General features: G+C 42.1%; 98 protein-coding genes and 2 tRNA genes (1 of these 100 running past the window's edge). 44 read left to right on the top strand and 56 right to left on the bottom strand.

What is annotated here, in order from left to right; all coding sequences use genetic code 11:
- The 4 genes from NVS78_RS12400 to NVS78_RS12385 all read left to right on the top strand — a co-directional run.
- On the top strand, positions 1 to 1,708 hold the 3' portion of the coding sequence (locus tag NVS78_RS12400) for a polysaccharide biosynthesis protein (RefSeq protein WP_286359453.1). The gene continues 233 nt to the left of window position 1, outside the view; the window shows 1,708 of its 1,941 coding nt (coding positions 234-1,941); its start codon lies beyond the left edge, outside the window; the stop codon is at positions 1,706 to 1,708.
- An 11-nt stretch (positions 1,709 to 1,719) separates the two neighbouring features.
- Positions 1,720 to 2,583 (top strand): dTDP-4-dehydrorhamnose reductase, encoded by an 864-nt coding sequence (rfbD, locus tag NVS78_RS12395; protein WP_286359452.1) that lies wholly within the window; start codon positions 1,720 to 1,722, stop codon positions 2,581 to 2,583.
- Between the two features lie 194 nt (positions 2,584 to 2,777).
- Entirely contained in the window at positions 2,778 to 4,391 is a 1,614-nt protein-coding gene (locus tag NVS78_RS12390) for an ABC-F family ATP-binding cassette domain-containing protein (protein WP_286359451.1), read from the top strand.
- Positions 4,392 to 4,449: 58 nt separating this feature from the next.
- Positions 4,450 to 5,382, top strand: coding sequence for a UDP-glucuronic acid decarboxylase family protein (locus NVS78_RS12385; RefSeq protein WP_286359450.1), 933 nt, complete (start codon positions 4,450 to 4,452; stop codon positions 5,380 to 5,382).
- A gap of 78 nt (positions 5,383 to 5,460) precedes the next feature.
- On the opposite strand, the gene NVS78_RS12380 is transcribed toward NVS78_RS12385, so the two are convergent.
- The 23 genes from NVS78_RS12380 to NVS78_RS12270 all read right to left on the bottom strand — a co-directional run bounded on the left by NVS78_RS12380 (position 5,461) and on the right by NVS78_RS12270 (position 32,465).
- A complete protein-coding gene (locus NVS78_RS12380; protein WP_286359449.1) occupies positions 5,461 to 6,642 on the bottom strand; it encodes a glycosyltransferase family 2 protein in 1,182 nt (393 codons plus the stop codon).
- A 1-nt stretch (position 6,643) separates the two neighbouring features.
- Positions 6,644 to 8,572, bottom strand: a complete 1,929-nt coding sequence (locus tag NVS78_RS12375) for an ATP-binding protein (protein WP_286359448.1) — start codon at positions 8,570 to 8,572, stop codon at positions 6,644 to 6,646.
- Between the two features lie 32 nt (positions 8,573 to 8,604).
- On the bottom strand, positions 8,605 to 9,684 hold the full coding sequence (locus NVS78_RS12370; protein ID WP_286359447.1) for an endonuclease/exonuclease/phosphatase family protein: 1,080 nt from the start codon (positions 9,682 to 9,684) through the stop codon (positions 8,605 to 8,607).
- Between the two features lie 5 nt (positions 9,685 to 9,689).
- The gene (locus NVS78_RS12365; protein ID WP_286359446.1) at positions 9,690 to 10,541 is read right to left on the bottom strand and encodes a glycosyltransferase family 2 protein; all 852 of its coding nucleotides are present in this window, start codon (positions 10,539 to 10,541) and stop codon (positions 9,690 to 9,692) included.
- Between the two features lie 16 nt (positions 10,542 to 10,557).
- A complete protein-coding gene (locus NVS78_RS12360) occupies positions 10,558 to 11,712 on the bottom strand; it encodes a glycosyltransferase family 4 protein (protein ID WP_286359445.1) in 1,155 nt (384 codons plus the stop codon).
- Positions 11,709 to 12,854 (bottom strand): glycosyltransferase family protein, encoded by a 1,146-nt coding sequence (locus NVS78_RS12355; RefSeq protein WP_286359444.1) that lies wholly within the window; start codon positions 12,852 to 12,854, stop codon positions 11,709 to 11,711. The genes NVS78_RS12360 and NVS78_RS12355 overlap by 4 nt, the downstream gene beginning before the upstream one ends.
- 19 nt (positions 12,855 to 12,873) lie before the next feature.
- Positions 12,874 to 15,225, bottom strand: coding sequence for an LruC domain-containing protein (locus tag NVS78_RS12350; protein WP_286359443.1), 2,352 nt, complete (start codon positions 15,223 to 15,225; stop codon positions 12,874 to 12,876).
- Between the two features lie 133 nt (positions 15,226 to 15,358).
- Positions 15,359 to 16,405 (bottom strand): glycosyltransferase family 2 protein, encoded by a 1,047-nt coding sequence (locus NVS78_RS12345; protein ID WP_286359442.1) that lies wholly within the window; start codon positions 16,403 to 16,405, stop codon positions 15,359 to 15,361.
- Positions 16,406 to 16,409: 4 nt separating this feature from the next.
- A complete protein-coding gene (locus tag NVS78_RS12340) occupies positions 16,410 to 17,336 on the bottom strand; it encodes a glycosyltransferase family 2 protein (RefSeq protein WP_286359441.1) in 927 nt (308 codons plus the stop codon).
- A gap of 9 nt (positions 17,337 to 17,345) precedes the next feature.
- Positions 17,346 to 18,443: a polysaccharide pyruvyl transferase family protein gene (locus NVS78_RS12335; protein WP_286359440.1), complete on the bottom strand. Its 1,098-nt coding sequence runs from the start codon at positions 18,441 to 18,443 to the stop codon at positions 17,346 to 17,348.
- Positions 18,440 to 19,666 (bottom strand): Coenzyme F420 hydrogenase/dehydrogenase, beta subunit C-terminal domain, encoded by a 1,227-nt coding sequence (locus NVS78_RS12330; RefSeq protein WP_286359439.1) that lies wholly within the window; start codon positions 19,664 to 19,666, stop codon positions 18,440 to 18,442. Before NVS78_RS12330 ends, NVS78_RS12335 begins: the two co-directional genes overlap by 4 nt.
- Entirely contained in the window at positions 19,659 to 21,140 is a 1,482-nt protein-coding gene (locus NVS78_RS12325) for an oligosaccharide flippase family protein (RefSeq protein WP_286359438.1), read from the bottom strand. The genes NVS78_RS12330 and NVS78_RS12325 overlap by 8 nt, the downstream gene beginning before the upstream one ends.
- 21 nt (positions 21,141 to 21,161) lie before the next feature.
- Positions 21,162 to 21,788, bottom strand: a complete 627-nt coding sequence (locus NVS78_RS12320) for an acyltransferase (protein WP_286359437.1) — start codon at positions 21,786 to 21,788, stop codon at positions 21,162 to 21,164.
- Between the two features lie 11 nt (positions 21,789 to 21,799).
- Positions 21,800 to 22,501, bottom strand: a complete 702-nt coding sequence (locus tag NVS78_RS12315; RefSeq protein WP_286359436.1) for an OmpA family protein — start codon at positions 22,499 to 22,501, stop codon at positions 21,800 to 21,802.
- 5 nt (positions 22,502 to 22,506) lie between these two features.
- Positions 22,507 to 23,334: a hypothetical protein gene (locus NVS78_RS12310; protein WP_286359435.1), complete on the bottom strand. Its 828-nt coding sequence runs from the start codon at positions 23,332 to 23,334 to the stop codon at positions 22,507 to 22,509.
- Positions 23,331 to 24,449, bottom strand: coding sequence for a glycosyltransferase family 4 protein (locus NVS78_RS12305; protein ID WP_286359434.1), 1,119 nt, complete (start codon positions 24,447 to 24,449; stop codon positions 23,331 to 23,333). Before NVS78_RS12305 ends, NVS78_RS12310 begins: the two co-directional genes overlap by 4 nt.
- A 34-nt stretch (positions 24,450 to 24,483) precedes the next feature.
- A complete protein-coding gene (locus tag NVS78_RS12300) occupies positions 24,484 to 25,647 on the bottom strand; it encodes a glycosyltransferase family 2 protein (RefSeq protein ID WP_286359433.1) in 1,164 nt (387 codons plus the stop codon).
- 3 nt (positions 25,648 to 25,650) lie between these two features.
- Positions 25,651 to 26,547, bottom strand: a complete 897-nt coding sequence (locus NVS78_RS12295; RefSeq protein WP_286359432.1) for a glycosyltransferase family 2 protein — start codon at positions 26,545 to 26,547, stop codon at positions 25,651 to 25,653.
- Positions 26,531 to 28,003: an O-antigen ligase family protein gene (locus NVS78_RS12290; RefSeq protein ID WP_286359431.1), complete on the bottom strand. Its 1,473-nt coding sequence runs from the start codon at positions 28,001 to 28,003 to the stop codon at positions 26,531 to 26,533. Before NVS78_RS12290 ends, NVS78_RS12295 begins: the two co-directional genes overlap by 17 nt.
- 1 nt (position 28,004) lies before the next feature.
- On the bottom strand, positions 28,005 to 30,185 hold the full coding sequence (locus NVS78_RS12285; RefSeq protein ID WP_286359430.1) for a GumC family protein: 2,181 nt from the start codon (positions 30,183 to 30,185) through the stop codon (positions 28,005 to 28,007).
- 7 nt (positions 30,186 to 30,192) lie between these two features.
- Positions 30,193 to 30,927, bottom strand: a complete 735-nt coding sequence (locus NVS78_RS12280) for a TolC family protein (protein ID WP_286359429.1) — start codon at positions 30,925 to 30,927, stop codon at positions 30,193 to 30,195.
- A gap of 16 nt (positions 30,928 to 30,943) precedes the next feature.
- The gene (locus tag NVS78_RS12275) at positions 30,944 to 32,095 is read right to left on the bottom strand and encodes a sugar transferase (protein WP_289623380.1); all 1,152 of its coding nucleotides are present in this window, start codon (positions 32,093 to 32,095) and stop codon (positions 30,944 to 30,946) included.
- A 4-nt stretch (positions 32,096 to 32,099) separates the two neighbouring features.
- Entirely contained in the window at positions 32,100 to 32,465 is a 366-nt protein-coding gene (locus NVS78_RS12270) for a response regulator (protein WP_041502301.1), read from the bottom strand.
- Between the two features lie 256 nt (positions 32,466 to 32,721).
- Between NVS78_RS12270 and NVS78_RS12265 the strand changes: the two genes are divergently transcribed.
- Positions 32,722 to 33,849: a hybrid sensor histidine kinase/response regulator gene (locus NVS78_RS12265; protein ID WP_286359428.1), complete on the top strand. Its 1,128-nt coding sequence runs from the start codon at positions 32,722 to 32,724 to the stop codon at positions 33,847 to 33,849.
- A 33-nt stretch (positions 33,850 to 33,882) separates the two neighbouring features.
- On the opposite strand, the gene nuoE is transcribed toward NVS78_RS12265, so the two are convergent.
- The 12 genes from nuoE to NVS78_RS12205 form a co-directional block, all read right to left on the bottom strand.
- A complete protein-coding gene (gene nuoE, locus NVS78_RS12260) occupies positions 33,883 to 34,359 on the bottom strand; it encodes an NADH-quinone oxidoreductase subunit NuoE (RefSeq protein ID WP_041502299.1) in 477 nt (158 codons plus the stop codon).
- An 11-nt stretch (positions 34,360 to 34,370) separates the two neighbouring features.
- Positions 34,371 to 36,143, bottom strand: coding sequence for an NADH-dependent [FeFe] hydrogenase, group A6 (locus NVS78_RS12255; RefSeq protein WP_286359427.1), 1,773 nt, complete (start codon positions 36,141 to 36,143; stop codon positions 34,371 to 34,373).
- Positions 36,144 to 36,205: 62 nt separating this feature from the next.
- Complete coding sequence (locus NVS78_RS12250; protein WP_041504810.1) at positions 36,206 to 37,996, bottom strand: NADH-quinone oxidoreductase subunit NuoF; 1,791 nt, start codon at positions 37,994 to 37,996, stop codon at positions 36,206 to 36,208.
- Positions 37,997 to 38,070: 74 nt separating this feature from the next.
- Complete coding sequence (locus NVS78_RS12245; RefSeq protein WP_286359426.1) at positions 38,071 to 38,460, bottom strand: (2Fe-2S) ferredoxin domain-containing protein; 390 nt, start codon at positions 38,458 to 38,460, stop codon at positions 38,071 to 38,073.
- 9 nt (positions 38,461 to 38,469) lie between these two features.
- A complete protein-coding gene (locus NVS78_RS12240; protein ID WP_286359425.1) occupies positions 38,470 to 39,027 on the bottom strand; it encodes an ATP-binding protein in 558 nt (185 codons plus the stop codon).
- A 240-nt stretch (positions 39,028 to 39,267) separates the two neighbouring features.
- Positions 39,268 to 39,660: a response regulator gene (locus NVS78_RS12235; protein ID WP_286359424.1), complete on the bottom strand. Its 393-nt coding sequence runs from the start codon at positions 39,658 to 39,660 to the stop codon at positions 39,268 to 39,270.
- A gap of 279 nt (positions 39,661 to 39,939) precedes the next feature.
- Positions 39,940 to 40,653: a PHP domain-containing protein gene (locus tag NVS78_RS12230; protein WP_286359423.1), complete on the bottom strand. Its 714-nt coding sequence runs from the start codon at positions 40,651 to 40,653 to the stop codon at positions 39,940 to 39,942.
- A 5-nt stretch (positions 40,654 to 40,658) separates the two neighbouring features.
- Entirely contained in the window at positions 40,659 to 40,994 is a 336-nt protein-coding gene (locus tag NVS78_RS12225; protein WP_286359422.1) for a DRTGG domain-containing protein, read from the bottom strand.
- Positions 40,995 to 41,012: 18 nt separating this feature from the next.
- Positions 41,013 to 42,356, bottom strand: a complete 1,344-nt coding sequence (locus tag NVS78_RS12220; RefSeq protein ID WP_286359421.1) for a [Fe-Fe] hydrogenase large subunit C-terminal domain-containing protein — start codon at positions 42,354 to 42,356, stop codon at positions 41,013 to 41,015.
- A gap of 21 nt (positions 42,357 to 42,377) precedes the next feature.
- A complete protein-coding gene (locus NVS78_RS12215; RefSeq protein ID WP_286359420.1) occupies positions 42,378 to 42,794 on the bottom strand; it encodes an ATP-binding protein in 417 nt (138 codons plus the stop codon).
- A 9-nt stretch (positions 42,795 to 42,803) separates the two neighbouring features.
- Complete coding sequence (locus NVS78_RS12210; RefSeq protein ID WP_286359419.1) at positions 42,804 to 43,148, bottom strand: DRTGG domain-containing protein; 345 nt, start codon at positions 43,146 to 43,148, stop codon at positions 42,804 to 42,806.
- Between the two features lie 80 nt (positions 43,149 to 43,228).
- Positions 43,229 to 46,228: a hypothetical protein gene (locus tag NVS78_RS12205; RefSeq protein ID WP_286359418.1), complete on the bottom strand. Its 3,000-nt coding sequence runs from the start codon at positions 46,226 to 46,228 to the stop codon at positions 43,229 to 43,231.
- Between the two features lie 206 nt (positions 46,229 to 46,434).
- Here NVS78_RS12205 and ligA point away from each other — a divergent pair, with 206 nt between their 5' ends.
- A complete protein-coding gene (ligA, locus tag NVS78_RS12200) occupies positions 46,435 to 48,957 on the top strand; it encodes an NAD-dependent DNA ligase LigA (RefSeq protein WP_286359417.1) in 2,523 nt (840 codons plus the stop codon).
- A 78-nt stretch (positions 48,958 to 49,035) separates the two neighbouring features.
- A complete protein-coding gene (locus tag NVS78_RS12195; RefSeq protein ID WP_286359416.1) occupies positions 49,036 to 51,537 on the top strand; it encodes an ATP-dependent Clp protease ATP-binding subunit in 2,502 nt (833 codons plus the stop codon).
- A gap of 32 nt (positions 51,538 to 51,569) precedes the next feature.
- Here NVS78_RS12195 and NVS78_RS12190 read toward each other — a convergent pair whose 3' ends face one another.
- Together NVS78_RS12190 and NVS78_RS12185 are read right to left on the bottom strand one after the other, a co-directional pair.
- Positions 51,570 to 53,543, bottom strand: a complete 1,974-nt coding sequence (locus tag NVS78_RS12190; RefSeq protein ID WP_286359415.1) for a hypothetical protein — start codon at positions 53,541 to 53,543, stop codon at positions 51,570 to 51,572.
- A 108-nt stretch (positions 53,544 to 53,651) separates the two neighbouring features.
- A complete protein-coding gene (locus NVS78_RS12185; RefSeq protein WP_286359414.1) occupies positions 53,652 to 54,173 on the bottom strand; it encodes a GNAT family N-acetyltransferase in 522 nt (173 codons plus the stop codon).
- 167 nt (positions 54,174 to 54,340) lie between these two features.
- Between NVS78_RS12185 and miaA the strand changes: the two genes are divergently transcribed.
- The gene (gene miaA / locus NVS78_RS12180; RefSeq protein WP_286359485.1) at positions 54,341 to 55,258 is read left to right on the top strand and encodes a tRNA (adenosine(37)-N6)-dimethylallyltransferase MiaA; all 918 of its coding nucleotides are present in this window, start codon (positions 54,341 to 54,343) and stop codon (positions 55,256 to 55,258) included.
- Here the strand turns inward: miaA and NVS78_RS12175 are convergent, their stop codons facing one another.
- Together NVS78_RS12175 and xerD are read right to left on the bottom strand one after the other, a co-directional pair.
- Positions 55,259 to 55,822, bottom strand: coding sequence for a hypothetical protein (locus NVS78_RS12175; protein WP_286359413.1), 564 nt, complete (start codon positions 55,820 to 55,822; stop codon positions 55,259 to 55,261).
- 61 nt (positions 55,823 to 55,883) lie between these two features.
- The gene (xerD, locus tag NVS78_RS12170; RefSeq protein WP_041504847.1) at positions 55,884 to 56,798 is read right to left on the bottom strand and encodes a site-specific tyrosine recombinase XerD; all 915 of its coding nucleotides are present in this window, start codon (positions 56,796 to 56,798) and stop codon (positions 55,884 to 55,886) included.
- A gap of 262 nt (positions 56,799 to 57,060) precedes the next feature.
- Here xerD and aroQ point away from each other — a divergent pair, with 262 nt between their 5' ends.
- Positions 57,061 to 57,474, top strand: coding sequence for a type II 3-dehydroquinate dehydratase (gene aroQ, locus NVS78_RS12165; protein ID WP_286359412.1), 414 nt, complete (start codon positions 57,061 to 57,063; stop codon positions 57,472 to 57,474).
- A 113-nt stretch (positions 57,475 to 57,587) separates the two neighbouring features.
- A complete protein-coding gene (gene pyk / locus NVS78_RS12160) occupies positions 57,588 to 58,988 on the top strand; it encodes a pyruvate kinase (protein ID WP_286359411.1) in 1,401 nt (466 codons plus the stop codon).
- Between the two features lie 72 nt (positions 58,989 to 59,060).
- Here pyk and NVS78_RS12155 read toward each other — a convergent pair whose 3' ends face one another.
- The gene (locus tag NVS78_RS12155; RefSeq protein ID WP_286359410.1) at positions 59,061 to 59,747 is read right to left on the bottom strand and encodes a tetratricopeptide repeat protein; all 687 of its coding nucleotides are present in this window, start codon (positions 59,745 to 59,747) and stop codon (positions 59,061 to 59,063) included.
- Positions 59,748 to 59,939: 192 nt separating this feature from the next.
- On the opposite strand from NVS78_RS12155, the gene recF reads away from it, so the two are divergent.
- The 4 genes from recF (at position 59,940) to NVS78_RS12135 (ending at position 63,926) form a co-directional block, all read left to right on the top strand.
- On the top strand, positions 59,940 to 61,046 hold the full coding sequence (gene recF / locus NVS78_RS12150) for a DNA replication/repair protein RecF (RefSeq protein WP_286359409.1): 1,107 nt from the start codon (positions 59,940 to 59,942) through the stop codon (positions 61,044 to 61,046).
- Positions 61,047 to 61,143: 97 nt separating this feature from the next.
- Positions 61,144 to 61,434, top strand: coding sequence for a DciA family protein (locus tag NVS78_RS12145; RefSeq protein WP_236684935.1), 291 nt, complete (start codon positions 61,144 to 61,146; stop codon positions 61,432 to 61,434).
- 22 nt (positions 61,435 to 61,456) lie between these two features.
- Complete coding sequence (locus NVS78_RS12140) at positions 61,457 to 63,253, top strand: bifunctional lysophospholipid acyltransferase family protein/GNAT family N-acetyltransferase (protein ID WP_286359408.1); 1,797 nt, start codon at positions 61,457 to 61,459, stop codon at positions 63,251 to 63,253.
- Positions 63,254 to 63,266: 13 nt separating this feature from the next.
- Positions 63,267 to 63,926: a LysE family translocator gene (locus NVS78_RS12135; RefSeq protein WP_041502277.1), complete on the top strand. Its 660-nt coding sequence runs from the start codon at positions 63,267 to 63,269 to the stop codon at positions 63,924 to 63,926.
- 8 nt (positions 63,927 to 63,934) lie between these two features.
- On the opposite strand, the gene hydE is transcribed toward NVS78_RS12135, so the two are convergent.
- Complete coding sequence (gene hydE, locus NVS78_RS12130; protein ID WP_286359407.1) at positions 63,935 to 64,987, bottom strand: [FeFe] hydrogenase H-cluster radical SAM maturase HydE; 1,053 nt, start codon at positions 64,985 to 64,987, stop codon at positions 63,935 to 63,937.
- A 91-nt stretch (positions 64,988 to 65,078) separates the two neighbouring features.
- Between hydE and NVS78_RS12125 the strand changes: the two genes are divergently transcribed.
- From NVS78_RS12125 to NVS78_RS12115, 3 genes are all read left to right on the top strand, one after another.
- Positions 65,079 to 67,808, top strand: coding sequence for a WD40 repeat domain-containing protein (locus NVS78_RS12125; protein WP_286359406.1), 2,730 nt, complete (start codon positions 65,079 to 65,081; stop codon positions 67,806 to 67,808).
- 73 nt (positions 67,809 to 67,881) lie between these two features.
- Positions 67,882 to 69,459 (top strand): hypothetical protein, encoded by a 1,578-nt coding sequence (locus NVS78_RS12120; RefSeq protein ID WP_286359405.1) that lies wholly within the window; start codon positions 67,882 to 67,884, stop codon positions 69,457 to 69,459.
- An 18-nt stretch (positions 69,460 to 69,477) separates the two neighbouring features.
- Positions 69,478 to 70,872 (top strand): DUF5723 family protein, encoded by a 1,395-nt coding sequence (locus NVS78_RS12115; RefSeq protein WP_286359404.1) that lies wholly within the window; start codon positions 69,478 to 69,480, stop codon positions 70,870 to 70,872.
- 34 nt (positions 70,873 to 70,906) lie between these two features.
- Here the strand turns inward: NVS78_RS12115 and NVS78_RS12110 are convergent, their stop codons facing one another.
- The gene (locus NVS78_RS12110; protein WP_041502273.1) at positions 70,907 to 72,157 is read right to left on the bottom strand and encodes an aminotransferase class I/II-fold pyridoxal phosphate-dependent enzyme; all 1,251 of its coding nucleotides are present in this window, start codon (positions 72,155 to 72,157) and stop codon (positions 70,907 to 70,909) included.
- Between the two features lie 195 nt (positions 72,158 to 72,352).
- Between NVS78_RS12110 and NVS78_RS12105 the strand changes: the two genes are divergently transcribed.
- The 5 genes from NVS78_RS12105 to pyrI all read left to right on the top strand — a co-directional run bounded on the left by NVS78_RS12105 (position 72,353) and on the right by pyrI (position 76,510).
- Positions 72,353 to 73,228, top strand: coding sequence for an outer membrane protein assembly factor BamD (locus tag NVS78_RS12105; protein ID WP_286359403.1), 876 nt, complete (start codon positions 72,353 to 72,355; stop codon positions 73,226 to 73,228).
- Between the two features lie 17 nt (positions 73,229 to 73,245).
- On the top strand, positions 73,246 to 73,602 hold the full coding sequence (locus tag NVS78_RS12100) for a DNA-directed RNA polymerase subunit omega (protein ID WP_041502272.1): 357 nt from the start codon (positions 73,246 to 73,248) through the stop codon (positions 73,600 to 73,602).
- Between the two features lie 95 nt (positions 73,603 to 73,697).
- The gene (coaBC, locus tag NVS78_RS12095; RefSeq protein WP_286359484.1) at positions 73,698 to 74,897 is read left to right on the top strand and encodes a bifunctional phosphopantothenoylcysteine decarboxylase/phosphopantothenate--cysteine ligase CoaBC; all 1,200 of its coding nucleotides are present in this window, start codon (positions 73,698 to 73,700) and stop codon (positions 74,895 to 74,897) included.
- Between the two features lie 228 nt (positions 74,898 to 75,125).
- On the top strand, positions 75,126 to 76,037 hold the full coding sequence (gene pyrB, locus NVS78_RS12090) for an aspartate carbamoyltransferase (RefSeq protein WP_286359402.1): 912 nt from the start codon (positions 75,126 to 75,128) through the stop codon (positions 76,035 to 76,037).
- Between the two features lie 14 nt (positions 76,038 to 76,051).
- The gene (gene pyrI, locus NVS78_RS12085) at positions 76,052 to 76,510 is read left to right on the top strand and encodes an aspartate carbamoyltransferase regulatory subunit (RefSeq protein ID WP_041502483.1); all 459 of its coding nucleotides are present in this window, start codon (positions 76,052 to 76,054) and stop codon (positions 76,508 to 76,510) included.
- Positions 76,511 to 76,613: 103 nt separating this feature from the next.
- Here the strand turns inward: pyrI and NVS78_RS12080 are convergent, their stop codons facing one another.
- Positions 76,614 to 76,907 carry an HU family DNA-binding protein gene (locus NVS78_RS12080; protein WP_286359401.1) on the bottom strand — a complete coding sequence of 98 codons (294 nt, stop codon included), beginning with the start codon at positions 76,905 to 76,907 and terminating at the stop codon, positions 76,614 to 76,616.
- A gap of 341 nt (positions 76,908 to 77,248) precedes the next feature.
- On the opposite strand from NVS78_RS12080, the gene NVS78_RS12075 reads away from it, so the two are divergent.
- A complete protein-coding gene (locus NVS78_RS12075) occupies positions 77,249 to 77,857 on the top strand; it encodes a recombinase family protein (protein ID WP_286359483.1) in 609 nt (202 codons plus the stop codon).
- Positions 77,858 to 78,007: 150 nt separating this feature from the next.
- Here the strand turns inward: NVS78_RS12075 and pruA are convergent, their stop codons facing one another.
- On the bottom strand, positions 78,008 to 79,639 hold the full coding sequence (gene pruA, locus NVS78_RS12070; RefSeq protein ID WP_286359400.1) for an L-glutamate gamma-semialdehyde dehydrogenase: 1,632 nt from the start codon (positions 79,637 to 79,639) through the stop codon (positions 78,008 to 78,010).
- 294 nt (positions 79,640 to 79,933) lie between these two features.
- On the opposite strand from pruA, the gene NVS78_RS12065 reads away from it, so the two are divergent.
- Both NVS78_RS12065 and rlmB read left to right on the top strand, forming a co-directional pair.
- The gene (locus NVS78_RS12065) at positions 79,934 to 81,892 is read left to right on the top strand and encodes an ABC-F family ATP-binding cassette domain-containing protein (protein WP_286359399.1); all 1,959 of its coding nucleotides are present in this window, start codon (positions 79,934 to 79,936) and stop codon (positions 81,890 to 81,892) included.
- A gap of 11 nt (positions 81,893 to 81,903) precedes the next feature.
- A complete protein-coding gene (gene rlmB / locus NVS78_RS12060) occupies positions 81,904 to 82,647 on the top strand; it encodes a 23S rRNA (guanosine(2251)-2'-O)-methyltransferase RlmB (protein ID WP_041502266.1) in 744 nt (247 codons plus the stop codon).
- Between the two features lie 31 nt (positions 82,648 to 82,678).
- Here the strand turns inward: rlmB and NVS78_RS12055 are convergent, their stop codons facing one another.
- A complete protein-coding gene (locus tag NVS78_RS12055; RefSeq protein ID WP_286359398.1) occupies positions 82,679 to 85,243 on the bottom strand; it encodes a putative LPS assembly protein LptD in 2,565 nt (854 codons plus the stop codon).
- Positions 85,244 to 85,409: 166 nt separating this feature from the next.
- On the opposite strand from NVS78_RS12055, the gene NVS78_RS12050 reads away from it, so the two are divergent.
- The 5 genes from NVS78_RS12050 (at position 85,410) to NVS78_RS12030 (ending at position 90,318) form a co-directional block, all read left to right on the top strand.
- Complete coding sequence (locus NVS78_RS12050) at positions 85,410 to 86,498, top strand: N-acetylmuramoyl-L-alanine amidase (RefSeq protein ID WP_286359397.1); 1,089 nt, start codon at positions 85,410 to 85,412, stop codon at positions 86,496 to 86,498.
- Between the two features lie 10 nt (positions 86,499 to 86,508).
- Positions 86,509 to 87,696: an MlaD family protein gene (locus NVS78_RS12045; protein ID WP_286359396.1), complete on the top strand. Its 1,188-nt coding sequence runs from the start codon at positions 86,509 to 86,511 to the stop codon at positions 87,694 to 87,696.
- Positions 87,697 to 88,064: 368 nt separating this feature from the next.
- Positions 88,065 to 89,492 carry a chromosomal replication initiator protein DnaA gene (gene dnaA, locus NVS78_RS12040; protein WP_059025484.1) on the top strand — a complete coding sequence of 476 codons (1,428 nt, stop codon included), beginning with the start codon at positions 88,065 to 88,067 and terminating at the stop codon, positions 89,490 to 89,492.
- 28 nt (positions 89,493 to 89,520) lie between these two features.
- Positions 89,521 to 90,126, top strand: a complete 606-nt coding sequence (locus tag NVS78_RS12035) for an IMPACT family protein (RefSeq protein ID WP_286359395.1) — start codon at positions 89,521 to 89,523, stop codon at positions 90,124 to 90,126.
- A gap of 119 nt (positions 90,127 to 90,245) precedes the next feature.
- Positions 90,246 to 90,318, top strand: a tRNA-Lys gene (locus NVS78_RS12030).
- Positions 90,319 to 90,492: 174 nt separating this feature from the next.
- On the opposite strand, the gene NVS78_RS12025 is transcribed toward NVS78_RS12030, so the two are convergent.
- Positions 90,493 to 90,957, bottom strand: coding sequence for a GNAT family N-acetyltransferase (locus NVS78_RS12025; protein WP_286359394.1), 465 nt, complete (start codon positions 90,955 to 90,957; stop codon positions 90,493 to 90,495).
- A gap of 278 nt (positions 90,958 to 91,235) precedes the next feature.
- On the opposite strand from NVS78_RS12025, the gene NVS78_RS12020 reads away from it, so the two are divergent.
- Positions 91,236 to 91,670, top strand: coding sequence for an OsmC family protein (locus tag NVS78_RS12020; RefSeq protein WP_286359393.1), 435 nt, complete (start codon positions 91,236 to 91,238; stop codon positions 91,668 to 91,670).
- A 429-nt stretch (positions 91,671 to 92,099) separates the two neighbouring features.
- Here the strand turns inward: NVS78_RS12020 and NVS78_RS12015 are convergent, their stop codons facing one another.
- Positions 92,100 to 92,306, bottom strand: a complete 207-nt coding sequence (locus NVS78_RS12015) for an RNA-binding S4 domain-containing protein (protein ID WP_041502260.1) — start codon at positions 92,304 to 92,306, stop codon at positions 92,100 to 92,102.
- Positions 92,307 to 92,491: 185 nt separating this feature from the next.
- Here NVS78_RS12015 and NVS78_RS12010 point away from each other — a divergent pair, with 185 nt between their 5' ends.
- Together NVS78_RS12010 and NVS78_RS12005 are read left to right on the top strand one after the other, a co-directional pair.
- Positions 92,492 to 93,877, top strand: coding sequence for an OmpP1/FadL family transporter (locus NVS78_RS12010; protein ID WP_286359392.1), 1,386 nt, complete (start codon positions 92,492 to 92,494; stop codon positions 93,875 to 93,877).
- A gap of 287 nt (positions 93,878 to 94,164) precedes the next feature.
- Positions 94,165 to 95,463 carry an NAD(P)/FAD-dependent oxidoreductase gene (locus NVS78_RS12005; RefSeq protein WP_286359391.1) on the top strand — a complete coding sequence of 433 codons (1,299 nt, stop codon included), beginning with the start codon at positions 94,165 to 94,167 and terminating at the stop codon, positions 95,461 to 95,463.
- A 56-nt stretch (positions 95,464 to 95,519) separates the two neighbouring features.
- Here the strand turns inward: NVS78_RS12005 and NVS78_RS12000 are convergent, their stop codons facing one another.
- The 5 genes from NVS78_RS12000 to NVS78_RS11980 all read right to left on the bottom strand — a co-directional run bounded on the left by NVS78_RS12000 (position 95,520) and on the right by NVS78_RS11980 (position 101,610).
- On the bottom strand, positions 95,520 to 96,029 hold the full coding sequence (locus NVS78_RS12000; RefSeq protein ID WP_041502257.1) for a bacterioferritin: 510 nt from the start codon (positions 96,027 to 96,029) through the stop codon (positions 95,520 to 95,522).
- Between the two features lie 371 nt (positions 96,030 to 96,400).
- Positions 96,401 to 98,320: an AAA domain-containing protein gene (locus tag NVS78_RS11995; RefSeq protein WP_286359482.1), complete on the bottom strand. Its 1,920-nt coding sequence runs from the start codon at positions 98,318 to 98,320 to the stop codon at positions 96,401 to 96,403.
- Positions 98,321 to 98,565: 245 nt separating this feature from the next.
- Entirely contained in the window at positions 98,566 to 99,438 is an 873-nt protein-coding gene (locus NVS78_RS11990; RefSeq protein ID WP_286359390.1) for a helix-turn-helix domain-containing protein, read from the bottom strand.
- 243 nt (positions 99,439 to 99,681) lie between these two features.
- Positions 99,682 to 100,506: a type I methionyl aminopeptidase gene (map, locus tag NVS78_RS11985; protein ID WP_434802139.1), complete on the bottom strand. Its 825-nt coding sequence runs from the start codon at positions 100,504 to 100,506 to the stop codon at positions 99,682 to 99,684.
- Positions 100,507 to 100,734: 228 nt separating this feature from the next.
- Positions 100,735 to 101,610, bottom strand: coding sequence for a Cbp1 family collagen-binding glycoprotein adhesin (locus NVS78_RS11980; protein ID WP_286359388.1), 876 nt, complete (start codon positions 101,608 to 101,610; stop codon positions 100,735 to 100,737).
- A gap of 290 nt (positions 101,611 to 101,900) precedes the next feature.
- Between NVS78_RS11980 and NVS78_RS11975 the strand changes: the two genes are divergently transcribed.
- Together NVS78_RS11975 and NVS78_RS11970 are read left to right on the top strand one after the other, a co-directional pair.
- The gene (locus NVS78_RS11975; protein WP_286359387.1) at positions 101,901 to 102,449 is read left to right on the top strand and encodes a DJ-1 family glyoxalase III; all 549 of its coding nucleotides are present in this window, start codon (positions 101,901 to 101,903) and stop codon (positions 102,447 to 102,449) included.
- Positions 102,450 to 102,654: 205 nt separating this feature from the next.
- A complete protein-coding gene (locus tag NVS78_RS11970) occupies positions 102,655 to 104,883 on the top strand; it encodes a tetratricopeptide repeat protein (RefSeq protein WP_286359386.1) in 2,229 nt (742 codons plus the stop codon).
- Between the two features lie 29 nt (positions 104,884 to 104,912).
- Here the strand turns inward: NVS78_RS11970 and NVS78_RS11965 are convergent, their stop codons facing one another.
- Complete coding sequence (locus NVS78_RS11965) at positions 104,913 to 105,455, bottom strand: ATP-binding protein (protein WP_286359385.1); 543 nt, start codon at positions 105,453 to 105,455, stop codon at positions 104,913 to 104,915.
- Positions 105,456 to 105,526: 71 nt separating this feature from the next.
- Positions 105,527 to 105,599: transfer RNA gene (locus NVS78_RS11960), tRNA-Phe, on the bottom strand.
- A 237-nt stretch (positions 105,600 to 105,836) separates the two neighbouring features.
- Between NVS78_RS11960 and rbp the strand changes: the two genes are divergently transcribed.
- The gene (rbp, locus tag NVS78_RS11955) at positions 105,837 to 106,142 is read left to right on the top strand and encodes an RNA-binding regulator (RefSeq protein ID WP_041502244.1); all 306 of its coding nucleotides are present in this window, start codon (positions 105,837 to 105,839) and stop codon (positions 106,140 to 106,142) included.
- 36 nt (positions 106,143 to 106,178) lie between these two features.
- Here the strand turns inward: rbp and NVS78_RS11950 are convergent, their stop codons facing one another.
- Together NVS78_RS11950 and thiL are read right to left on the bottom strand one after the other, a co-directional pair.
- Positions 106,179 to 106,787 carry a hypothetical protein gene (locus NVS78_RS11950; RefSeq protein WP_286359384.1) on the bottom strand — a complete coding sequence of 203 codons (609 nt, stop codon included), beginning with the start codon at positions 106,785 to 106,787 and terminating at the stop codon, positions 106,179 to 106,181.
- 10 nt (positions 106,788 to 106,797) lie between these two features.
- Positions 106,798 to 107,847 (bottom strand): thiamine-phosphate kinase, encoded by a 1,050-nt coding sequence (gene thiL / locus NVS78_RS11945; RefSeq protein WP_286359383.1) that lies wholly within the window; start codon positions 107,845 to 107,847, stop codon positions 106,798 to 106,800.
- 215 nt (positions 107,848 to 108,062) lie between these two features.
- Between thiL and sufB the strand changes: the two genes are divergently transcribed.
- The 8 genes from sufB to NVS78_RS11905 all read left to right on the top strand — a co-directional run bounded on the left by sufB (position 108,063) and on the right by NVS78_RS11905 (position 115,263).
- Entirely contained in the window at positions 108,063 to 109,508 is a 1,446-nt protein-coding gene (gene sufB, locus NVS78_RS11940) for a Fe-S cluster assembly protein SufB (protein WP_286359382.1), read from the top strand.
- A 92-nt stretch (positions 109,509 to 109,600) separates the two neighbouring features.
- Positions 109,601 to 110,368 (top strand): Fe-S cluster assembly ATPase SufC, encoded by a 768-nt coding sequence (gene sufC / locus NVS78_RS11935; RefSeq protein ID WP_286359381.1) that lies wholly within the window; start codon positions 109,601 to 109,603, stop codon positions 110,366 to 110,368.
- Between the two features lie 56 nt (positions 110,369 to 110,424).
- On the top strand, positions 110,425 to 111,786 hold the full coding sequence (gene sufD / locus NVS78_RS11930) for a Fe-S cluster assembly protein SufD (RefSeq protein WP_286359380.1): 1,362 nt from the start codon (positions 110,425 to 110,427) through the stop codon (positions 111,784 to 111,786).
- A gap of 7 nt (positions 111,787 to 111,793) precedes the next feature.
- The gene (locus NVS78_RS11925) at positions 111,794 to 113,014 is read left to right on the top strand and encodes an aminotransferase class V-fold PLP-dependent enzyme (RefSeq protein ID WP_286359379.1); all 1,221 of its coding nucleotides are present in this window, start codon (positions 111,794 to 111,796) and stop codon (positions 113,012 to 113,014) included.
- A gap of 63 nt (positions 113,015 to 113,077) precedes the next feature.
- Positions 113,078 to 113,494 (top strand): SufE family protein, encoded by a 417-nt coding sequence (locus NVS78_RS11920; protein ID WP_286359378.1) that lies wholly within the window; start codon positions 113,078 to 113,080, stop codon positions 113,492 to 113,494.
- 13 nt (positions 113,495 to 113,507) lie between these two features.
- On the top strand, positions 113,508 to 113,822 hold the full coding sequence (locus NVS78_RS11915; RefSeq protein ID WP_041502236.1) for a metal-sulfur cluster assembly factor: 315 nt from the start codon (positions 113,508 to 113,510) through the stop codon (positions 113,820 to 113,822).
- A gap of 63 nt (positions 113,823 to 113,885) precedes the next feature.
- Positions 113,886 to 114,812 (top strand): tRNA epoxyqueuosine(34) reductase QueG, encoded by a 927-nt coding sequence (gene queG / locus NVS78_RS11910; RefSeq protein WP_286359377.1) that lies wholly within the window; start codon positions 113,886 to 113,888, stop codon positions 114,810 to 114,812.
- 109 nt (positions 114,813 to 114,921) lie between these two features.
- Positions 114,922 to 115,263 carry a hypothetical protein gene (locus NVS78_RS11905; protein ID WP_286359376.1) on the top strand — a complete coding sequence of 114 codons (342 nt, stop codon included), beginning with the start codon at positions 114,922 to 114,924 and terminating at the stop codon, positions 115,261 to 115,263.
- The last annotated feature ends 80 nt before the right edge of the window (positions 115,264 to 115,343 follow it).

Raw genomic sequence — 115,343 nt, 5'->3', positions numbered from 1 at the left:
CCGGGGAGTCGTGCGGCATACGACACTGCAGGAAACGTGGCGTATCGGGGTGGCTATTATTTTGAAGGTGATATTGTTGTATTTTACCATTCATTGGATCATTCCGGAGGTCTCGGTAAACCGTTTGTTGTTGGGTGGGATTATCGATTTGAATTTTAGTGCCGTCGTGTTGGTTTCCCTGAGGGTCTTGTTTATCAATGTGTACGAATTTTTAAAGACGCATTCGATAGGCCAGGTCGAGCGGGTTTTAATATATGGTATGGATAGCAAAAGTGCTTCGTTGAATATTACGTTATCTAATAATTTCTTACCTAATTACCGGGTAGTGGGATACTTGACGATAGGCAGGCGATACAAGCATTATCGATTATCCGGAGTCTCTGTTTATTCCGTGAAGGGAGAGGAGTCTTTTAATCGTCTGGTAAGGCGCTTGCAGGTTAAAGGCATTGTTTTCCCGGATTATTGGACGGCCCAGGACGAACAGGACCGGTTGGTACGTTTTTGTCAAAAAAGAGGTTTGGAAATGCTTATACTTCCCGGAATCGAAGAGGTATACGATGGCAATCTGCCTCGTCCCCGAATGAAAACCATTCGCTTGGAGGATTTGTTGGGGCGCGATGAGATTCGAATCAGCATGCGGGAGATTTCGGCTAAATTGGAAGGTAAGGTAGTGATGGTTACCGGGGCTGCCGGTTCTATCGGAAGTGAACTTTGCAGGCAATTGACTCGTTTTAAGATCAAACAGTTGATTCTTTTTGATTCGGCCGAGACGCCTATGCATAATATACAGTTGGAATTCATAGATCGTTATCCGGGGACCTCTTTCGTTCCGGTTATCGGGGACGTACGTTCTCCGGAGCGGGTGGATTTCGTATTTCGTAAGTACCATCCGCAAGTCGTTTTCCATGCGGCGGCTTATAAACATGTCCCATTGATGGAATTGAATCCCTGTGAGGCCGTGTTGGTTAATGTATATGGGACTTGCAATGTAGCGGATTATTCCGTGAAATACGGGGTAGATCAGTTTGTCATGATCTCTACGGATAAGGCGGTGAATCCTACGAATGTGATGGGAGCTTCGAAACGTTTGGCGGAAATCTATGTCCAGAGTTTAAGTGTGGCTATTCGAGACGGAAAATACGCCGGACAAACCCGATTTATTACTACCCGATTCGGGAATGTTTTGGGATCTAACGGGTCGGTGATTCCCCGGTTCAGGGAGCAAATCAGAAACGGGGGACCGGTAACGGTGACTCATCCGGATATTATTCGTTATTTCATGACGATACCGGAAGCTTGTCGATTGGTATTAGAGGCCGGGACCATGGGGGACGGCGGCGAGATTTTTATATTTGAGATGGGAAAACCGGTGAAGATTGCTGATATGGCCCGGCGTATGATAGAATTGTCCGGGTTCGTTCCGGATAAAGAGATAAAAATCGTTTATACCGGTTTACGTCCCGGGGAAAAGTTATACGAGGAGTTGTTGAGTAATAAGGAGAATACGAGCCCCACGATGCACGATAAGATCCGTATTGCTAAAGTCAGAGAGTATGACCATGATGAGATAAAAGAGAAGTTGAAAGAGATTTGTGAATTATCGTCGGTTGTGAATATACCGGAAATGATTTGTAAAATGAAAATGATCGTACCGGAGTACATCAGCAAAAATTCGGAATTTGAGAAATTTGATAAAGTTCATGTTTAGTGTTTTAAGGTATGGCGAATATATTGATAACAGGGGCTAACGGACAGTTAGGCTCGGAATTTCAGGAAAGAAAGTTTTCATTGTTAGACGAGGTGTTTTACACGGATGTAGAAGAGTTGGATATAACGGATTTTAAAGCAATATGTTCGTTCATCGAGGTGCATGAAATCGATACGATCATTAATTGTGCTGCCTATACGGCGGTAGATAGGGCCGAAGAAGAGGAGGAGAAAGCGGCTTTAATCAATCGGGATGCCGTCGCTAATTTGGCTAAGGCTGCCGCGAGATTGGACTGTTTATTGATACATATCTCCACGGATTATGTTTTTGACGGAATTCATGATCATCCTTACACGGAAAAAGAGGCAACGAATCCGCAGACTGTCTACGGGCGTACCAAGTTAGAAGGAGAACAGGCTATCAAACGTTCCGGTTGCATGCATATTATTATTCGTACCGCCTGGTTGTATTCGGCATTCGGGCATAATTTTGTCAAGACGATTTGTCGCCTCGCTAAAGAAAAAGAGGAGGTGAATGTGGTGGATGATCAATGGGGAACTCCGACTTACGCGGGAGATTTGGCTGATGCTATAATAAAGATGTTAGAGAATGATGAATTACCGGAACATGAAGGTATCTATCATTACACGAACGAGGGTAGTTGTTCTTGGTATGAATTTGCAAAGGAGATCGTTTCTTTATCCGGAGAGAGTTGTCAGGTAAATCCTATTTCTACGGATCAGTACCCGGTAAAGGCGAAACGTCCGGTCTATTCGGTATTGGATAAGGCAAAGATTAAGCGGGAATTCGAAATAGAGATTCCGGAATGGAAAGAAGCCTTGCTCCGGTGTATGAACAAAGGATTCAAAGCATAGTATTTGGGCGGAGAAGAGTATTTGCCGGGGGAGAAAGGGGATTGCTTTCCGAGTATCGGAACGTTTGTGAGATTAGTAACGATATAAAGTATTGTATTAATCTTTATTTGTGAGATTTGGAAATAAAACATATCTTTGCAGGCGTTTCTTTTGAGGTTAAATGTGTTGATTATCAACAAAAAAGATATAATAGAATGATTGTAGTTTCAAATTTAGAGATTCAATTTGGAAAACGGGTTTTATTTCGGGATGTGAATTTGAAATTTACTCCGGGAAACTGTTACGGTGTGATTGGGGCGAATGGTGCGGGAAAATCGACTTTATTGCGGATGTTAAGCGGGGATTTGGAACCGACGCGTGGAACCGTAATGTTCGGTCCGGGAGAACGATTGTCGGTATTGAAACAGGATCATCAAGCTTATAATGAGTGTACGGTATTGGATACGGTAATGCAGGGGCATCTGGATTTATGGAATGTAATGAAGGAGAAGGATGCATTATACGCGAAGTCCGATTTTTCGGATGAGGATGGGGTCAGGGCTTCCGAATTGGAGGAGAGATTTGCGGAGATGGACGGTTGGAATGCGGAGAGTGATGCGGCATCTTTATTGAGTGGACTGGGAATAGAGGAGGAGTGGCATTATTCTTTGATGAAAGATTTGAGCGGTAAACAGAAAGTGCGGGTTTTGCTGGCTCAGGCGTTGTTCGGTAAGCCGGATAATTTATTGTTGGACGAACCGACGAATGATTTGGATATAGAGACTGTGATGTGGCTGGAAAATTATTTGTCAAATTACGAAAATACCGTATTGGTCGTATCGCATGACCGGCATTTCTTGGATGCCGTTAGTACTCATACGGTAGATATCGATTTCGGTAAGGTACAGCTATTTGCCGGTAATTATAGTTTTTGGTACGAGTCGAGTCAGTTGGCTTTACGTCAGGCTCAGGCTAAAAATAAAAAAGCGGAGGAGAAAAAGAAGGAGTTAATGGAGTTCATTCAGCGATTTAGTGCTAATGTCGCTAAGTCGAAGCAAACGACGAGTCGGAAGAAGATGTTGGAAAAGTTGAATGTAGAGGAAATTCTTCCCTCTTCCCGGAAATATCCCGGTATTATTTTTACCCCGGAACGGGAAGTGGGAGATCGGATTCTCGACGTACGGGGCTTGAGTAAGCAGGTCGAGGGGAAGTGGTTGTTCCGGAACGTGGAGTTTACCGTGGAGAAGGGGGATAAGATCGTATTCTGGTCGAAAGATCCCCGGGCAATGACGGCTTTATTGGAGATTATTACCGGAAATGATAAGCCTGATACAGGATCGTATAGTTGGGGTGTAACGATTACCAATGCCTATTTACCGTTGGATAATTCGGCCTTTTTTCAAACGGATATGACATTGGTCGAGTGGTTGGGGCAATATTCAATGGACACGAGTGAGACTTTTTTACGCGGTTTCTTAGGGAAGATGCTTTTTTCCGGAGAGGATATATATAAACGGGTGAAAGTGTTATCGGGGGGAGAGAAGATGCGTTGTATGATTGCCCGCATGATGCTGACAAATGCAAACGTATTGGTATTGGATTCTCCCGCAAACCATTTGGATTTGGAATCTATTCAGGCATTTAATAATACGTTGGTTGCATTTAAAGGCGTTGTATTGATGAACTCGCACGATCATGAGTTCATTCAAACGGTTTGTAACCGGATTATCGAGTTGACGCCTGACGGAATTATCGATAAACGTATGGATTTTGATGATTATATTACGAGTGATACTATAAAAGCACAAGCGGAGAAGATGTATAGATAGGGGCTATAAGAGGCTGTTGGGGTGTAAATGAAAATTTATAATTCCTAAATATGAAAAAATGAAAAAGATATTGATAACCGGGGGGGCAGGTTTTTTGGGTTCCCATCTATGCGAACGTTTGTTGGCAACAGGAGCGCAGATTACTTGTTTGGATAATTTTTTTACCGGTGCAAGGGAAAATATTGCCCATTTATTGGATCATCCTCGTTTTGAGTTGGTAAATCATGATATTGTATACCCGTACATTATAAAAGACGCGGATGAGATCTATAATTTGGCTTGCCCTGCTTCTCCCATTCATTATCAATATGATCCGATAAAAACATTGAAAACCTCCGTGATCGGGGCTGTTAATGTATTGGGAATGGCCAAGCAGTCCAATGCCAAAGTTTTGCAAGCTTCTACGAGTGAGGTGTACGGAGATCCTATCGTGCATCCGCAACCTGAAGATTATTGGGGAAATGTAAATCCTATCGGGATTCGTTCCTGTTACGATGAAGGTAAACGGTGTGCTGAAACCTTGTTTATGGATTATCATCGGCAACTGATGATTCGGATAAAAATTGTACGTATTTTTAATACTTATGGGCCTCGTATGTCAATAAACGACGGACGTGTAGTATCTAATTTTATTGTTAACGCCTTACGCGGGAAGGATATAGAAATATATGGAGATGGTTCGCAAACCCGTAGTTTTCAATACGTGGATGATTTGGTCGAAGGTATGATCCGTACCATGCAAACGGACGATAGTTTTACAGGACCCGTGAACATAGGTAATCCGAATGAATTCACTATCTTGGAATTGGCTCATCAGATATTAGAGCTCACGGGATCTAAATCAAAAATCATATTTAAGCCGTTGCCTTCGGATGATCCGAAACAGAGAAAACCGGATATTGCTCTGGCAGAAAAAGTATTGGATTGGAAACCGGCTATTCCGTTACGAGAGGGGTTATTACGAACGATTGATTATTTCCGGAAAATATAAAAATTCAGTGGCTGAATGAGATATTTTTAATTATGGAGTTGTTCGGTAGTGTTGAGGAACACGTGTAGATTCGAGACTTTATTGTTTTCTTTTGGCCTTTTCCCAAGCTCCTGTCCCTTTGTGTTTCCGTAAATAGAAGAAGGCTTTTATTACATTCAAGTTCATGAATACGAAATAATAAGGAATAAATAAAACTTTTACTTTGATGTGTCGTTGTTGCAGAATACTTCCCCCAATTGCCATAAGATAAAATAGACATTGAAGGACGAGCAGGATCATGTAGCCTGTTTGTTCCGGCCTTAGGCAGACGAGTAGAATATTTAAAGGAAACAGAAGAAAGAGAAGTACGGGTGTGATCGACCATCTCAAGGCCCTGTGGGAGATGTATTGAAAGCTTAATATGCCGTAGCGGAAGATATTCAACAAGGGGAGTAACCTCCATATCGCTTGCAGCCCGCCGGCGGCAATACGTACTTTTCTTTTTTGTTCATTCCCGATATCGGCGGAGGCGGATTCTATGGCGTATGCCGAATCTCTATAAGCGATTTTATAGCCTTGGGAAGCAATGCTCATGGATAGGACGAAGTCGTCTAATAGCGTATCTTCCGGCATGGTTTCAAAGAGTGAAGTACGGATGGCGAAAAGTTCTCCTGCAGCTCCTACTGTTGAATACAGGCGGGAATCCCACGATTTCAGTTTGGATTCGTATCGCCAATAAAAACCTTCTCCTCCTGCGGCAGCGTTATCTTTGTCTTCGACGACAATTCGCTTTTCTCCGGCGACGCAGCCCACGACAGGATCGGAAAACGGGGTTAGAATCTCCCGGATCGCTTCTTGGTTTAGCATGGTATTGGCATCTGTAAATACGGTGAAAGGGGTATGTATATATTGCATCCCCCGGTTGAGGGCAGCAGTTTTTCCTTTTCTTTCGGGGACGTACAAAACTGTGATTTCCGGATATTTAGCCAGTTTTAGATTCGTGTTGTCGGTACATCCATCCGTGACCCATACGATGTTTAATTTATCTTTCGGATAATTGAGTTGATTACAGTTTTCCATTTTCAAATCCACTATATCCTCCTCGTTATAGGCAGCAATTAGGAGGGTTGCCGTCGGGACCGGTTTTTGCAGGTATAACGGTTGAATAGGGTGTCTCTTTTCTTTTATTTTAACGAGTAAATAGAGGAGAATGCCGTAGCCTATGTAGGTATAGAGAACTATAATGGCGGTTATCCAGAAAAAATAGTCTATTCCGAGCATCTTATTTTAAATATTTTTCGAGGGTTTCTTTTAAGAGTAACGAGGATATCGGTTTGGTCAAAAAATCATTGCATCCGGCTTCCAGCGTTCGGGTACGATCATCGTTAAAAGCGAAAGCTGTTAAAGCGATGATCGGAATATCTTTGGATTTTCCCCGAATAATACGGGTCGCTTCCAAACCATCCATTTCCGGCATTTTAATATCCATTAGGATGAGATCCGGTTTCTCTTCATTGAATAATTTAATCGCTTCAATACCATTCCAGGCGTGTAATAATTTATATTTTTTACCTATCAGGACTTTTAGAAGCAAAAAATTACTTTCTACGTCTTCTGCGATTAGAATCGTGTATTGTTTGTCCATCTCTTCTTTTACGTTGATTCGATTTACAGGTTCTTCCGTGCTTTTTAATTGAGTCGAATGATAAGGAATCGTAAACCTGAATGTAGTACCTTTATTTAATTCCGATTCAACGGAGATTTCTCCATTCATTTTTTGAACGATCATTTTGCAGATGGCAAGACCGAGTCCCGTACCTTGAGAAAAGGAGTTGAGCTTGGTGAAACGACTGAAAATATCATTTAATTTTTCGCGTGGGATACCGCATCCCGTGTCTATCACGTAAAATTCTATTTTTTCTCCTAACAAATGATATCCGAAACGGATGTACCCCTTGGAAGTGAACTTTATGGCATTGGTAATTAAATTGGATAAGACTTGTGCCAGTCTGTTTCCATCGATCTGTATGATTAACTCCGCGGGGTGGTCCAATAACAGCGTTACGTTTTTTGCCGTACGATGTTGATACATCTGCAAAATCTTTTGGCATAATTCGCTGATATCGGTCGGTTTATCGTAAAACTCCAGGGTTCCGGCTTCGATCTTGGATAGATCGAGTATGTCGTTGACGAGTTGGATGAGTAGTTCCGAGTTATTCTCTACGATTTCCATGTAGTTCCGTTTCTCTTCCTGATCCGGAAGATCGCAGATCAACCGGGAAAAACCGATGATGGCGTTAAGCGGAGTTCTGATCTCGTGACTCATGTTTGATAGAAAAGTCGATTTCAACTGATCCGATTGTTCTGCTTTTAGCCGGGCTTTGATAAGTTCTTGCTCAGAATTTTTCATATCCGTGATGTCCCATGAAATCCCCACTAAAAAAGTAGGCTCTCCTTTATCGTCCCGGATTAGAGTTTTTAACGTTTTGACGGTTCGTAATTCTCCTGAATTATTTTGGTAAGTTTCGATGAATTCGATATCCTTGCCTGTACTTAATAAACGAAGATCGTCGTTTCTAAAATGTTCGGCATCTTTTTCATTGGGAAATATTTCAAAATCGGTTTTACCGATAACGCAGTCGGTCGGAATATGTGAATATATCTCAAACGCTTTATTCCAATACAGGTAACGGAGGTCTTTGGTATCCTTAACAAAGAGATAGACCGGAATATTATCTAAGACGGAATTAAACAGACTGTTTAATTCTTTAATCTTATTCTCGTGTTGTATGGTTGAAGAGATATCCCTGCAGAATACCCATATTTTTTCTTCTCCCTGATAATTTATGATTCTGGAGACTATTTCTACGGGTCTACTGCTTCCGCCCGGGTATTTATGCCTGGAAATATACCTGCATCCTGTTGAGTTCTCTCTGAAGAATTTTAATTTTTCAGGCCAATTCTTCTGAGTTATTTCCAAATGAAAATCCCAAATAAAATAGGTCGAGATAGGTTTATTTAAATTGTAACTTATCTTGGTTTGATCGTTGGCATAATAAAGAGACCCGTCGGTTCTGAGTGCATATATCTCTTCATTAGACGAATTCATGGCTTGAATGATCTCCTCTGTTTCTTCGGGAGAAGGGGGATAATTTTTCTCCGAAGAAGTCTTTTGTTGAATAGGGTCCGTATGAGGTAAATCATTTTCCATTTCCGAATAATTATGGGTAAGCAAAGATAATATTATTTTACCAATTCGATCCCTGTAACGACAGGATTATGATCACTCCAGGGGAGGGAGGGAGAGCGATAGGAAGTCCCGTGTATTTCAGGAGAATATAATACATAGTCTATCCTAAATAATTTGCAAAGATTACGGTAAGTATATCCGTATCCGTTTCCGCTTGTCATAAAGCTGTCTTTCAGTTTCCCTCTGATTTTACGATAGACGTAAGAAGTGGGAGGATCATTAAAATCTCCGCATACGATAGTCGGAAACCGGGTGGTATCGATGATGGATCGCAATAGTTCCGCTTGTTGAGCCCGTATCTCTAAATTGTTTGTTAATGTCAGAATGATTTCTTTTGCCGCCTTTTTCCCGCTTGTCGGAGCGTCCTTCAAGAGTTGTTGGCGTAATTGTTTTTCTTTTTGGCTGAAATTGGTCGTTTGCATATGTACATTGAAAATGCGAATCGTATCTTGCCCGATCTTTATGTCTGCCCACATGGCATTGTTCGTCGGAGAATCAAAGCTTATATTTTGGGAGGAGATGATGGGGTAGCGACTCAATATGGCAATTCCGTAATTAGAAGTATGGGTTTGGTGCGACCAGCTTTTAGCGGAATAAGGTAAACTTAAAAAACGGGAAGCCGGAGAGATAGCGTTTTCTTGATTGGACTCACCGTATTCTTGCAAACAGAGAATATCCACGTTATTCGATTCCGAGAAATTCACGATATCGGGAATGGAGGTATGATTGGATTCTAAGTTCTTAAAATTTAAAATATTATAGGTCGCGATGCGAATCTTATCGTTCTCGGGGTTAGAAGAGGGTGAAAATTGGAATAAAGATAAGAGATAGGGGATATTTAACAGGATCGTTACGATGGGAACGGAAATCCACTTCTTTTTTTTAATCGCCCAATATATACAAAGCAAGAGGTTCATAGTTAATGTGGCAGGAAGGAGTAAGCCGAGAATAGCGATGGTCCAGGAGGTTTCCGGATGAACATAAACGGCCAATGCTCCCATGATACTACTTAATGCGATGAACAACGTAATTGGGATCATTAATAACGAAAGCATGAATCGAAGTGCTGCCATAATTTTTATTTGATAAGATTGGAATCTTCGTCTTTATAATCTGTTTTGGTGGTAAAATAACTTTTCATACCTGAAAGGTATTTGATGATTCGTGTTTTAAAGCTGTTGAAAAAGGAACCGTCCGCACTTACCGTTCCGTATCCTGTTACAGCCCGTGCTTTTCTTTTTCGAACAAAAGCGATTTTTCCGAATTTCTTTAACCCCAAAGCCATAGATCCGTCTTCGCCCCGGATGATGTCGACGCGGTAGCCGACTTTTTTCCCGTATTCGACCTTGTAGGCGAACACCAACCCCCGGACACTTAGTTCCGGTCTTTTGAAAGATTGTAAAAAGAGATGGGTATCTCTCATGAATTCATATATTTTGAGACCTAACCACGGGTGATCTTTATCAGGAATATAACTCCAGAGAGAAGATACGGCAACAACCCCCGGTTGTTCTAATTTTTGGACAAGGGTCTCCACGTAGCGGGGAGGGTACATGGTGTCGGAATCGATGCAGATGTAATATTTACCTCGGACTTGTTCCAAACCACATCGGCGGGCATATCCGCAGCTTTTTCGTGTTTCGTTGTAATAAGGAATACCGGAAGCTTTATAAATATCCGCCGTACGATCCGTAGAGCTATTGTCCACTCCTATGATCTCCATGGGATAACGGCAAAGGGAATCGCTAAGGGACCAAAGGCAGGCAGCCAAATGTTTTTCTTCGTTATGAGCAATGACGACGACGGAGACTAACGGCTGTTCCGATTGATTGATCCATTGCAATTTTTCCCTTATCTCTTGTAGCGTTCGGGAAGGAATTTCATCGAAAGTTTTATTGTAAACGGATAGATATTTTGAATACCAAGACATAGTTTCTGCTTTTAGTTTATATTTTTTGAGGAAGTAGTTGTTCGAAAAGATTTTTCCATTGCCGGGCAATGTGTTCTATTTTGAATCTTTCCACGTGAATACGGGCGGCTTTTCCCATTCTTTTTCTTTCCTCGTTCTCTTCAATTAAATAACAAATTTTTTCGGCTAATTGTTTTATATTACCGTCTTCTACGAGGAGACCGTCTTGTCCGTCCTGAATAATATCCCGGGGGCCGCAGGGGCAGGTAAATGAAACAGGGGGAACGCCGCAAGCCATGGCCTCGATAATGACCATACCGAATCCTTCAAAGCGGGAACTCAAGACAAATACAGAGCTTTCGCAATATTTATCAACGATGTCAGTGACGGAGTGTTCCAAAATGCATGATTTTTCCAATTGCAATCGATGTATCTGGGCCTCTAATCGAGAGCGCATGCCGTCGCCGTATATTTTTAATGTCCAATCCGGATGTTTAGGGGCCACGTATTGCCAGGCATCGATCAGGCGGTCGAATCCTTTTTGCGGTACGTACCTTCCGACGGCAATGACCTGTTTCGTCTCTAAAGAAGAAGTTTTGTCAGGAAAGAAAGAGAGTGGGTTATAAATTACCTCGACGTTGTCCAATTCTTTCCAATATCCTTTGTCTTCGTGACTAAGAACAATAAATTTCTTTAATCTCTTCAATTGCCGTATCAGTTGGTTCATCCAGAATTCGGCTATTATTTGTTGCAACCAATGCGGTAACTTTTCGTTACTGAAATCCCGGTAATTGGAACGATTAAAATGGATTTCACCCAGTTTTATACTACCGTCCGGTATGGAGTTGATAAAATTGATCTCTCTCCGTAACATGGATATGGTGATATCCGGACGAATATTGCAAAGGACCTCCTTCAAACGTTTTTTGTATAGTCGTTGTTTTTTCCGGTATCCGACAATTCGTTTATGGAGGGGTTGACCGTAGAGGTGATCGAAGTTTATATCCAATTGTATTAGTTTCACTTTCGGAGAAAGCGGATAGTAAGGAGCCTTTTCTTTCCCGTCTGTGATGATGATATAGATTTCGTAATTAAAGACTTCCGTGAAATAGTTTGCCTTTAAGGTAAGGACCCGTTCCATGCCGCTCGGGTAATAGAGAGAAGGGATACAATAAGCTATTTTAAGACTCATGGTTCAGTTTTGCTTGAGGTTACGACATCGGTTATTTTTTGCATTTGTTGCGTCCACGAAAGGGCGGGTTCGATGGAGCTTCGAATCTCTGCCGGGGTAAAACGGTGTGTTTGCCAGAAGTCGACAAGAGATTGAATATTTATAGGCGAATCGTCGGCCGGGGCTTTCATGATATAGGGCATACGATCGAAGTCTTCATCTGTTTCGGAATAGACGAATGGAATTCCCCGGGCAGCGTATTCTCTGTTTTTTAAAGTTTTGATCTTGGAAATTTGGCTACGATGCCTGGCTAAACTGGCAACTCCCATGTCTGTTTGTTCGAATATGCTATCTAATTCTTCCCCGAATACGGGGCCGTGGAAAAATATTTTTTCTTCCAAATGATGGTCCGTGACCATTTGATGGAGTTCGTTTAAAATATCCGGCATTCCTCCCCCGACCAGATGGAGATACACATTCGTATCGCGAGGTTGTTTATAATATTCTACCATGCCGGCCACGATACGGTCGTAGCCATGCCAGCGATGCATGTCTGCCACCCCCGTCAAATGGAACACCTGGGGAGTATGGTCGCGTTGTGTTTTTAATTTTATCCGGTTGAAATCGATTCCATTGGAGATGTTGATCGCGGGAACATGCCAGATGGAGGTATAGCCGGAAAATGTCACGATACGAAAAAGTTGTTTAGCCATGGATTCCCGGAAACACTTATCCGCGTATAACATTAGTTTTTCTTTTAGCGCCAGACCGTTGTATTCTTGATCATAGGGATAGGTAGGAATTTCCGCGACAGTTTTAATTCCTTTTCTACGTAATTTTTTTAGAAAGCGGATCAGGAACGGGTTGGCGTTATGATCGTATCGCATATAAACGAAACGGATGTCATTCTCCAGTATATACCGGTACAGGTGGTTGTATGCCGTTCGTTTTTTTATTTTGGCGATCCACCCTTTCCCGTAGTTATCTATTATTGTTTCTTCGACCCGTCGGATGTGACAGCCTTCCGCATCCGAATCCAAATCCAAATAACAAAACCGGACATCCCATCCGCAGGCTTGCAACGCATCTTTTTGATAAAATATTTTTTTACTGATGCCGTTGTATGCGGCAAAGCCATGAAAAATTAAAAAAAGCATTTTCATAGGAGTCGTTTTTCTACCGTTATCTGTAAATGTACGCGTCATTTGTGCTGGGTGATTTATACCATTCCAGATAATTTGTACCTCCTGATGTTACCCATTTTTCGAAATCCGGATATGCTTTTAATATCGAAATCGCTTCGGCCGGATAACGGAATGAGCGCGGTACCAACAGGCCCCACATCAAGCCGTCCGTACTCTCTTCGATGGGACGGCTGATATTACTCAAAGCCGTATGTTTGAATCCGGGTAGATGGATCTCGGTCCTCCGGGGAGTAAATTTGTTTCCGCTGATCACGAAGAGATTGAGTCGGTTCATGTTGATTTTGTTTAATGCGATAGGGCGGCTGAATTCTATTTTAACCTCGAATTTCTGTATGTCTTTCCGTTCGCCTTTTCCCGGGACTACGGATCCGAGGGCAAACGTATTTATCATGATGGCGGTGTTGTATACTCCCATAATCTTGTGGGCGTTTTCGAATAAAGGAACGACAGCCTGAGTCTGATCGTTTTCCAAACCTTTGGCATTGACCGAAAACATTTTTCCTTCGAATAGATTATTAACACTGTAAGTTACGCTTTGGATTTCACCGGGAATCACCTGATCCAATTGAAGGGCCGCTCCGATGGTGCGGGTAGATCCTACCGCGCGAATCACTATTTTTAGGGTGAGGCTCTCTGCCATGTTATTGGAGTTGATAGCCGGTATCGCACCTAAATCGACCACTAAGTCGTTCATATCGTAATCTCCCAAGTCGGGAAACATATCTTCCGTGATCCAGGTATACATCAGCGTACTGTCTCCTTCGATCGGAAAATCCGGATCCTTCGGGTCTCCCGGGTCCGTTATGTTCCCGTCGGTGCATTCAGAGGCCGGAATACGGATGGTCGATTCTCCTTCTGCAACCCAATGGGCGGGTTCGAGGAGTACGTGATAATTGGCTCCCGGGTAATGCGAGCATTCGATTTCAAGGTTTCCACGAAAAGTTGCTATTTTCCAACTTTTTGCATCTATTTCTTTAACCCGAAGCAAAGCGAACTCTTCGTTGCCGATACCGTTGATGGTACTGGAAGCGTTTGTGAAAGACATTTTATCGGATATGGATATAATTGAGTGTCCCTCCATTTGGATGGTCGTTCCTTTTACCGTCATGGATGTTCCACTGACGAGCGTATTTGCTGCAAGCGACAGTGTGGTTCCATTCATTGTAAAATCGTCGTATAGAGTCATGCAATTGTTTGTGTACGCACCTCTTTTGAAATCAATATACTTGGCTGTAAATTTACTGTTGTTGATAAAAGTGCTGCCTTCCGTTATGAAATTATCGGTCGTTAGCGGCCCGTTGTTGGTAAATAGAGAACCGATAAGATTCACTTCGTCGGCCACGAGACTCCCGTCGTTTGTAACCATCGTTTGGTTATTCTTAACGGTGAAATTCGTTACGGAGGTTTCTCCGGTATTGTACAACCTGGCTCCGTTTTCAAAGATCAGATTTTTTAAAAAGACTTTCCCTCGTACGATGAATTTCGATTTGTTGCTGAGGGTAAGGTTTACCTCTTTTTGTGCAAGGTTGAATTTTCCGCCGGGGGCAACAACTATGTTTGTTTCATCACTCGTAGCCTGGATATCTACCGGCTCGTTAAAAATAATTTCTCCTCCGTTTTGGATAATCAGGTTATCGTCCTTTTCTAATTTTAACCGTGCGGAAGAGGTATTTTGCCATGTGCCTTCCACGTATAAGGAGACGTTCCCCCAAGAGTATTCGATTTCTCCGGTGTAGTTTCCCCTGATCACGTAACTATTGCCGTATTGGAGCCGATAGGGTGAAGGAGACGAACTGTTGATTTCGATGGCCTGAGAGGGAGTCGGAAAGTCGGTTTGTTCGATGTTGTAATTTTGGATCGTATTGATTTTCGGGGCGGTTTTAGCCAATACGTTAGTGTTTGGTACGGGATTGAAGTTGCAGGTCAGCTTATTTCCTTCCACGGTATATTCTTGTATGGTTTGTTGACCTTCCGGCGAGGTTTGGCGAACGAATATCGTGGGTGTACCTTTAGGTAGAACAACGCTTGTTTGAAACGTCTGATTCTGACTGCCTACACCTTTGGCCAATAGGATCGCCTTCTCTTTTTCGAATACTGGGTTTTCGTCAAATATTTCAATGGTATAAAAATATTTGTTATTATGAGTATCATAGGGGATGACTGTCACATCCAGAGTCGAAATATTCGACCAATCGAAGTTTTTAGGGATATTTTGGATGATGTAATTTTTTTCAAAATATTCCGGGTCAAAATAATCTTTCTGACATCCGATTAATATAGCGATAAAAAATATGACCGACAGTACCTTTTGGAGTATTTTCTCTCTCATAAGCTTGTTTATTTAGAGTATTATAAAGACTAAATATATGCCAAGTAGAATATATTTAACAAAATATCTACTATACAAATATACATAAATTGTGCGGTAAATAAATGTTTTAATAGGGTAAACTTATTTTAAATCAAATTATTCGGTGTATTTTTTCAATAAATATCCAGCATAGGGGATAAAAAAGAGCCGGTAATTTAAAACTAAAAAATAGTATCCGGTATCGTTTACTGTTCAGGCGTTTTTTTATCAAACCGGACGTATGAGCTAATTGGAATAATCGGGGATCGTGCAAGGACTCTATTATTTTTCTTTTTTCCCGGTAGGTGACATGTCGGCAATTGGCGGCAAGCGGTAGGAGTTGCCGGATATGTTCCAGTACGATCATTGTCCCGTATACGCGGGCCGAAGGATCGGGGTGATTCATAACGTAATGAGTACAGTCCGTTATTAATTTCGTGCGTTGTAGCAGGAGAGAACGGGTGATGGAGTAGCGTTCTGCATCCGAGTTGGAAGTGGACCCTTCCCGGATTAAATAGTAATAGGTGATTTTTTCCAAAGCGACCACAAACCGGGCATTCATGCACTCTTGAATAAAGAAATAACGGTCTTCGAGTATTCGATGTTCCTTATTGCGAATGTGAAATTCATTCAAAAAACTAACCTTGAATAGTTTGTTCCACGTGGCGAGCCCCATTAATGTATCGGGATTAACATAGAAGTTCATTACCTCTTCGGGGGAGACCAATACGGAGAATTGACGTTTGTGAAAGGGATAACGCTTTTCTCCGGAAGGCATGACATAGGCTGTATTCCCGGCGATTATATCCGCCTGAGGATATTCCATAGCCTTTTGGTATAGTGTTTCGACACAATCGGAAGAGAGTTGGTCGTCGCTATCCATAAACAGGATGTATTCTCCCCGGGCCTCTTCTATGGCACGGTTGCGGGCTAATCCAGGCCCTTGGTTTCTTTCTTGGTCTATGATCCGTACCTTTTCCCTTTGGGGATGGGTACGGAGTATTTCTCTAACGATGTCGAGACTGCCGTCGTTTCCTTTATCATCTAACAAAAGGATTTCCAATCCATCGAAATCTTGATTAAGAGCTGAGAGCAGGGCATCTTTTATATAGAGGGCCACGTTATAAACGGGCATGGCTAAAGTTACTTTGTAGGTCATGGGATCAAGATTTTTTAGTGATAAACAGTCTCAGCATGCTTTTAATAGAAACAAGGCGAGGATAGGAAAAAAGGAATCTGCCAAGGGTACGGAATTTCTCTTTTACCGTCATTTCCCTGCCTCTATAGACTGTTGCGTTTAACATGATAGAGATAAACCGGCGGACGGTCTTTTTTATCTCGTTGTTTTTGTCTTTACTGAATTCCAATAATTTTGAAGAAACAATAAAGTAACATGTCATATTTTGATATGAGAATCTTCGGGTCATGATGGAATTTGCCCTTACCCTTCTTTTGAAAAATGGTTTTGCGATAAATCCTATCCGGTCGGCCAGCATGTAAAGTTGGGCGGTAAATAGTTGGTCTTCATGAATGATTCCGGGTAGGAACAGTAGTTTTATGCGCTCTAAAAATGAGCGTTTGATGAAGCTTAGGCAGGCTGACGATTGAAACCGGAAAGTATCCAATTGCAGATTCAGCATTTCGATTCCGTTGTAGACACGGTCCTCTAAACCTTGTGTTCGAGAATATTTATTATCTAAACGTATATGGTTATCATCGGAAAAAGTATCCGCATCGAAAAATAAAAAATCCAATCGAAGAGTCTGGCATTTGGAATAACACTCCTCTAAAGTCGTTGCTTCTAATAGATCATCACTGTCCATAAAATAGATATATTCTCCTTTTGCCATAGCCAGGCCATGGTTGCGCGTGGCGGACAACCCTTTGTTTTCCTGTGAAAATAGGATGATGCGATTGTCTGATGCTGCCAACTCCTGCATGATCCGTAAACTTTGATCGGTGGAGCCGTCATTGATGAGAAGGATTTCAATCTCGTGTAATGTTTGCCGGAGGATGGAATCGACTGTCGCTTTGAGGTAAGCTTCCGTGTTGTATATGGGTATAATGATACTGACTTTAGGCTGTTCCATGTTTCCATTTTATTTTAATGCATTTTGTAAAAAAAAGGCTGATTCCTGTTGCAACCGGGCTAAACGCTGTGTTGCCCGGGTAAAATCGATGGGCATGGTGTCCGGTTGGGCTGTCGATTTCACGTAACGTTCCGAGAGTTCCACATCTTGCAGTAACGAGCGGATACGCGTGCTTATGGAGTGGATCTCCAAGGCATAAAAATTTCTTTGATACAGGAGAGAAAATACGGTCCCGTGAAAAGAGGTCGTTACCACGAAATCGGCATGTTTAAACCAGCCGATAAATTCTTCCGGAGAGGCATAGTTGTATACTCCCGGACGATTCGTTAAAACGGGAGTAGATACCAATTGTATGACCTTTCCCCCGATCCGGTCTGCTAATTTTTGGGCAAAAGAGAGGGTCTCCGGCATAATTCTTACCTGGTATACGAGTACGTATTTGCCTTGAAAATCCGGTTTTACGGCAATATTGTCGAATGTTTCTCTTGCACATAGGATGGTCGGATCCGCTACGGTTTGAATCTTTTGTTCGACGAGAGGTTGTAACAGGGCGTTTAATTTTGACTCCCGGACACCGATCGTATTCAATTGGGAGAGGGCTTTGCCGAGAAATTCTTTCTCTTCGTCGTTCAGGGTTGATGCCTCCATGCTGGCCGCGTAAGCGATCTTTCGTGCTTCCGGACGAGAAGAGAACAAACCGAAATAAACGTCGTCGAATCCTTTGGTTATTTTCGGATTCCAGATTTGATCGCTACCGAAAATGTAGGCATCGAAATCTTTCGGTATCTCTTCTTTATGGTAAACGGTCGGAGTGGAGAGGGCTAACTTGGAGCGGATAAAAGAGGAAAAAGCTTTGTAACGCTTTGTCCTGGCCGGAAGAGTCAATAACTCGATGGCCGCTCCTTTGAGCAAATAGTAGACGTGAACCTTAGTCGTCAAAAATTTTTTGAAGGCGAAGATTTTGTAATTGGCCTCCAAAAAAGGCGGGTTGTAATCGATGATTTTCACCTCGTGTCCGGCTTTACGCAAATATTCCTGTAAAGCGAAAGCTTGCAGAACGGCTCCATAGTTATGCGCTCTATGAAAAGTTAATATCCCTATTTTCATATGACTTCCTTTTTTTCGTTTGTGAATCGGTTCATCCTGGCGACAGTTTCCTGACACTTTTTACGCGTTCGGGATGAAAAATAATTAGCGATGAAGGTAATGATTTTCAGACTGAACTTGTCGAAGGCAAATGGTACCGGATGTGAAAAAATCTTCCGTTGCAGCTCGGCCGGGAGAAGTAGACGGATAAGCTTTGAGAACATCCTTGCCGGATGGTATTGTAAATAATTTTTTCCGGTGAATATACGAGGATTGTAAGGTAAACATTTTTCCCATTTTACGGGATTGGATTCGATATTTCCGGATTCTTGCAATTCGTTGAAAGCGGATGTTCCCCGGGCGTTATTGGTGATAACAAGAGATATGCCTTTCTCTGTTTCTTCCGGCCATTCGTCACTTCCCCAATAATCGCCCAATGTAATATCCGCTGGCCTCGGTAGGGTTGAAAACGGACAATTATAGCAGCTGGGACGCAAGGTCAATCCGCCGAAAAAGAAACGAGCGAAGATGTCTTCTTGCTGCGGAATTTTACGTGAGCAGCCTTGTATGGAAAGGGTGGTCGTCCCGTAAGATTTCATACCCTGTGTTTTGTCTCGAAAACTAATGATGTGATCGGCTTGGAAATGGCCTAAATGATCTTGCAAGACGAGTTCTGATTCTACTCCGTTGCATACGATCTCGACTGTAAGTAAATTTTCAATATTGTCTTTTTTCAGGAATTGAAAAAGTCCGGCGATTTGACAAGGAGTTCCGGAAAACAGCACTTTCTCGTTTCGGAATAAGAGCTTACGAGTCTCTTTGTATATGTTTATGGTATCGCTTTGGATGTATTTGGAATTTTGTAATTGAGATAAATCATCGACGTGATGAATGAATTTATGAAAGACCCGGTTGTTTTCCAAGACGGCTCCTGCCACGTATCCTCCGTTTACAAGAAAATGCCGGGCTAATTCCGCAAAGGCTCCTCCGCTGGCGCTCTGAAATCTGATGTTTTGATTCAGAGACCAGACGGCGTATACTCTCGTATCAGTCTCCTTGTTCGATGTTTTGAAAGTCAGATTCGGACAGACCTTTTCACATAATTTGCATTTTATGCAAGTGGAGTGATTGACAACAATGTGAAAAAAACCGTTCTTCCGTTTCATTGAAAGGGCTTGGACCGGGCAACAATCTATACAGGCAAGACAGCCGCTACAGTTTTTATGAGAAGGTAGATCAGGCATTTTTCTTCAATTTAGACCGGACGAGTTGTACAAGATTTATTCCCATCCGGGTTGTTAATGTTTTATGTGTCCAATATAGATCGATGGCGAGCACCAACGAGCTGATTCCATAGAAAATCCATGGATCTGTTATGAGATAGTTTAAAAGGGCTACGATACAAATAAAAATAAACAGGATGCCCGTGATTCGTAATAAAAAGGCAGAAGGACGGTAACCGACTAATTTGGCGCAGGTAATCCCCCCGACGAAGATATAGAGCAGGTAGGCTATGAAATAATTTATTCCCAATCCGTCCAGACCGAACCATTTGATACATCCAATCAGTAATAGGTATTCCGATATGAAAAAAAGCGATTGGATGATTATGTATAGCAATCCTTTCCCCTTGGCCGTAATAACGTAGCCGAAGGAGAAACCGAAAACCCGGAAGAGTACCCCGATCAATTGCCAGCGGATGATAGACGTTCCTATTTCGAATTCTTTGGAATAAAAAAGGTTGAGCATGACAGGTGCAAAAACGAAGCTTGCTAAGATTCCGATACCGGCTATCAGTACACCCAATTCGATCTGTTCGTTGATACAGTCGGAGACTTTTGCATTATTTTGAATGTAAGTCATGATTCGGGGCATGAAGTCGACCCCCATGGCCGACAGGATCATACCCACGTACATGTTGGACAACGTCCAACAGGATTGGTATATACCGACCACTTCTATTCCCATGGCATCTTTCAGATAAATTCTGGAAAAGTAGGTCATCAAGTTCGCCACGGCTGCCGCTACGGACAGACTGATGCCGATGCCTAATAGACCTTTCAGTTCCGTTCTCGCCTCGGCAAAAGAGAGGCGGGTCGGTTTCAAATGCAATTTTTTTAAGTAGTAACCGGTACTGAGAAGCATGGTTAAAGCGACCAGGGCTATGCTTGCCGGAATAGCCGCATCTCCCCAAATCAAGATAAGAATGATGGTTGATAACGAACCGAAAACGGCCCCTATTATTTGGCAGATGGCCATACTCTTGATTTGTTTCAGTCCGTTTAAAACGGCTATTTGTCCGTTGGAAACACCATTGAATAATACGACCGAAGAGACAATGCATACTCCCCAATAATAATCTGTTGTGTTGAATAATTTAAAACTGATGGTTTTGGAAAAGATACAGATAAATAGTGCCCCTAAGAAAGAGGTGATCAGAATCGACAGATGCAGTACGGTATAGGTCTTGGAGACTTGTTGGTTGTCGTTTTGTACATTCGATTTGGCGATCTGACGAACTCCGCTTTGGTTCAGTCCCAGACTGGATACGGTAGAGACCAAATCCGTCACGCTATTGTATAACCCGTAATAACCAAAACCGGCAGAACCGAGAACCATAGCGATGATTTTGGCTCGTATGATTCCGAAAAACATCATGATTATTTTTACTGCACCGATGATTCCCGTTGTTTTAGCTATGTTTGAATAGGTTGACATGATAGGTTGTTGAAAGGTCGATTATTTATTGTATTTTACCCACTCTTTTTTTATGAAATCATATTGTTTTATAATTCTTCCCGGATTACCCACGCATACGGAATAAGGGGGGACGGAAAGGTTTACGATGGTTCCCGCCGCGACGATAGCATGTTTGCCGATCGTAACTCCGGCCAGAATAACGGCGTTTGCTCCGATCCAGACGTCATCTTCTATATGAATAGGAGCGGTCGATACCCCTTGGTCGATAATCGGCAGGTCCGGATCGAGGTAATTGTGGTTTAGGCCGGAAACGGTGATGTTTTGGGCGAGATTGACCTTGTCTCCTATGAAAACGGGACCGATAATCGTGTTGCCTAATCCGATGCGGCTATGGTTGCCGATACGGATTTCGCCTACCATATTGTTTAAAGTGGAAAAGCTCTCTATAACGGACTTTTTGCCTAAAGTGAACGGGTTGAAAGGTACCAGATCCTTTCGTACATTACGGTAGATGATAGCCCCTTTTTCCCGTTTTAAATAGAAAGGTTGTAAAAGACGTAGCCAATGCCGCGGCCGGGTCTTTACCGGATGAACCATCCATGTCAGAATGAACTGCTTTAATCGGGGATTTTGTTTTATTCGTTCTTTTAATTGGGGCATGTTCATAACGGTAATTTTTAGTTGGACGGGATGGTTAATATTCTTGTAATCTGCTTTTCCGCGTTGGTTCTTACCCGGAATTCGACTCTTCGGGAAGCTTCTTTGTCTTCCAGACCGTTTTTCATGATCAGTTTGCTGGACGATAAGCCGTTCGTTGTGATTTTTGGGAGAATCAGGGCTAACTGTTCGTTGTTTTGCTGGTGTTCCAGTAGATAGGCCAAAACGTTTCGTGTTCTATCCTGGGATAATTCCATGTTTTTCAGGTAGATTTCATCTTTGGACAGGTTCTCTGCCCATTCGCTCGAAGTATGACCTTCTATCCTGATTTCTTCGACATCGTCACGGTATTTATCAGATGTCAATATTTTCAGGTAACGAGGAAAAAAATCATTAAGTATCGCCTTGAATTCCTCTTTGAGGGTTGCGCTTCCCCGGTTGAAGAATATGATAGGTTCTTCGAAGCGGACGGATAGGGTCGATTGATCTAAAACGGCATTCCATTTTTTCAGGTCATCTTTAAACTCGCTTTCCAGGTCTTTGTATAATTCGTATTGAAGTTGATTGTAAGAGACGGCAATTTTTTCAATCCTGTTTTTTTCGTGAGTGATTTTAATGATATAGATAACAGAGATAAAGATATATATCAGCATTAAAACCGACATTAAATCTGCGATGGAAAACCAATGATTATCTTCGTTTTGTCCGTTAAAAATGCTCATAACGATTATTTTGGGGGTTCTTGTTCGGAATGCTGTTGCTTGAGGATGGCATTGTGATCCTGTGTCAGTTTTCTAACAATAGCTAATAATGTTTGTGAGAACTCCTGCATGGAATCCAATTTGGTCACGAATCTTTCTTCCACATGATTCATCTGTTCTTGCAGAAGTTCTTTGGTATTGTTGATCATCAGATCCAGTTTCTTGCAGGAAGCGTTCAAATTAATGATTTCAGAATCCAATACGGATTGTTGTTTGTTAATATTTTCATAGTCCGTATGGTGTGTTTTATTCGTGTTCTCTCCCCATTTTTCGATGGCCGCTCCGATCGCTTTTAGAGAGTCGGATAATTTTTGATTGATATGACTCAGTTCATCGGTTCGTTCAATTTGTTGTTTATGAGATTCGATAAACGTCGTGTTCAATTTATTGAATAGATTGTCGATCGTTTCGGAGGAGGATGCCGTACCTATTTTTTGTTCTATGTTAGATAGTAATTCCAGTATGCGATCCTCTTTGGAAGGAGAGGACGGGTAGATGCTTTTCGTCGTACGGATTCCATAGAATGCCGGAAATACTTTCAGAATGATAGAGGTCAACATTCCAGCGACAGAACTGTAAAAAGTCGTTTTAATATGGTTCAGCAGTTGCGGGAGGGCTGCTTCGATGTCATTTACATCGAAATTAAACAGGGCCCAGATAATACCGCAGAAGGTACAAAATAATCCTAATGAGACGACGGTAGAGGTAAGCGTATTTCTATTGAACCAAATTTTACCGAGGTAAGGAAATAGAAACAAGACCAAAGATATAAGAATGAATGTATAGCTGTTCATAAAGGTAATGATTTATAAATTTCCAATAGTTTTCGGGCTGTATTCTCCCATGAGAATGATTTTACCCGTTCCAGGCCGTAAGTAACTTGTTTGTCATAAAATATGTTGTCCTCTTCCAAGACAAGTAACTTATCGGCAATCTCGTTTTCTTCAAACGGATCTACTAAGATAGCATTTTTTCCTGCAATTTCAGGCATAGCGGTTATGGAAGAAGTAATGACCGGAGTTCCGCAAGCCATTGCTTCCAGGATAGGTATTCCGAAGCTTTCTCGTAATGACGTGTATAGAAAAGCGAATGCTCCGCTGTAGATGGCCGGTAGATCCGTGTTGGGGATATAACCGGGGTAGCGTAGTAACGGTTTTAGGTATTCCATTTTTTCTTCTTTCAGAATAGCATCGATAATGTTTTTTTTTAAATCGGCGATGACCAAAGGAATGGGATGTTTGGAGCGTTTAGCGTATATCCCGTAAGCCTTCAGGGTACGATTGGTGTTTTTCTTCGGGTCTGTGTTTCCTAAAAAGAGAATGTATCTGTCCGTATCGATGTATTTTTTGGTGACTTCTTCCGGTTGATCGATGGGATGAAAATGTTTGCTAAAACCGTTATGAACAGCCGTTATTTGTTCCGGTTCAAGATGCAAGGCCTCTTGAATACGTTTGCGTTCGAAATTCGAGACGGTAATGATTTTTTGGCAGGAAGGTAAAACGCGAGGGACGACAAAACGGCGGTAATACCATCCCATGTTTTGATAGATTGAACGATTGTTGTGTTGTCTTTTTTCCAGAAAAATAATGTCATGTAAGGTTAAAACGAGCGGAACCGAACAACGGATTGGTGCTGTATTGCTGGTACAATGCAACAGATCGGGTTTTATCTTTTTTAGTGCACGGGGTAGTGCTATTTGTTCCCACAGGGGATAGGTGGGGCATTTGATTTCCACGATATGCATGTTGGAGCTATGGGAGAGACAACGATCTTCTCCCGGTGCGACAAGGATGAAGTATTCGTTTTCCTTATCAAGTTTTTGTAACTCCCGGATAGTTTCCAAGGCTACAAAGTCCATTCCATGTTTATTTGTTCTGAATATGCGTTGAGCTTCTATCGCGATTTTCATACCTCTTTGTTTTAATTTTATTCTCGTGATTTATCTATTTTACTTCTCCGTGTGCCGTATGGATGAATTTCTTGTTTACTCCTTTCATGCGAAATAGATTGAGGAACATCATGATAAATAGCAAGGGAATTTTACGGATGGCTTTTTTAAAGCGATCATCGACAAGATAATCCGGTATCGCCAAACAAAGGGTTATCCCAGTAATGATAAACAGCCCCCACCATTTTAAGGAGTACTCCCAATGAATAAACAGGGAGAGACAAGCAAAAAATCCGATACTTCCCAATAGTAACAAACGGGGAGGCATCATCCATTGAAATAATTTGTCACAGTAGTCTATATTGAATGAAAATAGGGCTCCCGGCAGATCACGGATGATTCGGTGCCATTGACTGTATTGTGCAGCAAGCCATCGGCGGCGTTGGTTATAAAATCCCTTGTTCCCTTGAGTCTTTTCGTCATAAACGTAAACTTCTTCCAAGTAATCGATAAAATAGCGTTGTTTTAAAAGTAAAATTTCTAATTCCTTATCCTCTCCGGCGGTAAAAATCTTTTTTATATTTTCTTTAAACCAGTCGTAATCGAAAGCCATGCCGGAACCGATAAGGGCGGAAGAAAGTCCCAGATAGACATGTCCTTTTCTGAAAATGGAATTATTAATTTCTTCGCTGACTGCATCCAGTACAGCCACGTCCGTGTTTCGGTTCTTGGCTTTTCTGTGAGCTTGCATGGCTTTGGAACCGGCGGCGTACGCGTTGTTTATATATTGCAGGAACAAAGGATCGACACGATTGTCCGCATCGAGGATGACCGCTATTTGGTAATCGTTTTGAAGTTTGTCCATGGCTAAGTTCAGGGCTTTGGCTTTTGAGCTGTTCTCGTAAGTGGCCCTAAGTAGGAGAACGGGTAACAGAGCCAGTTCATTGTTCGTCTCTTCTTTCATATGGTCGGAGATGACCACGACATCGTACAAGTTCCGGGGATAGTCTTGCTGGAGGAAAGAGTGAACGGCCGTTATGATGACGGCATCTTCCTGGTATGCAGGAAATAACACGACTATGCGATGTTGTTTCCGGCTTGCTGGATAGTGAAAGGTACGTTTGGGGAGTGCGGCAATACTGAATACGAGAAGATAACCCGTAGATATTGCCAGTATACACCAAATGATGCAGTCCATAATAGGTAATATGTGCTCCATAAGCTATGCCGATTTATGTTTTAATGTAAAGAAAGCCGCTATCCCTTTGCCCGTTGCGCGGATGAGTTTTAGCTGCCCGTGCGATAGATAGACCATGATGTTTTTGGGGGAGGCAATACATAGTTGATAAAGAATAGCTAAAATCCGATCTCCTCCTTTTCGATTTCTCCACGCGTACAAAAGTCTGTTTCGGGTCAAATAGAATGCGCGTAACGGGCTGTTCTGTCCGGTGCTTTGACTCTCTTTATGAAAAACCGTACAACGGGGTTCATACCATAATTCATAGCCGTGACGGGTGATCCGGGTGCACCAATCCAATTCTTCGTAATAGAGAAAATAGATATCCGGAAGATATCCTACTTGATCGAGAATTTCCCTTTTAAATAAAAGTGCGGCTCCATGTAAGAAGGGGGTAGGGATCGCTTTGTCGTAGATAGCCTCATCCGGTTGTCCGAAACCGATCAGGTGGTTGCGTAAACTGATACGGGACAAGGGAGTATATCCCGCAAACTGAATATTTTGTGGTGGAAATGCGAATTTAATTTTGGGGGATACGGCACCGATCTCCTTCTTCTTCTCGATGGCTTCGAGCAAAAAACCGAAAGAGTCTTCCGTGACGTAAGTATCGTTGTTAAGTAAAAATATATATTTTCCTTTGGCTTGTCGAATGCCTAAATTATTACCCCCCGCGAAACCTAAATTATGCTGACTGCGGATGGTAATAAGCCAAGGATACTTTTCCCGTAATAAATTCGCTTCATTCATCTTGGAACCGTTATCCACGACAATGATTTCGTGTGGAACGGAAACATACCGGTGAAGAGATTCGACAAGCTCACAAGTATCTCTCATCCCGTTATAATTTACGGTTATAACTGATATATCAAGCCGGTTGTTCATGAGGTGCAAGTTGTTTGTTTTCGGTTTGTTCGAGTTCTTTGTCGTAATATCTTGACATGTATATAAATGCCATGGCGGTAAATACGATCATACCGTTAGGATAGCTCAGGACCTCGTTGCCGTAAGAAGAGACAACCATACCGAATATACCGCTCAAAAGAGCGGAGCATACCCCTTTTAGCTCTTTGTTTTTAAGTTTAAACATGATGATGTAAGCACTTCTGGCAAGTATTGTGAGGATAATACCCATGTATAGAATTAACCCGATGATTCCGGTTTCTACCCAAGTCATTACTAACCAAGAGTCGGTGGGAATTTGTGAAACAAAAGCTTTGGGTTTGAATCGTTTGGCTTTTCCTCCACCCAGGCCGAGCCCGACTCCGAAAGGGTGCGAGGCCATATAGGTTTTCAATTGTTCCTGATTTTTTTTTCGGACCTGAAAGGAGGCATCGTTGAAATTGAAGGCGGTTCTCATGCGCCGGATTAAACCGTTGTCGTTTCCTATATTGGTATAGTTAAAAAAGAAATAGGCGGCTATCAGTATCAATATACCGGTCAGGGCTCCTTTATAATTCTTACTTAGAACGGCAAAGCACGTGATCCCGGCAAAAGGAACGGCCATGGCGCTTCTTGTTCCGGCGATCAGCATACCGTAACCTCCGGCTAAGGCTGCGACGGCAAAATAGATTTTTAACCACTTGTTTTTCACGTATGCCGCGGAGATTCCGAAAACGATCATGGCAAAACCCATTCCTGTACCAAAATTGGCAGCATCCGGGAAAAAAGAGAAATAACGTACGCCTGTGTATATCAGGTGAGTAGATGCACCTCCTCCTACGTATAGCCAGTATAATTCAGCTCGGTCGAATCCCCGATTACGTTGCCAGTACCCCTTTGCTGAGGCCAATAAAGTAAGAAACGCCAGAAGCATCAGCATGAGTTTCAGATGATGGTATTTAGGAAAAAGGGAAGGGATACAGATGGCCATAACGAAAGGGTACAAAGCATAGGTCGTGAAAGCGATGGACCATGGCTCAAACATGGCATTCGGATTAAATACTTCGAAAAGACAGTATATTAACCAGATGCTCCATAAAAAAGTCAGACTGTTCTTTGCTTTGGAAAACCCCAAGGCTTGGTAATTGTTTCTTAAAAGCAGAAGAACCATTAACGCCAACGTGAGTGAGGTCATGATTAATCCGCTTTTTAGAGGTACATAACGGTTGATGCCCATGATGACGTAATTTAATACATACAGGGCAATGAAGCTGTGGGACGGATTCTTTATAAACCATCCCAAAGCGAGTAAAAGAATCGGTAAACACGCGAACAGAGTGGCCATCATGATCCCTTTCAGGAGAATCAATTTATATATGATGATGATACCTAACAGTAATCCGATATATAAATACCCCTGGGAGGACATGAAATTGATGAATCTGTTCCAAAGAGACATATTACTGTTTTTTACGTTCATCGATAGCCGTTAAACCGAGTTGTGACAATCTGTACAATAACTTTCTCCAGAAAGTGTAGGGCGGTAATAAGCCGGTGAACTCTTCTGCCGTGTCGCGTTTCGTGTAATTCAAGACAAAGAACAGAGGAATGTTGCCGGATAGCTCTTTTAGCCGGACGTATAAAGCTTGGTCCGTGTTCTTCCATGTACGTCTGGAGTTAACGACCAATAGATTGAGACTGACGTCCTGCAAGAGTTTTTGCGTGATGGAAGATTCTTCCAACGGCGGATACTCTACAAGAATAATGGTCATTTTCTCCGGTTTGTTATGGATGCCTGACCTGAGTAAAGAGTTTAATAATTCTTCATTCTCCAGATCGAAGTCGCTATGCCAGGAAAGTTGCTTGACGTCCATTCCTAACGAGTTCCAATATTCGAATAGTTGATTGGATACGAAACTCTTCCCGTCCGCGTGTGCCGTACTCAGGATATTAATGATGTTATTGCTATCCGGTTTTAAGTAAGTAAGGATGGAATTACTTAACGCTTTTGTTTCTAACGTTTGGTATATGGTATTGTATTTCCGGTGTTGGAGACTGAAGTATCGAGTATAAGCTCCCAATACATTTCCTCCCGTGATTCGTTTGGTCCTGAAGCTGTTATGCAACGTTCTGTCTAAAAATTCAACCAATATAAAGAAGCCCAGGATAAAAATAAAAGTAATGGCAAAAGCGATGGCTACGATCTTTTTTCTCTTGGATTCCTCCGGATAAAGAGGAAATTCGGGAGGATTGATGATCTTTAAGGTCGCTGAGGTCATTTGCAGGCTTTTTTGCCTTAATCTGGCCGCGTTCAATGCATTCAGGATTGCCATGTATTGGGCCTCGATGATATTGATGTTGCGCTCTTTTCTTTTCAGTGTGGAGCCGATAGGCGAAAAGTAGACGTATTTGTTATCAAGATCTTTTTTCCGTTCTTTCATAACCTCCAATTCCGCTTTGGTTTTTTCCAACAGGATGACTTGTCCCAACCATTGCTGGAGGATTTCTTCATTGGCAATACCTTCTTTCGTGTATTTATGTTCTCCGTAATGCTTCAATAAATCGTAAAATTCATCCTCGGTTTTTTGAAGGTCCTTTTTTATGGGAGCTGTTTTTTGCGATGCGAGAGAATCATTGCTGAACAACTCTTTTTGACTGATTTGTGTATATAGGGTCGAAATCTTATTCAGGGTACTGATGAACTGGGAATTGTTTCGAAAAACTTCGGCTTGATCTTTCAATCTTCTCTCCAACTCCTGAATCAGTTTTTGCGTACTCTCGTGGGCTAATTGAAATTCCCAGTATTTGATATCGTAATCGGAATTCAATATGGATACCTGTTTGGTTTCCTCGTCGTAATTAATAACCCGTTTTGCGATGCTGTAATCCGTCAGCGAGTCTTCCGCCTGTTTTAAAAGTCTGCTGTATCTGGCCAACTCTCCCTCGAAATATTTTATAACATCATTCGTCTCCCCGAAACGTAAATCCTGGTATTGTTTGATAAATTCATCGCATAAGATTTTTAGAGTTTGATAGGTCAAGCCGGGGTCGGTTGCGGAGTAGGAGAGTTCCAACATGTCGCTTTTCCCGTCTCTTCTGGCCGTGATATTTTTCAGGGAAGACCGGTTATAATATTCCAGGTTCCAGTTGTAGATACCGTACACGTAGTTTTTCGGATCGGCTTTCTCGAATCGATGCAGATTCTCGAGGGTTCTCGCCTCGTTGATCGAATCGTTCGGATTATCTTTTACGATCAGGTCCCGTATGTATTGGGGGGCATGGTTGTGTATCTTGCGGTAATTGACTGCTTTGATAAACATGTTGTCTTGCTGCGGATTACCGTTGATCATGCTGCGGGCGTACAACCTTAGCGATACTTCTTTCAATGTATGATCGGAATGAATAATATTGAACAGATTGTCCATGATGCTGTTCGAAATCGCCGCACTGGTTTGATTCTGGTTTTCCGATAAGATATTAAATCCGGAAATAACTCCCGTGTATATGGTGCTGTTCACCGTATAGTTACGAGCCATATTGGCCGTTTGCAGAAAAACGATGAAGGCCACCAATAAGGGGACGATGGTCAGCCAGAACCTAAGTTTGTATATGAATTTTACGATGTATAGTATGTAGTCCATAAAGTAATTATTTGATGAGTTTCGTGTGAGAAATAATTTCCAGTTTGAGGATTTGCGTGTTTAATTGGGCCCGAAAGGATTCATAGGCTTCATAAGCCTCGTTTTGTGTCGCCTTGCTTTTAGCCAAAACGCTTGACGTGGTTTTTCCGAGCCTGAAATCTTTTTCGTCGATTTCATACTGAGCTTTGGCAAAATTAAGAACTTCTATTTTTGATTTTATGATGTTTAATCCCGAAAGGATGCTGGAGTAGAGCTCGATGATCTGACCTTTTAACTCATCAAGGGCAATATCTCTATTCAGCTCTGATGAATAAACCCTTGCTTTTTGAGTCTTTACGTCCGTACGCGTGTTGAATAATATATTTAGAGGAATAGCCAAAGAGGCTCCTACAGACCAACTGCTTTGGGCATTGCCGCTATAGGTTGTCATCAGAGGTGTATTTTCATCAGAAAAAGAGGTGTAGTTCCCGAGCACACCGTAGGTGTATCCGGTTCTTATATTGAAAAAGGAAAGCCATTTTCTTTTTTCCGTTTTTAATTTGTTTTTTTCGGTCTCGACTAACGTCTCTGTTTGGGTTATTCTGGGATTCTTTTCGACATTTCTGAATAACGTGTCCAAAGGAGGAAGATGGAAGTTTAAATAGTCGTTCGGCATAAATGTCAGAACCGTGGTATTTTGTGCTTCTGCATAAGATATTCCTAAACTTATAATCAGAATGATACTTAGAATATATTTTTTCATATGGTTTACTAAAAGGTTATACGTTTTCTTTCTGTACGAATGCCGTGAATGTTTTGAATATGATCCGGATATCCATCCAAAACGAGAAGTTGCGGGCATATTTGATGTCTAATTGTTTTCGTTCTTCTGCGGAGAGAGCGCCCTGATCACCTCTTTTTTCGACTTGCCATAACCCCGTCAAGCCGGCAGGGGCCATAAATCGCTCGATGTAATCATCGGAAGTGAGGAGTTCTGCCTCGTAAAGGGGAAGCGGACGATTTCCTACAATAGACATGTCACCTTTCAGAATGTTTATCAGTTGAGGAAGTTCGTCGATACTGTATTTTCGAATGATATGTCCCACTTTGGTAATGCGCGGGTCGTTCTCGTATTTTACAAATGCATTTTTTTGTTTTTTATGCCGATTTTGTAAAAGATCGCGTTCCGTCGTAATAAAATCATCGGCCACGAAAATAGGTTCGTTTTCGGAAATATCCTGAGACTCGTTTATTTCACTTTTTAGATCGGATTTCTGTAAAGAGCTTTCTTCCCTGTATTGATTCAGGGCTTCAAATTCCTTCAATCGTTTGTCTGCGTCTGTATACATGGAACGGAATTTCAAAAAATTGAAAATATCGTAATTACTTCCGACCCGTTTGGACTTATACACGATGGATCCTTTGCTCTCCAAACGAATCGCCAACATCGTAAGAAGTAGGAGCGGGGATAAAAAAAGTAGGGCCAAAAGGGAAAATACAATGTCGAATATCCGTTTCCATAACGGAAGTTGAAAACGTTTACTCTCTCTTTTTTTATCGGTAGAGCATTGTTTCAATTGAGGTAATAGCATCAGTATATCCTGCAGGTTCTCCTTACTGGCATGTATGCTTATTATCTCATGTGCACCGGATTTAAGATAGGATGGAATATCCTTTTTATCTATTTTGTCGGTTACGACGATCAGATAAGTATTTTTTAAATTACCGTTTTGAATGTGGTTTAACCACAAGAAGTCCCGTTCTTTTTTCGATTCTATGAAGATATAAGACGGTTCATCGTTCGCATCTTTTTGTTTTGACAGGTATAGAAAGAGCCGGATCGGATTTTCTAAAACAGTCAATGTTACATTCAATTTCGATTGAATGTACTCGCTCCATTGGGGGTTAATACCAATATAGTAAGCAAACATAGCACTATCTTAATAAATTCCTTACTCTTATTTTTAGCTCTTGCGGATTAAATGGTTTCAAAACAAAATCGGAAGCTCCGTCCTCTAACAATCCGATACGGTCATTCGTACTCTCCATACTTGATAAAATAATGACGGGAATGAAACTGAACATCTCGCTACTTTTTAGTTTTTTCAAAAAAGTATGACCGTCCATTTCGGGCATATATACGTCAGAAATAATCAAATCGGGAATATTTCCTTCGTGCATCCAGTTAAAAGCTTGTATAGGGTTATTAACAGAGTGTACATTATAATCTTTTGATAACTGATACATGATCACCTTCGCAATTTCCGGCTTGTCATCAACGATCAGAATAGTTTTGTCCATAGGCATGCATTTTAGTAACTTACAAATATACGATATTAATACAAGATAGCTATTTTTTCGTATAAATATATTGTTCCTTTCTCCTTTTTTATGTGAAAAATGAGGAAATGATGATTCTTTTTATAAATAATGGTCTATTAGTAAGTTAAGAAAGTTAAATTTGTCGGAAAGAATAGTGGAATGCAGATTTGAATATATGCGATTAGTTTGTACTTTTGTAAAAGCTTAATCGGGCTAAAATTAAATGTGATACGATATGAACCTGAACCCTTCGGAATATAAAATACTCATTGTGGATGACGTGCAGTCAAATGTGTTACTGCTTAAAGCTCTGTTAGGGCGGGAAGGATTTAATATCGTCTTTGCGATGAATGGTGCGGAAGCCTTGGACGTAGTAAAAAAGGAGCGGCCTGATTTGTTATTGTTGGATGTGATGATGCCTGATATGGACGGTTTTGAGGTTGCGGGGCGTTTGAAGGTCGAGCCGGAATACGCGGAGATCCCGATTATTTTTCTCACGGCATTGAACGATTCTGCCAGCGTGGTCAAGGGATTTCAATTGGGAGCAAGTGATTTTATCTCCAAACCTTTCCGGAGGGAGGAGTTGTTGATACGTGTACAACATCAACTGTTGTTGGTAGAGTCCCGGCGAATTATTTTGAGACAAACGGAGGAATTACGTAAAACGATAGAAGGACGCGATAAACTTTATTCCGTGATCGCTCATGATTTGCGTTCTCCTATGGCCTCGATGAAAATGTTGTGTAATATGATCATGATGACCATTGAGCCTAATTCTTTGCCTTCCGATGTGTTTGAAATGTTGGAGATGACGAATAAGACGGCAGAAGAGGTTTTCTCGTTATTGGATAACCTGTTGAAGTGGACCAAAAGTCAATTGGGAAAATTGTCGTTGTTACCTCAGGAGGTGGATATCGTCGGGTTGGCGCAGGGGGTGGTGGAAGTATTCAGCCCTATAGCCGAAAGTAAAGGTATTCGGTTGAAACTTTTTAACGATCGGGAGACAATAAATGTTTGTGTGGATATAGAGATGATTAAATCTGTCGTGCGCAATTTAATATCCAATGCTATAAAGTTTAGTAATAAAGATACCGAGATCATGGTAAATCTGAACGTGGAAGGGGAGGAGGTTATTGTAACCGTGTCGGATAACGGATGCGGTATAAAAGAAGAGGATCAGCCTAAATTATTAAATGCGGCAACTCATTTTACCACTTTCGGAACGAATAGCGAAGAAGGGTCGGGGTTGGGACTTCTGTTATGTAAAGATTTCGTGACGAAGAACAAAGGACGTCTTTGGTTTGAATCCGTGTACGGCCAGGGATCGAGTTTTAGTTTCTCCTTACCGTTAAAGAACGAATAAAAAAGAGTGCTTCATCGAAGCACTCTTTTTTTTTTAGTTGAACTCTTTCAAAATCTTTTCGACTTCTGCCGGAGTAACTCTTCCGTAAACTTTTTCTCCGATCAGAACGACGGGAGCAAGTCCGCAGGCCCCTACACAGCGTAAGCTGGAAAGGGAAAATTTTCCATCCGGTGTGGTCTCGCCAACTTCAATTTTTAGAATCCGTTTGAATTCGTCCAATACCTTTTCGGCTCCTCTCACGTAACAGGCTGTTCCCATGCATACAGAAATCGGATGTTCTCCTTTGGGAGTCATCGTGAAAAAGGAATAGAACGTTACCACCCCGTATACTTTGGATACCGGAATATTCAGTTGCCGGGCGATGATCTCCTGTACTTCCCGGGGCAAATACCCGTGAAGCTCTTGTGCTTCGTGCAGGATGTTGATCAATTCTCCGGGTTGATTACCATGTCTTTCGCATAGTTGAACGAATTCGTCCACCTTACATTTGGCTAATGTTATCTTTGTCATATTCCGTTCTTTTATTGTTCAGTAATTTCTTTACTTCTGTTGAAGTAACATGTATGTAAAAGGTGATGTGCCTTTTCGCTCATCGGTTTCCCTAAGTATTCTTCATAAAGAGAGATAATATAAGGATTCTCGTGAGATTTACGTAAATGTTTTGTTTCGTCTTCCTGATAAAGTGCCTTTGTACGGGCTTTCAATAGCGAAGAGTCTCCATGGTGAAGCGGCTGGCCTCCCCCACCGATACAACCGCCGGGGCAAGCCATGATTTCGATGGCGTGGTACGGGGATTTTCCCGCCCGTATTTCGTTCATCAGTTTGCGGGCATTTCCGAGACCGTGGGCAACGGCCACCTTCAGTTTGAATCCGTCAACGTCAATGGTAGCTTCTTTCAAGTTGCTGATACCTCTAACGTCTTCGAAATTAACGTTGTCAAGAGTTTTGCCCGTGTGTATTTCATAAGCGGTACGTAAAGCGGCTTCCATAACACCTCCCGATGCCCCGAAAATAACGGCAGCTCCGGTAGATTCTCCGAGAGGCGCATCGAACTCTTCCTCTTCGAGTTGCATGAAGTCGATATTGGTTTGTTTGATGAGGGCGGCTAATTCTCGGGTAGAGATAGAGTAGTTTACATCCGGGTCTCCGTCCGTTTTGAACTCGTCTCTTTCACATTCGAATTTTTTGGCTAAACAGGGCATGACGGATACGACGATCAGATCTTCTCTCTTTATGCCCATCTTTTCGGCCCAGTAGCTTTTGGCCACGGCTCCGAACATTTGTTGCGGAGATCGGGCGCTGGAAGGCATGTCCAAGAGATCTGGGAACTGGTTTTCGAAGAAATTGACCCATCCCGGGCAGCAAGAGGTGATGATCGGCAGTTTGACGTTCTTATCGCCATTCAAAAAGGCTCCAAGGCGGCCTAACAGTTCGGTTCCTTCCTCCATGATGGTCAAGTCGGCGGCAAAATCGGTATCGAATACCTTGGCAAAACCTAATTGGCGTAAGGCTGCGACCATTTTTCCGGTGACGGATGTGCCGGCCGGCAATCCGAATTCTTCTCCTAACGCGGCACGCACGGCTGGAGCTGTTTGTACGATCACGGTTTTTTCCGGATTGGACAGATCCCGGATCAAACGATTCGTGTGATCTATTTCTGTCAGAGCCCCCACGGGACATACAGCTACGCATTGCCCGCAAAAAGTACATTCGGAGTCTTTCAGATCCTGGTCGAAGGCGGGCATGACAACGGAACCAAAGCCCCGGTTTGCCGCTCCGAGTGCGCCGACTGTTTGTACTTCGTTACACATGGTTTCGCACCGACGGCAATAGATGCATTTACTCATATCCCGGCGGATGGAAGGAGATTCGTCTACTTTATAGGTCGTTTGAGCTCCCGCAAAAGGGATTTCGCGAATACCTAATTTGATGGCTATCGTCTGTAATTCACATTTTCCCGATTTCGGACACACCAAACAGTCGGAGGGGTGATCGGATAGCATCAGCTCGAGGACAACGCGACGGGCGTTCAGAACGCGGATCGTATTCGTGCGTACGTTCATGCCGTTTTCGCATTTGGTGGCGCAAGAGGGAGCCAGGTTTTTTCTGCCTTCCACCTCTACGACGCATATACGGCAAGAAGCCGGAATGTTCTGGATACACAGGTCTTTCAGGTTCATGTAGCAGAGGGTTGGAATATCGATTCCCATTCCTCGTGCGGCTTCCAGAATAGTAGTGCCTTTGGGGACGCTTACCTCCCGGTTATCTATTTTTAATGTTATATTGTTTTCCATGTTAAAATCTTAATCGTGAAATTTTCGCTTTTCGCTTTTCTCCTGATTTTAGGTGAAAAGTCTTATCTCGTGCTTACGGCTTTGAATTTGCATTTTTCCATACATGCACCGCATTTGATACATTTGGCGGTGTTGATAAAGTGTACCTCTTTTCTTTCGCCGACAATCGCGTCTACCGGGCAATTCCGCGCACATAGTCCGCACCCGATACATAATTCGGGATCGATGTGGTAAGTCAGCAAGTCTTTACATTTACCGGCCGGACATTTTTTGTCCTTAATATGGGCGATGTATTCATCGTAGAAATTGTCGATGGTCGAAAGAACCGGATTCGGAGAGGTCTGTCCCAAACCGCAAAGAGCCGTATCCTTAATTACCCGGCTAAGATTTTTCAATGTATCGAGATCTTCCATGGTCCCTTGTCCTTTGGTGATCTTATCCAGTAGTTCGTAAAGTCGTTTGTTCCCTACCCGACACGGAGTACATTTTCCGCAAGACTCCTCTACGGTGAAATCTAAATAGAATTTAGCAACGGCGACCATACAATCGTCTTCATCCATAACGATCATTCCTCCAGAACCCATCATGGAGCCGGAGGCCAGCAGGTTATCGAAATCAATCGGTACGTCCAGATGTTTTTCTGTCAGGCAACCGCCGGAAGGACCACCGGTCTGAACGGCTTTGAATTTCTTTCCGTTCTTGATGCCACCCCCGATTTCGTAGATGACTTCCCGTAAAGTTGTTCCCATGGGCACTTCAATCAAACCTACGTTATTGATCTTGCCGGCCAGCGCAAATACTTTTGTTCCTTTGGAACGTTCCGTTCCGATCTGATTGAACCAGTTTGCGCCTTTCGTGATTATGACTGGAACGTTGGCCAATGTTTCCACGTTATTTACGTTCGTGGGGCGTTTCAGGTAACCCGCCTCTGCCGGGAAAGGCGGTTTCATCGTAGGTTCTCCGCGTTGTCCTTCCATGGAGTGAATCAAGGCCGTCTCTTCTCCGCAAACGAAAGCTCCCGCTCCGTATCGCAATTCGATGGAAAAATGGAAATCGGTTCCTAAAATGTGTTCCCCTAAAAGTCCATACTCTTCCGCTTGCCGGATGGCCGTCTTTAACCTATTGATAGCCAAAGGATATTCGGCGCGGATATAAACCAAACCTTTTGTGGCTCCGATACTGTAACCGCAAATGGCCATGGCCTCCACGATGGAGTGAGGATCGCCCTCCATAATGGACCGATCCATGAATGCACCCGGGTCTCCTTCGTCCGCATTACATACCACGTATTTTTGATCTGCCTGGTATTTACTGGCAAATTCCCATTTCATACCGGTAGGGAAACCACCGCCGCCTCTTCCCCGTAAGCCGGAGAGTTTCATCTCGTTGATTACCTCTTGAGGAGTCATCTCCGTGAGGCATTTTGCTAAGGCTGCATACCCGTCGCGAGCGATGTATTCTTCGATGTTTTCAGGATTGATAAAGCCGCAATTACGTAAGGCGATACGGAGTTGTTTTTTATAGAATCCCATGTGTTTGGAGTCACTTACGGCGCTTTTTTTCTCCGGATCTTTATAGAGTAAACGTTCTACTTTACGTCCTTTAATAATATGTTCGTTCACAATTTCCTCGGCATCTTCCGGCTTTACCTGAACGTAAAAAGTATTGTCCGGCATGATTTTTACGATAGGGCCTTTTTCGCAGAAACCGAAACAGCCTGTTGCAATGACCTGAACTTCGTCTTCGAGGTTTTTATCTTTCAGGCACTCTTCCAGTTTCCCGATAATGTGTTGACTGGCGGATGCTCTACATCCGGTCCCACCGCATACGAGAACATGCATTTTATAACTCATAGGTATAAGGTTTTGTTAGGGTTAATTTTCTTGTTTTCAACACAACTCCACAGGTGATAAGCGAGTTGCAACGATTAAATCGTGTTGTAATTGACGGGAATGATCCCCTCCACGAGTTCGTCGTTCTTTAAATATTTTTGAATGATTTCTTCTGCTTTTTCCGGGGTTACGTGACCAAAAACGATCGGTTCTTTACCGGGTTTCGTGATTTCGATGGTCGGTTCTGCATAACAGTATCCCATGCAACCGGTTTGTGTCACAACAGCCGCGATCCCGTTTTTTTCTAAATTTTCGATAAAATAATTCATGGTTTCCTTACTTCCGGCTGCAATACCGCAGGTAGCCATGGCTATCTTTATCTGGATCAGGTTATCTGCCTGTTCGCTTTTTTCGCGAAGATCGATTTTAGCCTGAACGTTTTCTTTGATACGTTTAAGATCTGCTAATGATTTTATCTTCTCCATAGTTAATGATTAAGGTTGATTTGTTGTATAAGTTATCTCTTTTAAGTTCTCTTCTATCATTTGTTGTAAAGCGAGTACGATCTCCGGGTCGTTAACGGGAACGCCTTCCAGGTAATCTTTTACCTCTTTCGAGTCGAAAAGATATTTTCCTTTTTCCGTGACATGACGATAGACAAAACGGATATCCGGATTCGATGCAACAAGCAAAACGACCGTGTTGGCTATATTACCGACGGGAGGACGATCCAGATGGGAGTGAGAGAAAATGGCCTGAATGGTTGTTCCCTCTCCTTTGCGAGAGCAAATGGTTAACGAACCTCCGGTTTGTTCGGCATTTTGTTTTAACAGGGGAATGCCTAATCCTACTTTTCGAACGGTCCTGCTCGTGAAAAAGGGATCCGTTACCCGATCCAGCGTTTCTGCGTCCATACCACATCCGTTGTCTCTTATGGTGATGCTAAAGAGGTCTTTTATGATATTCTCTTCAATATCAATTTCTATTTTTGTAGCCTCTGCCCGCACCGAATTTTGGGCAATGTCCATAATATGAGCTGATAAATCTTGCATCTTCGTCACTTCTAAATGTGAGGGAAATCGCACCTTCCACTTATAAATTTGCGGTTATTTTCAAAATAAACTTTCAATTGAAAATAATTCGTCTCAAATATAGTAGAAATATCGTAATAAACAACTGACAAAACGTCAACCTTTGTTATATAGATTGTTTCTAATAAAGTTTTGAAACCCTTGATTCTTTGGGGTGCTACGCGAATCAAAGTAAGGATGGGAAGGGTGAAAAAGGACAATTTAATCGGGAGAAAGGTAATACCGGAGGAGACGCTTCAATAGGGCGCAGTTAATCGGTTTTACGATGTAGTCAGAACATCCTGCAGCCTCGGCTGCTTGTTTGTCTTGGGGAAAGGCGAAAGCGCTTACGGCTATAATCGGAATATCTGAATTTGTTTCTCGTATTTCCCGGGTGGCTTCCAAGCCGTCCATTTGAGGCATTTTAATGTCCATTAAAATAAGATCCGGAAAATGAGATTTGAATTTTTGGATTGCTTCTATCCCATCTCGGGCGCGAATAATAGAATACTCTTTTTTTAGAATGGTATCTAAAAGAAGAAAATTACTCTCGTTGTCTTCGGCGATAAGTATTGTTTTGGATGAATTAATATAATCATTTTCCTTTCCTTTCATTCTTCTACTCGATTTAAAAAAATGAACGTTTTATGATTTTGAGTATTTAGAAAGGGACAAAACAGGCTCTAATGCGCTTTACTATTGATTTATAATTTTTTAAAATAGGCCAATATAGCATATTTTTCGAATAAAATCTGTATATTTACGCCATCATAAAACGTTCGTTTATTGATAGATAGATTGGATTGATTTTGTGGATATTGTATATAAAATATATTATTTCCTTTTATTCTATTCCTTGTTTGATCATTTTTCTAAAAAACATTCAAAGAGGGTTTAAAGTAATCTAATGGCCTGATTAATAGATTCAAATGAAGGATATGAAAGTGATAGTTCCGTGTATACTTTACCGATATCATTAACATAATGGGCATCGGAAGAACGAATGAAAGCATAATTTTGAAGGTAATTGTTACCGTTTAAGAAAGCCTCTTTAGTCGTGTAAGGACTGAGTTCTAAGGCCTCTACTCGTAGGTCGGGAGGAACAAATCCCAATTGAGAAAGGATACTGAAACAGCTTTTATCGATGTGAGCGGGAATAAAGATGCCTTCTAACCGATGTACTTCATGTTCGATATTTTCGATCGGCAGATCAAGGGCGGAAATAAGCAGACGTTTTTCTTCGTATAAAATTTGGTCGTCCCAATCGACGACCACCTGATAGCCGAATTTTTCCGGGTTGTTTTGAATAGAGGGGAGATGCCGGTCCAAAAAGAGTTGAAATTCGTCCAGTCGTTCCCGGTTGGGGAAAAAAGCTAAACAGTGTGCCTCTTCCCGGGTTGAGATTTCAACTCCCGCGAGAACGAATATTCCCTCCTTTTGGGCCTTTTCCTGGATAATGATGGCCTGTCTGGTAGAATTGTGATCGGTAATACCGATGATGTCCAATTTTTTTTGCTTGGCCATGGCAATAATATTCCGGGGACTCATATCCAGATCCCCGCAAGGGGATAGTACGGTGTGTATATGTAAATCGGCCCGGAATAACATGGGTTTCAGCCTTTAATGGTTTTGTAAAGTTCTCCTGTGATTTCAAAGGTTTCCAAAGATGTGGACAGGATCGGGATTCCCTCGGCGTCGCTTTCTGCGGCGGTATCTTTCTCGGGGGTACGTCCTTTCACGAGAATAATGGCGGCAATCTCTTTTAAAGAGGCGATAGCCATAATGTTTTTATGAGTTTGAAGGGTAACCCATATGTCTCCTTCCCGGGCGTTGCCCATGACGTCGCTTAACAGATCGGATGTATATCCTCCTTTAATTTCGCGGTTTGTACCGGAAGCTCCACTGCAAAGAGCAAGGTTTAATTTTGATATAAGTTCTTGTACGGTCATGATTATATATACGATTAATTATGATTCAAATCTTTTCTTTCCCCAGGTTTTTTCTGAAATGTCGAGGGATTCTTCCGGGGTCATTAAATCTTCTTTACAAAGAATCTTTTGCATAAACACGCATTGATTCAATTTGGCCTTTCCCTGAACGACATCGCGGGCGAGGGTTTGGCAGGAGGGAGCTCCGCAAGCTCCACAATCTATTTTAGGAATAAACTCCATGATTCGGTTGATCTTTTCCATTTTCTCCATGGCTACAAGCCTATTTTCGTCCAGCTTTTCTATGGAACGGGGAGGAATTTTACCCGTGAGAGACACGAGTTTGTATAAAAAAGATCCGTATTGTTGTACATCGTCAGGAGTGGTCCGGTTTTGCATCTCGCTTGTTCTCATTCGTTTACGTAGACGTTCTATCGTTAAGAAACGATTGTTTATGACGAGAGCTCCTCCCGCGCAAGAGTGGTCGCAAGCCCGTAATTCAAGAAAATCGATGTCCGTGATTTCGTCGTTCTCTAATTTTTCGAGAATATCGATGACGTTGTGTATCTCGTCGATAGCGAGGCAACGTCCGTCGAAACGGGAGGCTTCACCTTCCGTGAGCGTCCAGGCGATGGCTTCCGGTGATAAGTAAGTTTGTTCCGGAACGGGAACAAGCGGTTGATTTTTGTGTTGAGTAATGCCTAATTGTATCTTATTGTATATAAAGTCGATATTGATAACTCCGTTTACGGCGGATCCCTCTTCTCCCACGGGAGATTTTACGGCAGCTATTTTTGCGGCACAGGGGGTAACGTAAAAAATTCCGATCTCCTCGTTAGGAATACCTTGATCGATTAGTTTCTGACGGGCATAGATCGCTGCCAAATCCATGGCTTGTTTTAAACGGACGATATGTCCTATTAACGAAGGAAACCTGACCTGAATCAACCGGACGATGGCCGGACAGAAACTGGATATGAACGGTCTCTGGTGACTGTTGTTTTTCATGTAATCCCGGGTCGCCTCCGTCAGAATCCCGGACGTTTGTGCCACTTCGAGGACATAAGTAAACCCCATGTCATGTAATTCCGAGAAAATCTGTTCTTCTGTGGTATCTTCGGAAAATTGTCCGAATAAGACGGTGGGAAGTAGTATGACCCGGTGTTTAAAGTTGAAAATTTGACTGAAATCATCCTGTTCCACGATAATCGCGTGTTGGGGACAGGATTTCAGGCACATGCCGCAATCTACGCAAGCTGCTTCGTATATACTTGCTTTCCCATGTCTGATGCGTATCGCTTGCGTCGGGCACAGGCTCATGCAGTGAGTACAGCCGATACACGCTTGTGACGCAACTTTTAAGGCATGGTAGAAAGGTTCCATATTCAATTCGAAAGTTCTGTTTTAGTTTGAGAAATACGTGGTCATTGTTACTCTTGTTCCTTCGTTTACGTTGGATTCGATCTCCAGTTTATCGCAGTTTTTTTTCATGTTAGGCAAACCCATTCCTGCTCCGAATCCCATCTCTCGCACCTTTGGGGAAGCTGTCGAATAGCCTTCTTGCATGGCTAAGGAAATATCGGGAATACCCGGTCCCTTGTCACTGATGATTACCTCGATGTATTCAGGATTAACGGCTACTTTCATCACTCCCTCGTAGGCGTGAGCCACTACATTCACTTCTGCTTCGTACAGTGCGACAACAATGCGTTTGATCAGCATCGCGTCTATGTTTAGTTGTTTGAGAATCTTTTTTACTTCACTCGAGGCTTGCCCTGCTTTGGAAAAATTTCCTCCTTCGATATTATAATTAAACTCCATTTTTTCGGATTAATAGATAGGTTCTAAACCGGCAACATATAATTCGCCGCATACTTTAAACATACTCTGTTTGCATTGGAGCAAAGCGATGTTACTCTCCTTGGCTAATTCGACCATTTCTGGAGTAACCTGCTTACCCCGGACAAAAAGGATAAAACAGATATCTGACATCTCTGCCGTCCGTATAACCTGAAGATTCGCCAATCCCGTAATAAGGATCATTTCACTGGTATCCAGACGCAGAACATCACTCATGAGATCAGCAGCGAAAGCATGCTTAATCATTTTATCGAGGTGATGATTTTCATATATCACCTCGGCTTGCAATAAAATAGCAATCTCTTGTAGGGTCATGGGCTTTTTTTATACGTTCCTAAAATAATGAGAATATTTTAGAAAAACAAGCACCCGAATCAGAGCTTGGAGGAAATTATTCAAATGGTCAATGCCACGGAAAACAGAATGTCGAAAAACATGGATTGTTTTTTGGTCTCGTAACCCGTTCTGAAACCTAAATTAACCGGGAATGGCAGGCGGAAAAAATGGGAATCCACAGTCGCTTCGATCCCGTAGGAATAGAAGAATTTAGAATGTAACCTGTTTTTTTCTTTTCCCGCGTCGAAGAATACTCCTGTGGTCAGGCGTTTCATGTATAAGACCGGGCCTACCTGTGCATCCGGATAGCAAACGGGCATTTTGTAACCGGAATGAAGAGAGGATAATCGATGACCTCTGAGAGTCATACCCCTTGGAGAGAGGATTTCGTTGCTGAAGTAATTATTTATGTTTGATTTCTCCTGATGCCCTAAATAAGCGTAAAATGAGTGATGCGGAACAAATCCCGGAAAATAGAATCTGCCTTCTCCCCACCAGGTATTTCCGTAATCTAAATTTTCAAAAGGAGTGTGAGCGAAACCGGCTTCTAACCGTTGCCCCCATCGCGGGTTTACATCGCGTGCATTCATTCGGGTCTGATTGTAGAATATGATACCGTATTGCATGATTTGCAATGTCCTATCTGGGTTCTTAAATTGATAATCGTTGGGATGGGCAATTTGCCAGAGATTTTTTTTGAAGTCGTATACGGATCCGAATTCTTTTATTTTGTTTTGATGCAGGGTTTTTAATTCGTATTTCACGTAAGGGGTTAATGTTCTGAGAATGTTTTTGATATTCAACGTAAATGGGAATTGTATGACCGTATTTAGTTGTGTGTATCGGTTGGTATTGTATATGAGAACGGTGTCTTGTTTGTGGGTGATCAGGTTCGTGGCGTTGTAATCTATGTTCGTCATATAATCGTCTTGTCTTCCGCTTTTGAATTCAACCTGAAAAACGGGCCAGAACCCTTTATAAGTAGCTTTGACTTGCCAGTTGCCGTGGGGATAGTCCCTTCCTCGCACGTAGCCTGCCGTAAGAAATAGTGTACTTAATTTATTTTGGGAACTTACAGCAATGCCGAAATCGATATCCATGTCGTCTTTATCCGGGAAAATGGGGCCCCAGCTATGAAAATTGAACAAATGGAGAGCTTTGTTGTATTTTTTGCTTTTGTAAACGGAATCTTGAGTGAATTTGAATTTCCAGTTTTCCAGACGGGTTAACTCTTCGGCTAATGGAAAACATTTGGAGCGGATATCCGTCTCCTCGAGTTGTTGTAAAGCCATTTTTCCAGGCTTGTATCCGTCTGCCGTATAGAACGAAAAGTAAAGCGTGTCTTTTTGTGGGGAAAGGGCGGGGTAACGGATTCCAAAACGACCGTTTAAGATGTTTCCTCCAAAGTGTAAAGAGTCTTTTTGTCGGTAGAAGGAGTTATTACCGTTAAATGCTGCCCGGTAGAGGGTCTCTCCTTTCAGGTCGATCGGATTGTCTAACTCGTAATTCGTTTCCGGTGTGACGGATTCTCTCTTTCCGTTTTTCAGGTCAATTCGTTCTAATCTCTTTCCGGAAGGGGAAACGACAACCGTTAAGATATGCTTCTTGCCGTCGAAGGAGGGATGAACGAAAAGTTCATGTTCTTTCCCTTTTAGACGGAAAAGCTCTTTTTTAAATGTGGGGTCCGTGATGACAATCGAAGCCTGATTTTCCTTATTTACTTCCACGAATCCCCAGTTTTTGCCGACGGCAAAAGGTGCGAACCGGTTGAAAGATGCCGGATGTCTCGTGTATTTCCGTTTTTGCATGTCGAAACTGACTAAGACCATTTTTCCTCCGTGCTGCCAGCGAAGATTGGGTTTATATTCCGACCATACCAGTTTATGTTGATTGTAGGCGAATTTGTAATCATACAGTACTCCCGGACGTATGAGAATCGATTCTTCTCCTGACTTCAATCGAACAAAAGCTCCTGCTTGATCCAACCCTTGTTTGTAGGCGATGATTTCCCCTTGCCCCGCGGGTGTGGGATAGTGATAATTGGCATAAACCGGATTCCGGGTAACAAGCGTATCGAAGCGATTCTGTGTGCTATCGGTCTCTCGCTTCCATATCTGTTGCAGTTCGCTGAAATTATCCCGGTACAGGGTACGTTTGGCATCGCAATAGGTATTTGCCTGCTTTACGCTGTCCGGGTCGACGAAGAAAGAACGGAAACGGGGAAGAGCCCATAGAGAGTCCCTCTTCTGTTTTAGCGTTATTTTCAAACTTCTGGCAAACGGGGTAATTCCATACGGACGTTTCCCGACTCTTGCGAGAGCATCTTGCCAGATGTCGTTTCCGTAATGAACCCGACTGTTTCCGGCCATAAAATATCCCATCGTGTAACGATCCGGAACGAAATCCCGCAATGAACCCAATACGGCTTTATCATAAGAGTAAAGTCCCTTTTCTACGATCTGTGCTTTCATTTCATTTAAAAATTCCGGGGAGCGTCCTCTTCCGTTCGTTCCGACGGAGGTCTCGAAATCGGTAGCGTCTCCTTCGAGGTACCACATCGGGATGTAAAGTCCGATGATGGCCATTGTCATTTGTTCCCCGAAAATGTAATAGAGTATTTTGCTGAAACCTTGATTTACCTTATCGTATTGTATGACGTGACGAAATTCATGTACGCAAAGATGTTCCAACCAGTTGTCGTCGGAACTTTGCGGGGGAGTTGTGTACAGTTCGCTCTTTTTGGGAGCCCATCCCGCGTTTCCGTTTGATACACCTCCGTTGGCCCGTACGATCATGGATATTTTTTTGGCTTTTATGCCTAACGAGTTACCGTGTGCGTATAGTTTGGCATATATATTGGCTATGTATTGAGCTTGTTCTTCGAAAAAATCGGGATATATAATTTGAAACTCATCCGTTTTAATTTGACGCCAACGGGTGAAACAGGGATCTTGCCCTAAATCGACAAATTGGGCTTTGGCCGTAGACAGGGGTAAAGTGGAAAGCAGAAGTACTGCGATACGAATAAATAGGGGCTTAAAATCAAGATGATATCTCATGTTTGTAAATTTCAACCGGTTTGTAAACGATACAGATGCGCTAAAATATATTTTTATTTTAATATTTTCTACATCTATATAAATTATCTTTGTGAACGAACTTACGTACAATAGGTTTGTAGGGTTCGGGGTGTTGGGAGAGGATAAATTGATAAAATGAGAATCAGGGTTGGCTGTTTCGTAGAATGGATGATAACGGAGGAATTATGGAGAATATAGAAAAAGAAAGAATAGCAGAGTTGAGGAAACTGTTGGAGTATTATAATTATCTCTATTATGTAAAAAATGCTCCTCGGATTTCAGACATGGAATTCGATAAATATATGCACGAGTTAGAGGCTTTGGAGGATAAGCATCCGGAATGGTACGATCCGAATTCTCCGACCCAACGCGTGGGAAACGATTCCTCGAATGAGTTTGTGCAAGTACCGCATAGATACGGTATGATGTCTCTTGCCAATACCTATAGTGAACAGGAGATACGGGATTTTGACGAGAGAGTTCGTAAAGGACTTGGAAATGAAGAGGTGGAGTACGTGTGTGAGTTGAAATACGATGGAACTTCCATCAGCTTGCGTTATGAAGACGGGAACTTGAAGGTTGCCGTTACGCGCGGGGACGGGGAGAAAGGAGATGATGTAACGGCGAATGTGCGTACGATTCGTACGATTCCGTTACGTTTGCAGGGAGAGGATTACCCGGAAGAGTTTGAGATACGGGGGGAGATATTGATGCCGTTTACTGTTTTCAACCGTTTGAACGAAGAGCGGGCGGAGGCGGGGGAGGCCTTATTTGCCAACCCGCGAAATGCGGCTGCCGGAACTCTGAAATTACAAAATTCTTCCATCGTGGCGAAACGTCGATTGGATTGTTATCTGTACTATATCCCCGGGGACGATACGCCCGCTCCGACGCATTACGGTAATTTGCAGAAGGCCAAAGAATGGGGATTTAAAATTCCAGCGAATATAGAGATTTGTCGGAATGTGGACGAGATTTTGAGTTTTATCAGGAGATGGGACGAGGGGCGTAAAGCCTTATCGGTACCTATAGACGGAATCGTGATAAAAGTAAATAGTATTCGTCAGCAGTTGCAACTGGGATATACGGCAAAGTCTCCTCGTTGGGCCATTGCTTTTAAATACAAGGCGGAGCGTGTAGAAACCCGATTAATAGATGTGGTATACCAGGTGGGGCGTACCGGTTCCATTACGCCGGTAGCTAATTTGGCCCCTGTACATATTGCCGGAACGACGGTAAAGAGGGCTTCTTTGCATAACGAGGATATTATACGGGAACTGGATCTGCACCTTCATGATTGGGTTTACGTGGAAAAAGGAGGAGAGATCATACCTAAAATAGTGGGGGTGGATAAGGCCAAACGAGAGATGGATGCTCCTGTTATTCAGTTTATTACTCATTGCCCGGAATGCGGTACGGAGTTAATAAGACACGAGGGGGAAGCCAATCACTACTGTCCGAACGAAGATCATTGTCCTCCTCAAATAGCTGGAAAAATTGAACATTTTGTGAGTCGTAAAGCGATGGATATCGAGGGAATGGGAGGAGAGACCATCGATTTGCTATTGAGTAAGGGATGGATTAGGGACGTTTCGGACATCTATGAGTTGCCGGCCCACCGGCAAGAGTTGATCGGAATGGAAAAAATCATTTATCCTGAAAGCTATGTGATGAATAGTATTCCTTTATCCAAGGTTATTTATGCATTTGAAATAGGAATAAAAAACATATCGGTAAAAAATGCGGAGGCCTTGGCGGAACATTTCGGTAGCTTAAAGGCATATAGCGAAGCATCCGGAGAAGAATTACTGGCGATTGAGAAATTGCAGTTTACCGGCGATCGGAGAAAGAACGTAAATAAGATCGTGGATTATTTTCGTTTGCCTTTTAACGAGATGTTGGAGCGATTGAAGGAGGCGGGAGAGGTAGACATGATTCCTTTGAATCAGGTGATTTATGCTTTGGATATTCCGGGAGTCGATCGTCACAAAGCAGATTGGCTGGCTGTCGAATTTGATTATCTCTATCGTTTGGCGGTAGCTTCGGAGAAGGAGATTGCGGCGGTAGAGGGAATAAGTGAGGAGGAGGCTTTACGGATATATTTGTTCCTGCGGGGGAAAGAAAAATTCATTCGTAAATTGAATACTTTAAGAGTTTATCGCTTGCAGGAGAAATCGGTGGATAATTTGATTGCCGGGATCGAAAAATCGAAAGGGGCGGATTTGCCTGATTTTATTAATGCATTGGGGATTCGTTATATAGGTGAAAGTGCTTCCCGGAATTTGGCTCGTCATTTTAAATCGTTGCAGGCGATCATGGATGCCTCTTACGAGCAGTTGATAGAGGTCGAGGATATCGGGGAACAGATGGCCCGGAGCGTGCAACGTTATTTCGAAAAACCGGGAAATAGGGAGATGATGGCCCGTTTCCTTCAACGGGGCATACGGGGAGAGATGCGTGAGGAAGAGGGAGAGAGCGATGTCTTTGCCGGAATGACTTTTGTGATCACGGGTACTCTTTCTTTACCAAGGGAACATTTCAAGGCTTTGATCTTAAAAGCGGGTGGAAAAGTAAGTGATTCAGTATCTTCGAAGACCACTTATCTCTTGGCCGGAGAGAATGCCGGAAGCAAATTGAAAAAAGCGGAGAAATTAAATGTAACCATTTTGTCTGAAGAAGAGTTTAATAAGATAATAAAAAGTGAATAATGAGAGATGCATGATATTTCTGGTATAAAAGTATTATCTTTACGTTAGATTAAAAAAAGTCGGGAAACGACAAGAATTATGGGAAGAGAAGAAACAAGACGATTGAAACAGATAATGACCTCTGCAGGAGAAGAAGCAAGACGATTGGGCAACTCAAAAATTTACCCGGAGCACTTGTTTTTAGGTTTGTTGAGGTTGAGAAGTGGTCGGGCGATTGATATATTAATATCCTTGGGGTTGGATTTTTACGAGGTGAAGGATAAGATAGAACAACGGCTCGGGGGAAAACGTTATAAATCGGAAAATGTAACCGATATTGATTTTACACTTGCGGCTAATAGCGTATTGAAGCGGGTTGTGGAAGAGGCGTGGGATTTGGGTGACGAAGAGTTGGAATCCGAGCATGTGGTATTGGCCATTTTAAGGAATCAATCGGGATTTGTGACCAAATTGTTCAAGAGCATGGATATTGATTATGACATTTTTAAGGAAGCTGTCTTAAAAGAGAAAATGCGTATGCAATCAGATTATAACGAAGAGGGGGATGATTCGGAAGACTCCGAAGATGATTCTTCCATGTATAATCCCTATCGGCAAGGAGGGACGGCATCCGCGAAATCGGATACTCCTGTGCTGGATAATTTCGGAATCGATATTACCAAGGCGGCGGAAGAGGGAACGTTGGACCCGATCGTGGGACGTGATCGGGAGATAGAGCGTTTGGCCCAAATATTGAGTCGCCGGAAGAAAAATAACCCGGTATTAATCGGAGATCCGGGGGTCGGGAAATCGGCTATCGCGGAAGGTTTGGCTATTCGGATCGTACAACGGAAGGTCTCCCGGGTATTGTTTGACAAGAGAGTGATCGCCTTGGACATCGCTTCGATTGTCGCCGGTACGAAATACCGCGGACAGTTTGAGGAACGGATGAAAGCCATATTGGCGGAGTTAGCCAAAAATAGAAATATTATTCTGTTTATTGATGAGATTCATACCATAGTGGGAGCCGGAGGTTCTGGAGGAAATTTGGATGCAGCCAATATGTTGAAACCGGCGTTAGCCAGAGGAGAGATCCAATGTATAGGAGCAACGACTTTAGATGAATACCGACAGAATATTGAGAAAGACGGGGCTTTGGAACGTCGTTTCCAGAAAGTATTGGTCGAAGCGACTTCATTTGATGAAACCGTGGAAATTTTAAATAATATAAAATCCCGTTACGAGGATCATCATAATGTTCGTTACACGGATGAGGCGATAAAGGCTTGCGTGAAATTGACGACCCGTTACATATCCGATCGGGCATTGCCGGATAAAGCGATAGATGCCATGGATGAGGCTGGATCGAGGGTGCATATTGCCAATATTAATGTTCCGCCGATTATAGAAGAATTGGAGACCTCGATAGAAGAGGTGAAAGAGAAGAAAAGAGAGGCGGTAAAACAACAAAATTTCGAAGTTGCCGCTGCTTTTCGGGATAAGGAGAGACAGCTGTTGAAGTTGTTGGAGGATGAAAAAAATAAATGGCAGCAGGAATTGGATGAAAACCGGATTACGGTAACGGAAGAGGATGTCGCCGAGGTTGTGGCTATGATGACGGGGGTTCCCGTGAAACGGATAGCCAAGACGGAGGGAATGAAATTACTGCAGATGCATGACGAATTATGCGAGAGTGTTGTGGGACAACGGGAGGCCATTGAGAAGATCGTGAAAGCGATTCATCGGAATCGGGCCGGATTGAAAGATCCGAATCGTCCGATAGGTTCGTTTATCTTTTTAGGTCCAACCGGAGTGGGTAAAACGCAATTGGCTAAAGTACTTGCCCGCTATCTGTTTGACTCGGAAGATGCGTTGATTCGTATCGATATGAGCGAGTACATGGAGAAGTTTGCCGTATCTCGTCTTGTCGGGGCTCCTCCGGGTTATGTCGGCTACGAGGAAGGAGGACAGTTAACGGAGAAAGTACGTCGCAAGCCTTATTCTGTCGTGTTGTTGGATGAGATTGAAAAAGCTCATCCTGACGTGTTCAATATCCTTTTGCAATTGTTGGATGACGGGCAGTTGACAGACAGTTTGGGACGTAAGGTCGATTTTAAGAATACGATCGTAATTATGACCTCCAATATAGGTAGTCGCCAATTGAAAGATTTTGGTCGCGGAATCGGTTTCGGATCGCAGGATCGGACCGGGGATAGCGATTACGCGAGGGGAGTAGTGCAAAAGGCGTTGAAGAATGCTTTTTCTCCGGAATTTTTAAATCGTATCGATGATATAATCATGTTTAACTCCTTGTCGAAAGAAGATATCTATAAAATAATAGATATCGAACTGAAAGGCTTGTTTAAGCGGGTGGGCGATCTCGGTTTGAAGATTTCCATTTCTAATGAAGCGAAAGATTTTATTACCGAGAAAGGTTTTGATCCGCAATACGGGGCACGTCCGTTGAAACGGGCGATACAAAAGTATTTGGAAGATGAGTTGGCGGAAGTCATTATTAAAGGAATTCCGGAAGGGAGCGAACTTCAGGTGGATTACGATAAGGAGAATGATAAAATTATTATAAATGAAAAAGAGGCTTGAAAAAGCCTCTTTTTCATTGGACGGTTTGATGTTTATTTTTTTATTATTTTTTGTACGGCTTTTACCATGGGCTCTACGCTTAAATCGTGACCGGTAGCTTGTAACATCCATTCGTTGGGTGTGAGGCGCCCGAGTCTGAAAATACGGTCTACTTCCTGGGAAAAGGTTTTTCCGTTCAGGTAATCTTCTAACTGGAATTCTATAATTTGTCCGAACGCGTATGCCGATAAGTAGAGAGGGTAGCTGATCATATGGGAATAGATGGCTAAGATCGTTTCGTCTTTCTTTCCGAATACCGGAGCGTAATAAGTGTTCCATATCTCTTTTGATAGAGAGATAACGGCATCTCTTAATTCGGATGCCGTAGCGTCCGGATGAGCGTACATCCATTCCCAGGTTGCGATATCCAACATCGAAACTCCCATGATCTCGTACAAACTCCAGAATTTGTCCAAAACGTCCATCTCTTCTTTTTCCGGGTTATTGTCTTCGATTCCTAATAATTGAAGATCCCGTTTTTGAAAAATGAAGGCAAGGGCTTCTGTGAAAGCGGTATTGGGAACACCGCTCATCATGAAATTGTCTACGTCGTACATGGAGATCGTTTGTTCCACGTTGTGTCCGAATTCGTGTACGGCAATGTTATATCCTTTGTAGTCCATTCCTTTTGCCGGAATACGGGTGCGGAGGTGTGATCGTTGTCCTTTCATGGCTGCTCCCCAGGCATGACCGGAACCTCTCGCTGCATCGACAGCTATTTTATCGCAAATATAGTTAGCCCTTTCGGGAGTGAATCCCAATTGGATGAGGATATCGGGTAGTCCGTTCTTAAATGCCGCGGCATCCGGGTAAAGTTGTCGGGTTTGGGCGTCTAATTTGGTCTCATCCAGGCTGCTTCTTGCCTTAAATCCGTCGTACCAGATGTCATAAGCCTCTAATTTGCGTCCGAGGCGTTTGGATATGATTTTTCCTACGGCCTTTAATTCCGGTGCGGTTAGAAACTGGGTAAACAGGGTTTTAACATCGTTAAGAGAGATCTCCATCTCCCCGGAGAATTTTCGTTCTATGAAGTTTTTGCCCGTGTAGGGATCTATGGCTTTTACGGCATGAAAATTATTTAGCATACGCCGGTAGCGTTCCGTGGCCTCGGGGATTACGGAGACTGGCTCACCCTTTGAAGAGATGGTATTGGAATAAGGATTCCAATCGTACGCTCCGGAGTTGATGACTTGTGTCGGAATCTCTTGCGTGATGATTCTCTTCATGACTTCGTATACGGTACGTTGTTTATCCAATCCCTCTTTTCCTTTGTTATAGTTTGCTTTAATTTCATCCCGAAGGTTCCAGTGCGAGAGTAGAATCTTATCATCCGGAAATAGTTTTTTCCCTTTGGCGTTCGACACGTGCCCCATGTATATGTTATAATCGGATATGTAAACGTCTGCATCGCTCTCCGATTTTACTTGGGCTTGGATTAATTCTGAAGGCACCCTGGAGGTGAAAATATCTCCTAAACGAGCGTAGGCCCAAGCCTGTCGATCTGTCCCGATGGTCTCTTTCACTTTTAAGGGAACTTCCGGAAAATTCAACGCGATGATAAACCCGATTTTATTCGCGTAAAAATCACTGATCAAGTGAGAGCCGGGACTGTAAGCTCCGAACAGGGGATCTATTTCGTCTAAAGGTCCGTTATCTTGATGAAGATTCAATTGTAATTGTAGCGTTATTTCATTGAAATGTCCCCACAAAGCTTCAAAATAATTACTGATCTTTTCAAAAACCCGTTGTTTCGTTACGGGATCCGTAAGATAATTTTCGATACAAAAAGATTGGAAATCGTTAGTATTTCCGTCATCTGATTGCCATAGGCGAGCTACTTGTCTTACTCCTGCTTCTACGAGTTGTTTATCCGTACCTCCCTTTGCTTGTATGGCCGTGACGGTTGTCTGAATGGTTTCTTCCGGTATGGAAGCACGAGTTGTTAAACCGACGAATAAACATACCATAAATAATGAATGCTTAAGGATTTTTTTGTTCATGGTGTAAATAATATGACGTGTAAAAATAAAAATAGGAAGCTGTTCGGACTCGACAGCTTCCTATTTTTTTAATTCTTATCGATTAAGTAATTGAAAATAAACGACATCTTCCCATTCGTTGCCTCTGCGAAGCCAGTCTTTGCGATACCCCGTTTGTACGAAACCTAATTTTTCAAAAAGTTTCCGGCTGCCCACGTTGCCGCTGGGAACACTGCTGTACACCTGATTGAGGCCTAATGTTTCAAAGCAGTAATCGAGCATTAAACGGATGGCCGACGTCGCGTAACCTTTTTTCCGGTATTCGCTGTTGTGAATCATTACTCCGATTCCCGCCCGTTGATGATAAGGATCAAAATCGTATAGGTCGATTAATCCCACTGGAGTTACCGGATCTATAAGTTCAACCATGAGACGGAGTTGCTTGGTCGTGTAAATGTCCAGATGAGAACTTTCGATGTATTTTTTTAGCGTAAATAGAGAAAAAGGGGTTAACGTGTCACTTACTTCCCACAGGTCCATATCGTTCTCCCATTTATAAAGGCATTCCAAATCTTCTGGTTCCAATGGCCTTAGTCGAATTATTTCGTCATTGATCATAAGTTGATGATTTTATAAATTTATTTTAATCTATCTTTTCTATCAGCATCCAAATATACTATTTTCCTCCTTTCCTCCATGTTAATTTTGAAATTAATCTAAGGGATTCAAAAAAATAAATTAAATTTGAAAACCCATTGAATAGATTTTGGAATGCTGTAGGAACTATGGATTATAATTTACTGAGTGTCATCGGGGCAACTGCAACGGGAAAGACCGCGTTAGCCGTCAGGCTGGCCGCAGAGTTGAACGGAGAGATTATTTCGGCCGATTCGCGGCAGATATACCGGGGTATGGATATCGGTACGGGTAAGGATTTGTCCGAATACGAATACGAGGGACGTTCTGTGCCCTATCATTTAATGGATATTGCAGACGCGGGTTACCGGTATAACCTTTTTGAATACCAGCAGGATTTTTTGAAAGTATGGAAAGATTGCAAAAGAAGGGAAGTATTTCCTGTATTATGTGGAGGAAGCGGATTGTATGTGGAGTCCATATTGAAAGCTTATCGGATGACTCCGGTGCCCGAAAATACGGAATTAAGGGCTCGTCTGGCTTCTAAGTCGTTGGCTGAATTGGCGGAAATATTAGCTTCTTATAAAACATTGCATAACACGACGGATACGGATACGGTAAAACGGGCGATTCGGGGTATCGAGATAGCCGAATATTACCTTACACATGAACCGGAAGAGGGGGCATTCCCTGAAATACGATCTTTGATTGTAGGAATTTTGTTTGATCGGGAGAAACGGAGACAACGAATAACCGAACGGTTACAGGCTCGTTTGAAAAGCGGGATGGTAGAGGAGGTGAAAGGATTGTTAGATGGAGGAATTAATCCGGAGGATCTGATCTATTATGGTTTGGAATACAAATATATAACTCTGTATTTGACAGGATGTTTGAAATACGATGAAATGGTCGAAAAGTTGAATATAGCCATTCACCAATTTGCCAAGAGACAAATGACCTGGTTTCGGAAAATGGAACGAGACGGCTTTGATATCAAGTGGCTGAACGGAGATATGCCGTTGGATGAGAAAGCAGATCAGGTAAAATCCTGGCTTAAGGAGACGTGATCAATCATGTCCGTTGCATCCGCAATGATGATGTTCCTCTTCGTCATCGTCCTCTTTCGAGGAATCGAGCATCTCTTCCAAATGGAGAAGTACACCCTCCAACAGAAAAGCTTTGTCGTCGTCTGCCGGTAATGCTTTTATCCGTTCGATAGCTTCTTTTATTTTTACTTCGGATAGGTTGTCCGATAGATTTTCGATGACGGTTGATGCTTCCAGGGCTGAAATAAAGTCATCTTTCAAAAGAATATCCAGAAATATATCCATGTATTCTGAAAAATCAATGGCCGATTCCCAGCATATGCGTAGTAGATTCGGTTTTTCGGAATTATTTGCAGCCTGAATCAGTTTTTCCATCAGGATGGTTTTGAATCCCGAATCTTTAATATCGGAGAGGAGAGAAGTGATATGGGTGATAGTGACAGGCTCTTTGCATTGCAGTAAGATATCCAATAGTTCCGGAACGATGGACAGATCTCCTTCCGTTTTGATCTGTTCTATCGCTTCCGATACTAAGTCGATATCGTTACTCCCTAATTTCTTGAGAATATCTTGTTTGTTTTCCATGGTCTTGTTGAATTAAAACTTCTTCTTTTATGTGAAAATGAAGAATAGGCAAAGATAGTGATCATTTGCGGGAATTTTTTGCCCTCGGATGGAAATTTATGATGGTATCCCTTAAAAAAGTATTGTCCAGGTGGGTATAAATTTCCGTGGTAAGAATAGATTCGTGTCCCAGCATATCCTGAACGGCCCGTATGTCGGCTCCTCCGTTTACAAGATGCGAGGCAAACGAGTGTCGAAGGGTATGCGGAGAGACGGTTTTATTGATACCTGCTTTTAAGGCTAATTCCTTTATGATATTGAATACCATTACTCTCGAAAGAGCTTTTCCTTTTTTATTTAGGAAAAGGACGTCTTCATACCCTTTGGCTTTAGGGATGGCGGCCCTGTGCGTTTTCGTGTATATTCGTATTTCGTCTTTCGCTTTATTGTTTAAAGGCACTAAGCGTTCTTTATTGCCTTTTCCTTCAATTTTAATGTAGCCCACTCTGAAATTGATATTGGAAAGTTTCAGGTTTACCAGTTCCGATACGCGTAGTCCGCAAGAGTACAGTGTCTCTATGATAGCTTTATTGCGTTGTCCTTCCGGCTTCTTCAGGTTTACCGCATCAATCATGGCCTCGATCTCCTCTACGCTCAATACCGACGGTAATGCTTTCCCTATTTTCGGAGTATCTAAAGAGGCTGCGGGGTTGACGGTAATCACTTCATCGTAAACCATAAATTTAAAAAAGGATTTTATGCTGGAAATACTTCTGGCTTGACTTCTGGCTGTAATGCCGGAATCTTTTAATCGGGATAAGTGGTTGTTAAGGATTGCGTATGTGATCTCTTCGGGTTGAAGTTGCGGTTCTGATTGTAAACTGAATGCGGCTAACTTTTTTATATCGTTCAGGTAAGCTTCTACAGAATTGCTTGAAAGAGATTTTTCTAAAGTTAAGTACGTTTTAAAATTATCTATCGCTTCATTCCAGGTCATCGTGTTTGTGAATTAAATATTATCAGTTTGTATACCCTATATATCCCTACCTTCAATTCAATGAAGGTAATACGGAGAGATAAACATGGGAGATTCGATGGCTAAAGATAAGTGATTTTTATATGCGGCCGACACCATTTGGTAAGTTTAACAAAGAAAAGGTTCAGGTAAATGTCATAATAAAAAATTAATATTCTGAGAGATAAATGGCCTATTTACGATCGTTTTTTGTTAATTTTGCAGAAGAATAAAAACGAAAAGTATGAAACTATTAATTATAAATGGTCCCAATCTGAATCTTTTGGGTGTCAGAGAAAAATCGATTTACGGGGAGACCTCTTTTGACGCTTATATAGAAGCATTAAGGAGAGAGTATCCGGACGTGGCGATCGGTTATTTTCAATCCAATATAGAGGGGGAATTGATCGATAAATTGCATGAAGCTGGTTTTTCTTATGACGGGATTATACTGAACGCCGGGGCCTATACACATACTTCTATTGCCATAGCGGATGCGATTGCCGCGATCGAGACGCCTGTAATCGAGGTACATATTTCCAATACGGCCAAACGGGAAGAATTCAGACATAAGTCTTATTTGACTGCGGTTTGTCGAGGGGTGATAACCGGGTTCGGATTGAAATCCTACGAGCTGGCCTTGCGGGCGTTTCTTTAAAAAAGAGAACTTTTCCAATCTTTTTTTGTTTCTTTTCGTAGATATTTTACAGGAGAAACTGAAAATAAAGAGAAGTTTCGATAAGAATTAATGTCGTTAAGTAATCGGTTTATATGAAAAAAACAAAGATTGTAGCAACCATATCGGATAAGAGATGCGATGTGGATTTTTTACAAAATCTGTATCGTGCGGGAATGAATGTGGTTCGTTTGAATACGGCACATCAGAATATAGAGCAGGCTAAAAAAGTGATAGACAACGTGCGTACCGTGTCCGGGGATATCGCTATTTTAGTCGATACCAAGGGGCCGGAAGTGAGGACTACGTTAATAGAGAACCCGTTTCACGTGGAGAAGGGAGAGTGTCTGTTTCTTACGGGAGATATGGATTTGAAGATGGAAGGAAAATTAATCCACGTCTCTTATCCTTATTTTGCGGATGATATTAAGACGGGAGATCGTATCTTGATCGACGACGGGGATGTAGAATTGGTCGTTGTGGAAAAGTATGCACATTATTTGGAGGTAATGGCGACCAACGAGGCCATGATAAAAGATCGGAAAAGTGTGAATGTTCCCGGGGCTAATTTGAAATTGCAATCCTTAAGCGATAAGGACAAGTTGTTTATCAATTTTGCGATAGATAATAATGTGGATTTTATTGCTCATTCCTTTGTACGTAATAAGGAGGACGTGATTGCGGTGCAACAGCTATTGGATGCCCGACAGAGCAAGATAAAGATCATCGCTAAAATTGAAAATCAGGAAGGAGTTGATAATATCGACGAGATTTTGGATTATGCTTATGGGGTGATGGTTGCCCGGGGGGATCTGGGAATTGAAATAGAGGCGGAGAAGATACCTCGTATTCAGCGTTATATTGTCAATAAATGTATTGAGAGTAAGAAACCCGTGATCATAGCCACGCAGATGCTCCATACGATGATAGAGCATCCGAGACCTACCCGGGCGGAAATTAGCGATATCGCGAATGCCATTTATATGGGAACGGATGCGATCATGTTGAGTGGGGAGACCGCTTACGGGGCTTATCCGGTAGAGGCTGTTACCGTGATGCGGAACGTGGCGGAGGAGAATGAATGTTCGGTGGCTCCGGATGCAAGCCGGAGTCTGGTTCGGATTAATAATGAGATCACGGCGGCGTTGGCTCGTGCCGCGGTTAAGACAGCTACCGTTTTGCCCGTAAAAGCTATTGTCGTGGATACCCTGTCGGGGCGTACCGCACGCTATCTTGCGGCTTTCCGGGGGGATTTGCCGGTGTTTGCCCGTTGTTATAACGATCAAGTGATGCGGGAGCTTTCGCTCTCCTTCGGCATCTATCCTTATTTTACCGAAAAACCGATGTCTCGTGATGAATTCATGAATGATTTACCGGCTATGTTAATGAAGAGAGGGATTTGTGCGGATGATTATGTCGTTGTCGTGGGTGGGAGCTTCGGGCATGGCAAGGGGGCTTCTTTTATTGAAGTATGTAAAATCGGAGAGATTCATTGATAATTTAGGGATTGTAATAAAAAAAAGTCCCCGGAAATCCCGGGGACTTTTTTTATATCGAATCAAAAGATATTATTTTATTTTCTCTTTGGCTCGCGTGATGTATTTTTCGATATCGCGGAACTCCATGGAAGAGGTGAATTCTTTTTCAATTCTCTCGTACATGGTTAAAGCCGACTTGTAATCGTTTGCTTTTTCAAAAGCGAGTCCTGCCTTCATCAAAATGATGGGAGCAGTCAATTCGTTCGTATCTTCGTTGGCCGCTTTTTTATAGTAATCGGCCGCTTTCTTGTAATCGCCTAACTGCATGTAAGCATCCCCGATATTTGATTTTGCTAACGAGTTGAATACAAGATCATCGGATGAGAATTTTTCCAAATATTTGATGGCATTATTGTAATCTCCATTATAGAGGTAACACAGTCCGGCATAATAGTTTGCTAAATTACCACTTGGCGTGGAACCGTATTTTTCAATAATATCGAGAAAACCAAGAACATCCCCCTCTCCGTTAAGAGCTAAGTTGAATGAATCCTTTGCAAAGAAATTTTCAGCCAGGAACATTTGATTCATTGCCTCTTTGGCGAGAGGTTGTTTGTAGAACTTATGGTATCCCAATACAACACCGATTACAACGATAATCGCAATGATGATTTTGATTAATAAATTCTGATTCTTCTCAATGAATTGTTCCGTTGATATCGTAACTTCTTCTATTTGTTCGAAGCCATCTCCGTGTTTTTGTTTCTCTTTTGACATCGTTATATGTTTTTGTTATATATTACACATCATTCATCGACCTGCAAAATTAGTTTTTTTTTTCATATGCCGAGAGCCTCCGTGAAATTTTATGCAAAAAATTCTGCATTCGATAAAATCTATTTTACTTTTCCTTACTTTTGGGGAAAAGTGGGGAGGGGAGTGTGAGGCTCTAATCTATAAAATATCAAGATGGAAATAAAAAATTTGGATATTGTTAATTATAAGAATATATCGGCGGCTCAAATCGAATGCTGTTCCGGTTTTAATTGTTTTGTAGGAAACAACGGGGCCGGGAAAACGAATGTGTTGGACGCTATTTATCAATTATCCATGTGTAAAAGTTATTTCAACTTGCCGGATGTACAAAATATCCGTCATGGAGAGCCTTTTTTCGTACTGCAAGGTAATTATGAGCGGCAAGGCGAGAGGATAGAGGCGTATTGCGGGGTGAAACGGGGTCAAAAAAAAGTGTTCAAGAAAAACAAGAAAGCGTACGATCGTCTGTCCGATCATATCGGATTGTTGCCCTTGGTAATGGTTTCTCCCGCGGATACGGTTTTAATAGACGGGGGAAGTGAGGAGAGACGCCGTTTTATCGACGGGGTGATTAGTCAGCAAGACAAAGAGTATTTAGCGCATTTGATTCGTTATAACCGGATTTTAGTGCAAAGAAATACGATGCTGAAAGAGTATGCGGGGCGGGGAATGGATATGGATATGCTGGCGGTTTGGAATGAGCAGTTGGCGGAAAGCGGAATGCTTATTTTAAAAAAACGCCGCGATTTCGTTTTCGAGATGAGTACTATTTTTCAACATTATTACGATCTGCTTGCTTCAGGAAAAGAACAAGTTTCCTTGACGTACGCAACAACGATCAGACATGACGATCTGCTTGCTTCCCTGAAAGAGAGTTTTGAGCGGGATAGGATATTGACTTATACGACGGTCGGAATACACCGGGATGATCTGGGACTTGAATTGGGAGAGTACCCCGTAAAGAAAATGGGATCGCAGGGACAAAAAAAGAGTTTTTTGGTGGCTTTGAAATTTGCTCAGTTCGTTTATTTATCGGCACGAAACGGAATAAAGCCTTTACTCTTGTTAGATGATATATTTGATAAATTGGATACCTTTAGGGTAAGTCGAATCGTGGGAATTGTTTCGGAAAAAACGTTTGGACAAGTGTTTATTACGGATACGAACCGGCTGCATATAGATGAAATCATAAAACGGCACGCCTCTTCTTTTAAGATTTTTGTGGTAGATGAGGGTGTTATAAAAGAGGTGGGCGTGTGATTCTTTGTTTTATCGAATAAAATGGTATTTTTGCAAGTTAGAAAGTCTTGGGTATTTGCATCCGTGTAATTCCTTCGGCTTATAATTAAAAATCGTCGTGAAGCAAGGCAAAACATTGAAGATGGATGAGTTGATGAGACTTTATTTGAAACAGATGGGATTGACTCAACGTTTCAAAGAGAGAGAGGTATGTCAACTCTGGCCGGAGGTGGTAGGGGGAATGATAGCCTCGAAAACGAAAAATTTACGGATGGTCGATGGCAAGCTTTTTGTCAGCTTCTCCTCGTCTGTCGTAAAGAATGAAATCCTGTTGGTCAAAGAAGGGCTGTTAAAGGCTTTGAATGACCGGGTAGGTGAAGGTGTTGTAAAAGAGTTGATTGTGTCCTGAAAAGGAGTTAAAAGAAGTATAAATGAAATTAATTGATTCGGGAGATTTATTGCCTATGCGCGGATTTAATCCTTTCGGTAATAGTTTGATGGCGAGATTGGTCATGTATATTTTGCGATTGGACAAATTAAATAAACTCTGTTCGAAAGTATATGATGATAATCCTGAAGTTTTTCTTGATAGTTTAATTGATACATTGGGAGTGACGGTTGAGATCAGCGATGAGGATTTGCAGAAAATTCCGGAGGCGGGTCCTTTTATAACGGTGTCAAACCATCCTTTCGGCGGATTGGACGGGATTATCTTGGTAAAAATATTGAGTAAAATTCGTCCCGATTATAAAGTATTGGCCAATTTTTTGTTAAAAAAGATCGTTCCGATACAGGAATATTTTTTGGGAATGGAGCCTCGGGAAGAGCAACGTATGAATGTTAAATCGGGAGGACTGAAAGAGGCTATGCGCCATGTACTGTCGGGCAAGCCTTTAGGAGTTTTCCCTGCCGGGGATGTTTCTTCTTATCAACCGGATTCCAATCACGTGGAGGATCCGGAATGGAATTTGCCTGCGTTAAAGCTGATTAAAATGGCAAAGGTTCCCGTTGTGCCGATCTATTTCAAAGGTTCCAATAGCTTGTTATTTTACTTGCTGGGGTTGATCCATCCGATGTTACGTAACGTGAAATTGCCCTCTGAATTATTGAATAAAAAAAATCGGGTAGTGAGGTTGCGTATCGGGAATCCTATATCGGTGGAAAGTCAGAATTCGTTTCACGATATAGTACAATACGGGAAGTTTCTGAGAGCAAAGACCTATTTGTTAGGATCTTCGTTGGAGGTAAAGAAATTTTTTATAAAATCGCAAAAAGCTATGCCAAAAGCAGAACCGATCGCGGCGGAAATTGAAAACAATGTATTGAAAAAAGAGATAGCCGACATTGCAGAGGATTATCTTTTGTTTACGATGAAGAACTATGACATTTATTGTTCCCCGTCGGTAAAGATTCCTAATGTTTTGAATGAGATAGGTCGCTTGAGGGAAGTGACGTTTCGGGCTGTAGGTGAAGGGACAAATCGTAGTATTGATTTGGACGAGTATGATTTGTATTACTATCACCTGTTTATTTGGGATAAAGAGGAAGAAAAAATCGTGGGAGCGTACCGGGTCGGTAAGGGGAAAGAGATCGTCGATCGTTACGGGATGAAAGGTTTCTATATCAACTCTTTGTTTAAAATGAGAAAAGAGATGTTGCCTGTTCTGTACGAGTCTATCGAGTTGGGACGCTCGTTTATCACGGAAGCATATCAGCGTAAGCCTCTTCCTCTATTTATGTTATGGAAAGGCATCCTGTACTTTTTGTTGAAAAATCCGGAATATCGTTATCTGATAGGTCCGGTAACCATTAGCGGGAAATACACGGAAGTATCTAAAGAGCTGATCATGAAATTTATCATGGCTAATCATTATAATTACGATATGGCGCGCTACGTGCTGCCGCGTTCCAAATACTTGGTGGGTACGAATGAACCCGGAATTCAGGTTATGCTTGATGTGGCTCACAAGGATATCGGCGTGTTGGACAAGATGATCGGAGATATAGAGCCTTCGAGCGACAAATTACCTGTGTTGCTGAAAAAATATATCTCGTTGAATGCGAAAATTATAGGATTCAATATTGATCCGAAATTTAATATGTGCTTGGATGGTTTGTTAATTTTAGATATTTTTGACGTTCCAATGAAAACGATCGAATCTTTATCGAAGGAAATTAACGATGAAACTATTTTGACGCGTTTCTCGTCAGATAATGTAGATATTTGAAATAAAAGAAGGCATGTACGATATAATCTATCTTTTTAAAGGTATGTTAGTAGGGTTGATGGTGTCGATTCCCTTGGGACCGATGGGGGTGTTGATTATTCAGAAAACGCTGCATAAAGGGGCCTTGTCCGGTTTTATAGCCGGAATGGGAGCCGCTTCGGCAGATTTTTTTTATGCTTCGGTAGCTGCTTTCGGATTGGGATATGTGATTAGTACGGTACAAACTCATGAATTGTTGTTGCAGATTATCGGGGGAATATTTTTAATTGTTATCGGGTTGAAGATCTATTTCGATAACCCGATCCGTCAGATCAAGCAAAAGCGTAACGGACGGGTGAGTAAGAAAGGCTTATTGGGAGATTATATTTCTCTTTTTTTTCTGACGGTTTCCAATCCGATCACCATTGTCGTGTTTATGGCTGTATTTGCCGGAATGTCGGTGTTCGGGGAGTCTGCCTCTGTTTTAGGTGAATTGTTGGTTGTGGTCGGGGTGTTGTTGGGAGGCGGTGTCTGGTGGTATACGCTTTCGACCTTGGTGAATATTTTCAGAAAGAAATTCCGTTTACGGGTATTGGTGACAATCAACCGGGTTTCGGGTTTAATTATTGCCATTTTGGGAGCTTTGGTTATTCTGGCTGCTTTTCAGCCTTTTAAATCGATGTTGCCGATGTGATCGCTCTTTTATTTCCGTTTGTAAAAATGACGAGAATCTCCCCACGCACCGTACATGACCTGGCAACCGCTTCGACGTATACTGGCTTCGAGATTTCTCATGGACTCATCGGCTCCTTCGTGGGTACCGGGTTTATTCTCGTATAATTTGTAAAGTGTCCGGTTGGACGTCGGGGTAATATTGGGCATGACCACGTTCGCTCCGATTTGCATGGCTTTTTCTCTGCCTTCCGGTGCGATGGCCTGTAAAGCCGTGGTCGCCGCTATATTAATATCCGGCATGAGGATCCGCAACAAGGCAATCATATGTAAGGACAACCTTAAACGTTCCGGTAAGGACAGCAATCCGTGGCGATGAGCATAAAGGGGTGTCTCCCGGTGTTCCAGGTAAGGTCCCATGCCTACCATATCGATATCCATGGACTGGAGAAGAAGCAAATCGCTCGCGAGATCTTCCAAGGTCTGAAAAGGTAGTCCGATCATGACTCCCGTGCCTGTTTGGTAACCGCATTGCTGTAAATATTCGATGCATTTTAGTCTTGTGGCGTGTGAGTGCAGTGCGTTATTCGGATGAATTTTGGAATAAAGGTTTGGATTCGAGGTCTCGAATCGGAGTAGATAACGATGAGCTCCGGCGTCGAACCAACGCTGATAGGTTTCCCGACTCTGTTCTCCCAATGATAGCGTAATACCCAATTCGTTGTTACTTCTCTGTTTAATCTCTTTCAGTAAATGTTCAATGCGTCCGACGAATGAGGAATCATTGCGTTCTCCGCCCTGTAGCACGATGGAACCGAACCGATGAGTATACGCGAAATCTGCGGCTTCCAATATCTCCTGATCGGTAAGTGTATAACGGGCTGTTCCGGTGTTCGATTTTCTGATCCCGCAATAAAAGCAGTCTTTGATGCAGATGTTGGATATCTCGATCAGACCGCGCAAGTAAACCCCGTTCCCGATATATGTTGTTCTTATTTTTTCGGCTTCGTCATAAAGATTTTCTTCTTCCTTGCCCGAACAGGAAAGTCTGTATACCAAATCAGAAATAGCGTATTTTTCCACCGTGCTTTATTTTTGTTCGATATCGCAAAGGTAAGAAAAAGCCGGGATATAAAATATTTTGCTAAATTTGTTCTCGTAAAGTTTTTCGGATATGGCCAAGAAAATCGTACTGATCCTTTTGGGAGTTTTATTGATGGGATGTATCGTTTGGATCCTGTGGAGGGTAAATGAACGGGAGCAAGGTTCGGATGTTCCGAAAGAGGCATTTATTCCCAATAATTCGGCCGTGGTGTTGAATGTTCGCACCCCTGTGAGCTTATCGCCTCGATTGAAGGAAGCGTTTGCGACAGAATTGGCTAACTATCAGAAAAGTATGTTTTACAGGTGCATCGATACCTTGCAAAAGTTGAAATTGACAGAAAACACTTCGTGGGTTTTGGCGTTAAGGCGGGAAGGAAAGAAAAGTGTCCGTTTTTTGTATATATTGAATCGGGTTCCGACGGCTTCGCGAAGCGAGGTGATTCGTTTTTTGGGGGATTATTATGCGAAATCGGGGCTTAAAGAACGGTCATACGATAAATTTAAGATCTACTCTTTGAAAGATAAGGAGAAGGAAGTTCATTTTACCGTGGTGGGCGGCATGGTTTTATTGTCGGATTCCGAATTATATTTGGAAGATGCGTTAAAACAGATTGGTGAGGATAAAAAAAACGATTCGGGGAGTATACCTGTATATAAAAATATAACCCGTTATTTTTCGGAAACGGCAGGGATGAATGTTTTTTTAAATACCTCTTGTTTTTCGGACGTATGGCCTCTGTACATGAGCCGGAATGTTGTTTCTCCTCATTTAGATCTTACCAAATGGTTCAAATGGGGAGCTTTGGACGGAGAAATTCAATCTGACGGGATCGGTTTTAATGGTTTCATGTATTATGGCGGAATGAAAGCCACGTTCCTGAATGTTTTTAAGGGGCAACAACCGGTGGCTTCCCGTATCGAAGGAGTTATTCCTTCCGGCGTGAATGCCGTTACGGTCTTGAACTTGAGCGATACGAGAGCTTACCTGACGGCATTGGAAACGTTTCGTCACAAGGCAGGTATTATTGAACACGTGAGGAAAAGAAAATCGGAGTTCACCCGGCTGTTCGGGGAGGGGGTGGAGGCGAGTTGGAGGGAATTGCTACAGGGAGAGTTTGCCAAAGGCGTATTTTCCTATGATCCGGAAGAGAAGGAAGAAGAAGGCTTCGTGATGGTATATTTGAAGTCCGGCAGTTTGGGACGGGCTTTGTTGAAAAATATGCTTCAGAAATATGCCGTTAAGGTTAATATAAATGAAGCTTCTCTCGAAAGAACGACCGCTTTGGATCAGGAGAAAAAAGTGGCGTATTATAAAATGCCCGTGACGGATTTCGCCGGGGTATTGTGGGGATATATATGGGATGGTGTCCCTTCTCGTTTTGCTATGATTCAGGATAATTATTTGATATTGGCTTCTTCCGAATCGGTCATACGACGCTTTGCAGAGAACTATATGCGACGTCTGAATGTTCAGGATATGGATTGGTACAAGAAGACCCGGGTGAAGATGTCTGCCAAATACAACTGGATGTATCTGGCGGAAACGGGAAGTATGTACCCTTTCTATCGGGATATGGCGAATGATGGCTTGAAAGATTTTCTGACTCAAAATGAAGAACGTTTAGATGTGTTTTCTTCGTTCGGTTTGCAGTGGATCAGTGAAGACGAGATGTTGTATCAAAGCGTTTTCCTGAATACGGAAAAAGTCGAGCAGCCGCAGGCACAAGTCGTTTGGCAAACGAAATTAGACGCTAAACTCACGATGAAACCTGTGGTTGTCGTTAATCATAATAATGGGGAGAGGGAATTGTTTGTACAAGATGACTCCCGTACCGTCTATTTGATTAACGATATGGGAAGGATTCTATGGAAACTGCCGATAGACGGAAAGATTAATAGTGAGGTGTATCAAGTTGATTTTTATAAAAACGGGAAATTGCAATATCTTTTCTCTACCTCGGAAAAACTTTACCTGATCGATCGGAATGGAAATTATTTGCCCCGTTATCCTCTGGCATTTAAGAGTTCATGCCCTTCCGGCATAACGGTTTATGATTACGATAACGACCGGAATTATCGGGTATTCGCTCCCTGTGCAGACCGGAAAATATATTTGTATGAGTTATCCGGAGATCTCGTTGAGGGGTGGAGTCAACCTCAAAGTGATAATGATCCTGTTTCTAAAGTATACTATTTCAGAGTTGCGGATAAAGATTATATCGTGTTTGCCGATCGGTATAGAATCTATATTTTGGATCGAAGAGGACGGGAACGGGTAAAGGTACAAACTTTATACGATCTGCTCCCGGAAACGGTGATTTACTTGACGGGAAAGGGGCAGAATGAATCTTTGGTTTTTGGAAGTGCCGGAGGTGAATTGCAGTTCGTTGATTTTAATGGAGCATCCCGGTCGTTGAAACCGGATAAAATTACGGCCGGCTATCTGTTTAATGTAGCCGATACGGATGGAGATGGAAATGATGATTTCATATTTTCGAACGGAGAGCATGTATACGTGTATGACCGGAACGGTAAGGTATTATGGGAAACGGGAGTGCAAGAGGGACGGTTAGGCTTCCCTTACGTGTATCGTTTTTCAGCCCGTGATACACGTGTGGGAATGTTGGATGAGATCCGTTCAGAATTGTATTTGTTGGACAAAGGGAGTCAGTCGAACGGTTTTCCGATTACCGGGACATCTGCTTTTTCTATCGTATTTCAAAATACCGGGAATGTAGGTTTTTACCTCTATGTAGGAAGCGAGAACGATAGTTTATTAAAATACCGATTTATAAGATAATATTTTTAACACTCTTGTTATTATACTTATATTTGTTTCCTAAGAAGTATAAGTATAATAATAACTGTAATTTATGACAAAAGTGTGTGTGTGGAAGCACTACCTGATAATCGGATTATTGGGTATGTGTACTATTTCTTGTGGCGATTCGGAACTTTTTAACTCGGACAAAATGACCGAATCTATCGAATGGGAGCCTGATTTTATACTGCCGGTAGGACATGGGAATTATACCATGTGGGATTTATTGAATCCTTATGATCCGGAAGAGTCGATGATCGAACGTGATAACCGGATTATCATTAATTATGAAGAAAAAGACATCGTGCGGTTGGATGCAAAAGATTTCTGGGATATGCCGGAACAACAAATTTCGTTGAACGCAAATCTTGTTTTATCTTCGACTCCAATTACCGGGAATTTACCCGGGGATATTCATATCTCCGATGAGGGTGAGGCCCATTTTGATTTCGGAGAAATCGGAAAACTCTCCTTTCTTTCGGCCAAGGTAAGGTTTTCCGGGGAGCTTCCGGCCTGTTCCTTTGATTATGTCGTAACGTTGACCCTGCCTGACGTGAAAGATGAGGCAGGTAATCCTTTTAGAATGAAACGGGTTGTAAACGCGAAGCAAGCGGGTATCTTTTTCGAAGATCGAGAGTTGGAGTTCGATATGAGTGAGGAGAGCGACCGGATTCGTTATCGGATCGACTGTTTTATTCCGAAAGACCAAGAGGTGGAAATAGCAGCCGGGGAGTCCTTGCAATTGGAATTTTTATTATCTGACGTCGTGTTCCATAAGGTTATCGGGCAGATAAATCCTCCGATGATTCCTATCGATCCGGGATGTTTTGAAATGAATATCGATTTCTGGAATGATATAACGGGAGATTTTTATTTTGCGGATCCCTCGTTGAAATTGATTTTGAAGAGCCGGGGAATTGATATCCCGATTAAACTGGATCCTGCTTTTATTGCTTATAAAGAAGGAGAAACAAGACGCTTCACGGGAGGACCGCTTCTCTTCGATACGTTTAGTGAGACGGGTGAAACGATAAACGAAAAAGAGTATACGAAGGATAATTCCAATGTGGACGAATTACTTTCCCTACCGCCTAAAGATTCCATCGCGTATAGCGGTAATATAATAATTAATGAAGGAGGGGCACAAACAGCGTGTGTCATTGAGGAAAACGCGGAACTATCGGCCGATGTGCAAGTGGAGATACCGCTTTACTTTAGCGCCGAAAATCTTACTTTCCGGGATACCATTAAAGATATAGATTTGGATAATCCGGACCAGATTAAAAAGATGGCCTTGATTTTACGGGCCAAGAACGGTACTCCTTTGAAAATCGGGGTAAAGGAGTTCTTGATGGTGGATGAGAATTTTCAGGAGGTTGACCGGATCAATGCGGATGAATTGATCGATGTGCCGGAGATCGATGCCGACGGTAATGTCATTGCGGTAAAGGAGGGAGAACATATCGTGGAGCTGTCCGAGACCAATATAGATAATCTGGAACGAACGAAACATCTGATATTGATCGCCAGCATGATGACAGCCGGTGACGGACAGATTCCGGTAGAAGTGAAAGCGGACGCCAAACTTGAATTGAAAGTGTTAGTGAAGGTCAAACTCGGTATCAAGTAAGATTAAAATGTACTCAAAATGAAAAAAATAATTACTGTTATATCTTTTTTTCTTGTCCTCTTCCCTTGCTTCGTGATGGCTCAGGACGGGAACAATACGCTTTATTTTTTATCCAATTCTCCTCAGCGGGTGAAATTGAACCCGGCTTATCAACCGGAGTATAAAACTTACGTGGGAATACCCGGACTAAGCGGTATTTCTTTGAATCTCAGCAATGCCTTTAAGGTCGACGACCTGTTAAGATGGGGAACGGGAGACAAGGCAGATTCTGTAATCTACGATGTGAACCGCTTGCATAAGGCTTTGCGGGAGAAGAATTCCCTCGTTTTGAACACGGAAATACCTATTTTAGCTATCGGTTTTCGAATTAATTCCTGGTATGCAACTTTCGATATCACCCAAAAGAATGATATTGTCTTTAGTTTTAATAAAGATATTATCACGTTCTTCAAGGAAGGTAATGCAAATTATCTTGGTCAGACGTTTGACTGGGGTGGTTTGGGGTTAAAAGTAACGGCATACAATGAAATAGGTTTCGGATTATCCAAGAGAGTAAATGACCGGTTGACCGTCGGAGGACGTTTTAAGGTTTTATTCGGTATTGCCAATGCCGATATGACCGATTCGAAGATGGGGGTTTACTCTTCGCCGGACGGAGATACGATCCGACTCTCTTCCCGTCAGAATATTCGCGTCTCGGCTCCGATAAAGTACACGAAAGACGGGGAGTACGTGGAGTGGGATAATATTGAGTTTGATGAGGATGCCGTCGATGCCAAATTTCTTATCGGAACAGGTAATCTGGGATTTGGCGTGGATTTGGGTGCTCAGTATAAATTGCTGGACAAGCTGACCCTGTATGCGAGTGTGTTGGATTTAGGTTTTATCCGTTGGGAAGAGAATACTTATAATTTCAAACAAAACACAAGTTTTGATTGGACAGGAGCCGATCTTTCCAATAGTCTTAATAAGGATGATCCGAATTATAAGGATTTCGGCGATGCCTTTGAGGAGATGACCGATTCATTGGAAAATCGTTTCCGGTTAACGGATAAGCAGGCGGCCTATACTACGATGCTGAACGCGAAAATATACGCAGGTGCAACTTATCAGTTGAAAGAGTGGGTTAATTTCGGTGGTCTCTTAAAAGCCTCGGTCATGGATGGACGTTTCTTTCCCGCGATAACCTTGTCCGCTAATTTACGCCCGATTCGGAATATCGGCGCTTCGGTATCTTATTCTATGATAAATGGAGATTTTGCTAATGTGGGAGCGGCATTAACGGCTAAATTCGGTCCGTTCCAGTTTTTCGTGATGACGGATAATGTGTTGGCGGCCAATTATACGAGTACTCGGACGGCGAGTGCGCGATTCGGCTTTAATCTGCTTTTCGGACATTACCAGAGAAGATGAAGTAAAAAAAGCCCGCCTGTTTGGCGGGCTTTTTTTATAGAGCGTTGGCATCAACCACCGTCTCTTTGTTGTATTCTCCGTTGGCTAATTTTTTGGCCACGGCTTTAAAGGCTTGTACCGTATATTCCACATCCTCCATCGTATGCATGGCAGTTGGAATCAGGCGAAGCAGTAATTGTCCTTTGGGAATCACCGGATAAACCACGATAGAACAGAAAAGATTGTAATTTTCTCTTAAATCCATGGCTACTTGAGTTCCTTCGGCAACACTACCGGATAGGTAAACGGGAGTAACCGGAGAGTTCGTTTTGCCGATGTTTAAACCGTCTGCTTTCAATCCGCTCTGTAAAGCCCGGACGATCGTCCACAATTTTTCTCTTAATTCCGGCTTGCTTCTCAGTAATTCCAGCCTTTTGATGGCTCCTTCCACCATAGGCATGGGTAAGGATTTGGCAAACGTTTGGGAACGCATATTGTATCTCAGGTACATGCATATGTCTTCTTCACAGGCAATAAAAGCCCCGATGCCTGCCATCGCTTTGGCGAAGGTCGCAAAGTAGAGGTCTATTTGGTCCATTACCCCGAAATGATCTCCGGTTCCCGCGCCGTTCGGTCCCATCGTCCCGAAACCGTGCGCGTCATCGACCAACAGCCGGAAATTGAAATCTTTTTTCATGGCCACGATCTCGTCTAATTTTCCCAAGTCTCCGGCCATTCCGAAAAGACCTTCCGTTATGACGAGAATACCCCCTCCGGTTCCTTCTACCCATTTGGTTGCCCGTTCGAGTTGTTTACGCAGACTCTCCATATCGTTATGTTGGTATACATAACGTTTTGCCGGAGATAAACGCAGGCCGTCCATAATGCAGGCATGGTCTTCGGCATCGTAAACGATACAGTCATGACGGCAAGTCATAGCGTCGATGATAGAGACCATACCCTGATACCCGAAATTCAATAAAAATGCATCCGGTTTACCTACGAAGTCGGCTAATTGGGATTCCAAATATTCATGACGGGAAGTTTGTCCACTCATCATGCGGGCTCCCATAGGATAAGCCATGCCGTATTTTGCCGCAGCTTCGGCATCCGCTTTTCTTACTTCAGGATCGTTAGCGAGACCGATATAATTATTTAAACTCCAGTTTAACATTTCTTTCCCGCGGAATTTCATCCTGGGACCGATTTCTCCTTCTAATTTCGGAAACGAAAAATAGCCATGAGCTTGCTTGGCGTATTGTCCGATATTTCCTTTCTGATTTTTTACTCTTTCAAAAATGTCCACGTCGATAATATTTTGAAATTCTTAAATTTTTGATACAAATACGAAGCAAAGGTAACTAAAAATTCTTATAATGGAGGATTTCTTTTTGAAAAGTTGTTTTTGTCTTTTACTCTGTTTTTTCAAAAAGAAATGTGGATGAAGTTATTGCATATTGATATTTATAGATTATCTTTGCGTGATGCAAAAACAGCGCTTATGATGAAGAATTTTTTAGGTTTTCTGCTTGTTATCGTACTAATGAGTTCCTGTGGGGAGTACCAAAAACTTTTGAAGAGTGGGGATTATTCTCTTATGTATAAGAAGGCGGTGGAATATTATAATAAAGGAGATTATACAAGGGCTTTGAATTTGTTTGACGGTATTCGGACTGTCTTCGCGGGAACCGCAAGAGCCCAAACCATAGCATACTACCGGGCTTTTTGTACCTATAATCAGAAAGATTACGAAAATGCGGCCGAACTGTTTAAGCAGTTTGTGGCGATGTTTCCGGAAAGTTCCTACATGGAAGAGTGTCTGTATATGATGGGATATTGTAATTATTTGGCTTCGCCGAGAGTGCGTTTGGATCAGACGACGACGGAAAAGGCCATGAGTAATTTCCAACTGTACCTGAGCCGTTATCCTAATTCTATGCGTAAGGAGTTAATAAATAAATACATGGATGACATGAGAGATAAACTCTCTTACAAAGCTTATTTGGGCGCGGAAAACTATTATTTGCGGGAACATTACAAGGCCGCTGTCGTCAGCCTGGAGAATTGTCTGAAAGATTTCCCCGGGACGAAATACCGGGAGAGAATCATGTGGATGTTGTTTAATTCCAAATACGAGATGGCTGTGAATAGCGTGGAGGATAAAAAATACGAACGTTATACGGCAGCGAAAGAAGAGTATTACTATTTCGTGGATGAATATCCCAATAGTGTGTACGCGAAGGAGATGGCCAAGAAATACGAAGTATTGAACGATTTCCTGAAACAATACGACGATCCGGACGAATACAAGGAGGATGAGCGGAACAGTCAAACGGATTCTGCGCATCAAGAAGGTCAGAATAATCAGAATAAATAATTATATTCAAATTAACCATGGTAGATTTTAAGAAAGTAAAGGCACCGAATAATACCATTACAAGAAATACGGCTGCGTTAGCCGGTAAGGCGGATAATATTTATGAAGCTGTTGCTGTCATTGGAAAACGTGCCAATCAGATTTCGGTTGAAATGAAAGAAGAGTTGAGCAGGAAACTTCAAGAGTTTGCCTCGTACGCGGATAATTTGGAGGAGATATTTGAAAATCGCGAACAGATCGAGATTTCCAAGTATTACGAGCGTATTCCTAAACCGGTGTTGATCGCTACTCAGGAGTTTGAGGACGGCGAACTTTATTTTCGTAATCCGGCAAAGGAAAAAGGAGGGGTAAAGTCGGAGGAAGAGGAAGAATAGAGTAAGACGGATAACGGGAGGATTATCAGAGAAGATAAAAGGGCTGTCGGATGAATTTTCGGACAGCCTCTTTTTTTCAGGTGATTAAAAAAAGAATTATGTTACAAGGAAAAAATATCATATTGGGAGTAACGGGAAGTATTGCGGCCTATAAGGCAGCTCCGTTAATACGAGGTTTAGTGAAAGAAGGGGCTAACGTTAAGGTAATAATGACGCCTTTGGCAAAGGAATTCATCACCCCTTTGACTTTAGCCACGTTGTCGAAGAATCCTATTCTGGTGGATTTTTATGATCCCGAAAATGGAGATTGGAATTCGCACGTGGATTTGGGATTGTGGGCGGATGCCTATCTGATCGCTCCGGCAACCGCTAATACAATCGGTAAAATGGCCGCCGGTATAGCGGACAATTTATTGTTGACAACCTATTTGTCGGCTAAGTGTCCGGTTATAGTGGCTCCTGCCATGGACCTGGATATGTATCTTCATCCGGCGACTCAACGGAATCTACAAATATTGGAATCTTACGGGAATTTGATTATCGAACCTGAAAGCGGAGAGCTGGCAAGCGGATTAATCGGGAAGGGAAGAATGGAGGAGCCCGATCAGATCGTGGCTTTTATGAGCCGTTTTTTTACTGCAGACGAGCGTTATGCTGGTAAAAAAGTGTTGGTTACGGCAGGACCTACCTATGAAAAAATAGATCCCGTACGTTTTATCGGCAACTACTCTTCCGGGAAAATGGGATTTGCCATAGCCGAAGAGATGGCTGCCCGGGGGGCTGAAGTTACGCTTATTGCCGGTCCGGTAAATCTGAAATTATCCAATAAACGGATCAGGAGAATAGATGTGGAGTCGGCGTCCGAAATGTATCAGGCGGCTATCGAGGTGTTTCCGGAGAGCGATATTGCTGTTTTGAGTGCTGCTGTGGCGGATTTTACCCCTATGGAACGGGCTGTTGTAAAATTGAAACGGGGAGAAGATGATTTGAAGTTGGAGTTGGCTCCGACAAGAGATATTGCGGCTGAATTGGGACGAAAGAAAAGAGCGGGGCAGTGGTTGATCGGATTCGCGTTGGAAACTAACGACGAGGAGAATAATGCTGTCTCGAAAATGAAGAGGAAAAATTTGGATTTAATCGTATTGAATAGCTTGCGGGATGAAGGGGCCGGTTTCGGGGGAGATACCAATAAGGTGACATTGATCGATAAGGAGGAAAATAAATTGATTTACGATTTGAAAACAAAATCGGAAGTGGCTATTGATATTGCGGATCGGATAGCGGAATTTTTTTAATAAATTGCGAAAATAGTTTGTTCGGGATAGAAATATATCTATATTTGTATTCCGATATGAAGATTGAACATCAAAATATTCGGCATACGTTTTATTCTTGCCTCCAGTTTAGGCAGAAAAGGGAAAGCCGTTTTGATAAGATATTAAAAACCAACATTGTTTCGATAGCATTGTTGGTTTTTTTTTGTGGATAAACGTTTAAGCAAACATCTTTAATATATAAACAATATGAACAAACGTAGTTTAGTATCCATTACCGATTACTCGAAAGAGGAGATTCTGGAAGTTTTGAAAATCGCTTCAGAATTTGAAAAAAATCCGAACCGCAATTTATTGGCCGGTAAGGTAGTTGCTTCCTTGTTTTTCGAACCTTCAACACGTACCAGGTTGAGTTTCGAGACTGCAATCAGTCGCATGGGGGGAAGGATTGTAGGTTTTTCCGATGCTTCTTCTTCCAGTACAACAAAAGGAGAATCTTTGAAAGATACGACGAAAATGGTGGATAATTACTGCGATTTGATCGTGATGCGCCATCCTTTGGAGGGTGCTGCCCGTTTTGCAAGTGAGGTCGCTTCCGTGCCTGTAATTAATGCTGGGGACGGAGCCAATCAGCATCCGACCCAGACTATGCTCGATCTTTATTCGATCTATAAAACACAGGGAACATTGGAGAGCCTGAATATTTTTATGGTGGGAGACTTAAAATACGGAAGAACGGTACATTCTTTATTGCAAGCGATGAGTCATTTTAATCCGACATTCCATTTTATCTCGCCCAAAGAGTTGGAAATGCCGGCTGCTTATAAATTGTTTTTGGATGAATTGCATATTCCCTACTATGAACATACGGAATTGGATGAGGTCATTAATGAGGCGGATATCCTTTATATGACCCGGGTGCAACGAGAAAGATTTGCCGATCCGTTAGAGTACGAAAAAGTGAAGAACGTGTATATTTTAAAGAATGCCATGCTGAGCGGAACGAAACCGAATATGCGTATTTTACATCCGCTACCCCGGGTGAACGAAATCGATGAAGATGTGGATGAGAACGAAAAGGCTTACTATTTCCAACAAGCATTGAATGGTGTTTATACCCGTCAGGCAATTATATTTAAGGCATTAGATTTAAAATGGTAATAAAGAAAAAAGATATGGCAGCAAAAAAAGAGTTACAGGTAAGTGCCGTGGAAAACGGTACGGTGATTGACCACATCCCTGCTGATAAATTGTTTGATGTGATTAATATTTTAGGAATTGAACACACGGAGAATACCGTTACTTTCGGGTATAATTTGTCAAGTAGCAAATTCGGTAAAAAGGCGATTATTAAAATCTCCGATAAATTTTTGAGAGACGATGAAATTAATAAGTTGGCCTTGGTAGCACCTTCTGCAAAAATCAATATTATTAAAGATTTTGAAGTGGCGGAAAAAAAGACGGTTAGTGTTCCGGAACGCGTGGAAGGTATTGTGAAATGCGTGAATCCGAAATGTATCACGAATAATCAGCATGTTCGGACAAAATTCGTTGTGGTGGGAAGCGAACCTATCGTGTTAAAATGTCATTACTGTGAAAAATTGACGGATCAAGAGCATATCGTGATTATTTAATCAACGGATACGTAGAAGAAAAACCGCGTTGGCGGTTTTGACTTACAAGGGCAAGACATTAAAATCTTGCCCTTATTTTTTTAAACTCCGTGACTACTATCTTCTAATTCGAAACCTGTGCTTTGTTCTTTTGTTGTAGTTTGAGGGACTTGCTGGTAACGAACTTAATGAATTCCCTCGGGACTGCATCTTCTACTTCGTGGGTGCTCAGATTGAAACGTCCCCGCGGTTTTTGTTTTTTTACGGCTAAAGTCCCAAAATCGTGAATAGTGACGCTTTCTCCTGTTGCAAGAGATTCTCGGATTGTTTCAATGACCGTGTTTACGATGTTGGCAGTTAATGTTTGTGTCAACCCACTTTTTAAGGCAACTTTTTTGGTAAGTTCTTTTTTATTCATGACGGTCCAAAAATAATGATTAACGTTATATATGATTCTATTAAGATAATTTATGATTGTTTCTTGCACACTTCTGTCATAATAATCGTTCCTTGTGATGGACAAATATAATAAATTTCAAAATAAAGAAAAAACACGATTTAAAAATATTCTATATAAAGAACTTAATCAGATGAAGAGAGTATAAATTCCATCTATAAAAACAACATAATCCCTGTCCAAAAAAGCGAACGTTTTATAAGACAAATTATCTTATTTTTTCGTCACTGATATTTAACTCTTTACATATGGGAAAGTTTGCAATTCTTTGTATAGGTGTTGTAAACTTTAATATGATAATTATGGTAATCGCTTATTTGAGGGTTAGTACGGGAAAACAACATTTAACTAATCAAAGGGAAGAAATTGTGAAGTATGCTTCACGAAAAGGTTTAAAAATCGAACGTTGGGTAACAGAAATCGTAAGTGGAAAAAAGAAAGAGAAAGAGAGGAAACTTGGGAAATTGATGGGTGGGTTACAGAAAGGTGACGTGTTGATTGTCACCGAACTCTCCCGTTTGAGTCGGACGCTGTTGGATATTATGTCTATTCTGAATCGGTGTCTTGAAAAAGAGATTATTATTTACAGTACCAAAGACGGCTATGCTTTTGACAACAGTATCAACAGCAAAGTTTTGGCGTTTGCTTTTGCATTAGTTGCGGAGATAGAGCACAATCTGATATCGATGAGAACCAGGGAAGCTTTGGCCGTAAGAAAAGCGGAGGGTGTTAAATTAGGACGTCCGAGAGGTACGACCAAACAAGATTTTTTGCTTGAACGTCGAAAGGAGATAGAGAAAATGTATCAGGCGGGTAAGTCGATTTCTTATATTTGTCGTCATTATAAGGTTTCCAGAGAAACATTTTATACGGCCAATCGCAATTACCATCTTCTCGAACAGAATAAATAAAGGTGCTGCTTTTCAGCACCTTTATTCTATTTTAGTGATTTTGTTCTAAATATTTTAATAAAATACTTATAATTCACTTCATTTCATGATTGTAGGCGAAAATTCTCTGGTTGAAGATCGACAAACCGAAACCTGCGTTTGCCTGTTGATTTATTCTTCCAGAAAATTCGGATACGTATAATTAGTTGCGGGAACGAACGTTTCTTTAATTGCCTGAGGCGATACCCATCTTAAGAGATTGAACACGGTTCCTGCTTTGTCATTGGTTCCGGAAGCCCGTCCTCCGCCGAATGGTTGTTGATCCACAACGGCACCGGTCGGTTTATCGTTGATATAGAAATTACCTGCCGTGTGTGTCAAACGTTCTGTTAGTTTTTCTATATGGTTGCGATCATTGGAGAAAATGGCTCCCGTAAGGGCGTAAGCAGAACCTTTGTCGAGTATATCCAACGTCTCTTCTACCTTATCCGGCTCGTACACGTAAATGGTAATGATCGGACCGAATAATTCTTCTTGCATGGTGATATAATCCGGTTTTAGAGCACGGATAACCGTGGGTTGTATAAAATATCCGACGGATTTGTCATAAGTACCGCCGGCCACAATTTCTGCATCTTTGGAAATCTTGGCAGCATCGATGGTTGCGGATAGTTTGTTGAAAGAGGTTTCGTCGATTACGGCATTGACAAAGTTTCTGAAGTCTTCGATTCCTCCGACTTTAATTTCAGTCAGATCTTTTTTTACCAATGTTTCGATCTCCGGCCATAGGTTAGAAGGGAGGTATGCTCTGGAAGCCGCGGAACATTTTTGTCCTTGATATTCAAAGGCTCCCCTTACGATTGCTGTCGCAACTTCTTTTGCTGAAGCGGTAGGATCGGCAAATATGTAATCCTTGCCTCCGGTTTCTCCTACGATTCGAGGGTAAGAGCGGTACTTGTCTATGTTATTTACTATATTAGCCCAAATATCGTTAAAGACGGCTGTCGAACCGGTAAAATGTACTCCGGCAAAATCTTTATGTTTGAAAATAACATCGGCAGCGGTCGGTCCGGAGCAATATACCAGGTTGATGACTCCATCGGGAAGACCGGCTTCTTTCAATATCTCCATGATCAGGTGTGCCGAATACACGGCGGTTTTAGACGGTTTCCATACGCATACGTTTCCCATAAGTGCGGGAGCTCCCGGTAAGTTTCCGGCGATGGAGGTAAAGTTGAATGGAGTAAGGGCAAAAATAAAACCCTCTAACGGACGCCATACGGTACGATTCCAAATTCCGGGGGCGGAATTGGGCTGCATATGGTAGATCTCGTACATATTTTTTACATTATAGCGAAAGAAATCCGCCAGCTCGCACACGCAATCGATCTCTGCCTGAAAAGCATTTTTGGATTGTCCCAACATGGTGACCGCGTTCATTTTTTGGCGATAAGGACCTGTAAGCAGGTCTGCGGCCTTTAAAAAAATGGCAGCCCGACTTTCCCATCCCATTTTTTCCCATGCCGGTTTGGCTTTTAATGCCGCCTCGATAGCCATTTGTACATGAGATGCATCGCCTTGATGATAATGTCCTAACAGATGCTTGTGGTCGTGAGGAGGACGAATGTCAGCCAATTTTCCCGTACGTACCTCTTTCCCCCCGATAATCATGGGAAGGTCTACGGTTGTTGCTTTTACTTCACTAATTTGTGCTTTTAACTCTTTTCTTTCCGGTGAACCAGGAGCATAGCTTTTGATCGGCTCATTGGTAATGTTCGGTAGTCTGTAAACTCCTTTAGGCATTTTATATCAATTTTAGCAGTTAATATTATGTTTCTACAATTTTGTACCCCTTGTTTTAGGATGAATTTTTCAAATATAAAAAATATTTGACGTATAAAACAAGACAAATGTCAGTTTTTGAAATAGGGTTAAATAAAAATGAATCCGTTGTAAAGGCAATCTGCCCTGTTTTTATGATTGCTTTTATTTAGGAGATGGACTATTTGCGGACAAATTAAAGGGATACCTCTTGTTCGCGTGATTCAATAAAATAAGTTTCGTATATTTGCATCTTATTTAATTTTTTGAAGGGATATGATATCTGTTAACAATGTTAGCGTTTTATTTGGAGGTTTCTCGCTGTTGGAATCTGTTTCTTTTTTGGTCAACAAAAGAGATCGAATTGGTTTGACGGGGCGCAATGGAGCGGGTAAATCTACCTTATTAAAGATTCTGGCCGGCGTACAGGAGCCCTCGGAAGGAAATGTTTCCATGCCTTCTGATTTGAAAATCGGGTATTTACCTCAAACAAAAGTGTATGCCGAAGGAAAAACCGTCAGAAAAGAGGCGGAGTCGGCATTTGACGATGTGTTGGCTTTGCGGGGGGAGATCGAACGCTTGAACCTGGAGTTGGCCGAACGGACGGATTACGAGTCGGACGATTATATGAAGTTGATCGATAGATTGAATGTGAAAGACGAGCAATTAAGGATGCGTGGCGGAGAGAATGTGAATGGGGAGGTCGAGGTCGTTTTGAAAGGTCTTGGGTTTCGACAGGAGGATTTGGATCGTCGATGCGAAGAGTTCAGCGGGGGATGGCGTATGCGCATAGAGCTGGCAAAGATATTGTTAGGACGTCCTGACGTTTTTCTATTGGATGAGCCGACCAATCATTTGGATATAGAGTCTATTTCCTGGTTGGAGTCTTTTCTTCAAAGCTATCCGGGGGCTGTTGTGTTGGTATCGCATGATAGGGCGTTTTTAGATACGATTACGACGCGTACAATAGAAATTTCTTTGGGGAAGATATACGATTATAAGGTTTCTTATACGAGGTTCACGGAGTTGAGAAAGGAGCGTATAGAACAGCAGATGAAGGCTTACGAGAATCAGCAGAAGCAGATCAAGGATACGGAAGATTTTATTGAACGTTTTCGTTATAAAGCGACCAAATCGGTTCAAGTCCAATCCCGGATCAAACAGTTGGATAAGATAGAGCGGATAGAGGTGGAGCCGGAGGATAAGGCCCGGATCAGCGTGCGTTTTCAGCCTGCTGTTCGTTCCGGAGACGTGGTCGTCCACGGCCGGGATTTGGTTAAGGCTTACGGGGATCATGTGGTGTTGAAAGATGTTGATATCGATATATTACGGGGAGAGAAAGTGGCTTTCGTGGGACGTAATGGAGAGGGGAAAACGACGTTGGTACGGATGATTATGGACCAGATTCCATATGAAGGAACGCTGAAAATCGGTCATAACGTGAATATCGGTTATTTCGCACAAAATCAGGCCGACTTGTTGGATTCTTCTTTGAGTGTTTTGGATACGGTGGATCAAGTGGCTGTCGGTGAGATCAGGAAAAAAATCCGGGACATCTTGGGTGCATTCCTCTTCTCCGGGGAGGAGGTGGAAAAAAGAGTAAAGGTGCTTTCCGGGGGAGAACGGACGCGTTTGGCTATGGTTCGTCTGTTATTGGAGCCTTATAATGTGCTGATCCTTGATGAGCCGACCAATCATCTGGATATGCGCACGAAGGATATCTTGAAAGAAGCGTTGAAAAAATTTGGAGGAACCGTAATTGTCGTCTCGCACGATCGGGATTTTCTGACCGGTCTGGCCGATAAGGTATATGAATTTGCAGATAAAAAAATAAAGGAACACCTGGGTGGGGTTACTCGTTTTCTGGAAACAAAAAAAATGGAGTGTTTCCGGGAATACGAGCGAATGCATCCGGGACGCGGCAAGGTTGTAAGCGTAGAAGAAAACGAGGAGAGTGTTTCGGAAAATAAGCAGGCATTTTTGGAACGGAAGCAGTTCAACAAGGAGATAAAGCGTGTTGAAGTCCGGGTCGGGAAGTTGGAAGAGGAGATTGCGACTTTGGAAAAGAAAATTGCGGATATCGAAGGGAAGATGTCCGAAGGTGTTGTAAATGAAGAGCTGCTTAAAATGTATGAGGAGAAAAAGTCGAGATTGGATCAGGCTATGAGTGAATGGAGCGAGGAGAATGAAAATTTAGAGCATTTGAAGGCTACAATTGATAATTATAAATCGTAAAATAATAGGATATGGCAAAATATAAACAAGAGTGTATATTCGGGCTTCGTGCCGTGATCGAGGCTATTCAACAGGAAAAGGAGATCGATAAGGTGATGTTTAAAAAGGGGTTGAGGGAAGGAGAACTCTTTCAGAAACTGTTCATTATGGTGAGAGATAAGGGGATCCCTTTTCAGTATGTACCCGAAGAGGTATTCAAACCTTTTGAAGGACGAAATCATCAGGGGGTATTGGCGGAAGTTTCTCCTATCACTTATCGGGATATCGATGAGGTGGTGGATCGGGTGCTTGCAGCCGGAGAGATGCCCTTGATCCTGATACTGGATCGCATCACGGATGTGCGTAACCTGGGTGGAATCGCCCGTACGGCAGAATGTGCCGGTGTGCATGCTCTTGTCATTCCGACTAAGAATTCGGCTAAGATATCGTCGGATGCCATTAAAACCTCGGCGGGTGCTCTCTATCATTTGCCGGTATGTCGGGAGCAAAATTTGAAGAAGGTGATCAAGGAGTTGAAACGGCGGGGGATGATGGTGTATGCTGCCAGTGAAAAAGGGGAGAAGTATTACACGGAGGTGGATATGAAAGAGGGGTGCGTTATCATTATGGGTTCGGAGGATACCGGGATTGACGAAGAGTTATTGAGACATGCCCATGAACAGATTAAAATACCGCAGAAGGGAGATATTGAGTCGTTAAACGTGTCTGCCGCTGCTGCCGTCGTTTTGTATGAAGCCGTCAGACAAAGAGGATAAGAAAAAGGCATCCCCCTTGAGGGATGCTTTTTTATAGGTCATACCAGGAAGCTCTCTTGGTTAACTTTAAATCTTTTAGCATACTGGAGCGTACGTTGATCTGGAAATTATAAGACTGGTGTTGTCCGAACGGGATACAGTTGAAACTCATTTCCCAACAATGCAGATCGCGTGTGATCTGGAAACTACTTGCCGAAATCTCTTTGGTGGCGAAGTTATAACCGCTGGTGAAACTGATTTTCCATTTAGGCGTTAAGGAGAAGTCTCCGTTGATGCCCATCATTTGTGTTACCGTGGATTTGAAAACGGGTTTACTGTAGCTGAATGTATAATCGATATTGATGGACCAGGGAACATCAAAGTCTAAGTATTGCTCGTAGTACCCTCCGACCATTTCGTTTTTTTCCTCTTTGTTTTTACCGTTGTCCGCGGAAAAGTTGATACCGGTACTGAGAGATGCGTTTGTGAGCCGCCCGATTCCTCCATGGTATTTATTCAATTTATTACCCTTTTCATCCAATGCATAAGGATCTAAGGTCCCGGTGAAATTAAGGTCGATTCTGCTATTGAATAATTTTGTCCGGGCACTTAAACCGATAGTACTGAATTTGAATTTTTCGGCGAATGGATTGTAACTGACTTGTATCCTAAAACTTTCTAATAATTTGATCTTCCGGAATTGTTCCTCGCCGGTCGTATCCTGATCGTTCCTCACTTTCATCTCGAGGTTGTTGTCCAAACTGAAACTGACACTTCCCGCCTGTTTACTGGTTTGAGTGGAAGGACGGTAAGTCATACCCTCGTATATGGAATATTCCGTAACGGTAACCCCGTCGGTGTAAGTCTTCGTGTAGTTCCCCAGCGGACTGATCGGTGGCGTATAGGACGCCGAGAGTGAAGGACGTATCACGTGCCGTATGGCATAGACCTTAGAACCCGGTTTGAACAGGAACATACCGTATATGGTCGGCGTATAGCCGATGGAAGCACTCGCGGAATAATCATGAGAATAGTTGACGCCCGGGATATCTCGCTGAACGAAATGTCCGCCGCTTGAAGTGGTGTCCGGAACCCATACTCTTTCAATTGTTTTCAGGTTCAAATAGCCGTTATAATTGAGTGAAGGTGTGAGCGTGATGTCTTTTGCCAATTTAAAAGACAGGCTGAGGGGAATATTGTGTCTGAATCCGTTATTCCAGTCTCTGGTAAAAGAGGATTTGAACAGCTTGTCCTCTTTGGTTTGAATGTTATTCTTTAAATCAGCCGAGTAAGAAATACCGATATTGTCATACCATTTCATCTCTCCTACTTTCCCTTTTTTGCGAAAGGGATAGATTTGGCTCATACGGAAACTCAGATTGGGCAGGGTAACGGATATGGATGAATCCTGACTGTTCTGATTATGATTGAACGAACCGCTTAAGCTAAACGGTTTTTCAGGCCATTTCTTGCTCCATGAGATACTGGATTGCTTTCGCTGATTGGCTATTTCGTTGATGTTTGTAGAGTTAAAATAGTTTTGGTTGGCAGAAGACATATCCACGGAAGCGGAAAATGTACTATAAGGATTTGCTTTTCCATCCTGCGAGTGAGTCCAACGTACGGACCAATCGCTTGACTCTTGATAATCGGGCATCCCTTTTTCGCTGACGTAGTTTTTACTCGTCGAAAAGTCGAAGTTACCGTTGAATTTGTAACGTTTTCTGTAGGTGGATCCTAATCTCACGCCCCAGGAGCCATTCGTGTATATGTCTCCGGTGATGGTAAGATCCATGTAATCGCTTATTGCGAAATAGTACCCTCCGTTGCGTAAGTTAAAACCTCTCATCCTTTCTTCTCCGTAAGTAGGTATAATGATACCGGATGTTCCTTTTTTGGTGATCGGAAAATAAGCGAATGGAAGAAAGAGCGGAAGAGGTACGTCTTCCAAAACCAAGTTGGTGAAACCGGCGAAAACTTTTTTGTCCTTGATCATCTTGGCCTTGCTCATACGGAAATAGAAATGAGGATGGTCGTGCTCGTCGCAAGTCGTGTACCATCCGTTTTTTACACAATAGACCGAGTCGCTTTGCTTTTTAGTCAGTTTTCCCTGCAGGTATCCTTCTCCTTCTTGGGTGATGATCTCTTTCACGAAACCTTTACGGGTTTCAAAATTATACCGTAACTCTTTACTGTCAAACTCCTGTCCCCCGTCTTTGAAGTGCGGTTTACCGATCAGGGTTCCTGCAGTGTCGGGAACTCCGGAAGCAAAAGCCAATTTTTTCTCCATGTCCAAGTCGATATAATCGGCTTTTAATTCCGTTTTAATGTATTTGATGAGAGCATCCTTGTAAAAGAAAACTTTTTTGTCGGCAATGGAAAATCTAACCGAATCGGCTGATTCGTAGGTTATTAGGTCGTCAAATAATGGCTCCGCCTCCGGGGTGCTGTCTCTCCGGAGGGTGTCGACAGGGTTTCCGATAGAATCATATACGATCCGAAGACTGTCTCCCGGTTGTCCAGTCGTATCAGCCGTCATATTCCATAGCGATTCCCCGAATAAATATTCGGCAGCAAAACTATTCGACGAGAGTATAATAGGCAGGGCAATAGCCATAAAAATGATGCATTTCTTAATAAAAAGCCCTGTATATAATCTAATTTGCAATTTAATATATTATTTTTGTGACTAATATTACTGACGTGATACAGCTTTTCGCTTTGCAAAAGTAAAAAATATTGATGTTAATACTCATGTTTCTTTTTAAAAAGTTTTAAATAACATGATAAATCGGTACGGGATTATAGTTTTAATGTTTGTTTGTTGCTTGTTTGGTTTTTTCGGCCATCTGTCAGCACAGGATCAGTTGGGAAAAATCTCCTGTATTTGTATTGATGCAGGGCATGGCGGAAAGGATCCGGGAGCGATAAATGGAAAGGTAAAAGAGAAGGATATTACGTTGGCTATTGCCCTGAAATTAGGGAATTTGATCCACAAGAATTATCCTGATATGAAAATAGTGTATACCCGCAAAAAGGATGTGGCCGTTGATTTGAGAGAACGGGGAAAGATCGCCAACAAGGAAAAAGCCCAGTTGTTTATCTCGATCCATGTGAATAAATTTAAGAATCCGACGGTCCGGGGGGTGGAAACATACGTGCTCGGGTTACATAAATCGGAGGCCAGCTTGCAGGTTGCCATGAAGGAAAATGAAGCCATTCATTACGAAGAGGATTATACGGTGAAATACGACGGATTTGATCCGCAAAAAACGGAGTCGTATATCATGTTCAATTTTATGAAAAACAGCTACCTGATCAATAGCATGGAATTAGCGACTCCGGTACAACAAGAGTTGGTGAAAAGTTTAGGATCGGTCAATCGGGAAGTGAGACAAGCCGGTTTTATCGTGCTGATGGATGTCGGCATGCCTGCCATATTGGTTGAAACCGGTTTTATTTCCAACGCGAAAGATTTGCAATACCTGACAAGTGAATCGGGACAACAAAAAATGGCTCAGGCGATTTTTAGTGCATTTAGAGAATACAAAAATAAGATGGAGAAGAAGAGTATCGTATTGAAGGAAGAGCCTAAAGCCGTATCGTCCGATAGAGAGTGGTTCTACGCCGTACAGGTGCTCTCTTCTGCTACCAGGGTTACGGATTTGAAACGTTTACATTTGAAAGATAAGATCGAGGAGATACGGAGTGACGGTCGGTATAAATATTATGTGGGTAAATTTTCTTCTTATGAAGAGGTCCAGAAAGTGCAAAAGCGACTGCGTAAAAGCGTAAAAGACTGTTTTGTGATCGCGATATCGAACGGTCGGGTCGTACCGTTGTCCGAAGTGAAAAAATGGGAAAAGAAATAAAATGCAGCTTATGAAGATAAAAAGGGAGGTTAAATTAGCGATAACGGCATTGTTGGCGGTAATTATTTTGATTTGGGGAATAAATTTTCTGAAAGGAAGTTCTTTGTTTGAGTCCAGAAATATCTTTTACGGACTTTATGATAGGGTTGACGGGTTGAAGGTTTCAAGCGGTGTGGTTTACCGGGGGTATCAGGTGGGACAAGTTCTCTCGATCTCTTTTACCGGAGAACGTTTCGATAAGGTGTTAGTGGAATTTTCAGTCAAGAAGGGATTGGAATTGGCGCGGAATACTTCCGCCTATATTCAAAGTGCGGATTTAATGGGATCGAAGATCATTAATTTGATTCCGGGAAATGCTCAACAATTGGCAGTTAACGGGGATACCTTAAGAACTCAGTTGGAACAGGGATTGATGGAGCAAGTGAGCAACCAGATGTTACCTTTAAAACAGAAAGCCGAGCATCTTTTTTCATCTTTGGATTCTGTCCTATCCATTATACAAGGACTATTTAATGAAGATACGAAACAAAATTTGGCTAATAGTTTTCGTAGTATTGATCGGACACTACATCATTTGGAAGGAGCTTCGGGGAATTTGGATACCTTGATCGAAGGAGAGGCCGGGCGAATCAGCCAAATATTGGCACATATAAATAGCATAACGGCTAATTTGGAACAGAATAACGGCGAGATTTCGAGGACTTTATCCAATTTTGCCGCGATTAGCGATTCTATCCGGCAGGCAAATTTGAAACAAACCTTGCTCGTTTTGCAAAATGCTTTGTCTGAGGTCGATTCCATATTGATTAAAATGAATGAGGGAAGAGGTACCTTCGGCGCATTTGTTAATAATGATGAATTTTATTACAATCTGAATCAGGTGTCAGAGAATCTGAATAGGCTTTTAGTCGAGTTCAGGTATAATCCCAAGAAGTTTATTAACCTTTCGTTAATAGATTTTTCCTCCGGTAAAAAAGATATTATGGAGTATGGTATTGTGATTTACGAATCGGAAAATCGTTTATCGCCTGATGCTGAGATATATAAGCAAAATCCTAATTTAAAGGAAGTTAGATATAAAGGGAAGTATTTATACATTTGGAATACGTATAAAAAATTGAAGTCAGCGCAACGTCAGTTGGATAGTGTTATGAAACGATATAATAACGCGTATATTGTTAAAATCGACTTCATTTGACAAAATAGAATTGTTCTAAATAATAAAAATAGGGATTTTGTTTACTTAACATAATTGTGTGTATTATTTTGTATCTTGAAGATAAAATAAATTGTTTCTCTTCTCTATGTTTTAAAGCTTTACCTTTTTTGAATCTCCTTCGATTGGGTTACAATTATGTTAAGTGGATTGCATTAATAGAGAGAGGATTTTATGTTAAGTTTTTCGTGTAACCTTCTTGTCGATAGGCAATTATGTCTAAACGGCTGATATATAATTTGTAAGCTGGAATTGATAAAAAACAAACAAAACCGACATTTTTTTTCTGATTTTTTTTTTCGAATTTAGCATTCCATTTCACGGTAAGGTGAAATTTAAAAGATATACAAATGAGAATGGATTGTAATAGTATTTGGGCAGAATGTTTAAGTTTGATCCGGGAGCAGGTACCGCCAAAGACCTTTAAGACGTGGTTTGAGCCGATACATGCTTTGAGTTTTCAGCAAGATGTGTTGATTATTCAAGTTCCGAGTTTATATGTCTACGAGTGCTTGGAGGAGCATTTCGTGGAGATATTGAGAAATGCCATTCGTTCGGTAATCGGTCCGACTGCGAAGTTGGAATATTCTGTTGTCGTCGAGGAGAGTCGTCGTACGGAACCTTTATCGGTAAAAATGTCATCTAACCATACGAAAAAGATTGAACCTAATACCGCCTATTACGATAAAACGGCAAACGGAACAGCCTTGAAAAATCCGTTCGAACGTTGTAATAATCGTTTGCAAATCGATTCTCAGTTGAATCCTTCTTATACGCTGGAAAGCTATATAGAGGGGAGTTGTAATCGTTTGGCGAAATCTGCAGGTGTCGCCATCGCTCAAAGTCCCGGGGGAACTGCTTTTAATCCTTTATTGATTTATGGAGGTTCCGGTTTGGGGAAAACGCATTTGGCTCAGGCTGTCGGATTGGAGGTAAAACAGAATTTTCCGGAAAAGGTGGTGCTTTATGTCACGACGAATGTTTTCCAGACGCAGTTTACCGAGGCCGTTCGTAAAAACGAGATCAATGATTTCTTGCATTTTTATCAACTGATAGACGTTTTGATACTGGATGATATTCATGAGTTAGCTGGAAAAACCGCGACTCAAAATACCTTTTTCCATATTTTCAATCATCTTCATCAATCCGGTAAGCAATTGATCTTAACTTCCGACCGAGCTCCGGCAGAGTTGAGTGGTTTGGAAGAACGTTTGCTTTCTCGTTTCAGATGGGGCTTGTCTGCGGAGATCAAAGCGCCGGATTTCGAAACTCGTATGGAGATTGCCCGTTTTAAGGCTAAGAAGGACGGAATTGACTTTTCGGATGAGATATTGGAGTACATTTGTAAGTACGTGAATAATAACGTGCGTGAATTGGAAGGTGCCATGATCTCTCTGTTGGCCCAGTCCACTTTTAATCGAAAGGATCTGACGGTCGAAGTCGTGAAAGAGATCTTGGGTAAGATGGTAAAACGACAAATGGCGGAGCTTACCGTAGAGCGTATTCAGGAAGTGGTATGCGAGTACTTCAACATGCCGGCTCAGCTTTTGCAGGAGAAAACCCGGAAGCGGGAGGTAGTGCAGGCTCGTCAGTTAGCCATGTATTTCAGTAAAAATTTTACCAATGCCTCTCTTTCCTATATCGGTAACCAGATCGGAAAAAAAGATCATACGACTGTTCTTTACGCTTGTAAGGCCGTATCCGACCAGATGGAAACGGATCGGGCATTCCGTTCTCGGGTGGAAGAGTTGCAGAAAAAATTGTATTGTAATAATTAACCTGAACAATAGCGTGTTGTAATTGTTTATGGAAGATACCTATAAGACAATAGAAGCGATTGCCGAAGGCCTGTATAAGGAGAAAGGCAGTCGTTTTATTTCTTATGTTTACCCGGTATCCGATGAGGACGAGATCAAAGAAATTATAGCCGGATTAAAAGCCCGATACTATGATGCCCGCCATCATTGCTATGCTTATTGCTTGGGGGCAGACAGGTTGAGATTTCGGGCTAATGATGATGGAGAACCTTCTTCCACGGCCGGGAAACCGATTCTTGGACAGATTCATGCACACGAGCTGACGAATGTACTGATTGTCGTGATCCGGTATTTTGGAGGGACGAAATTAGGGGTTTCCGGGTTGATTCAGGCCTATAAGGAAGCTGCCTCCGATGCGATTGCCCATGCCGTAATTATTGAAAAGACCGTGAATGAAATATTTCATATCAGATTCAGCTACTTGGTGATGAATGATGTAATGAAAGTATTGAAAGAGGAAGAAGCGGAGATTTTGGAGCGAACTTTTGAGATGGATTGCGATATGTTGTTGAGTATTAGAAAAAAAAATGCTGCCCGTCTTCAGGAACGTTTATTGAAAATCGAATCCCTGCATATAGAAATAGACGAAGCCTGATTTCTTTGCGGTACGAACGCTCTTTTATGCCAAAAACTTTTTTGAAAATTTCTGCGTAAATTCTTGTAGAATCAATGGGAATCACTATCTTTGCACCGCAATTGTAAAAAACAATTGACGATTCAGTAGCTCAGCCGGTAGAGCACAACACTTTTAATGTTGGGGTCCTGGGTTCGAATCCCAGCTGGATCACAAAATGAAACCCAGATCGTTCATCGTATCGATCTGGGTTTTTTCATTGCTTCTTTTATCTTCGAATTTTCCCATTGGGAATTTGTAACGTCGATCGTGTCCTCAAAAGGGTGTATTGTTTTTCTGCGAGTTTTTTCGTCGTATGACGGGAAAGACGCCTCGTGAATATCGGCATTATAATGTTATTCCGTAAATTCGCGATTCTTCGTCCCACGGATGATAACCAATACCCAGGTATTTAAATCCGTATTTTTCGTAGTATCCCACGTGTTCGGTACTCAGGTACAAGTTCTGAAATCCCGTATTCTTAGTATCCTGTATGGCTCTTTCGATCAATAAACGTCCGTAGGAGTGTCCTCTGTGGCATTCCTCGATATATAAACTACAGAGCCAGGGATATAAATCCATCCTACTGATGAAATCATTCGTGATAAGTCCCGCGCAGCCGATCCATTCATCCTCCTTCACGAGGATGTACCATTGGGGCAGAGCGGCGGAAGTCGTCATGCAATGGGATATGCAATCGTCATAAATAATCCGGGAAACAGAAGACCATTTACTGCTGATGTACTCTATTGCGTTATCTTTGATCTCGGGATATTCTTTTACCGATAAAATTTTTAGTCGTACTGCTTCCATCCGTTTATTCCGTTTGTTTTTCCAAATATATACATTTTGTCGTATCTATTATCGCGAAAAGTCGGATTTTTAGCATGGCGGGGGAGGAAACAAAGCTGCTTGCATGGCCATACGGGTGCAGTGAAGGGTAAGGAAACCGTAAACCTTTTATTTTATATATCGTTAAAACAAAATAAAGATTTGTTTCGTGTAAGATATCCGTCGAATGATAAGGCGAAGATTTTATTCCTGTAAACAATGAAAATAGGGAAGAGTTTATTTTTTTTAATGTAATAGTTATGGCAGATTTGACTTTTCGCGTACGAGCGCATAGCGAGAATCCCACGAAGACTTTCGTGAAAGTACGGAATTTTGAGATGGTTATTGATGAACCCGCCGAATTGGGAGGGACAAACGCGGGTGCTAATCCCGTGGAATATTTATTGGCGGCTTTGTCCGGCTGTTTGAATGTCGTGTGCCACATGGTGGCCCAAGAGATGAATTTCGAGCTCAGAAAGCTCGAGATCAAGTTGTCCGGTAGTCTGAATCCGGATAGGTTATTTGGGAAAAAGAGTGAGGACAGGGCCGGCTACAAACAAATAGAAGTGGTGATAAAAGCCGATACGGACGCCGATTCGGAGACATTGGAAAGGTGGATAAAAACGGTTAAGGAACGTTGCCCGGTGAGTGATACGATCAGTCATATTACCCCGGTGGAAATTCTTTTGAAATAATACAAAGAGCTTTATTACAAGACTCCTTGTATTCCTGACGTTGCTTTTGGTCTCGCGTGTGCGGATTTCCGGTGATCTCGTTTACTAACCCGATCGTTGGGACGAGAAGCGGGGGAGAGTGCGGTTCATCGGCACTTGCGGTTAGACCGAGGGGGAAGAACCCGATGAGGGAAAGAGAAGGAGGTATTCGTTCCGGTATCGCTTTTTGAAGAGATAGTGTTAAAATTACGGAAATATTTAAATATCGGTATTTTTTTATTTTGTAATGCCTTGAGGTTGAACAGAGATAGGGGAGAGGACATAAAAATGTCTTAAATGTATATTTTTTTCTGACAAGATTTTTTTATATTTGTCCTGTTAACACCACTTAGTTTACCAACTAAAACGGAGAGACCTTCGGGTCTCTTTCTGTTTTTTAGGGTAGACTGATCAGACGATTTGGATGGTTTTCCCTAATACTGTAATGGTTTCTCCTTTGGTTATTTTAGCTCTTTTTCGGGTTTCTATTTCTCCGTTTCGGCGTACTTCTCCATTTTCTACCAATACTTTTGCCATACCGCCGCTTTCCGCGATACGGGTAATCTTCAGTAATTTGATTAACTCGATGTATGCTGTTGTAAGTTCGAACGTTATCATGATGTTGCAAATTTATTGCAAAGGTAACTATTTTTTGCAGCATACCGTAAAGTAGAAACAACTTGAAGTTCGACTTGTTATTTTTGCGATCTCTTAAAAATGATAAAGGATTTGCATGTTTTCCTTTTCAAAGGGAAGAAGGTTGGAAGAGACCTTCGGTTAGTTTTAATGTAAAATAGATTAGCATGAAAAATTTTTTTGTATTCGTATTCGTGTGTATATGTAGTTTGTCTTCTTTTGCTGAAGGTTTTCAGGTCAATTTGTTAAGCACTAAGCAGACGGGAATGGGACACGTGGGTGTGGCGATGAAGTTAGGGGCTGAAAGTATGCATTTTAATCCGGCAGGGTTGGTTTTTATGAATCAGGCCGTAGATCTTTCGATCGGAATGTCGGCTGTCATGGCGCAAGCGAAATATTCATCGGATGGGTATTCTATTAAAACGGATAATCCTGTCAGTACCCCGATATATGCTTATGCCGGATTCCGGATTTATGATAATTTAGCCGCGGGTATCGCTTTTAATACACCTTACGGAAACTCTTTGAAGTGGCCTAAAAACTGGTTAGGTGCCAATTTGATTCAGGATATAAGCTTGAAAGCTTATGTAATTCAACCTACTTTGTCTTATAAAATTATGGATGGTTTAAGTGTGGGGTTTGGCTTGCAGTTAGCTTTTGGCGAGGTAAATCTTTCGCGTGCTTTACTGAGTGTTAATGAATTTCAGACCGTCGGAAAGATGATAGAGAGTGCCCCTCTTCCTATTCCCGATGAACAGAAAGAGGCGATTGTACAGTTGATAAAGGGAACTAAAGTTCCGCCGGCTTATGCTCGATTGGACGGAAAAGCTCATGTGCGGGTTGGTTTTAATGTAGGGGTGATGTATGAGCCTTGTGAAAAAGTGACGATAGGGTTCTCCTATCGCTCGAAAATTGAAATGAAAGTAAAGGAGGGTGAGGCCGAATTAACTTACGCTAACCAGAATATTGAAAATCTATTAGGACAATTGGGAGCTATTGTTCCGGACCTGTCTATTCCTAAATACGATCAAGGTACTTTTCATGCCGAGCTTCCTTTACCTTCCAACACGACGTTAGGCGTTAGCTATCGTCCTACCGATCGTTGGGAGTTGGCATTGGATTTACAATATGTGGGATGGCAGGCCTATGATTCCCTGAATGTCTATTTCAACGAAGCGGAGTTGGGAATTAAACCCATTAAAGCACAGAAGAATTACAAGAACACGATGATATACCGGATAGGAGCTAAGTATAAAACAACGGATCGTTTGGATTTGCGTGCCGGAATTTATTACGATCAAAGCCCGATACGGAAAAATCACTACAATCCGGAGACTCCGGGAATGAATAAGTTGGGTATCTCTGCCGGATTAACTTTTTCTCCTTACAAAAACCTGGAAATCGATTTTGCCTTTTTGTATATTCAGGGATTCAGCCGCCATGGAAATTATACTTCTCAGAATGTGGTTATTCCTGGACAGAAAGATGTATTCTCCGGAAAGTATAAATCCACCGCGTTCTCTCCTTCTTTGGGAATTGCGTATCGATTTTAATAAAAATACCGGAAAGTATAAATTTCTTTCATCGGGCAATAAGTGAAATTAATAATCATAGTTAACGCCTGTAAGGATTATCCGACCTTACAGGCGTTTTGTTTATGGAATGACATGCTTCCTCTCGCTTCCGGATGTACTTAAAAGTATAAAACAATCTCTGTTCATGAGCCTGGCATTTGGTAATGTCCTGTTTGGGAAGAAGAGATTGTAAGAGAAGAGAATAAATATTCGGGCATCCATGACTTTTTTTATCACGATACGTATATTCTATAAAAATGATAAGTATGGAGAAAATGAGTCATATTCCGGAAAAGGGAACAAAAAAAAGAGTGGTGATTGTCGGTGGCGGGTTCGGCGGTTTGAAATTAGCCAGGGAGTTGGATGATGAAAAATTTCAAATCATATTGATTGATCAAAACAATTACCATTTGTTTCAACCTCTTTTGTATCAGGTAGCCACGTCGGCTATTGAGCCGAGTGAAATCTCTTTTCCTTTTCGCCGGATTTTTAAACACCGGAAAAATTTTCATATTCGAGTATGTCGGGCCGAGGAGGTTCTTCCGGATGAAAATCGCTTATTGACTTCGATCGGTTTTATCGATTACGATTATTTAGTCATTGCTACCGGGAGCCGGACTAATTTTTTCGGAAACCGGGAATTGGGAGATTTTACCATGCAATTGAAAAATACTTCGGAAGCATTGTTCGACCGGAATAAAATCATTGAGAGTTTTGAAAGGGCTTTGAATAGTAAGGATGAGGGAGAACAAGGGCGTTTATTGACTTTCGTCATTGTCGGAGGGGGAGCTACCGGGGTAGAGTTAGCCGGAGCTTTGGCCGAAATGAAGAGGTTCGTTTTTCCTTCGGATTATCCGGATTTGGATGTAAATAGGATGCGGATTGTTTTAGTTGACGGGGCGGATCGTCTGTTGGGAGCTTTTACCCCCAAGTCTTCCGATTATGCGGAACGGTATTTGAAGGATAAGGGAGTTGAAATACGTTTAAATGCTTTGGTGAAGGAGTATGACGGTAAGGCGTTGACTTTTGTAAATGGGGAAGCGATTGAAACGTACAATGTATTTTGGGTAGCCGGAGTGAAAGCAAACGGATTGAAAGGTTTTTCCCCTGATACGTATGGGAAGGGGTATCGTTTGATCGTGGACGAATTTAGTCGGGTAAAGGGAATGGGAGATATTTTTGCAATAGGAGACACGGCTATAATGATTACTTCAGGTAACCCCCACGGACATCCTCAGGTTGTTCAACCGGCGATACAACAAGCCCGTTTATTGGCTAAGAACCTGTATCGTATTCTTGCCGGGCACCCTTTGCAGGAGTTCAAGTATAGGAATAAAGGGGCAATGGCAACGATCGGGCGTAATTCAGCCGTGGTGGAATTGAATAAAATACGTTTTAACGGAGCAATGGCCTGGATGTTATGGTTGTTCGTTCATTTGATGAGTATTGTGGGCGTGAAGAATCGTTTGTTTATTTTTATCAATTGGATGTGGAGCTATGTTACCTATGATCAAGCCTTGCGTTTATGGATTCGACCGGAAGAAAAACAAAAAAAAGTTTCTTGAAAACAAAAAGCACTGTCCAATTTTGTATTTCAGGCAGTGCTCCAAGTCTTCTGTTTTTATTCTCCGGCAGGTTGAGCTCCGGTTGCTACGCTCTTGCTGCGTTCAATGGATTGTAGCGCCAGGTAATTTGCCCCGAATTTACCGAGATTATCTAATTCCGTTTCGTATTGATCCTGGTGTACTTCTTCTTCCGCGACCAAGGCTTCAAATAATTTTTTAGATACGGAGTCTGCGTTGGCAGCACATTCGTTCGCCCATTTATTGTAGTCATTCACGCTGCCTTCTTCCATCATCGTTGCCGTTTCCAACATCTCTTTCGGATCGTGAATATGCTTGATGTCCGAAGCGGGTTTCATTTCAACTTCTCCTTTTAGAAAAAGAATACGTTCAGCTAATTGCTCTACGTGCATCATCTCTTGAATGGCCGTACGTTTGAATAGGCCGGATAGTAAATCATACCCCATGTCGTCACAACGGAAATGAAAATACATGTATTGATGAACGGCAACTAATTCATCTGCAACGGCTTTGTTTAATAATTCAATGCTTTTTTCCTTTTTGCTCATAATTTTTTGAATAAGTGGTTATACAATCTATTGTGATGCAAGATAGAAAAAAAAAGTAAATAAACATGAAATCTTACCGCATTTTAAGAGTATTCACGGATCTATTTTTATAACTATTCCCCACGCGTGGGGAGAGCCGGTTTTTTACTGCCGATGGGGAGTTGCGGGAACATCCTTGTCTCTTATTTTTGTCCTGCGGCATCGAACAGGTATTGAGGAGAACGAACAAAAGGGGGAATCGGGACCAGCGGATTGAGTCTTGGTTGAATGGTATGAAGACCGAGATGGAATAGGGGGGATTCTCGAAACTTTATTGGAACATGCTATTTGCCAGCAATGTGATCGTTTCTTCCAACAGAAAAAGAGAAATGCTATTCCGGCTTCAAAATCTCCATTACCTTTCCGGTTTCTGCAATATATTTGTACAGTGCCTTGTAAAACGGATGACAGGTTAAGGTGGAGGAGTCTCCTATGATCATTAGCTTCATTCTCGCACGCGTGATGGCGACATTCATTCGGCGGAGATCGTTTAAGAATCCGATCTCACCTCTTTCGTTGGCTCGGACGAGACTGATCAGGATGACATCTCTCTCTTGTCCCTGGAAGCCATCCACGGTATGGATGGTCAATAATCTTCGGATCGGTATAAAAAAACGATTTTTTTTGATAAGCTGCCTCAGGTATTGGACTTGTACCCGGTAGGGTGATATAAGTCCGAAGTCGATACGTTCGTCAATAACCCGTTCGATACCGATCTCTTCTATGTACTTTTGAAGTATTTTGACCAATAGTTCCGCTTCCGGTTTATTGATGCGTCCGAAAGTCTCCGAGACCGGAGTTTCCGTAAATGCACAAGATGCCGTATTGTACCAGACGATAGGAGTATCCCACGCGAGGATATTCCGTCGTGAAACCTCGGGAGCCGCTTTTAAACGGTTATGATAAAACCAGAGAGAGGGGAAGCGCATGATCTCTTCGTGCATGCGGTATTGAATTTCCAACATGGAGATGGTCTCTGGTTTTCGTTGAATGATTTTTTGTAGAAGAGTTCTGTTTAGTCCTTGACAAGCTGCTTCATAACATTTTATCGTGGGGGGAAGTTGGTAGTGGTCCCCCGCTAAAATAACCCTTTCGGTTTTAGCGATGGCGATCCAGCAAGCGGCTTCTAATGCTTGACCGGCCTCATCAATGAAGAGGGTTGAGAATCTTTTTCCGTTTAGTGTTTTATTGGCCGATCCTACAAGAGTACAGGCTATGACACGTGCTTCTCCGAAAAGTTGTTTTTCTATGCGAATCTCCAATTCAATGGCTTTTTCCTTTAACTGGCGTAGACGGGATAGAAGTGTCTCTCTTTTATCCCCTTTGGTCTTCTTTATTTGTGTAATGATATCCCGGATGTTTTTTCGTGTATTATACAGGGCAGGGTAGGTAGGATGTGATGCGAATCTCCGTTCATAGGTGAAGGAAAGCATCTTTTCGTTTACCCGTGTCGGATTCCCTATACGCATGACATTTACTCCCCGGTCCAATAATTTTTCGGATATCCAGTCTACTGCCGTGTTGCTTTGAGCACATACAAGAACTTGATTTTCCCGTCGTAACGTTTCATAAATAGCTTCTACCAAGGTCGTTGTTTTTCCTGTTCCGGGAGGTCCGTGTACGATTGCTATCTCTTTCGCGCAGATGACCCGGTTGACAGCTTTTTCCTGAGATCGGTTTAACCAAAAAAAATGGGTGTCCGCTATCTCTTTGTATTGAGAGGGAATATTTCCTAAAATGACTTCTCTCAGGTGAGCTAAGCGATTGTTTTTAGCTTCCATAACCTCCTTTAAGGCGGAGAACATGGTTTTGTATGAAGTCCCGTCAAAGCAGAGTTGTACCCCTAACGTATGGTCGCCTTGCAGATCAAGAAGTACGTTGGAATGAGGCATAACGACCGACATGGTGTTTTCTTGCACATAACTGATGATTCCCGTAAAGCCGAAGTAATGAAGTCGTCCCGTCACGGGATCCGATTTAAAGAAACAAACGGGGCGACCGTATTCAAAAGTGTGTTCGGTCACCTCTCCCTCTTTTCGCTTGATTTCTATAATAAATTGATTCAGTGGATTGTAATGACTTTTGCAGATCGTTACAGGATGCCAGCACACTCCTTGCCGGATTTTTTTTATTATTCCGGCATGCTGAGTATGTTGAAAAAATAGCTCTTTCTCGTACTCGTATTCCTGTTGCAATAATTTGTATTGTCGTAACAGGTCGACTAACGGAGAAATAGTGGTTTCGGGCCTCATACGCTTTGTGAGTATTTCAATCACAAAAGTATATATTATTCTCATACCCGAATGGTAAATCAGGTAAATGAATGGTTATCGAGGAAATTTTTTTGAAAAAAATCGATCGAAAGAGGATTTCTATTTTGAACAGGCGTGGGGTGCAACATTATTGGTAATTGTTTGCGACCCCAACACCTGATTACATTAAAAATAATATAAATCAACCCCTGATTGGCTTACTTTTAATGTCTCTTCAAAAGGATCTATTTCACTTGTTCCTGTTTCGAAAATGACGTAGCTTTTTTGCGGATCTCCGAGGGACTCGCGTCTAAATACATCCTGCAAAAATGATATAATGCTTTGTGTGAAGTAAATCGAAATTCTTCAATAATATCTGCGAAATCGATTCTTATATCTTGTAAATAGGCCTCCACCTCTTTGGCTCTTTGGGTTTGTAACCATTTGTAAGCAGATTCTCCGAAAGTGGTTTTAAACTTTCGTTTAAAAGTAGATAAACTGCAACCTGTTTCTTTGGCGAAGTCAGGAATGCTATTTACCTTGTGATAGTTTTGAATGACTAAAGACCTGAAATTTTCATTTCTTCCCATAATAGGATAGAAAATTTGATAAATAGCTTCTTTAGAATAATGTTGGATGAATATGGAAATTAAAACTTTTCTGGATGATTCATTCACCAATTGACAAAAGGCGTCTGAGTCCAAAGAATAGCGGATGTATTCGAGGAACTTTAACAGATGGGATTCTATCGGAAAAGGTTGGAATCTATAATCAAAACGATTATTTTGATTTATTGAAGCCAGATTGATCTGTTTGCAATATATTTCAAGACCGGTAAAGCGATGAATAAGAATTTCACACTCTTCGTTTCCGGTTTGGAAAGTAGCGGAATATCCCTTGGGGATTAATTGTAGATTTCCTTTTTCGAAAATGAGGGTCGGATGGGTACTTAACGAAAGAGAAACCTTTCCGGATAATATAAAAAAAAGTGAATGTGAGTTCTGATTGCCTTTACGGAGAATAGTTTGATTAGCCGGAATTTTGTATAATTCAAATCCATTAACGATTTGAGAATTGTAATATGAACAATCCTTTTGATTACATAGGTTTGTATTCATAACCGATTTTGCACCTTTTGATTTATACAAAAGTATCAGCTTTGAGTGTTTTAAATGTATGAAAAGAGGTCAAATGATCTCATAATAAGCTCAATGTGATAAGTGAAATAAAAAGTTGTTTTTATGTTGCTTATTATTAATTAGTTATATTTAAATAAATTCTATACTTTAACTTTTCCAGAAACTCTTCAGGAGTCCGGTGCGAATAATAAATAGAAACAGTGGGGATTCGGTTATTTTTACTTACCAAGTAAGAATTTCAACTCCTGTTTCTGTTATTAGGATCGTGTTTTCCCATTGGGCTGACGCTAAACCGTCTTCCGTCAAAGCCGTCCATCCGTTGTCTTCATCGATAAAAATTTCATGGGAACCCATATTGATCATCGGTTCGATGGTAAATATCATTCCGGGAACCAACACCATGCCCGTTCCGGGTTTACCGATATGTTCCACTTCCGGTTTTTCATGAAACTGTAAACCTACCCCGTGTCCGCAAAAATCGCGAACTACGGAATAACCGTTGCCTTCGGCATGTGCCTGGATGGCGGCTCCTATATCTCCTAAAAATCCCCAGGGCTTGGCAGCGGCTATGCCTATTTCCAAACACTCTTTGGTCACCTTTACCAACCGTTGTAATTTCTTATCGACCTCTCCGATCATGAACATGCGGGAGGCATCCGAAAAATAACCGTTTAAGATAGTGGAGACATCCACGTTGATAATATCTCCCTCTTGCAAGATGATATCTTTATCGGGGATTCCGTGACACACTTCATCGTTAATGGAGGTACAGACACTTTTGGGGAATCCCTCGTAATTCAAGGGTGCCGGAACTGCTCCATGAGCAACTGTAAAATCATGAACCATGGAATTTATCTCTTCCGTGGAAATTCCCGCTCTGATATGTTGTGACACGTAATCCAATACCGCCGTATTTATTTCGGCACTCTTTTTTATACCTTGAATTTGTTCCGCGTTTTTTATGATTTTCCGGGGAGGAACAGTACAACCTAAACGTCTGTATACCTGTAATTTTTCTTCGAATGAAAGGCTTTTGAAATCTTTCATAGGTTGTAAACCGTTGCTTTTTTTGAATATCATATTTGCAATGTTTTAATAATTGTCCCGGAGAAAAAAAGACTCTGGAGGCAAAAATGAGATTACTTAAAAGTTTGTCGCTAAGGTACGGATTTTTGTTAGAGATTATTCCGTGTTGAATGGTAAAATAGAATAAAAAGATGTCCGGAAAAATTTTCCGGACATCTACCGTCGTGTGTGTTGATTATGTGTGAAGTGTTATTCTGAAATCATTACAACCAGATATTTTGTTTGTTTCCAAAATGCGTTTTCGTCGTTGATGTTTAATTTTTGCATCCCGTTTTCATCGGCTTCTAAAGTGTATGATTTGGCCGGATGAGCGGATAGTATTTTTGCTTTTTTAGAGTTCAGTGCGATTGATTTCGTTTCACGGATGTCGATGTTCTCAAATCTTGCATTCTGGGCCTGCGTGGAGACGATCGGCGGACAGAAGATTCCCTGACGTGAAATAACGTTAGCTGCTTTCAAGTTTTTTCTGCTGCCGATCAGGTAATGTCCCGTGTGAATATCGGCATCTTGTTTTGAAATGGTTTCTTTTTGAGAGGTAGACTCTTCCTGTAAATTGGAAACATTTTGGTTTAACTCTGCAATTTGTTGATTCTTTATGCCCAGTTCCTTCTCTTTCTCTGCCAATAAACGAGTCATTTCCTGTACTTTAGTTTTACTTTGATCCAGTTCTTCGTTTAAGCCGGCAATTAGTTTCTTGAATTGGGCCGATTGACTTTTATTTTGTTTTTCCAATTTGGCAATCTGATCCTTGTAGGTATTGATTGCTCCAGAGAGAGCGTTGATATCGTCTTTTAATTTGGTTATTTGCTCTTTGGTCGTGTTTGTTTTTTGGTCTTTAGCCGATTCCAATGCCAAAAGATGTTCTGCTTCGCGAATAGATTGCATTCCTGCCGTGATCTCGTTTAAGCCGGAGAGTATATTCTCCATCTCTGCATTCTGATTCGTGTTAACTGTGTTTAACGAGTCGTATTTGGCGACCAGGGTTTTGTATTTTTGCGAGCTCTCAACACAACTGCCGAGGAATAACAGAGAGAATATTCCGATTGATAAAAAAATCTTTTTCATGATTGTTAATTTTTAAGTTTACATTTATTCGTGCTGTTGTTCTTAGCACAAGGGGTGTGCCAAAATACTATATTTTTATTATGATGTTGATATACATGTTGTTATATATTTTTGTATTGGTACGTATAATTAAAAAAGTGAGGAATACTCGTTCCACACTGTGGAATTTCTCTACACGTTGGTTGGGGAGTGAAGGACGAAAGATTAAATTCGGTATAAAAACGGAATATGCTATTAAAGTCATCTTTTTTTTGTAAATTTGAAAAGTTGAACTATAATACAAGAGAATTATGAAAAGATCATTTCTTTTTTTGGCGGAAGGTTTTGAGGAGATGGAAGCGATTGCAATTGTCGACGTGTTGCGTCGAGGAGGTGTCGATATAAAGATTGTATCCGTCTCGGATCGATTGGACGTGAGAGGTGCTCATGGCGTGTCGATGGAAGCGGATGTCGTATTGCGTCAAGTGGCGGAAGAAGATGCGGCATGCCTGATCTTTCCCGGAGGTCTTCCCGGGGCGCAAAACTTATCGGATTCCCCTCGGTTGATTCAATTATTGCAAGATCATTTCGACCGGGGCGGACGTGTTGCGGCTATCTGTGCAGCGCCGGCTTTGGTTTTGAGTAAGCTGAAAACCGATAGAAAATATAGGATGACGACCTATCCGGGATTCGAAAAATACCTGGTCAACGTGGATGTTGTTGCGGACGGGGTTGTCGTTGACGGACGTATCGTAACAGGTAAAGGACCGGCTTTTGCCTTGGATTTCGGGTTGACGGTGTTGCGGGAAATCGTGTCTCAAAAGGCTGCTGACGAGGTTGCTCGGGGTATGTTAAGATGATTTTTTAAGTTTGACGATAGTGGATTGGTTTGCAGGACGGATGGTTAACGTCCTGCATTTTCCATGTCTGGATTTTCCAGTAGGAGTGGAGGGTCCTGAGATCGTGTCTTAAAATTTACGGTGGAAATGGCTATTTATTGTATCATGGGAAGGTTCGTGAAGGTATAATTATAACCGGTTATATTACAGTATCTTTAATATTGCTATGAGAAGCTTTTTTTTGTTTTTGTTGTTATTATTCGTAAGTGTTCAAGAAGGGGAGTGTGGGGAGAATGGTATTTTTACCGATACCTTGGAAGGTAACGTGGTGCCGGCCGAGCAAGCCATTTTGTTAAAAGAAAAACTGTATCGGGTAGGTAGTCTGTATAATAGTAAGAGATATTCCGAAGAAAAAGGAAAAATTGATTCTTTGGCCCATTTGCATCGGATCACAGAAGAGGAGAGGCAGTTAAGGTTGATAGCTTTGGGGCGTGAAATGGAAAGTTGTCGGTTTTTATTGAACAGGTATTCTTCTTTTTGGGCTTCCCGGGAAAGAAAAGAGTTAAGTGATAAGGAACGGGAGGCCTACGATCTTTTCGTAAAAGGGGATATACCGAATGCTCTTCGTGTTTATGAAAAAGAACCGGTTATAAAAAAAATCGAGGAGATAAAAGGAAAATTTGCACTTTCGGACGTGAAAATATTACATCGTTATGCGATGCTCTGTCTTTTTACGGGAGAAAAAAAGTATAGGGATAAGGCTTTGACAATCTACCGTATATTGGCTTTTTCCGATAAGAAAAGTTACGAGAATGCTTTTCAATATGCCTATGCTTTGGCTGAACAAAAAAATATGGAAGAGGCTTTTGCGGAAGCTAAGCGTGCATCGAAATTAGCTCGGACACCTGTTGAAACGGTTAAATTATATGCATTACAGATGTTTTTGAATGAGAGTGTAGGGAAAAAAAGGAGGGCTGCTGTTTTGCGGAAAAAGTTGATACGGGATTTGTATCGTATCCGGGATGATGCGGAGAAAGCGTCTGTATTGGCTGATCTTATTGATATCCAGATGTTTTTAAAAGGGAGGGGGAACGATGAAAGAGTACAAATGTATCGGGAAGAGATCAGAATGGGTGAGGAGTTGCCGGAATTTACTTCCGGATGTTATCGAACCGGATTGTCAAATTTGTATGAAATGTTCATGTCTCTCTTGATCCGGGAAAAAGCATACGGGGAGATGAATTCCTATGTGGATAAGTTGATTAATATCCGGGGAAAGATGGCTGAAGAGGATGAATCCGGATACGAACCTTTACGGAAAGCGATGGACTATACTATCCGGTGGTATACGTTATCCCGTCAATGGGATAAAGCTTTACCCTTATTTCAGCGATGGGAGATTGTGGCCCGGAATCTTTATGAAAAAAATCCTTCCGGTTATTCCGCCTTTTACGTGGAGAGTCTTTGTTTTATGGGTAGGTTGTACGCGGGGAAAAACGATTGGTTCAAATCGGACGAGTATTACCGGAAAACCGGAGAGGTTTTGAAAAAGTTGTTGGTGTGCGGTAAAGAAAGCTATTTCGGGGTGCTTGTTGCGTGTGAGCGGGATCTTGCGTCTTTTTTATATAAAGAAAAAGATGTGGAGGGTGTTCAAGAGATTATACCGGAGTTGTTGCAGCATGGAAAATTATTGTATGAGTCTGATTTGTTGAGCTATACTTCGCTTCTGTCCGATGTCTGTTTTTTAGGAGCAGAGGTGGCGTTGGTCATGGGAGATGCGGAGAATGCCCTTGTTTATTATAAAGAGGCCGGAGACCTGTGTTTGCTTCAAGGAGATGATATTTCGTTAAAAGCGGAAGATTATAGGCGGATTCTTTCCCGGCTGGGAGGGATATATATGTACAAGAAAGAGTGGAAAACGGCAAAGGATTATTTAGAAACGGCTTTGAATGGAAAGATTTTAGAAAGAAAATATGGTTCGGAGGATGAATCCGTTCATGCCGAAATATGGGCAAATTTGGCAACGGTTAATTTAGAGATGAGTGATAAGAAGGATGCTGAAAGATGTTATAAAGAAGCGTTACAAATTTACGAACGATTGTTTCTGGTGGATTCCGTTGGTTATGCATCTTATAAAATCACCGTTTTATTGAATCTGAGTTCGCTCGTTTTCTCGGAGAGCCGTTTGACGGAGTCTCTCTTTTACCTGCAAGAAGCTCGTCGTCTGGCTTCCGAATATAGCGTTATCCGTTCTTCCATTTATGTCCCTTATCGGATCGTTTCGGATATTTATTATGGTGTCTATCAGATCAAGACGGGTGAGGAACGGGAAGGGAAAGCTCTTTTGTCCCTTGCTTTGCGTGAAGCTCGGCAATACTCGGATAATCCTTTGATTGTTTATGTCATGAATCTTTACCGGGCAGGTAAGATATTGGAAAGCAGCGGGGGGCACTGAAATAGAAGTAAATTTGATTATTATACATACTATCCTCTTTTGAATACTGCCGTAAACATCCCCTCCGTATGAGATTCCGGTTCGGGCAGATTCGTTTTCCTCATGGCTTCCCGCGTACGAGGAATGCCGGATGCAACTCTTTCCACCAAGTGCATACGGGTAAATAAACCGAAGATTAGCGTGTTACGTGTCATACTCTTGTGCCCGAAATCTTTAGCCACAACAGGCAGAAGTCCTCCGGGATTGGAGATCTCTACCCGGTCGTCAAACATTTCTATCATCATGCTTGCACCCTGTTCATAGTAATCACGATGTGTTGAAGCGTTAATAATAGCTTCTTTAAATACGGTCAAAGGTATTTCCCAAATTTCCTCTCTCGGTCCTGTTCCTTCTATTTTATAAGCTACTTGAAGTTTGTTTTCCAACCAAGCCATGGCCTGTAAATATTGCTGGAACAATGAACCTCCGAAAGTTTTATCATCTATAATATAGACTTTATTTGTTCCCTTGAAAAGAACACATCTTGTGACAGCGTGCGGAAACTTTCGTTCAGGTTGTTTGCCGAAGAACATCACTGCCCCGTTTTTGCCATGGTTTAAGTGCACGAAAAAGAGAGTTACTTTTGTAACTCTCTCTGTTTCAGTGGTGCCACCAGGAATCGAACCGGGGACACAAGGATTTTCAGTCCTTTGCTCTACCGACTGAGCTATGGCACCATCATTAACGGGTGCAAAAGTAATGGAAATTCGGGAATCTGCAAGTGTTTTGTGAAAAAAAAGGAAAAAGCGGGAAAAATATTTTTTTTATAAGGCAACAAAATATAATATTCTTTTTGATTATTAATAAATTAGTTATATTTGTCCCGATAGAAGAAGATAGTTTTGTATCGTTGAAACCAAAGATATATCTCTACGTAACCTTCTACATGTATTATTAATTTTAATTTTTTTATTGTGAATATTTTTGTTGCAAAGCTAAGTTCCACTACCACCGGAGAGGACTTGCAAGCTCTTTTTTCAGAGCACGGAACCGTTTCTTCTGCTAAAGTAATTACGGATCGAGAAACTGGAAATTCTAAATGTTTTGGATTTGTTGAAATGGAGGATGAGACGGAAGGTTTCAACGCTATCAATGCCCTCAATGAAACAGAATTTAAAGGAAGAAAAATTGTTGTAAAAAAAGCCAGACCCAAAGAAGAGGGCGGCGATTCAAGAGGCCAGAGATATCACAGGGAAAGAAGATTTAATTCAGAAGATTGATGAATGAAGCGCTGTTCAACCCGAACAGCGCTTTTTTTAACTCTGTTTTTTATATTTTACTTTCAGATAGGCATACAGGACCTTGTGCATCAGATCAGCCTCCTTTAATTCTTCCTCGGAAAGATTCGGTGCGATTTCAATGGCATTGAAAACATCGTTTAACTGTTCGTCTCTGTCGATTCGCTCCCCGAAATGTTGTTCTATGTAGAACAGATCGGAGAGTTGCATGCGGGCAATGGACTCTAATGCCAGATTTCTGGCCATCAAAAGATTATCTTTTCTGTATTTTTTTAAAAAAAGTTCGATCAGGCTATCGGTAAAATAGTCGGCGAAATAGTGTAAAAGGATAATACGTTTTTTGATGCTTTCGTACATCTTTTCCGGGTGGCCGTTGATGCCTTCGCTCATGCCTAAATAGGCCAATTCGGCCATCTCTATGCTCTCTTCTTCTTCCTCGTCCAGTTCGAGCAGAAGCGTTTTATACAGCATGTCCGCAAATGCTTCCTGACGGGTGATCTCTTGGCTTTCGTGGTAATAATTCAGTCTTTCCGGAATGCTCCTTTTTAATAACGCGGATAACTCTTTCCGGTTGCCGTTTCTACTGTGTTGCTCTATTTCGCTTAAAATATCTTTCAGGTCGGACATGTTGATTTAATTATTTTTCTGTTGTATTGAAATTGGTCCATCCTTGCGCCTTTAACTCGAATTCGTTCCCGTCCCGGGAGACAAGGGTATATCCCTCTTCGGCTTTACAAGTGTGACCGATAATGCTGATGTCTTCGAGCGTGGTTAATGTGTCCAGGTATTCCAGCGGTACGGTAAATAGGAGTTCGTAGTCTTCTCCTCCGGAAAGGGCGCAGACCGTGGCATTCATATTTAACTCTTCCGCCATTTTATAAGTTTGGTAGTCGATGGGAATTTTCTCTTCGTATATCCGGCAGCCGACACCTGAGTCATGACAGATATGTAATATCTCGGACGAGAGCCCGTCGGAAATATCCATCATGGCGGTAGGTCTGATATTCTTTTCTTTTAGCAGGCGAATGATATCTCCTCTGCCTTCCGGTTTCAGCTGTCTTTCCAGTATGTATTCGTAACCGGTAAAATCGGGCTGTGCTTCCGGATTCCCGTTGTATACGGTTTTTTCCCGTTCCAATAACTGGAGTCCCATGTAAGCTGCTCCTAAATCACCGCTGACGCAAATCAGATCGTTTTCTTTGGCCGTGTTCCGGTAAACGATATCGTTCTCTTCAGCCTCTCCGATGACGGTGATGCTGATGCACATGCCTGTCTTGGAGGAGGTCGTATCTCCACCTGCCAAATCTATCCCGTAATGCTCACAGGCTAAATATATACCGGCGTATAACTCTTCGACCGCTTCCAAGGAAAAACGATTGGAAAGGGCCAGTGAGACCGTGATTTGTCGGGGAGTACCGTTCATGGCGAATATGTCGCTGGCGTTCGTTGCTACTGATTTGTATCCCAGATGCTTGAGCGGGGTATAGGTGAGGTCGAAGTGTACACCTTCGATCAGCATATCGGTACTCACTAAAACTTTTTTGTCTTTGTAATCTAAAACAGCGGCATCGTCTCCTACTCCTTTTATAGTAGACGGATTGTTTAATTTTATATCTTTTGTCAAGTGTCGGATCAACCCGAATTCCCCTAAAGTGGAGAGCTGAGTCAGTGGCTTTTTCTCGCTCATGTTATAAATTTTGTTTCAACAAAAGTAGTTTAAAATGATGAATGACGCAATAAACAAAAGAGTCGATTTTGAACCATAATATACATTTATCACGTAATAGATATTATCTACTCCGATCCGGTTGGGCGGGTGAGATTTTTTTGTACTTTTGCACGGATTGGTGAAGTGGATGATTTTCAATTCTCCATTTTTATTTTTTCATATTATGTAAAGTTATGGCTAAAGAACAAGACGAGATATTGAATGAGGTAACCGAGGGTGAATATAAATATGGTTTTGTTTCTGATGTGGAAACCGAAATGATCGGGAAAGGGTTGGATGAGGAGGTCATTCGGTTGATATCGGAAAAGAAGGGGGAGCCGGACTGGTTACTTGAATTCCGATTGAAAGCTTACCGCCATTGGTTGACAATGAAGATGCCGACCTGGGCAAAATTGAATATACCTTCTATAAATTATCAGGATATTGTTTATTACGCGGCTCCTAAGAAAGAGGAGAAGAAATCATGGGATGATGTGGATCCGGAGTTGAAAGCCACTTTTGACAAGTTGGGTATTCCGTTGGACGAACAAAAAACGCTTTCGGGAGTAGCGGTGGATGCTGTTATGGACAGTGTTTCCGTCAAAACGACGTTTAAGGAAGCGTTGGCCGAACGGGGGGTGATCTTTAGTTCGTTTTCTGAAGCGGTGAAAGATCATCCGGATCTGATCAAACGTTATTTGGGGTCGGTTGTGCCTTACCATGACAATTTTTTTGCGGCTTTGAATTCGGCGGTTTTTAGCGACGGTTCGTTTGTTTATATTCCCAAGGGGGTACGTTGTCCGATGGAGTTATCTACCTACTTCCGGATCAACGCGGCAAAAACCGGACAGTTCGAACGTACGTTGATTGTGGCGGAGGAAGAGAGCTACGTGAGTTATTTGGAGGGATGTACGGCGCCACAACGAGATGAGAATCAGTTGCATGCCGCTATCGTCGAGATCGTTGTGGAGAAGAATGCCGAGGTAAAGTACAGTACGGTGCAGAACTGGTATCCGGGTGACAAGAACGGCAAAGGGGGAATTTATAATTTCGTGACGAAACGGGGAATTTGTAAGGGTGATAATTCCAAGTTGATTTGGGCGCAGGTGGAAACCGGATCGGCTATTACCTGGAAATATCCGAGTACCATACTGAAAGGGGACGGTTCCGTGAGTGAATTCTATTCCGTGGCCGTAACCAATAATTACCAACAGGCAGACACCGGAACTAAAATGATTCATATCGGAAATAATACCCGTAGTCGTATCGTGTCGAAAGGTATATCTGCGGGGTATAGTTCTAATTCATACCGGGGAAAGGTGAAGGTGGTAAAGAGTTGTCAGAATGCCCGGAATTTTTCTCAATGCGATTCCTTGTTGTTGGGCGATAAGTGCGGGGCACATACATTCCCGTACCTGGAGGTCGCTAATCCGACAGCGCAAGTGGAACATGAAGCGACGACATCCAAGATAGGTGAAGATCAGATATTTTACTGTAATCAGCGCGGCATATCTACCGAGGATGCGATCGGGTTGATTATTAAGGGTTACGCGGGGGATGTTATCAACAAAATGCCCATGGAATTTGCGGTGGAAGCACAAAAGTTGTTGCAGATCAGTTTAGCTGGTAGCGTCGGATAAGAATAGGATGATCGAGAGATTAAGTGATTGAGAGATTTAATGATTGGGTGATTAAAAAACGGGAATTACGGGATCGATAAAAAGCTAAGATTATGGAAGAATTATTAAAGATAAGAGATTTACATGCCGTTATAGACGGAAAAGAGATATTGAAGGGAATCAACTTGGACGTTAAAAGGGGAGAGGTGCATGCTATCATGGGACCTAACGGGGCGGGAAAGAGTACCTTGTCGGCCGTGTTGACCGGACGGGAGTGTTTCGAGGTTACCAAGGGAGAGATTTGGTTTAACGGTAAGAATTTGTTAGAGTTGCCGGCGGAAGACCGGGCTCGTGAAGGTATATTTTTAAGTTTTCAATACCCGGTGGAAATCCCTGGAGTGAGTACGGTGAATTTCTTGAAGACAGCCGTAAACGAGCATCGCAAGTACGAAGGGCTTCCGCCATACCCTGCCGGGGATTTTTTAAAGATGATTCGAGAGAAGATGGCATTGGTGGGAATTGATAGTAAGCTATTGAATCGTTCTTTGAATGAAGGTTTTTCGGGGGGTGAAAAGAAAAAAAACGAGATTTTTCAAATGGCGGTTTTGGAACCCAAATTGGCGATTTTGGATGAGACGGATTCCGGATTGGATATAGATGCCTTGAGAATTGTTGCTAATGGGGTGAACAAATTGAAGCGGCCGGATAATTCGACTATTGTGATTACACACTATCAACGTTTATTGGATTATATCATACCGGATGTCGTACACGTGTTGTATGACGGCCGTATTGTAAAAACGGCCGGGAAGGAATTGGTTGCGGAGTTGGAAAAACACGGTTACGATTGGATAAAGAAAGAGATTGAAGAGTCTAAATAGACGTGGGACACGACGTCTTCCGGAATGGGGACTAAAATAAATGCAAATTACTGGGAATGGAAAAAATAGAGAAAATAAATAATGATTTTAAGGCTCTTTTTCAGGAGGGACGGAATTTGTTGAGGGAAGGGTGCGGAGAGATTATAAATCGGTACCGGGAAGAGGCTTTTCGTCGTTTCGAAACCATCGGAGGGATTCCGTATAAGACAGAAGATTACCTTTATTCGAACTTGCTTCCTGTTTTTGACCGGGATTATAAAGTCGTGTTGAAAAATATAAAGCAGGGAGTGGATCTCGGAGAGATTTTTCAATGTAATGTTCCAGATTTGGATACGAATCTGGTCTTGACTATAAATGGTTGGTTCTTCGATGGTAACGGTAAGCTGGAGCTACCGGAAGGAGTTGTCGTTTGCAGTCTGTCCGAAGCGAGTCGAAAGCATAAAGAGTTGTTTGAAACCCATTATAATCAATACACGAAGCCGGGCGAGAACGATAGTTTGATTTCGTTGAACACGGCTTTTGCGCAGGACGGAATCTTTGTTTATGTTCCGGATCGGGTGATAATGGATAAGCCTTTGCAGGTGGTTAATCTGATGCGGGCTAATGCGGATCTGATGTCGTTCCAGCGTAATTTGGTGATCATCGGTAAAGAGGCTAAGGCAACGGTTTTGGTTTGCGATCATACCTTGTCGGATGATTCTTTTCTTTCCAATAATACGACCGAGGTCGTTGTGGGGGAAAACGCCGCTTTCGAGTATTATCATGTTCAGAATCAGCATATAGAAGCATCTCAGATCAATAGCGTTTTTGTTTCGCAAAAACGTAATTCCCGCTATGATGCAAATGTTATTTCTTTATACGGAGGTTTTATCCGGAATAATTTATTTGCAGCTTTAACCGAAGAGGGATGTGAATGTAATCTGTACGGGATGTATCTTTCGGATAAAAAGCAGCATGTGGATAATTTCACGGCGATTGATCATATGGCTCCTCGTTGTACGAGTAATGAGCATTTTAAAGGAGTATTGGATGATGCTGCCGTGGCTAATTTCGCGGGAAGAATTACGGTTCGTCCCGACGCACAGCAAACAGAAGCTTACCAGGCTAATAACAATCTGTTGTTGACGGATACGGCACAAGTAAATACGAAACCTCAGTTGGTAATTGATGCCGACGATGTGAAATGCAGTCATGGTGCTACGGTGGGGCAGATTGATGAAGAGGCTATGTTTTATTTACGCTCGCGGGGAATCGGTGCGGCTGAGGCACGCATGATGATGATGTTCGGTTTTGCTCACGAGATTGTAAGACGAGTGAAGTTGGAGCCTTTGAGAGAAAAGATAGATGAATTGGTTGAAAAAAGGTTAAGAGGAGAGTTAACAAAATGTCACAATTGCGTGATGCATTGTAAAAAATAGGGGGATTATGTTGGATGTCTGTAAAATAAGAGAAGACTTTCCGATACTCGAAGAGAAAGTTTACGGTAAACCTCTGGTCTATTTAGACAACGGTGCGACTTCGCAGCGACCTCGTCGTGTCGTGGAAAAGATGACCGAGTATTATCTCCGTTATAATTCGAACGTGCATCGGGGAGTACATTTTTTAAGTAATAAATGTACGGATGCGAATGAGGAAGCGCGGGAGATCGTTCGGGAGTTTATCCATGCGGCTTTTGTGGAAGAGGTGATTTTTACCCGGGGAACAACGGAGAGTATTAATCTGGTGGCTCACTCTTTCGGAGAAGCTTTTATTCATGAAGGTGACGAGATATTGGTTACGGAAATGGAGCATCATGCCAATATCGTACCTTGGCAGATGTTGTGTGACCGGAAAAAGGCCGTGTTGAAGGTTGTTCCTTTTAAGGATAACGGAGAGCTGGATATGCAGGCTTTTTCGGCCCTGTTGAGTGAACGGGTGAAGTTGGTAGCGGTAGCCTATGTTTCAAACGTATTGGGTACGGTAAATCCGGTACGGCGGATAACAGAAGCGGCTCGCGGTTTCGGTGCTTACGTGCTGGTCGACGGAGCACAGGCCGTACAACATATTCCGGTTGATGTGCAGGACTTGGATTGCGATTTCTTTGTATTTTCCGGTCATAAGATATACGGGCCGACCGGAGTCGGTGTTCTGTACGGGAAAAAGAATCTGTTGGAAGTACTACCACCCTGGCAAGGGGGAGGAGAGATGATCAAGGAGGTTCGTTTTGAAAAAACGACCTACAATGAGCTTCCTTTTAAATTTGAGGCGGGAACTCCTGATTTTATAGGAATAATAGGATTGGGAGAGGCTATTAAATATGTGAATTCCGTGGGATTGGCCCAGATTGCCCCTTATGAACATGAATTATTGCGATATGCCATGGAGCGTATGCGGGAAATTCCGAATATCAGATTATACGGGGAAGCGCCTGAAAAATCTTCTGTCATTTCTTTTGGAATAGAGGGGATTCATCATTTTGATATGGGAACCTTGTTAGATAAGATGGGGATTGCTGTGCGGACGGGGCAGCTATGTGCCGAGCCGGTGATGCAGCATTATGGTGTTACCGGGATGGTCAGGGCTTCTATCGGAATGTATAATACGAGGGAAGAGATCGATAGGCTGTGCGAGGGAGTGAAAAAGGTGGAAAAACTTTTCCGGATGTAGTATATTTCCCGTTTTTTAATACATTTGTAATGTAAACAGAGAATAGGTAAATAAGAGGATCAAATGACAATAGAAGAGATAGAGCATCAGATCGTAGAAGAGTTTTCCATGTACGATGATTGGATGGATAAGTATGCTTATCTGATTGAGATCGGCACGGGAATGGAGTCTATGGATGAGGCTTGTAAAACAGATGATAACCTGATCAAAGGGTGCCAATCGAGGGTATGGTTTCACGCGGAAATGAAGGAGGACAAGCTTTACTTTGTGGCCGATAGCGATGCGATCATAACCAAGGGGATTGCAGGTTTGTTGGTGCGGGTTTTTTCCGGGCAGCGTCCGAAGGATATTGTGGATGCGGACTTGAGTTTTATCGATCAAATCGGTTTGACACAGCATCTTTCACCGACCCGTTCGAATGGATTGTTGTCTATGATCAAACAGATTAAGTATTATGCTTTAGCTTATTCGAAGGCGTAAAATCGGGGGGATTATGGGAAAAAGTTTAATGGAAGATTTGGTGATAGAGAAGTTGATGACCGTATATGATCCGGAAGTTCCGGTAAATATTTGGGAGTTAGGGTTAGTATACGGTATTGAATTTCCGAAAAAAGATGAAGTGATCGTAACTATGACTTTAACGGCCCCGGGATGTCCTATCGCCGATCAGATCGTTCAGGAGGTACATGATGTCGTTATGACGATAGACGGTATAGAAGAGGTTACCGTTAATTTGGTATTCGACCCGCCTTGGGGACCGGAGAAAATGAGCGAGGTGGCTAAATTGGAGTTGGGATTCGGAATCTGATTTATTCGAAAGATATGGAAAGAGGGTGGTTAAACACTCTCTTTGTTTTTAATAAGTAGTAATATGATTTTATCTTCTTCGACATTGGAGAAATACGCGAAAGAGACCGGTTTCGATGCTTGTGGTGTAGCTCTGGCAGGGGCCTTGCCGCGGGAAAAGGAACGTTTACTTGAATGGCTTGGAGAAGGAAAGCATGGCGGGATGTCCTACATGGCAAATCATATTGAAAAGAGAGGTGATCCGCGATTGTTGGTTGAAGGAGCCCGTTCGGTAATTGTCACACTGACCAATTATTATCCGTGTCGTCGACAGGCTGAAGGGACTCCGGTCTTTGCCCGTTATGCCTATGGTAAAGACTATCATTTTGTTTTGAAGGAGCGATTGCATCGGTTGTTTGCTTTATTAAAAGAAGAGGCGAATAGGTCCGTGAATGGACGCGTGTTTGTCGATTCTGCTCCGGTATTCGAACATGAATGGGCCAGGAGGGCCGGGTTAGGTTGGATCGGTAAGAATACCTTGCTTATTCACCGGAAGTGGGGGTCCTTTTGTTTTATCGGGGTAATTATTTCGAATCTGGAGTTTGATACCTATTCTTCCTCTTTCGAAAGTCGTTTTTGTGGAAATTGCAATCGCTGCGTGGAGGCTTGTCCTACGGGGGCATTAGCAGCCTATTCTTTGGATGCGCGACGATGTATTTCTTATAATACCATAGAGAATAAAGGAAATATTCCGGATGTCGTTCGGCAAAGAATGGGGATGCGGGTATTCGGGTGTGATATTTGCCAGGAGGTTTGTCCTTGGAATCGGAAAGGAATATTTAATGAGGTTTCTGAGTTTCAACCCGGAAAAGAGATCATGGAATGGACAAAGGAGCAATGGCTTCAATTGGATGAGAAAACATTCGAAACGCGATTCAGAGATTCTCCTTTAGCTCGTGCGGGATTAAATAAGTTGCGGGATAATCTTATGGATACGTCATTTTATGACTGAGTTTTGAGCTTGTCCCTTTAAATCGTAAGTATGGAATCCGAATTGTAAATTTTCCCCAATCTCCTAATCACGGAATCATTAAATCGCTAAATCATAGAATATTTCTAATTTGCAGTCTGAAATTTCAGATGTTTCCGGGGGAGGGAGGACGGGGCGATACCATTGCGATAGCCCGTGTCAATTGGGGAAAAGCCATTTTTTTTATTTCCAAACGATTGAAAAGCAGGTCGATGCGTTGGGAGGTGAATTTTTATTAAAAATTGGGGTAAAAAAATTTGGAAAAAAAGAGTATGAAATTATATCTTTGTCGCCGTTTTCAGAGGAAAATGGATTGACACCGGGTGAAGAGAGATATAACGGGAAAGCCGGAAAAAAGTTTGAAAAAAAAGTGGAAAAAGATTTGGAGGGAATGGATAAAAGGTGTTATCTTTGCGTCCGCTTTCGCCCCTAAAAAAGGCGGGAGCCGAAAGATAGACAGACGAGTTCTTAAAGATATTGAAGTGACAAAAAGCGAGCGTGGCTTTTGATGAC

Origin of the sequence: Gabonibacter chumensis, assembly GCF_024741215.1 — a bacterium.
In the GTDB taxonomy this organism is placed as follows: domain Bacteria; phylum Bacteroidota; class Bacteroidia; order Bacteroidales; family Marinifilaceae; genus Gabonibacter; species Gabonibacter massiliensis.
Note: the sequence above shows the minus strand (reverse complement) of the source record. Positions and strands in the feature narration are given on the sequence as shown.

Coding starts and splice junctions, on each gene's coding strand:
- rfbD (WP_286359452.1), top strand. CDS start 1,720: ATGGCGAATATATTGATAACAGGGGCTAACGGACAGTTAGGCTCGGAA.
- NVS78_RS12390 (WP_286359451.1), top strand. CDS start 2,778: ATGATTGTAGTTTCAAATTTAGAGATTCAATTTGGAAAACGGGTTTTA.
- NVS78_RS12385 (WP_286359450.1), top strand. CDS start 4,450: ATGAAAAAGATATTGATAACCGGGGGGGCAGGTTTTTTGGGTTCCCAT.
- NVS78_RS12380 (WP_286359449.1), bottom strand. CDS start 6,642: ATGCTCGGAATAGACTATTTTTTCTGGATAACCGCCATTATAGTTCTC.
- NVS78_RS12375 (WP_286359448.1), bottom strand. CDS start 8,572: ATGGAAAATGATTTACCTCATACGGACCCTATTCAACAAAAGACTTCT.
- NVS78_RS12370 (WP_286359447.1), bottom strand. CDS start 9,684: ATGGCAGCACTTCGATTCATGCTTTCGTTATTAATGATCCCAATTACG.
- NVS78_RS12365 (WP_286359446.1), bottom strand. CDS start 10,541: ATGTCTTGGTATTCAAAATATCTATCCGTTTACAATAAAACTTTCGAT.
- NVS78_RS12360 (WP_286359445.1), bottom strand. CDS start 11,712: ATGAGTCTTAAAATAGCTTATTGTATCCCTTCTCTCTATTACCCGAGC.
- NVS78_RS12355 (WP_286359444.1), bottom strand. CDS start 12,854: ATGAAAATGCTTTTTTTAATTTTTCATGGCTTTGCCGCATACAACGGC.
- NVS78_RS12350 (WP_286359443.1), bottom strand. CDS start 15,225: ATGAGAGAGAAAATACTCCAAAAGGTACTGTCGGTCATATTTTTTATC.
- NVS78_RS12345 (WP_286359442.1), bottom strand. CDS start 16,405: ATGACCTACAAAGTAACTTTAGCCATGCCCGTTTATAACGTGGCCCTC.
- NVS78_RS12340 (WP_286359441.1), bottom strand. CDS start 17,336: ATGGAACAGCCTAAAGTCAGTATCATTATACCCATATACAACACGGAA.
- NVS78_RS12335 (WP_286359440.1), bottom strand. CDS start 18,443: ATGAAAATAGGGATATTAACTTTTCATAGAGCGCATAACTATGGAGCC.
- NVS78_RS12330 (WP_286359439.1), bottom strand. CDS start 19,666: ATGCCTGATCTACCTTCTCATAAAAACTGTAGCGGCTGTCTTGCCTGT.
- NVS78_RS12325 (WP_286359438.1), bottom strand. CDS start 21,140: ATGTCAACCTATTCAAACATAGCTAAAACAACGGGAATCATCGGTGCA.
- NVS78_RS12320 (WP_286359437.1), bottom strand. CDS start 21,788: ATGAACATGCCCCAATTAAAAGAACGAATAAAACAAAATCCCCGATTA.
- NVS78_RS12315 (WP_286359436.1), bottom strand. CDS start 22,501: ATGAGCATTTTTAACGGACAAAACGAAGATAATCATTGGTTTTCCATC.
- NVS78_RS12310 (WP_286359435.1), bottom strand. CDS start 23,334: ATGAACAGCTATACATTCATTCTTATATCTTTGGTCTTGTTTCTATTT.
- NVS78_RS12305 (WP_286359434.1), bottom strand. CDS start 24,449: ATGAAAATCGCGATAGAAGCTCAACGCATATTCAGAACAAATAAACAT.
- NVS78_RS12300 (WP_286359433.1), bottom strand. CDS start 25,647: ATGGAGCACATATTACCTATTATGGACTGCATCATTTGGTGTATACTG.
- NVS78_RS12295 (WP_286359432.1), bottom strand. CDS start 26,547: ATGAACAACCGGCTTGATATATCAGTTATAACCGTAAATTATAACGGG.
- NVS78_RS12290 (WP_286359431.1), bottom strand. CDS start 28,003: ATGTCTCTTTGGAACAGATTCATCAATTTCATGTCCTCCCAGGGGTAT.
- NVS78_RS12285 (WP_286359430.1), bottom strand. CDS start 30,185: ATGGACTACATACTATACATCGTAAAATTCATATACAAACTTAGGTTC.
- NVS78_RS12280 (WP_286359429.1), bottom strand. CDS start 30,927: ATGAAAAAATATATTCTAAGTATCATTCTGATTATAAGTTTAGGAATA.
- NVS78_RS12275 (WP_289623380.1), bottom strand. CDS start 32,095: ATGTTTGCTTACTATATTGGTATTAACCCCCAATGGAGCGAGTACATT.
- NVS78_RS12270 (WP_041502301.1), bottom strand. CDS start 32,465: ATGGACAAAACTATTCTGATCGTTGATGACAAGCCGGAAATTGCGAAG.
- NVS78_RS12265 (WP_286359428.1), top strand. CDS start 32,722: ATGAACCTGAACCCTTCGGAATATAAAATACTCATTGTGGATGACGTG.
- nuoE (WP_041502299.1), bottom strand. CDS start 34,359: ATGACAAAGATAACATTAGCCAAATGTAAGGTGGACGAATTCGTTCAA.
- NVS78_RS12255 (WP_286359427.1), bottom strand. CDS start 36,143: ATGGAAAACAATATAACATTAAAAATAGATAACCGGGAGGTAAGCGTC.
- NVS78_RS12250 (WP_041504810.1), bottom strand. CDS start 37,996: ATGAGTTATAAAATGCATGTTCTCGTATGCGGTGGGACCGGATGTAGA.
- NVS78_RS12245 (WP_286359426.1), bottom strand. CDS start 38,460: ATGGAGAAGATAAAATCATTAGCAGATCTTAAACGTATCAAAGAAAAC.
- NVS78_RS12240 (WP_286359425.1), bottom strand. CDS start 39,027: ATGCAAGATTTATCAGCTCATATTATGGACATTGCCCAAAATTCGGTG.
- NVS78_RS12235 (WP_286359424.1), bottom strand. CDS start 39,660: ATGAAAGGAAAGGAAAATGATTATATTAATTCATCCAAAACAATACTT.
- NVS78_RS12230 (WP_286359423.1), bottom strand. CDS start 40,653: ATGTTATTCCGGGCCGATTTACATATACACACCGTACTATCCCCTTGC.
- NVS78_RS12225 (WP_286359422.1), bottom strand. CDS start 40,994: ATGACCGTACAAGAACTTATATCAAAATTAAACCTTGCTCTTTGCAGT.
- NVS78_RS12220 (WP_286359421.1), bottom strand. CDS start 42,356: ATGGAACCTTTCTACCATGCCTTAAAAGTTGCGTCACAAGCGTGTATC.
- NVS78_RS12215 (WP_286359420.1), bottom strand. CDS start 42,794: ATGGAGTTTAATTATAATATCGAAGGAGGAAATTTTTCCAAAGCAGGG.
- NVS78_RS12210 (WP_286359419.1), bottom strand. CDS start 43,148: ATGACCCTACAAGAGATTGCTATTTTATTGCAAGCCGAGGTGATATAT.
- NVS78_RS12205 (WP_286359418.1), bottom strand. CDS start 46,228: ATGAGATATCATCTTGATTTTAAGCCCCTATTTATTCGTATCGCAGTA.
- ligA (WP_286359417.1), top strand. CDS start 46,435: ATGGAGAATATAGAAAAAGAAAGAATAGCAGAGTTGAGGAAACTGTTG.
- NVS78_RS12195 (WP_286359416.1), top strand. CDS start 49,036: ATGGGAAGAGAAGAAACAAGACGATTGAAACAGATAATGACCTCTGCA.
- NVS78_RS12190 (WP_286359415.1), bottom strand. CDS start 53,543: ATGGTATGTTTATTCGTCGGTTTAACAACTCGTGCTTCCATACCGGAA.
- NVS78_RS12185 (WP_286359414.1), bottom strand. CDS start 54,173: ATGATCAATGACGAAATAATTCGACTAAGGCCATTGGAACCAGAAGAT.
- miaA (WP_286359485.1), top strand. CDS start 54,341: ATGGATTATAATTTACTGAGTGTCATCGGGGCAACTGCAACGGGAAAG.
- NVS78_RS12175 (WP_286359413.1), bottom strand. CDS start 55,822: ATGGAAAACAAACAAGATATTCTCAAGAAATTAGGGAGTAACGATATC.
- xerD (WP_041504847.1), bottom strand. CDS start 56,798: ATGACCTGGAATGAAGCGATAGATAATTTTAAAACGTACTTAACTTTA.
- aroQ (WP_286359412.1), top strand. CDS start 57,061: ATGAAACTATTAATTATAAATGGTCCCAATCTGAATCTTTTGGGTGTC.
- pyk (WP_286359411.1), top strand. CDS start 57,588: ATGAAAAAAACAAAGATTGTAGCAACCATATCGGATAAGAGATGCGAT.
- NVS78_RS12155 (WP_286359410.1), bottom strand. CDS start 59,747: ATGTCAAAAGAGAAACAAAAACACGGAGATGGCTTCGAACAAATAGAA.
- recF (WP_286359409.1), top strand. CDS start 59,940: ATGGAAATAAAAAATTTGGATATTGTTAATTATAAGAATATATCGGCG.
- NVS78_RS12140 (WP_286359408.1), top strand. CDS start 61,457: ATGAAATTAATTGATTCGGGAGATTTATTGCCTATGCGCGGATTTAAT.
- NVS78_RS12135 (WP_041502277.1), top strand. CDS start 63,267: ATGTACGATATAATCTATCTTTTTAAAGGTATGTTAGTAGGGTTGATG.
- NVS78_RS12125 (WP_286359406.1), top strand. CDS start 65,079: ATGGCCAAGAAAATCGTACTGATCCTTTTGGGAGTTTTATTGATGGGA.
- NVS78_RS12120 (WP_286359405.1), top strand. CDS start 67,882: ATGACAAAAGTGTGTGTGTGGAAGCACTACCTGATAATCGGATTATTG.
- NVS78_RS12115 (WP_286359404.1), top strand. CDS start 69,478: ATGAAAAAAATAATTACTGTTATATCTTTTTTTCTTGTCCTCTTCCCT.
- NVS78_RS12105 (WP_286359403.1), top strand. CDS start 72,353: ATGATGAAGAATTTTTTAGGTTTTCTGCTTGTTATCGTACTAATGAGT.
- NVS78_RS12100 (WP_041502272.1), top strand. CDS start 73,246: ATGGTAGATTTTAAGAAAGTAAAGGCACCGAATAATACCATTACAAGA.
- pyrB (WP_286359402.1), top strand. CDS start 75,126: ATGAACAAACGTAGTTTAGTATCCATTACCGATTACTCGAAAGAGGAG.
- pyrI (WP_041502483.1), top strand. CDS start 76,052: ATGGCAGCAAAAAAAGAGTTACAGGTAAGTGCCGTGGAAAACGGTACG.
- NVS78_RS12080 (WP_286359401.1), bottom strand. CDS start 76,907: ATGAATAAAAAAGAACTTACCAAAAAAGTTGCCTTAAAAAGTGGGTTG.
- NVS78_RS12075 (WP_286359483.1), top strand. CDS start 77,249: ATGGTAATCGCTTATTTGAGGGTTAGTACGGGAAAACAACATTTAACT.
- pruA (WP_286359400.1), bottom strand. CDS start 79,639: ATGCCTAAAGGAGTTTACAGACTACCGAACATTACCAATGAGCCGATC.
- NVS78_RS12065 (WP_286359399.1), top strand. CDS start 79,934: ATGATATCTGTTAACAATGTTAGCGTTTTATTTGGAGGTTTCTCGCTG.
- rlmB (WP_041502266.1), top strand. CDS start 81,904: ATGGCAAAATATAAACAAGAGTGTATATTCGGGCTTCGTGCCGTGATC.
- NVS78_RS12055 (WP_286359398.1), bottom strand. CDS start 85,243: ATGGCTATTGCCCTGCCTATTATACTCTCGTCGAATAGTTTTGCTGCC.
- NVS78_RS12050 (WP_286359397.1), top strand. CDS start 85,410: ATGATAAATCGGTACGGGATTATAGTTTTAATGTTTGTTTGTTGCTTG.
- NVS78_RS12045 (WP_286359396.1), top strand. CDS start 86,509: ATGAAGATAAAAAGGGAGGTTAAATTAGCGATAACGGCATTGTTGGCG.
- dnaA (WP_059025484.1), top strand. CDS start 88,065: ATGAGAATGGATTGTAATAGTATTTGGGCAGAATGTTTAAGTTTGATC.
- NVS78_RS12035 (WP_286359395.1), top strand. CDS start 89,521: ATGGAAGATACCTATAAGACAATAGAAGCGATTGCCGAAGGCCTGTAT.
- NVS78_RS12025 (WP_286359394.1), bottom strand. CDS start 90,957: ATGGAAGCAGTACGACTAAAAATTTTATCGGTAAAAGAATATCCCGAG.
- NVS78_RS12020 (WP_286359393.1), top strand. CDS start 91,236: ATGGCAGATTTGACTTTTCGCGTACGAGCGCATAGCGAGAATCCCACG.
- NVS78_RS12015 (WP_041502260.1), bottom strand. CDS start 92,306: ATGATAACGTTCGAACTTACAACAGCATACATCGAGTTAATCAAATTA.
- NVS78_RS12010 (WP_286359392.1), top strand. CDS start 92,492: ATGAAAAATTTTTTTGTATTCGTATTCGTGTGTATATGTAGTTTGTCT.
- NVS78_RS12005 (WP_286359391.1), top strand. CDS start 94,165: ATGGAGAAAATGAGTCATATTCCGGAAAAGGGAACAAAAAAAAGAGTG.
- NVS78_RS12000 (WP_041502257.1), bottom strand. CDS start 96,029: ATGAGCAAAAAGGAAAAAAGCATTGAATTATTAAACAAAGCCGTTGCA.
- NVS78_RS11995 (WP_286359482.1), bottom strand. CDS start 98,320: ATGAGGCCCGAAACCACTATTTCTCCGTTAGTCGACCTGTTACGACAA.
- NVS78_RS11990 (WP_286359390.1), bottom strand. CDS start 99,438: ATGAATACAAACCTATGTAATCAAAAGGATTGTTCATATTACAATTCT.
- map (WP_434802139.1), bottom strand. CDS start 100,506: ATGAAAGATTTCAAAAGCCTTTCATTCGAAGAAAAATTACAGGTATAC.
- NVS78_RS11980 (WP_286359388.1), bottom strand. CDS start 101,610: ATGAAAAAGATTTTTTTATCAATCGGAATATTCTCTCTGTTATTCCTC.
- NVS78_RS11975 (WP_286359387.1), top strand. CDS start 101,901: ATGAAAAGATCATTTCTTTTTTTGGCGGAAGGTTTTGAGGAGATGGAA.
- NVS78_RS11970 (WP_286359386.1), top strand. CDS start 102,655: ATGAGAAGCTTTTTTTTGTTTTTGTTGTTATTATTCGTAAGTGTTCAA.
- NVS78_RS11965 (WP_286359385.1), bottom strand. CDS start 105,455: ATGTTCTTCGGCAAACAACCTGAACGAAAGTTTCCGCACGCTGTCACA.
- NVS78_RS11950 (WP_286359384.1), bottom strand. CDS start 106,787: ATGTCCGACCTGAAAGATATTTTAAGCGAAATAGAGCAACACAGTAGA.
- thiL (WP_286359383.1), bottom strand. CDS start 107,847: ATGAGCGAGAAAAAGCCACTGACTCAGCTCTCCACTTTAGGGGAATTC.
- sufB (WP_286359382.1), top strand. CDS start 108,063: ATGGCTAAAGAACAAGACGAGATATTGAATGAGGTAACCGAGGGTGAA.
- sufC (WP_286359381.1), top strand. CDS start 109,601: ATGGAAGAATTATTAAAGATAAGAGATTTACATGCCGTTATAGACGGA.
- sufD (WP_286359380.1), top strand. CDS start 110,425: ATGGAAAAAATAGAGAAAATAAATAATGATTTTAAGGCTCTTTTTCAG.
- NVS78_RS11925 (WP_286359379.1), top strand. CDS start 111,794: ATGTTGGATGTCTGTAAAATAAGAGAAGACTTTCCGATACTCGAAGAG.
- NVS78_RS11920 (WP_286359378.1), top strand. CDS start 113,078: ATGACAATAGAAGAGATAGAGCATCAGATCGTAGAAGAGTTTTCCATG.
- NVS78_RS11915 (WP_041502236.1), top strand. CDS start 113,508: ATGGGAAAAAGTTTAATGGAAGATTTGGTGATAGAGAAGTTGATGACC.
- queG (WP_286359377.1), top strand. CDS start 113,886: ATGATTTTATCTTCTTCGACATTGGAGAAATACGCGAAAGAGACCGGT.